Here is a 115,343-nt window from a genome sequence, read left to right as displayed (position 1 = left end):
ATAATTTTTCCCTTCCGTCAGCATGGCTCCCCATTCCGGCAGAGGGGCTGCAATCCCGAGTCCGATAAAGCTCAAACCTGCAATCGCCTTGATAGTATCTGCAATATTCAGTGTGGCGTGTACGATAATCGGCCCGATGGCATTGGGAATCACGTGCTTTACAATGATCCGGAAATGAGAGGTTCCACAGGCCCTGGCCGACTCAATATATTCCTGCCCGCAGATCGGAAGCACCGCAGATCGGACAATTCTGGAAAACATGGGGATCAGGGCTATGGACATTGCCATGATCAAATTGAACGTACCGCCTCCCAGCGCAGCGACAACGCAGATCGCAAACAGGTTAAATGGGATCGCATAAAAAACATCCATAATCCTCATCAGAATATTATCCACCCAGCCGCCAAAGTATCCGGCTACGGCTCCGATAGCTCCGCCTGCCGTAAATGAAACCAATATGATAATAACCGCCATGGACAGCGAAATTCTGGCTCCATAGATAATCCGGGCGAAAATATCGCGCCCATAATGATCGGTTCCTAAAATGTGGCTGCTGCTTGGCGACTGCATCCTGTTTGCCATATCCATACCAACCACATCGGTCTGGTAATTTACAAGAAATACGGCGGACAGCGCAACTACCACCAGCATAATCAGCAAGATTAATCCCAGCATAGCGCTTTTATTTTTTCGAAACCGGTGCCAGACCATGCTCCACTGTCCCTTTTGATACATCCGGCCCGCTTCTGCCAAGACCTTTTTATTCTTTCCCATCTCCATCACCTTCTTCCTTTAACAAACTGGGATTTCAGCCTCGGATCGATAAATACATACAGAATGTCTACAAACAAGTTGATAAATCCGCCTAATAAAGCCACAAACAATACTCCCGACATAACCAGAGGCACATCCTTGGACCGGACTGCCGTTATCATCAGCGCCCCCAGCCCCGGTATGTTAAACACCGTCTCGATAATCAATGTTCCTCCCAACAAACTGCTGAAATTAAGTCCAATAATCGTCACGATCGGAAGCAGCGCATTGCGGAGAGCATGATGCATGATAATCCGTTTCTCCGACGAACCTTTCGCTCTGGCTGTCGTTATGTATTCCTGACGGATCACCTCCAGCATATTGGATCGGGTCATACGAACGACCGAGGCCATCATCCCGGCCGCCAATGTCACACAGGGCAGAATAAATGATTTCCAACTGCTCACCCCCGTAGCCGGCAAAAGGCCCAGCTTCACGGAAAACAGCAGAGTCAGCATGATTCCTAACCAGAATCCCGGCATGGAGTTTAGAATCAGCGCACCCACCATGCTTACATTGTCAAACACCGAATACTGCCGGATTGCCGCAATAATTCCCAGCGGTATTCCCATCAGAATCACAAGAGAAATCCCTCCCACCGTCAGTTTCAGCGTAGTCGGAAATCTGGCGATGATCTCCTGAAATGCCGGAAGCCTTGTTCTGTATGAACTTCCGAAATCTCCGTGAAGCGCTCCCAGCACATAGTTGATATACCGCTGAAGAAACGGCTTGTTTAACCCCATCTGCTCGCGTAAGAGATCCACCTTATCCTGTGGAGCATTTTCTCCCAGAATCATAACCACCGGGTCACCCGGCGTAATCTCCAAAATGGAATAGAGTATGAATGATATTCCGATGATGACCGGAATCATCCATAAAATCCTTTTTACAATGTACTTTCCCATATTGGCTCCTTTCCCTTTTATCATTGAACATGTTCAATAATGGTTATAAAAAATGCAGACTCAGCCTTTTTGGTCTGCTTTCCATCGTTGGAAATATCGGCTTGCCTTTTTATCCTACATTATGTTATCATACCACTATCAGGTAATTCATCCAATTTAAGCCGACGTGTTCTTCGTTTTTGAACATGTTCAATTTATTGCTTTAAAGTATAATCACTTTACCGTAAAATGTCAATAGACAATTTTATTTGAAAGGAATTTTTATAATGAAAAATGAAAAATATCAGGATATCTTCCAGACCTCGCACCGCCTTTTTCTCCAGCAGGGCTATGAAACAACTACGATCCGGCAGATATCGGAACAGGCCTCCGTCAGTCTAGGCCTTGTTAACCACTTCTTTCACTCCAAACAGGAACTGGCCGGACTGATACTCGACATGCTTTTCAGCTACAGCAGCCATTGCTGCGACAAGTTTTATCCCAACCACGAAGATCCTCTGATTCACACCTCTTTGTGCACCCGGGTAAATACCTTATATCTGCTCAGCGGCAAATACCACCGCCTTTATGTGGACAGTTTAAAAAATGATATCTTCTTTCAAAAATTGGAGAAACGTCCCAATACCAGCCTGTACCAGCTGGCAGAAACCCATAATTTCCCGGTCAACGATGACCTGTTCCTGCTTTACGGGAAATATGTGCCCTATAATTTTGAAAAGACATTGATTCTGAATAAGGAATCCGGCCTTTTTTCCAGCATTGGTTATGACGAGATTCCGGACTACATCATTATCAGCAAATTTGAACGTTTTTTGAACAGAAACATATTGGACGATGCTCTGGCAAAAGCCCGGGTCATCGCTGACAAAGTTTTGGATTCCATGCCGGATACTGTTCCCGATTCCTTTGTACTCGATTTTATTTCCGACTGAGTATGTACAGCCGTAACTCCTAGGACAACACGATCAGGCAGCAATACACAAAAAACAGGTATCTGATGAACCATACATCTCATTCATCAGATACCTGTTTCCTATTCTCTAAGGCTAACCTACAGCCTCTTAATACAATTTCGCACCTGCCGGAATGCGGGCATCAACCATAAGCAGATTCAATCCCTCTTTACCGTCTTCCTCGTGAACCGCTGAAATCAGCATTCCACAGGAATCAATGCCCATCATCTTTCTGGGCGGCAGATTAACAATAGCGATAGCCGTCTTACCAATCAGTTCTTCCGGCTCGTAATACTCGTGAATACCGCTTAAAATCGTGCGGTCCGTGCCGCTTCCGTCATCTAATGTAAACTGAAGAAGCTTCTTGCTTTTTGGTACCGCAACGCAGTCCTTAACCTTTACAGCCCGGAAATCGGACTTTGCAAATGTCTCAAAATCAACCATTTCCTCAAACAGAGGTTCGATCTTAACCTTAGAAAAATCAATGGTTTCCTGGACTTTCTCCGCAGCAGTTTCAGAAGATGCAGCATTCTGGCAGGAAGCTGTATCCGCTTTCCTGGTGTCGCCGGAACCGCCAAGTGACTTCATGGTCGGGAACAGCAGCACATCGCGGATTGCAGCCGAATTGGTCAGCAGCATGCACATTCTGTCGATACCGAATCCAATTCCGCCAGTCGGAGGCATACCGATCTCCAATGCGTTCAGGAAATCTTCATCCGTATGGTTGGCTTCCTCGTCGCCCTGGGCCAGAAGTTCTTCCTGGGCCTGGAAACGCTCTCTCTGATCGATAGGATCATTTAACTCGGAGTAAGCATTAGCCATCTCCCAACCGTTCATAAAGAACTCAAAACGCTCCACATATTCAGGATTTTCCGGTTTCTTCTTGGTAAGAGGAGAAATCTCAATCGGATGATCCATAACAAAGGTAGGCTGAATCAAATGCTCTTCTGCAAATTCCTCGAAGAATAAACTGAGAATATCGCCCTTTTTGTGGCGTTCCTCAAATTCCACACCTTTTTCCTTCGCAATTGCTCTGGCTTCTTCTAAGGTGTGAATTTCATTGAAGTCCACGCCTGAATATTTCTTAACAGCATCCACCATGGTGATGCGTTCAAATGGTTTTCCAAGATCCATCTCAATGCCGTTGTAAGAGATGGTTGTGGTTCCAAGCACTTCCTGAGCCACGAAACGGTACAGGTTCTCTGTCAGATCCATCATACCGTGATAATCGGTATAAGCCTGATAAAGCTCCATCAATGTGAATTCCGGATTATGTCTGGTATCCAGACCTTCATTACGGAATACGCGGCCGATCTCATAAACTCTCTCCATGCCGCCTACAATCAGTCTCTTCAAATATAATTCCAGAGAGATGCGCAGTTTTAAATCCTCGTCTAACGCGTTAAAATGAGTTTCAAACGGTCTCGCCGCAGCTCCTCCTGCGTTGGATACAAGCATAGGAGTCTCCACTTCCATGAAGCCCTCTCCGCCTAAATATTTACGGATAGCAGCCAGAATCTTGGAACGTTTAATAAACGTGTCCTTTACATCTGCATTCATGATCAGATCCACATAACGCTGTCTGTAACGGATATCCGTATTGGTAAGTCCGTGGAACTTCTCAGGAAGAATCTGAAGGCTCTTAGACAACAGAATAACTGCGGTTGCATGAATGGAAATCTCGCCTGTCTTCGTCTTGAACACAGTTCCCTTAATGCCCACGATATCGCCGATATCCATCTTCTTGAAATCCTTATAGTCGTCTTCCCCGATGCTGTCACGGGCTACATAAGACTGAATATTGCCTTTCAAATCCTGAACGTTGCAGAAAGAAGCCTTACCCATAACACGTTTGGACATCATACGCCCTGCTATGGATACTTCCTTGCCGTCCCACTCTTCGAAATTATCTTTTACATCCGTGCTGTGTACCGTTACATCGTACTTTGTTATCTGAAACGGATCTTTTCCTGCTTCCTGCAATTCTGCCAGTTTCTCACGGCGCACCTTTAACAGGTGGTTAATATCTTCCGCCTGGTTCGCCTGCTGGTTCTGATTCTGCTCTGCCACTGTTTCCACTCCTCTTCTTTTCGTTCAAGCTTTTTCTTATCAGAGATTAAGAAACTCTCTGAATCTCCAGTACCTTGTACTGAATGGTTCCCACCTGGGTCTCAACGTCCACAACGTCGCCGACTTTTCTGCCGATCAGGGCTTTGCCCACAGGAGACTCATTGGAAATTTTATTCTGAAGGCTGTTGGCTTCTGTAGATCCTACGATCTTGAATTCCATCTCTTCATCGAAATCCACTTCATAAACCTTAACTTTACAGCCGATGTTGATCTTGTCTAAATCGATCTCTTCTTCAACTACAACTTCTGCGTTCTTCAGCAGTTTTTCCAGCTCTTCAATACGAAGTTCGATATCGCGCTGTTCGTCCTTTGCAGCATCGTATTCCGCGTTCTCAGACAAGTCGCCCTGTTCTCTTGCTTCCTTGATCTTCTCCGCAACTTCCTTACGTTTTACTACTTTCAGGTTCTGAAGTTCGTCTTCATACTGTTTCAATCCCGCATATGTTAAAATGTTTTTTTTCTCTGCCATTATACTGCTTCCTTCCTTAAATTTACTCGCCCTCTCGCATTCAAAGTATTATATCTTAAACCCTTACGATTGTCAAGAATAGTATCCCTGTGATTCCTCATTTTCTATAATCTTAAAATCGCTCATCCATCAGCTTCTTTAACCCCTCCAGCGTCTCCACCTGGTTGATCTCATTTCTCACCGCTGCCGAATGGGGAAGGCCGCTGGTATACCAGGCCATATGCTTGCGCATCTCCCGCATGCCGATCACCTCGCCCTTAATCTGCATCTGAAGTTCTCCATGGCGGATGATCATGCGTTTGATTTCCTCCAGACCCGGAGGAGACAGAAGTTCACCTGTATCCAGATAGTGATTGATTCTGGTAAAGATCCAGGGATTTCCCTTTGCGCCCCGGGCCACCATCAGTCCGTCGCATCCCGTCTGGTCCATCATGGCTTTGGCGTCTTCCGGCGTGAAGATATCTCCGTTTCCAATCACCGGAATCTTCACCGCCTCTTTTACCTTCCTTATAATGTCCCAGTCGGCCTTTCCCGAATAAAACTGCTCTCTCGTCCGTCCGTGAACCGCCACGGCAGCAACTCCGCAGCTTTCTGCAATCTTGGCGATCTCGACCGCATTCACATGGTCTTCGTCGAATCCTTTTCTGAATTTTACCGTTACCGGCTTCTTCACCGCCTTTACCATGGAGCTGAGAATCTGCTCCACCAGCTTGGGATTCTTCATGAGAGCGGAACCTTCCTGGTTGTTCACAACCTTAGGAACCGGGCACCCCATGTTCAGATCGATGATATCAAAGGGGCCGTCCTCAATCTGATGGGCGATCCTGCCCAATATATCCGGATCGGAGCCAAACAGCTGGACCGATACCGGACGTTCCTGATCCTTCACTTCCAAAAGTGCGTTCGTATTCCTGTTTTTATATAAAATAGCCTTGGCGCTCACCATCTCCGTACAGACAAGGCCGCATCCCTGCTCCTTGCACAGCAAGCGAAATGGCAGGTCGGTTACTCCTGCCATAGGCGCCAGTATCACGTTATTATCCAACGTCACATTACCGATTGTCAGCTTCATAATTCTCCGCTCATCCTATATCTTCTCCCAGATAAAATACTTTATAATAGAGTTCCAGCGATTCCAGCAATTCCTGCCGTTCCAGCTGAAATTGTTTGATTTTCAACACGCTGCCGATCTCATCGATGGTTCCGTCATATTCATTGGATTCCGTTTTGAATTCCAGGGTTCCGTCTTCTCCGAACTCCATGGTGAAAATTCCTCCCACCTCCTGAACGAACCAGACGCACATAATCTGAAGCTCTTTCTTAATGCTCTCCGGAAGTCCGGAAAATTCCTCATTAAAATAATATTTCTGCGTATAAGCGTTCGCCCCGCACAGAATCGTCCTGTCTTCCATATCCCTTTCCTTTCCAAATTGACAGAAAAGAAAGGTCCGTATAGAGAACCTTTCTTTTACTGTTCTTATCTGATTAACATCTTGCTGATCTCGTACTGATCTTCCGGGATATCCTTCTTCATAGCCAGAGCATCCTGAATATCGAAATCCATGAACTCACCGTGTTTATATCCCACCACGCGGTTGCTCTTGCCTTCCGCAAGGAGTTCCACCGCTTTTGCTCCCATGATGGAAGCGTATACCCTGTCCTTACAGGTTGGAGCGCCGCCTCGCTGCATGTGGCCCAGAATCGTGGCTCTCGTCTCTATGCCGGTTGCCGCTTCAATTCTTCTTGCCATGGAAGCGGAATGTCCGATTCCCTCCGCATTGATGATGATGTTGTGTTTCTTTCCCCGTTTTCTGTTCTCAATAATGCGGTTAATCAGTTTCTGCTCATCGCCGTCGTAACGCTCCGGAAGAAGAATGTCCTCTGCGCCGTTGGCGAATCCGCACCACAATGCGATATATCCTGCGTTACGTCCCATAACCTCAATAATGCTGCAGCGCTCATGGGATGTAGAAGTGTCACGCACCTTATCAATTGCTTCCATCGCCGTATTGACAGCCGTATCAAAACCGATGGTATAATCGGTACATGCGATATCGAGATCGATGGTTCCCGGAAGACCTATTGTGTTGACTCCGAGAGCGGATAACTTGCCTGCACCTCTGAATGAACCGTCGCCGCCGATAACGACAACTCCGTCTATTCCATGCTTTTTGCAGATCTCCGCACCCTTTTTTTGTCCTTCCGGCGTTGTAAATTCGGAACATCTGGCCGTGTAAAGAATAGTTCCGCCGCGGTGGATAATATCGGAAACGCTGGAGCTCTCCATGTCTACAATCTCTTCCTGCAAAAGTCCTGCATAGCCGCGCATAATGCCCTTAACTTTCATTCCTTTTCCAATTGCTACTCTTACTACTGAACGGATAGCTGCATTCATTCCAGGCGCATCTCCACCACTAGTCAACACACCGATTGTCTTTACTGCCTTTGCCATATCAAATTACCTCCCTGAATGTGCGTACCATTTAACTTATATTTTACTTACGTACTTTTTTTCATACAATCCCTATTCTAATTCATTTTCACCATCTTTTCAATAGCTTTTTCTACAACTTTGACATTATTTTCACCAAGTTTTTCCGTTAATACTGTCAACAGTTCTGAATCAGCCGACACATTCTGGTTCGCCGGAAGCACCTTTCTGGCCTTCTCTTTTTCCAGATAGATGACCACGCTGTCGTTCCCTTCCGACATTTTAAGCATCTCTAAAAGCTCCTGTTCTCCTGCCGTAAATGCCTCTTTATCCGGGTATTTCAGCCAAAGTTCGCGGGGAATGCTGGAAAATGGAATCACGCGCTCGCAGATCACCTTGCCCACCGGTTCCTCGCCGATGGACGCGCGGCCCTGGATAAACACCTTGGCCTCTTCCGTAAAAAGTTCTCTCTTGCTTTCGTAATCCCTTGGGAAAATGATGACTTCCACCGATCCCACCAGGTCTTCAAGAGTGATAAATGCCATCATCTGATTCGTTCTTGTAGTCTTTACCGTTTTGCCGGTTATCATACCTCCAATGATAACCTTGGCGCCGTCTCTTACCCTGGCATGTTCCGTTTCTTCATCCACAATAAAGTCAGTGGCCATGGCCGTAATATTTTTCCTCCAGGTCTCTTCATAAGCTTCCATAGGATGTCCGCTTACATAGATCCCCAGCGTCTCTTTTTCAAATGCCAGCAGCTCTTCCTTTGGAAATTCACCCACATTGGGAAATGTGATCTGAAAGCTCTCTTTCTCTTCCTCGGGAGCAAAATCGAACAGCGTCATCTGGCCCTCTAAGCTGCTCTTCCTCTCCTTATTCTTCTGGTCAAGCAGCGCCGGAGCAACTAAAAGCTTCTGTTTTCTCGTACCCGGCAGAGTATCGAGAGCGCCGGACTTGATAAAGTTCTCCAAGGTACGCTTATTGACCTCTTTATTGCTCATTCGGTCGATAAAATCCTCCATGGAAGAAAACGTTCCATTCTGTTCCCTCTCCCTGATAATCATCTCGACCACTGATTTTCCAACGCTCTTAATGGCGGACAAACCGTATCGGATGGAATCTCCCGACACGGAAAAGCCGCTCTCTCCTTCATTGATATCAGGCGGCAGGATGTTGATTCCCATCTGGCGGCAGGTCAGGATATACTCCGAAATCTTGGTCACATTATCCATAACCGAAGTCATAAGAGCCGCCATAAATTCTTTTGTATAGTAGTATTTCAAATAGGCGGTCTGATAGGACACCACAGCATAGCAGGCGGCATGAGACTTATTAAACGCATATTTTGCGAAGTCAATCATCTCATCATAGATGGTATTGGCAACCTTCTCATCAATGCCGTTGTTCACACAGCCTTTTACGCCCTCTTCCTCATTGCCGTATACGAAGTTCTTCCGCTCTTTTTCCATGACGGAAGATTTCTTCTTGGACATGGCTCTTCGTACCAGATCGCTTCGTCCCATGGTATAACCGGCCAGGTCCCGGACGATCTGCATAACCTGTTCCTGATAGACGATACAGCCGTAAGTAGGGCCTAAAATCGGTTCCAGCTGAGGGCAGTCATAGGTTATCGACTTTCTGTCGTTCTTTCCCTGAAGATATTTGGGAATAAAATCCATGGGGCCCGGGCGGTACAGAGAGATTCCGGCGATGATATCTTCCAGATTCTCCGGCTTCAGCTCTTTCATAAAGCCCTTCATCCCGCCGCTTTCCAGCTGGAACACGCCCACGTTTTTACCTGTTCCGATGGATTCCAATACTTTTTTATCATTGTAATCGATCTTGTTGAGATCAATTGTAATCCCATGATTCTTTTCAGCCTGGCGGACCGCATTCTGGATTACGGTCAGGGTTCTAAGACCCAGAAAATCCATCTTCAAAAGCCCCAGTTCCTCCAATGTGGTCATGGTAAACTGGGTTGTGATAGAACCGTCCGCCGCTCTGGAAAGGGGAACGTAATTGTCCACGGAAGTCCGGCTGATAACAACTCCTGCCGCATGCATGGACGTATGTCTTGGAAGTCCTTCCAGACGCATGGACATATCGATCAGGTATTTAACCTCTCCGTCTTCATTATAAGCCTTTCTCAGGTCCGGGCTCTGTTTCAGCGCCTTTTCCAGAGTCATTCCCAGATCGCCCGGTATCATCTTGGCGATGGCGTCGCACCGGGCATAGGGCATGTCTAATGCCCGGCCCACATCCCGGACCACACCCTTGGCAGCCAGAGTACCGAAGGTCACGATCTGAACCACCTGTTCTTTTCCGTACTTCTCCACCACATAGTCGATCACTTCCTGCCTCCGTTCGAAGCAGAAATCGATATCGATATCCGGCATGGATACACGTTCCGGGTTTAAGAAACGTTCGAACAGCAGGTTATAGCGGATCGGATCGATATCCGTGATCTCCAGGCAGTAGGAAACGATGCTTCCGGCCGCCGATCCTCTTCCCGGCCCCACGATGATATCGTGAGACTTGGCAAAATGAATGAAATCCCATACGATCAGGAAATAATCCACATATCCCATGGTATGAATGACATCCAGTTCGTATTCCAGCCGTTCTTTCAGGGTTCCGTCATCATCAGGATACCGTTTTTTCATGCCGTCGTCGCAAAGCTTATTCAGGTAAGACCAGGAATCATATCCTTCCGGCACATCATACTTGGGCAGCTTGGTAACGCCGAATTCGATCTCCACGTTACAACGCTCCGCGATCTTATGGGTGTTTTCCAGCGCTTCCAAAGCATAGGGAAACAGCTGCTTCATCTCGTCTTCCGATTTACAGAAATACTGGCCGCCTTCATACCTCATTCTGTTTTCATCCGTCACCTTTTTTCCGGTCTGGATACAGAGAAGAATATCATGAGGCGCCGCGTCTTCCGCAAAGGTATAATGAACATCGTTTGTTGCAACAAGGGGGATGTTCAGTTCCTTACTCATTCTCAAAAGCCCCTGATTGACAGATTTCTGAGCCGGAATTCCATGATCCTGCAGCTCTAAATAATAATTTCCCTTGCCGAACAGCTCTTCATGGCGAAGGGCGCATTTTTTCGCCTCTTCATACATTCCTCGTTCCAACAGCCTTTGGACTTCACCGGCCAGACAGGCGCTGAGGGCGATAATTCCCTCATGGTACTGGGAAAGTACCTCAAAATCCACCCTCGGTTTATAATAAAATCCATCCACAAAACCCTTGGAAACGATCTTCATCAGGTTCTGGTATCCTACGTTGTTCTCCGCCAGAAGCACCAGATGATAATACCGGTCTTCTCCATGGACCGTCTCACGGTCAAACCGGCTGTTGGGCGCAACATAGACCTCACAGCCGATGATAGGTTTTATCCCCACATCCCTGGCCGCTCGGTAAAAATCGATTACTCCATACATGACTCCATGATCGGTAATCGCAATACTGTCCATGCCAAGTTCCTTTGCCCTGGCCGTCAGTTCCTTAATCTTACTGGAGCCATCCAACAAACTGTATTCCGTATGGACATGTAAATGGGTAAATGCCATGTAATTCTCTCCTTTGTTAAAATCTGAAACCAGTATATCATAAATCACAGAAATATAAAAGGCACGCTGCCCGCGTGCCTCCTTCTTCTGCCACTAGTTGCTCTTTAAATATTTTTCAATATCAGAAACAGCCTGCTCTTCGTCTGAACCGTCCGCGCTGATCGTTATCTCTTCTCCTGCCGCAAGTCCTAATGTCATCATGCCCATGATGCTCTTTGCATTCACGCGTTTGTCTCCGCACTCCACATAAATGCTGCTCTCATACTGACTGGATACCTGTACCAGCATTGCTACCGGTCTTGCTTCCAAACCTGATGCCAATTCAATTGTTATTGTTTTTTTCAACATAATTATCCTCCTCATGCTCTCTGCTCATACTTTTCTCGCGCAATTCTTCTGCTAAAGTACTAAGCTTTCTAAGTCGGTGATTCACTCCTGATTTTCCAACAGGAGGGTCAAGAGCCTCCCCTAGCTCTTTTAAAGTTGCATCCGGCCTTAAAAGGCGCAGCCGTGCCATCTGCTCCAGATTTTCCGGCAGTCCGTCAAAGCCAATTGTATCTTTGATATAGGTTATATCTTCAATCTGCTTCACAGCAGCTGATACCGTCTTATTGATGTTGGCGGTTTCACAGTTCACCTGTCGGTTCACACTGTTGCGCATCTCCTTTAAGATCCTGATATTCTCAAGCTCCATAAGGGATATGGGCGCCTCCATCACGTTCAGGATGTCCACAATCTGACTTCCTTCTTTAATGTAAACTACATAATATTTTTTCCTGACCACAATCTTAGCGTCTAATCCAAAGGTTGCGATCATGTTCTTCAGCTGTTCCGCCTTGGGCCTTGCAGCACAGACGATCTCAAAATGGTAAAATTTTTCCGGATCGCTGATGGAACCCGATGCGAGGAACGCGCCTCTGATAAATGCTCTCCTGCAGCAGGACTGCTGTATCACCAGATTGCCTACCAGAGAAAGGTTTTCCCCAATCTCTCCATGAGAATCCAGGATTCTGGTCGCCTGCAGTACCCGCAGCGCATCCTCATGCTTTTTTATTACAATCACATACGTGATGTTTTTTTTCTGGTATGTACTGCGCCGAATCGAGACATCAGTACTTATATTAAATGTTTTTTTCAATAATGTAAAGTACTTTCTTGCAACTGCCACATTTTCTGTTTGAATTTTTATGCAGAAATGATCGTGTTCCGAGATCATAATTTTCCCGCAAAGGCTGATAATTGCGGCAATTTCCGCTATTTTACAATGCCTTGCAGCGCTCTGCTGTCTGGAAAGTTCATCTTTTACCCTGGATGAAAATGACATACGAACCTCGATTTCCCCGCCCCGGCGGCTGATATTCATAAAAGAGGGCCTGTTTTAACTGCCTGCCTTCTATTTTTTCAGTTTACTATCTTTTTCTATATCCCGGTGTTCAATCTTAACCCCCAGCTCTTCCTGGCTGCTCAGGTGGGCATATACCGCATTGGCAACCGTAACCGATCTGTGCTTTCCACCGGTGCAGCCGACTGCAATCACCAGCTGGTTTTTCCCCTCCAGCACATAATTGGGAAGCAGAAAGTCCAGCATGTCAAACAGCTTCTTTAAAAATTGTTCCGCAGTTCCTCCCTGCATCACAAAATCCCTGACCTCACTGTCGTTGCCCGTTTTGGGACGGAGCGCCTCTACATAGTAGGGATTGGGAAGAAAACGGACGTCGAATACCAGATCCGCATCCGAAGGAATACCGTATTTAAATCCAAAGGACAGGACGGTTACAAATAAATTGTTATACTTCTGGTCATCTACAAAAATCTTCTCCAGCTCCTGCCTGAGCTCCTTTGTGAGCAGCTGGCTGGTATCGATGATATAGTCCGCCCGCTCCTTTAAAAAAGCCAGCTTATCCCGCTCTTTTTCGATCCCCCTGTCGATCCGGCCGGAACCGGCCAAAGGATGAGACCGCCTGGTTTCTTTGTAACGCTTAATTAAAACCTGGTCGCTGGCGTCCAGAAACAGGATTTCAAACGGCAGTTTATTCCTTTTCCATCCTGACATGACCTGATTAAGCTTTGAAAGTTCCTCCCCGCTCCTGATATCAATGCCAAGAGCGGCTTTGCTGTGCCCGCCGAAATTCATCACAGTCAGCTCGGCAAATTTTTCCATCAGCGGTATGGGAAGATTATCCACGCAGTAAAATCCGATATCTTCCAGCATTTTGAGCGCAATGGTCTTTCCCGCTCCCGACATTCCAGTCACTATTACCAGTTTCACCGTTTTATCCTCCGCAAATATTAAAATTTCCCAATCATTTTAACTTCCATTTCCAAATCCACGCCGAAATTATCCTTTACCCTCTCCTGCACCTGTCGGCAAAGGTTTACAACGTCAGACGCCGTGGCATGATCCCTGTTGATCACAAAACCACAGTGTTTTTCCGATACCTGGGCCCCCCCTGACCGGAATCCGCGAAGGCCGGAATCCTGAATCAGTTTGCCCGCAAAATATCCGGCCGGCCTTTTAAACGTGCTTCCGGCGCTTGGATATTCCAAAGGCTGTTTCTCACGCCTCTGTCTGGCCAGCTCATCCATCTTCTCCCTGACCGCTTCCTTGTCCCCTGGTTCCAGCAGTATGACCGCTTCCAGCACAATATATCCATTGGAAGGAATGCAGCTTTTCCGGTATCCCAGTTCCAGTTCTTTAAGGGAGAGGTTTCTGATTTCCCCTTCCCCGGTCAGCACGCGCGCCGATTCCAGCACGCATTTCATCTCAGAGCCATAGGCTCCGGCGTTCATAACCACCGCTCCTCCCAGAGTTCCCGGGATTCCTGCGGCAAATTCAAAACCGGTTAAAGACGCTTCCAGAGCGGATTTGGCGATTTTGGAAAGCAGGGTTCCTGCTCCGGCCGTAATCCGCTTTCCTTCCACTCTGCAGTAATTCCAGTTTTCGCTCATGGAGATGATCACGCCGTCATAACCCAAATCACCCACTAAAAGGTTGCTTCCATTTCCAATAATATAATAAGGCACATGTTCCGCTTTGCACAGGCTCACCACGCCGGACAGCGCGGCTTCATCACTAGGTGTCACATACCAGGAAGCAGGGCCGCCCACACGGAAGGTGGTGTGATTCTTCATCATCTCCTGCGTTTTTACAGACTCAGCACCCGCTGCTTCCACCAGTTTTGAATGAAATACATCCATAAATTCCTTACCTCAGACTAATCATTTTTTCTAGACAAATTCGCCTGTACTCGTTTGTAAAGCTCCTGGGCTGCATTGTAGCCCATCTTTTTCTGCCTGTAGTTAACAGCGGCAGATTCCACGATAATCGCTAAATTTCTGCCCGGACGGATCGGGATGGAATGGCAGACCACTTTATTGCCTAAAAATTCCGTATACTGGTCTTCCAGACCAAGGCGGTCATATTCCTTATCCTTATTCCAGTCTTCCAGTTTGATTACCATATCGATGGACTGGGTGTCCTTCACGCTTTCCACACCGAATAAGGCTTTTACGTCGATAATTCCGATACCGCGCAGCTCGATAAAATGTTTTGTAATATCAGGCGCGCTTCCGATCAAAGTCTCATCGCTGACTTTGCGGATCTCCACCACATCGTCCGTTACAAGACGGTGTCCGCGTTTAATCAGTTCCAAAGCCGCCTCGCTCTTGCCGATGCCGCTTTCTCCCATGATCAAAACGCCTTCGCCGAATACGTCCACCAGCACGCCGTGAATGCTGATACACGGAGCCAGTTTCACTTTCAGCCAGCGAATCACCTCTGCCATCAGATCTGATGTGGATTTTTCAGACACCAGACACGGCACATCATAATAAGTACAAAGGGCAATCATATCTTCATCCGGCATCTGCCCGCGGCTGTACACCAGGCAGGGTACTTTGCTTGCGAGAAGCTTATTGTACATCTCCTTCTTACGCTCCAGAGTCAGGGTCTTTATATACTCCTGCTCCACATATCCGATGATCTGCACCCTCTCTTTGTCAAAATGATCGAAAAATCCGGCCAGCTGCAGCGCGGGCCTGTTTACATCCGGATGGGATAATACAATCTTTTCCGTATCGATCTCCGGCGTTGTATTTTTCAAATTCATCTTTTCAATTAATTCTTTAATGGTGACACCATGCATGATATCATTCTCCTTCTAACAAGTATTTTTTAATACTAATGTAAAAACACAGACCTACTAAACAGTTACATACTAACACAAATTTATCCGCTTGTCATTACCTGTTCCTTAATGGAAGAAATCATAAACGCTTTGGGCCGCCTGCCGGTTCATGCCCGGAGCGCCTGCCAGCTCTTCAAGCGTGGCTTCTTTTACCGCCTCTATGGATTTAAACTGGCGCATCAGAGCCTTTCTTCTGGTAGGTCCAATTCCCGAAATATCATCCAGAATAGATTTCACCTGGCCTTTATTTCTCAGACTTCTGTGATACTCAATGGCAAATCTGTGGGCTTCATCCTGAATCCTGGTGATCAGCCGGAAGCCCTCCGAGTGTTTATCGATGGGGATCTCCACATTCTGATAATACAATCCTCTGGTCCGGTGGTTGTCATCCTTTACCATACCGCAGACCGGAATGGACAATTTCAGCTCATTCAGAACCTCCAACGCCACATTTACCTGGCCTTTTCCGCCGTCCATCATGATCAGATCCGGAAATCTGGTAAAGCTTCCAAAGGATTCATCCATGCCTTTTTCCTTTAAAAGATCCGCTTCCTCCAGTCCGTGACTGAACCTTCTTGTCAGCACCTCTTTCATGGAAGCGTAATCATTGGGGCCCTTGACCCATTTGATCTTAAATTTCCGGTAATCGTTCCGCTTTGGTTTTCCGTCCTCATATACGATCATGGAACCTACGGATTCGATACCGCTGGTATTGGAGATATCGAAGGCTTCGATTCTTCTGATCCCGGTCAGCCCCAGCCATTCTCCCACCTGGTTCATGGCGCCTCTCGTTCTTAACTCTTCCCGCTTGATCTTTTCTTTATCCTGCGACAGCACAAGAGCCGCATTTTTCTCCGCCAGCTCAACTAAGCGCTCTTTCTGGCCTTTCTGCGGCACGGTGATCCTTACCTTCTGCCCCCGTTTAGCGCTCAGCCATTCCGAGATCACCCCACTGTCCTCCAGCTCCGTCTGAACCCATAATTCCCTGGGAACAAACGGGGTTCCGGCATAGAACTGCTTCACAAAACTGGTCAGGATTTGTTTGGAATCCTCCGCCGTAGCCACAGTCACGTGAAAATGCTCCCGGCCGATCAGGCGGCCGTCCCTGACGAAAAACACCTGCACCACCGCATCCTTCTCATCCTTTGCCATGGCGATAATATCCCGGTCTTCCATACTGCTGCTGGTAATTTTCTGCTTCTGTGCAATCTGCTTCACGCTGTTTAACAGCTCCCGGTATTCGATTGCCTTTTCAAAATCCAGTTCATCTGATGCCGCCTGCATCTTCTGCTCCAAAGATTTTATCACCGGGCCGTACTGGCCGTTTAAGAAATCCAGCGCCTGCCCTATGGATTTTGCATATTCTTCCCTGCTTATATATCCCTGGCACGGAGCATCGCACTGTTTGATGTGGTAGTTCAGGCAGGGACGGTCTTTTCCTATATCCTTGGGAAGATTTCTGTTGCAGGTCCTTATCCTGTAAATCTTATGGATCAGATCTATGGTATCCTTCACCGCTCCTGCGCTGGTATAGGGGCCGAAATACTTATTTTTATCCTTCTTCATCTCCCTGGCAAACAGCACCCTGGGAAATTCTTCGTTAACCGTCACCTTAATATAGGGGTAACTCTTGTCATCCTTCAGCATGGTATTGTAGCGCGGACGGTGCTCTTTAATCAGATTGCATTCCAAAACCAACGCTTCCAGTTCCGAATCCGTGATAATGTATTCAAATCTGGCGATTCTGGACACCATCTGCTCGATCTTAGCAGTCTTATTCCGGCTGCTCTGAAAGTATTGGCGGACCCGGTTTTTCAGGCTGATTGCCTTTCCCACATAGATGATCTCATCCTTACTGTCATGCATGATGTATACGCCCGGCTGTGACGGCAGTTTTTTTAATTCTTCCTCTATGTTAAACACCATTTCACCACCTATCTCAACCGGCTTCCGTCATACCGTCTCTGCATCTTTAAAAAGCCTTCCACTTCATCCAGCTGTTTCTCGATGCTTCCCTGCCCTTTTTGAAGGTCCAAAGCCAGGAAAATGCTGTCCAGCTCCTTTTCGCCGATCTTTCCTCTCATGGAGGTCAGAATACTCAGCTTTTCATCCCAGCTTTCCGCGTCCAGAAATGCCAGGACGCATGGCTTCAAACCGGGTTCTTCCTCGGTCTCTTCCCAGGCCGGTTCTTCCTGGTTTTCCGCTTCTTTTTCCAATTCCACTTTTTCGAATCTGTATTTCTGCGCTACTTCCGGGTATTTTTCATGGTCCACCTCGCTGACAAACATGGACAGCGGACGGACATAAGTCCTGAAATCCCCGTAAAGCGCCTGGTATACCACCATATGTTCCCCTGTTTCCGTATGTTCCGCAACAGTCAGAACCTGATATAGTTTATCCTTGAAATGCCGGTAAAATTCCCCCGGTTTTGGTATTCTTTCCATTAATTTTCTCTCTCCAATCCTTTCCATTCATAGGTGCAGGCCGCATCCCAGAAGATCCATTCTTCATACCCGGCGTCGTAAACCGCCTGAATCTGCGCTTTCACCTGTTCCGGTCCATAGGTAATGTAATGCTCCAGATAAGACGCGGTGAAATCCTGAAGCCATGGCCTTACGACAGCCAGATTTTCTTGTTTTACCGCATCCGATCCCGTAGCAAGATCCGCCTTTGATCCCAAAAGGGCCGCCAGAATCGTATCATATGGCTTCGTATCCGGGTGTTCGATCCCAAAATTACCGTCCGCATAATGGGACGGATAGATCATGGGACAAATATAGTCCAGATGCTTTGCCATCTCATAATAAATCTGGCCCACTGAATTGGCATCCTGCTCGCTTCCTATAATCGCTCCAAACACGTCTGCGGAAACAAACAGTCCCGCTTCCTTTAACGGCTCATAAGCATAGGTAATAAATTCCGTAATAATATCCGTCTTGCTCCGCCCTTTGGTATCTTCCTCGTCAAACACTACCTGCTTCATCCCTTTTTCCGTAGAAAAGCGGATATAGTCGAACTGAACTTCATCAAATCCTGCCTCAGCGGCCGCTTTTCCCACCTCGATCAGATAATCCCAAACTTCCTTTTTATATGGATTGACCCATGCCAGCCCTTTGTTATCCCGGTACAGAGACCCATCCGCCTTCTTTAAGCTCCATTCCGGCTTTGCCTCCGCCAGATAGGGATCACGGAATGCCACCACCCTGGCGATCACATAGATGTCCCGCTCCTTCAGCTTCTTAATCAATTCGTCCACATCACTGATATATGGTTTACAGGCTCCGATTTCATTTACCACAGGGGTGTCCATGGGAAATGTAATCCTGCCGTCGTCATTTTTCACATCGATAACCACCGCATTTACCTGGGACTTATCGATCTCAGCCAGGATGTTGTCCATAAGTTTAGGCGTTCCCGCAATATAGGCGGAAAGATAGATGCCCTTCACCTGTTTCGGCACCCTTGTATCCACCTCTTCTTCCGGCTGGGTCTGCGCCTCCGTTTCCACAGGAGTTTCCGTCTCTTTGGTTTCCTCCTGCCTAATCCCTTCTGTAGTTTCTTCCGCCGCAGGCGGCTCAGGAACCGCCTGGTATCTGGCGCACCCGGAAAGAAACAGCGCCATGGCAATTAACAGTATTCTTTTTTTCATCTACTTCTCCCATTACAGCAAATAATAATAAAGCAAATAACTAATTCCTATGTTAAAGCTTACCCTGTTCCAGCTCTAATAATGCCTGTTTTATGTCCAATCCTCCGCCATATCCGGTCAAACTTCCGTCGGCCCCAATCACTCTGTGACATGGCACCAGAATCGCAATGGGATTTCTGTTATTCGCCATTCCCACCGCGCGGCCTGCCTTTGCATTACCGGCCATTGCGGCGACCTGTCCATAAGATCTGGTTTCTCCATAGGGGATTTTTTGCAGCTGTTTCCACACATTTAATTGAAACTCCGTTCCATTCATGGACAGGGGAAGGTCAAACTCTTTTCTCCTGCCTTTCAGATATTCCAAAAGCTGCTCTTTTGCCTTTTCAAGCAGCGGAGTCGGTTCCTGCCGTCCCTTTTCTTCCTTTAAAAAATGGAGTTCACAAATCCCTGCGCCATCTTCACTGATGCGCACGGTTCCCAATCTGGTATCCACATAAATGCTTTTCTTCACCCGGCACCTCGTTTCCGCTTTCCTTTTAAAAGCCTTTCTATTCCCGCTTCATTAAGCGTATTCTGTCCTTTGTCTCCCGGTCCACGCACCGAGATTCCCTTATCTTTTGCAGCGCTTTATTATAGGTCCAATCATCCAGACAGTTTCTCTTTAAATATTCCATGGTTATCTCCGGAAAGTTCACAAAATAGATGGAGACAGCCCAAGCTTTCGCCATCTTTACATAATATCCCGAATGACAGATTCTGTCAAACCATTCAAACGCCTGTTCCGCATATTTTTCTTCCATATAGTGAAAGATCATCATCACGATGCCAAACCGTATCACATATTCTCTGTCATCCCCCAGGCACCCTTCCAGATACCTCCACCCCCTATCCTTATCCGTCCTCACGGACTTCAATCCACTGCAAAAGCTGTCACATACCGACCAGTTATCAATCTTAGGAAGAAACCCGGTAACATAAGGCTCCAATACATCCCAAGTCTCCTTCGCATATCCCAGCACCATCCCCTGAAGCATAATCTCCTCATAGGTATCGTCCGAGGCCCCTTCCATATATTCCTTCCATCCTTCTTTAACTGCCTTTTTTGCCAGTTTTCTAAGCTGCGGCAGCCGAACCCCAATCACCCTCTCATCCGCCACTCCCGGCATCAGCCGGACTGTAAATTCCTTAAACTTCAAATCCGCCAAGGGATACAGTTCTTCTTTTATATTCACATTGATTCCTGCCTTTACTGCTTTTGATTCCCAGTCCGCCGTGAGGAGACGCGTTCTTCCCTGTTCCGGCTGACGGTTCATTTTCATTTTAGCTTATAAAGTTTAATTTGCAATGTCTTTTTCAGAAGTTTTATGGTACAATGGGTGTAGATTTTTGTAAAAATGAGGGAGAGCTTATGAAATTAGGATTTGATAACAACAAATATTTAGCAATGCAGTCTGAACACATCCGCGAACGCATCAGCCAGTTCGGGGATAAATTATATCTGGAATTCGGAGGCAAACTGTTTGATGATTACCATGCGTCCCGCGTCCTTCCCGGCTTTGCGCCTGACAGTAAACTGAGCATGCTGCTTCAGTTATCCGAGCAGGCTGAAATTGTGATCGCTATCAGCGCATCCGATATAGAAAAGAATAAAGTCCGTCATGATCTGGGCATCACTTACGATTTAGACGTGCTCCGCCTGATCCAGTCATTTACCGATAAGGGGCTGTATGTAGGAAGCGTGGTTATCACCCAGTATTCCGGCCAGAACAGCGCGGACATCTTTAAAAACAAACTGGAAAAGATGGGCATCAAAGTCTACCGCCATTACACCATCGACGGGTATCCCAACAACATCTCTCTGATCGTCAGCGACGAAGGTTACGGAAAGAATGATTACATCGAAACCTCCAAACCTCTGGTGATTGTCACCGCCCCCGGTCCGGGAAGCGGCAAGATGGCAGCCTGTTTATCTCAGCTTTACCACGAAAACAAGAGGGGAATCAAAGCCGGCTATGCCAAATTTGAAACCTTCCCAATCTGGAATATTCCATTAAAACACCCGGTAAACCTGGCCTATGAAGCGGCCACCGCCGATTTAAATGACGTCAATATGATCGATCCCTTCCATCTGGAAGCTTATGGACAGACTACAGTCAATTATAACCGTGACGTGGAGATCTTCCCGGTTCTCAATGCCATCTTTGAAGGAATCTACGGAAGCAGCCCTTACAAGTCCCCTACCGATATGGGCGTGAACATGGCCGGAAACTGCATCATGGACGACGCCGTATGCCAGGAAGCTTCCAAACAGGAGATCATCCGCCGGTACTATCAGGCCTTAAACCGCCTTGTAAAAGATGAAAGCGCATCCTCTTCGGATGAAGTATATAAGATCGAACTGCTGATGAAACAGGCCAAGATCACTCCCCAGTTCCGCAGCGTCGTAGACGCCGCCAATAACCTGGCCGCTGTCAAGAATTCTCCGGCCGCAGCTTTAGAGCTGCCAAACGGCAAGATCGTCACAGGCAAGACAAGCGATCTGTTAGGCGCTTCCGCCGCCGTACTTCTGAATGCGGTAAAAGAACTGGGTGAAATCCCGGACGACGTGCACTTGATCGCGCCTTCCGCAATTGAACCGATTCAGGGATTGAAGGTCAATTACCTGGGCAGCAAAAATCCCCGCCTTCATACCGATGAAATCCTGATCGCTCTCTCCATGAGCGCCGCCCATGATCCTGTGGCACAAAAAGCAATGGACCAGCTTCCTCTTCTGAAGGGCTGCCAGGTTCATACCTCTGTGATGCTGTCGGATGTGGATATCAAGGTATTCAGCAAGCTGGGGCTTCAGCTGACTTCCGAACCCGTTTATGAACACAAGAAGATTTATCATTAACCAATAAGTATAAAATCAAAAACACACAAAGGGTCTGTTGCAAATCTTTATTTAGTGGACTAAGAAACGCCGAAAAGAAGGGGGAACCTGGGCGGGCGGCGGAAATAATAAGGGATAGGGGATTCGAGTTTCGCCCCTAAGAGGTACTAAGGCCGCCAAAAACGGAAAAAGGCAGAGCGGCGCCCATTCGCAGTGAACTCCTGATGACTTCACTGCTCAAGGGGCGCCTCAAATACTGATTCGGTATTCAGTATTTGTCTGCCTTTTTCCGTTTCTGCCGACCAAGTACCTCTAAGGGTCTGCAAACGATCCCCTATCCCTTATTATTTCCGCCGCCCGCCCAGGTTCCCCCTTCTTTCCGGCTGTTGCTTGGCTAGCTAAGGAAAAAAGATTTGGTGGATGAAAAAGTAAATTTTTACATCCACCGTTAAGTCTTTTTCAGAAAAGCTTTCACCATTTAATGTAAAGGGTGAGGTCATTTTGCGAAATTCCTTGACGTTTAAAGTAAAATTGAAGTCATTTCTGAAAATCCCTTCATGATCTATGTAAATTTGGCTTTACGTAAATACCAATGCATAACATTGTTTTTAACCAAGCCAGCGAAAACCAGCCCGGAATCGGGATTCGGAGCCGGGAGACGAAGGTCGGAGGGGCCATCCGGGCCGGGAAAGGAAGATGCAGACAGATCGGATCGTATGGAACCCCTTTAGAACTACTTAGTCCCGTAAGAGCAGAACGAGGCAGGTAGAAACTGATTTCCGTGTCAGTTTCTAAGGCGCCCTTGAGCAGCGAAGTCATAAAGAGTTCACTGCGAATGGCGCCGGCCTGCCTCGTTCTGCCCTTATGGGTCTTAGTAGTTCTTAGGGGCGAATCCCGAATCCGATCTGGCTGCATCTTCCTTCCCCGGCCCGGACGGCCCCTCCGACCTTCGTCTCCCGGCTCCGAATCCCGATTCCGGGCGTACCTTTCCGCCAAATCTGTTAAATAACAATTTTATGCGGCAGCACTTTTTTACTGAAGGTAATCCAGAGGATCTACGGTTTTATCCTGGTGCTTCATTTCCAGGAAAAGGTTGGTGCCCTCTACAGAATAGTATTTTGTCGGCTCGGATACATAGCCGATGATCTGTCCCTGTTCCATGTATTCATTTTCTACAACCTGAATATCCTTTAACTGGCCGCAGGTAACCGAATAGTCATTTCCCAGATCCAAAACCACATAATTTCCGATTTCTTCGTTGGAACCAACTTCCTGTACTCTGGCGTTAGAAGGCGCTGATACAGGGTCGCTGACATCTCCCTGAATCACCAGGCCCGGATTGCATTTGTACTGATCCAGAGTCGGGAAATAGATTGTGGATTCCATGCTGTAATCTAAAAGTACGTTTCCAAATACCGGCCAGGTCATCTTGCTGGCATCCGTAAAATTGAGGACTAATGGGGTTGCGGCGTCTTTGCCTGCACCTACCTGGGCGATGGGCTCATCGATGGTTCCCTCTGCCAATCCTCTTGTTTCCTCCACGGGGAGTTCTTCTTTATCCGTATCGGTAGGTTTCACTGCATTGGAATTGCCGGCCACCTGTGTCTGCTGCGGCGCAGTTTCCCCTGCGATATATCCTCCCGGTTCCTGGATCTCCATGTATGGATTTTCTTCCCCTTGCTGGTTTCCTCTTTGAATGGTAACAACTCCTGCTGCCGCTACAATAGTCAGCAGGCCTAGCACTAACATGACAAGAAACAGTTTGTCCTTGAACATTTGGTTTACTTTCTCTTTCACTTTTCTCACCTCGGTAATATTCTTACCAAAGACAAGATAGTTATACAGAAAGATAAAATAATTTTTTTGAAATTTTGCCCCATATAACAAGAATCCATGAAAAAATATTAATGAAATATTCTTCCTGATTGTTTTTCAGAACTTATCCGTTTCTTATTCATTTCGCACAAGTAAAAAATAGGCAACCTTTTTATCAGCTGCCTATCGTCACATCTTTATAAAAATATCCCAATATATCCTCTGCCGTCCATCCCTCCTCCGCCTTCTTTTTCGCTCCAAACTGGCTGAATCCATACCCATGGCCGATCCCTTTGCTCACCGCCCGGATCTTCCCTTCGTACTCCTCTAAGGTAAAACAGGGAGACGGAATCCCCAGCGCATCCTGCAATTCCTCTCCCGTATAAGTCTTTCCGCCGATCTGCATCTGCTCCACATATCCGGCCTGGTCTTTTGACACCAGCTGGATGCTGGACGGAAGCTGATCCGGAGACAATATATTCTCTCCTGCTTTCTCATTGATAATTCCTGCAAATTCTTCCTTGGTCCATACCTTTGCCGTCAGATATCCTTCTGCCTCCACATCCGAAGCGCAGTCCACACTCGGCAGATAAGGATGAAGCTCGTCTCCCTGCCGCGTTTTTCCCGCGCTGGCCCTGTGAAACAGAGGTATGATGCAGCTTTCATTATAACGGATTACCATTCCCTGAGTGCTCTTCACCGCCTGAACGATCTGTTCATAATTAGCCGCAAAATATTCCGGCCCCCAAAGTTCCTTCAGCTGCTTTTCTTCCAGATAATCCAGATCCAAAGCGGATTCCGGAATCTCCTGTGCATCTCCCATCTGGGCATAAATATAAGTTCTGGCTATGACCGCCTGAGCCCGCAGGGCTTCATTACCATAATCAGCGGGAATCTGCTGTCCTACGATTCCGATTAAGTATTCCTCCAGATCCACGTAAATGCTGCCGTTTCCACGGTCCAGCAAAATCTTTCTTCCCGATGGGATCTCCTGAGGGGTAATCTCTTCCACCACATTCCCCGTCCATGCCAAGGTGACAATATAGGGTATCATCAGAGCTGCTATTACAGCCAGCAGTATCCGCCTCTTCATAACCGCCTCTCAATCCGCCGCAGCTGCGGCCCTTTATTTATGCCGGGCAGCTCCCTTGCTCCGTCACTGCCCACACTATTATATATATGCGGACGAGGCATCTTTTAGGTATAATCAAAATAAATTGTTATTTAACGGATTTGGCGGAATGGTACGCCCGGAATCGGGAGGCAGAGCCGGAAGACGAAGGTCGGAGGGGCCGTCCGGGCCGGGGAAGGAAGATGCAGCCAGATCGGATTCGGGATTCGCCCCTAAGAACTACTAAGGCCCGTAAGGACAGAACGAGGCAGGCCAGCGCCATTCGCAGTGAACTCTTTATGACTTCGCTGCTCAGCGGCGCTTTAGAACCTGATTCGGAATTCAGTTTCTACCTGCCTCGTTCTGCCCTTACGGGCCTAAGTAGTTCTAAAGGGGTTCCATACGATCCCCTCCGGCTGCATCTTCCTTCCCCGGCCCGGACAGCTCCGCCGACCTTTGTCTTCCGGTTCCGCATCCCGATTCTGTGCTGGTTTTCGCTTGCCTGGTTAAAAACAATATTGGTGCATAGGTATTTATGTGGCATCACGTTTATATTGATCGTTAATGGATTTTCAGAAATGCCTTCAGATTTTACTTTAAACGTCAAGGCATTTCGCGAAAAGACCTCACCCTTTACATTAAATGGTGAAGGCATTTCTGAAAAAGCCTTCACCCTTGATGTAAATCTTACTACTCCATCCACCATATCTTTTTTATCCTCAGCTAGCCAAGCAACAGCCGGAAAGAAGGGGAAACCTGGGCGGGCGGCGGACATAGAGAAAGACAGGGGGATCGTGTGCAGACCCTTAGTGATACTTGGTCGGCAAGAGCGGAAAAAGGCAGACAAATACTGAATTCCGAATCAGTATTTGAGGCGCCACTGAACGATGAAGTCATAAAGAGTTCATCGTGAATGGCGCCGCGCTGCCTTTTTCCGCTCTTGGCGGCCTAGTATCATTTAGGGTCGTAACCCGAATCCCCTGTCTTTCTCTATGTCCGCCGCCCGCCCAGGTTTCCCCTTCTTTCCGGCGTCTCTTAGTTAACTAAATAAAGATTTGCGGCAAAAACTTTAGTTTCACATATCTACTTCTACTTTTTTCAGATGCCAAATATCTCTTACATATTCTTCAATGGTGCGGTCGGAAGTGAATTTTCCTGCGCAGGCCACATTCATCATGGCCGCATTGGCCCACCACTCAGAATCGCGGTAAGCGGTATCCACCTTTTTCTGTGCATCCGCATAAGAACGGAAATCCTTCAGAATGAAGTAGGTATCCGCTTTGTCGCTGCTCTGTGTATTTAACAGAGAGTTGTAGATTTCGCGGAACATCTCAGGATCATGAGGAGAATAATATCCGTTGATCAGCTGCATCAGCACACGGCGGATCTCCTGGTCGCTGTTAAAGATATCCATAGGATTGTAACCGCCGTTGTTCTCCAGATTGATGATCTCGTCGGAAGATGCGCCGAAGATAAATGCCTTGTCTTCTCCCACTTCCTCCACGATCTCCACATTGGCTCCATCCATGGTTCCAAGGGTCAAAGCGCCGTTTAACATGAACTTCATGTTTCCGGTACCGGAAGCTTCCTTGCTGGCGGTTGAGATCTGTTCGCTGACATCGGCGGCCGCAAAGATGATCTCCGCGTTGGATACGCGGTAATCTTCGATGAATACAACCTTAATCTTTCCGTTGATGCTCTTATCATTGTTGATCACATCTGCAACAGCGTTGATCAGCTTGATCGTCATTTTCGCACGTTTATATCCGGCGGCCGCCTTAGCGCCGAAGATGAAGGTTCTCGGAACCATATCCATGTTCGGATTGTCTTTTAACTGATTGTACAGGAACATCACGTGGAGAATGTTCATAAGCTGACGCTTATATTCGTGAAGACGTTTTACCTGTACATCGAAAATGGAACGGGGGTCCACGTCGATTCCGTTATGCTCTTTGATATATTTTGCCAGACGGATCTTGTTCTGGTACTTAATATTCATAAACTCTTTCTGGCATTTCTCATCGTCCGCATAGATAGCCAGTTCGTGAATATGAGGTAAATCAGTAATCCATTCATTGCCGATCTTAGAAGTTACCCAGTCCGCAAGCAATGGATTGCCGTGGAGAAGGAAACGTCTCTGGGTGATACCGTTTGTTTTATTGTTGAATTTATCAGGCATCATCTGATAGAAATCTTTTAATTCCTGGTTCTTCAGAATCTCAGTGTGAAGTCTTGCAACACCGTTAACGGAAAAGCTTCCCGCAATGGCGAGATGAGCCATCTTAACCTGGCCGTCATATACAATAGCCATGCTTCTGACCTTATTCTGATCTCCCGGATATAACTGCTGGATCTGAATAATAAAGCGGCGGTTAATCTCTTCCACGATTTGATAAATACGCGGAAGCAGTCTGGAGAACAGTTCGATCGGCCATTTTTCCAGTGCTTCCGACATGATGGTATGGTTGGTGTAAGCGCATGTCTTGCCGGTCACCTCCCAAGCCTCTTCCCATGTCAGGCCGTAATCATCCAAAAGGATTCTCATCAGCTCTGCCACGGCAACCGTCGGATGGGTGTCATTTAACTGGAACACGTTCTTCTCATAGAATTTACGGATATCATCATGTTTTTCCATGTATTTATTCACCGCACGCTGTACACTTGCGGAAATGAAGAAATACTGCTGTTTTAAACGAAGCTCTTTTCCTGCGTAATGGTTATCATTTGGATAGAGAACTTCACAGATATTTTTAGCCAAATTTTCCTGTTCCACGGCCTTCTGATAATCGCCGCGGTCAAAGGAATCCAGGTTAAAGGTATTGATCGGCTGTGCATCCCAGATTCTCAGGGTATTCACCACATTATTGCCGTAGCCGACGATTGGAAGATCATAAGGAACCGCCATAACCGACTGGTAGCCTTCCTGAACGAACCGCTCTCTTCCATTTTCCCATACGGTCTTTACATATCCGCCGAATTTGACTTCCGTCGCATATTCAGAACGGCGCACTTCAAATGGGTTGCCGTCTTTTAACCACTCATCCGGCACCTCCACCTGATAACCGTTCTCGATTTTCTGTTTAAACATTCCGTAACGGTAACGGATTCCGCAGCCGTATGCCGGGTATCCCAGCGTTGCCAGGGAGTCTAAAAAGCATGCCGCCAAACGTCCCAGACCGCCGTTTCCAAGAGCCGCATCCGGCTCCTGGTCTTCGATTACATTGAGATCAAATCCCAATTCATCCAGCACTTCTTTTACTTCATCCCGGGCCATAATATTAATGATATTGTTGCCCAGCGCGCGGCCCATCAGGAATTCCATGGAGAGATAGTAAAGTGTCTTTGCATCCTCTTTCTCATATTCCTTATGTGTTGCGATCCATTCGTCAATGATAACATCCTTAACCGCATAGGCAACTGCCTGAAAAACCTGCTCGGGTTTTGCTTCGTCAATTGTCCTGCGGTATAAATTCTTTACATTGTAAATGACGCTTTTTTTAAAAGTTTCCTTATCGAAGCCTCTGTTCATAAGCTAATCCTCCTAATGACCAACGTTCTCAGCCGTTGGTTATTTTCTCTACGCCTAACATGACCTTTTCACCGTTGATATTCCATTCTTTCGCATATCCGCTTGTCTGTCCCAGTGAAATAAGGTCTGCAAGCACTTCATTTTCAATCTCATCCGCATGTGCTTTCAGGATTTCGGCAATCTTATCATTTTCATCCTGGTACAGGTGAATATGATCCATAACCTCAAATCCGGCTTCCTTGCGCATGGTCTGAATCTTGCTGATCAGCTCGCGGACAAAGCCCTCTTCAATCAGTTCAGGAGTCAGGTTGGTATCCAGGACAACCGTTACATAATTATCCCCTTCCGATACATAACCTTCCGTCTGAGCCGTGTCAATCAACAGGTCTTCTTCGGTAAGAACGACTTCTTCTCCTCCGAAATCAAAGGTCAGAGCGCCTTTTTCCTTTAACGTATCCATAGCGGCATTGCCGTCCACCTCTGCAAGAGCCTTTTTAATATTGCCCAGCTGTTTGCCGTATTTCGGACCTACGGTCTTTAACTGCGGCTTAAAGCTGTAAGAGGTAAAGCTCCGGATATCATCCGTAAATTCTACCGTCTTTACATTCAGTTCTTCTTCAATAATCTGTTTGTAGAATTCAGACAGTTCATGATCCGCTTTTACAAACATCCTGCCGATCGGCTGACGGTTCTTGATATTGGCGTTGTTTCTGGCAGCACGGCCCATCACCACAATCTTCAGTACCTCATCCATATCAGCTTCCAGTTTTTTATCAATCCAGGCTTCTTCCGCAATCGGGAAATCACAAAGATGTACGCTCTCAGGCGCATCTTTATCAATGCTTCTAACCAGGTTCTGATAAATATCATCGGTCATAAACGGAACCATAGGAGCTGCAGTTTTACATACGGTAACAAGAGCCGTATAAAGGGTCATATAGGCATTGATCTTATCCTGTTCCATGCCCTTTGCCCAGAAACGCTCGCGGCTTCTTCTTACATACCAGTTGCTCATATCATCCACGAACTCCTGGAGCGCTCTTGCCGCTTCCGGAATCCGGTAATTCTCCAGATTGCTGTCCACATCTTTAATCAGGGTGTTCAGCTTGGAGAGCAGCCATTTATCCATAACCGGAAGTTTGTCATATTCCAGTTGATACTTGGTTGCATCAAAGTTATCTATATTCGCATAGAGCACAAAGAATGCATAAGTATTCCATAACGTGCCCATGAACTTGCGCTGTCCTTCCTGAACCGCTTTTCCATGGAAACGGTTTGGCAGCCATGGAGCGCTGTTCACGTAGAAATACCAGCGGATTGCGTCTGCGCCGTAGGTTTCAAGAGCCTCAAACGGATCAACTGCATTGCCTTTGGATTTGGACATCTTCTGTCCGTTTTCGTCCTGAACATGGCCCAGCACGATTACATTTTTATACGGCGCCTTATTAAAGATCAGGGTTGAAATAGCTAAGAGGGAATAGAACCATCCTCTTGTCTGGTCAACCGCCTCTGAAATAAAGTCTGCCGGGAACTGTGATTCAAACAGCTCTTTATTCTCAAACGGATAATGATGCTGTGCAAACGGCATGGAGCCGGAGTCAAACCAGCAGTCAATTACTTCCGGAACACGTTTCATCTGTTTTCCGCATTTCGGACAGGTGATCGTCACATCGTCGATAAATGGGCGGTGCAGTTCGATATCGTCCGGGCAGTTTTCAGACATGGATTTCAGCTCTTCAATGCTTCCGATGGAGTGCTGATGTCCGCATTCACATTCCCAGATATTAAGCGGAGTACCCCAGTAACGGTTACGGCTAACGCCCCAGTCCTGAACGTTCTCCAGCCAGTCGCCGAAACGTCCCTTACCGATGCTCTCCGGAATCCAGTTGATCGTATTGTTGTTGCGGATCAGGTCTTCTTTTACATCTGTCATCTTGATAAACCAGGATTCACGCGCATAATAGATCAAAGGAGTATCACATCTCCAGCAATGAGGATAACTGTGTTCAAAGCTGGGAGCTGCAAACAAAAGCCCTCTCTCGTTTAAATCCTTTAACACCAGTGGATCTGCCTTTTTGCAGAAAGTGCCTTCCCATGGAGTTTCTTTTGTCATCTCTCCCTTTGAATCCACTAACTGCACAAATGGAAGGTCGTATTTACGTCCTACCTTGGAGTCGTCTTCACCAAATGCAGGAGCGATATGAACCACGCCGGTACCGTCGGTCAGAGTAACATACGTATCGCAAGTCACATAATATGCCTTCTTATTAGGAGTTACGAATGGGAATAACGGCTCATATTCTTTGTATTCCAGATCCGTTCCCACATATTTTTCCAAAACCGTGTATTCATCCTTCAATACACTGTCACAAAGAGCCTCCGCCAGATAATAAGTTTCTCCGGCACAGGATACCTTCACATAAGTTTCGTTCGGGTTCACGCAAAGAGCCACGTTGGACGGAAGGGTCCACGGAGTCGTGGTCCATGCCAGAATGTAAGCATCCTCGCCTTTTACTTTAAACTTGGCAATTGCGGATTTCTCTTTTACGTCCTTATATCCCTGAGCTACTTCATGGCTGGAAAGAGGGGTTCCGCAGCGCGGGCAGTAAGGAACGATCTTGAATCCCTTGTATAAAAGACCCTTTTCCCAAATCTGCTTCAGTGCCCACCACTCGGATTCAATGAAATCGTTGTGATAAGTTACATACGGATCATCCATGTCCGCCCAGAAACCAACGGTGCCGGAAAAATCTTCCCACATGCCTTTGTATTTCCAAACGCTTTCTTTACAGTGCTCAATAAACGGCTCCAGTCCGTACTGTTCAATCTGCTCTTTTCCGTCCAATCCAAGCTGTTTTTCAACTTCCAGCTCCACAGGAAGTCCATGAGTATCCCATCCTGCCTTACGCGGAACCATGTAACCTTTCATCGTGCGGTATCTTGGAATCATATCCTTGATAACACGGGTCAACACATGGCCGATATGCGGCTTGCCGTTTGCAGTAGGAGGGCCGTCATAAAAGGTGTAGGTCGGTCCTTCTTTACGGCTGTCCATGCTCTTCTGGAAAATATCATTATCTTCCCAGAATTTTTCAATTTTCTTTTCTCTGTCTACAAAGTTCAGATTCGTAGAAACTTTCTCATACATTCTGCCAAAAACCTCCATTCTGATTCTTTCATGTGATTCGCTAATATGGAAGAGGGGTGATGTTATAGGTTTTTGTACCATAGGAACACTTACCTCTATGGTATAAAAAAAACCTCCGCCCTGTGTAATCAGGACGAAGGCATTGCTTCGATTATACCACCTATTACCCCATACCAACATATGTGTTCCCTTTAACGGTGGAAATCCGACAGGACTTACTTCTATTTCAGTCTGCGACTCAGGAGTGATCTTCAGATCTGTTCTACTTGCCCCGGGCTCACACCATCCCCGGTTCGCTGAAGCGTTAAAACAGGCTTACTGCCTCCGTCTGCGTCTTTTCTTTCTATATATACTGTTTCATTATAGTAATTCAATCTGTAAATGTCAACCACTCTTCCCGTTTTTTCCCCGTCCCGGGCATGAATTGTACATTTTGTCGGCAAACCGCCTTTTTAGGGGACAACTTATAGACAGTTCCTCTCCCTCCTTTATCCGTATTTCATGACGGATACCTTCTGCTGCTCAAATAGATTGTTATTTATTTATCAATGCACTTGTCTTTTTCCAAATCTATGGTATACTACAGAATAATTTTACAAATACTTTACACATTCAAAGGAGATACCTTATGAGCCAGAGAAACCTCACCTTATTGACAGACCTCTACGAGCTAACCATGATGCAGGGGTACTTTAAAGAAAAAGATGTCAATGAAACTGTAATCTTTGATATGTTCTACCGCACCAACCCCAATAACAACGGCTACGCCATCTGTGCCGGACTGGAACAGGTCATCGAATACATTGAAAATCTTCATTTTGAAAAAGAAGATGTGGACTACTTAAAGAGTACCGGACTGTTTGAGGATGATTTTCTGAAATATCTTTCTGAGTTCAAATTTACCGGTGATATCTATGCGATCCCGGAAGGAACTGTCATCTTCCCCAGGGAACCTCTGGTTAAGGTAATCGCTCCGATTATGCAGGCTCAGCTGGTGGAAACCGCCCTTCTCAATATCATCAATCACCAAAGTCTGATCGCAACGAAAACCGCCCGCGTCGTTTATGCTGCAAAGGGTGACGGCGTCATGGAATTCGGCCTTCGCCGCGCTCAGGGACCGGATGCAGGCATCTACGGCGCCAGAGCAGCTATGATCGCCGGATGTATCGGAACCTCCAATGTGCTCTGCGGCCAGATGTTTGACGTTCCTGTCAAAGGAACACACGCCCACAGCTGGATCATGAGCTTCCCGGATGAACTGACCGCATTCCGCACCTATGCAAAATTATATCCGACCGCATGTATCCTCCTTGTCGATACGTATGACACATTAAACTCCGGTATCCCGAATGCAATCAAGGTTTTCCAGGAGATGAAAGAGGCCGGAATTCCTCTTACCTTCTACGGTATCCGCCTGGACAGCGGCGACTTGGCTTACCTCTCCAAAAAAGCCAAGAAAATGCTGGATGACGCCGGTTTCACCGACGCCGTGATCTCCGCTTCCAACGATCTGGATGAAACGCTGATCAGCAGCCTGAAGCTTCAGGGCGCAACTATCAATTCCTGGGGCGTTGGAACGAACCTGATCACTTCCAAAGACTGCCCTTCCTTTGGCGGCGTCTACAAATTAGCGGCCATTAAGGATAAAGATACGGGTAAATTTATTCCAAAGATCAAGTTATCCGAAAATGCGGAAAAGATCACCAACCCGGGCAACAAAACAATCCAGCGTATCTATAATAAGGAAACAGGAAAAATCATCGCAGACCTCATCTGCCTGGTGGATGAAAAATATGATCCTAAAAATTCCTTACTGCTCTTCGACCCGATCGAAACCTGGAAAAAGACGCATCTGGCGCCAAACAGCTATGTGCTTCGTGAACTCTTAGTTCCTGTATTCATAGAAGGCAAATGCGTTTATCAGTCTCCTAAGGTTATGGAGATACGGGAATACTGTAAAAAGGAACTCAGCACTCTTTGGGAAGAGTCACTCCGTCTGGAATACCCACACCGGACACATGTGGATCTGTCCACCGAATTATGGCATATCAAAAATCAACTGCTGGACAGTTATCATCATAGTGATAATTAATCTTTATTTAGTTAACTAAGAAACGCCGGAAAGAAGGGGAAACCCAGGCGGGCGGCGGAAGTAATCGGCGAAATGGGATTCGGGATTCGCCCCTAAGATGTACTAAGACCCGCAAGGACAAAAAGAGACAGGACCGCGCCCATTCGCAGTGAACTCCTTATGACTTCACTGCTCAAGTGGGCGTATCGCTCAAAGAGCGCTTAGAACCTGATTCGGAATTCAGTTTCTACCTGTCTCTTTTTATCCTTGCGGATCTAAGTACTTCTAAGGGGTTCCATACGATCCCATTTCGCCGATTACTTCCGCCGCCCGCCTGGGTTTCCCCTTCTTTCCGGCTGTTGCTTGGCTAGCTGAGGGTAAAAAAGATTTGGTTGAGTAGTGAGTAAGTTTTTACATCAACCGTGAAAGCATTTCTGAAAATCCCTTGAAGATCTATGTAAATGCGGTTCTATACAACTACCTAAGCACATCTATTGTTTTTAACCAGGCCAGCGGAAACCAGCCCGGAATCGGGATGCGGGGAAGGGAGAGGCGGTCTTTATGGGAACCCGGGCGGGGGAGAATGAAAAAAGGACAATTGGGATCGTATGGAACCCCTTAGTGATTCTTAGGCACGCAAGTACAGAAAGAGACAGGTAGAAACTGAATTCCGAATCAGTTTCTAAGCGCTCTTTGAGCGATACGCCCACTTGAGCAGTGAAGTCATAAGGAGTTCACTGCGAATGGGCGCGATCCTGTCTCTTTCTGTACTTGCGGGTCTTAGTATCACTTAGGGGCGAATCCCGAATCCCAATTGTCCTTTTTTCATTCTCCCCCCGCCCGGGTTCCCATAAAGACCGCCTCTCCCTTCCCCGCATCCCGATTCCGGGCGTACCCCCATTCGCCAACTAAGTTAAATAACAAGTTTGTTCATATCTTATTCATAATCTTTTTACAGAACATCTATATATGAGCTAAACTTTCTTCACAAATTAAAGATATACTTTAACTATCGAAAGAAAGGCTGCTAATAACAATTAGATAAAATTTTTTTCATAATCGCCGGTAATCCTGAAAGGGTTACCGGCTCCTCCCTTTTTATGGGACTTTTTTTATTTCTATTATATAATTTCCTTAATTCTTGCCAGATCCCTGCTGCACAACGCTTCCAGATTCTCAAAAATCTTTTTCTGAGGCCAATTCCACCACTGAAGTTCAAGAAGATATTCAATCAATTCATCATTAAAACGCTTTCGAATAATTTTACAGGGATTTCCTCCTGCGATATGGTAGGGCGGAATATCTTTTGTGACCACAGAATCTGCGGCAATGACAGCGCCGTCTCCAATATGTATTCCTGGCATCACCGTCACATTCTGACCGATCCATACGTCATTTCCCACCACGGTATCCCCCTTAAAAGGCAGATCTTCCAGCGGCGGCACCGCTTTTTCCCATCCATTTCCCATTATGTTAAACGGATAGGTGGTAACGCTGCACATCCGATGATTTGCGCCGTTCATCACAAATTCAATTCCTTTAGCGATGGCGCAGAATTTTCCGATAATCAGCTTGTCTCCTAAGAACTCATAATGATGGGTCACGTGCTCTTCAAACCGTTCGGCTCCGCCGATATCGTCATAGTATGTATACTCACCCACAATAATATTAGGCCGAGTAATCACATTTTTAATAAAACAGACGCTTTTTATCGCTTCGTTTGGATAAACTGCGTCCGGATTAGGTCCGTACTGCATAAAATTCCTCCTTTTCGCCAATCTTTTAATCTGCATTTTGCAGATTATGCTTATCCTGCAATTCAGCGTTCCTGCTTCTTGTAATACTCATACACTATTTCTGCAGCTTTTTCATATTCTCCCAAACCCAAAACCGGAATTTTCTCTGCATCCCACTCCAAATCGGTCACGTAAGCCAGGATCGTCTCCGTTCTGCATACCCCATGTTCGGAATTTCCTTTTCTCACCACCTCGAATTTAGGATAACCGGAATCCTTCATACCTTCCAGCAGGATGATATCCGCCTCCGGAAAATACTCTGCCAGTTCCATTTCCGTCACTTTTCCCTGCTTTACCACCATAAATTGATTATCTGAAAATACAGCGGTTCCCATGGCTCCGGCCTTTCTGTGCCTGTCACTGTCCGTTCCGGGCATATCGGGAACGAATTCGTGGCCATCGTGTTTTATGGACGCGGTTTTTAAGCCTTTTTTCAAAAGACAGGGAATCAATCCTTCGATAAATGTAGTTTTTCCCGAATTTTTAACTCCGCTGACAGCAATCATAAGCGGACGCCGTCTTCTCTCTTCTTGGATTCTTCTATATTCTTCCCTGGTGTTGACATTGAAAAATATTGCGTCATCGGCTTGAACTTCCACTTTTTTATGACAGATTTTTCCCAGTAAAGACGCCATCCGGTAATTTTCATTCTGAATCATCTGTTCCATAATAGGCAGACATGATTTTGTATAAATTCCAATTAAAGGCTGAGGCTTTCCTTCTACGTAAATAACTGCCGTTTTTCCTTCCCGTTTCCATACTTCCAGCAATGATTCCGTAAGAGTCCGGCTGATTCTGGGCATATCACACGGCAGCACTAAAAGGGCATCTTCATCACATTGTCTCAAAGCGCTGCAGATCCCTCCCATCGGCCCAATTCCCTGATAAATATCCTCAATCATTGGATATTCCAATTCTGTATAGTTTTCCTTTTTCTCTACCGAAAGATAAATCGAATCCATTTGAGGCATAGCATCTGCCGCGCGCTGATAAAAGGTTTTTTCACCGTCGGTCAGAAATGCCTTTTTCGTCCCGTCCATTCTGCGGTTTTTTCCGCCCATTAAAATTAATCCGGCAATTTTCATGACCGCTCCTCATTTTCTTTCCTGTTTTGATTCGGGTGTCAAAAGGTCTTGCCCCTGCAAATTGTCTGAATTGTTTGTCAGGGTTCGGAATTAAGGACTCCTAAGACCACCGAATTCCTAAATTCCTGCACATGCAATTCAGACAATTTGCAGGGGCAAGACCTTTTGGCACCCGAATCCTATTTTAAAGTTATCATAACATAAAAGATGAATTTCTGTAAACAAATAGAATCCTCCATTGATTTTGCACATAAAACTTGGCAAAAACTGTTGACAAGTAAACTTGGCAGGCGTATACTGAAAATGCAAAGAATACTTGGCATTCATTCAGGAGGTGCTTACTATGAATAAAGATGAAATTTTAGCCAGAAGCAGAGCAGAAAAACTTGACGAGGGAATGGAACTCGCAGAAAACAGAGGCAGGCGGATCGGCATAAGCGCCTTTTGCTGTGTCTTCATTTTTATTGTACTGTTTAATTTATTTAACGGAAAATCCAGTTACGCTCCTCACGCTATGTTTTGGGCATTTGTAGCCGCCGAAGCCTATCCCAAATACCGCTTTACGAAAAACAAAGCATTTTTGGCGTCCACAATCGCAGGCGCTATCGCTTCCGCCGCGTCACTGGCCTGTTTTGTCATAAGCGTATTGAGGTAAGCGGATGGATGAAAAATTAATATTAAAAAATAATTTGAAAGACGCACGCACAGAAAAAAAGCTCTCCCAAAGCCAATTGGCCGATATGGTCGGCGTGTCGAGAAACACCATCAGTTCCATCGAGACAGGGCAGTTTAATCCAACTGCGAAGCTGGCATTGATCCTCTGTATTGCGCTGGATAAAAAATTTGAAGAATTATTCTATTTCTAATCATAACTTCTGCATTTCTCGTTATTTAACGAAAAAACACCGCCAGCCTTGGGGCTGACGGTGAATGCTTGTCCTATCTGATTGTCTGTCCGTTCTCAGCGCTCTTCTCTCTCATCCGCCGGATAAGAGTTCAGCTCACTCAATTCCCGCTCCCTTTTCTTCATCGAAAAATAGGCAGCACAAAAAGTGAAAGACATCAGAAGCCAATAGATAAATTTAAAACTCTTGATTATCCGCTTCATCATTTTAATCGAACATGATGTTTTAACTGGAAATTCTCATCATTGGAGCAGAGATAGATGATTCCCTCTATGAATCCAACCACAGAAGGGATTCCTGTCCAGCAGAATAAGATGTATAAAATACCCATTCCAATTTTGCCCATATAAAACTTGTGGATACCGATACCTCCGAGAAAAATACCTAACAGTCCTGCAACGATCTTGTTCTTTATCGGCCATGCAGGATTAATGGCTGTTGTAGGCTGCTGTACATAAACATGCTGTACTACCTGCTGAGGAGCCGGCTGTACATTAGGCTGCACGTTTACTTGAGCCGCCGGCTGCGGATTTAACTTCTCCCCGCAGAATCTGCATTCTGCTGCCCCTGCATCTATCGGCGCTCCACATTGCGGACAAACTGAATTTTCCATACTCAAAATCCTCCTTGATATCATTTGTTATTTTTTAAGCCAACCAAAAGCATTGGCAGTACTACCAGTAAATAAATAAAACAAATACTCAGATGTATAATGACATAAGCCATGACGCCAAACACAACGCTCAGCCAGATCATAGCGATTGAATTGATCACCGTATATAAAATTGTAGCTGTAATAATGCCGATTTTAAAAGGCAGCGGCACCCTTTCAAAAGTGCCCAGCATCACGCCGAAAATAACAATCAGCAGCGCAATATTAAGAAAATATGCCGCCGCAGTCATAATAAAATTATGGCTGTCATTGATATGGCACAATGTTATCAAAGATAATCCTAAAATTACGAAATAAAATAAAATCATTCCCCAGCAGACTGCAGTCAATAAAATGCTGCCGTTTGTATCTTTGGCTTTCATTTATTCCACCTTTCTTCCACAGAAGCTGCAGAACTTTGCTCCGGGCAGTATTTTTTCGCCGCACTCACATACTCTCTCCGTCAGATTTTCGCCGCATTCCAGACAAAAACGGCTTCCCTTTGGAACTTCCTTTCCGCATTTCGGACATTTCATCATCTCCGTCTGTGCGGTTTGAGCCGCATTGGATGCCTGCATCGGATTGCCCACTGCGCCCGACATGGCCTGTCCCATGTTCATAGAAGCGCCTAAACCAAGGCCTCCGGCCGCAAAAACACCTGCTACGCCATTTTCATTGGTGGCAGCCCCTTCGTAAACGTCGAAACTTCTTTTGGTAACATATCTTCCGTCTCCCATGATTTCGAAAGCCGCTTTCTCTTCCAATATCTGATTGATCTTAGCGAAGTCTTCATCCGGAAAGTTAATGGACTGTACATAAAAATTCACTACATCCAAACCATACTTTTCAAACTCCAGCGAAATTTTCTCTTTTGTCCTGTCGGAAATCTCTTCCAGCTTTGTGGCGATCTCCAGCGCTGAAATCTTTTCCGTTAAAATGGTATCCGCTATGATGGACTTTACTTTGATGACGATTAATCCCTTATAAAACTTTTTCAGCTTGTCGTAACTCACCACATCGGCCTGATTCATGCCTCCAATCAGCTCCCTGAAAAAGTTGGTATAATCTCTGAGTTTAAGCCCCATCTGGCCAAAAGCCCTGATGCGCAGCTTCACAAAATACTTAGGATCTATCAATTGAATCGGATCGGTCGTCCCCCATTCAATATCCAGTTTTGTAGTCGTATTTATGTAATAAATCTCCGCTGAAAAAGGCGTTCTTCCGCCAAAAGGCAGGTTAACAAGCCCCTGAAGAATCGGCAGATTCGATGTGCTCAGGGTATAAGTGCCCGGATAAAACACATCACACACCTGACCGCCCTTAACAAATATTGCCACCTGTCCCTCTTTTACAATGAGCTGGGAACCCAGCACAATATTATCCTTAAAATATTTGAATATGATCCAATCTCTGCTCTTTAAACCATCGAATTTAATAACGTCTAAAATTGCCATTCTTCGTCCTCCGAATATGATCTGCTGCATTCTTATGCCATTATATCCTGATTTCTTAAAATTGTAAATATTATATAAACTTTTCCTGTTCGTAACCATTAACGGCTTTTCTTGACTAAGCTGTCAATAGCCATTACAATTTAATAAAGTATTTGCTTCATTAATGTGCTGCATGATTTAGCGCATCAAATAGGAAATGATCTCGTTGAAACGAAAAAATCTTGTCATAGCAGCGATAACTACATCTGACATAACTATAAACACCATGGAAACGGAGCAGGAGAAACATGAAATTGATAATAGATTTATTTCTGACATTTATGAAAATCGGACTGTTTACCTTTGGAGGCGGATACGCGATGATTTCCATGATAGAGAGTATCTGCGTGGAAAAGAAAAAATGGATTTCTCACGATGAAATGATGAATATAACGGTTATTGCAGAGTCCACACCCGGCCCGATTGCAATTAACTGCGCTACCTTTGTCGGTTATCAACAGGCCGGATTGATCGGCTCATCCATTGCAACTTTGGGAATCGTTCTTCCGTCGTTTTTTGTGATTTTCATAATTTCCATGTTTCTCGATAATTTTCTTGAAATCACAATTATCGCCCATGCGTTCAAGGGGATAAAACTTGCAGTCGGCATTTTAATTTTGGATGCGGCTGTCACCATGATAAACAAAATGCCAAAAAAGATATTTCCTAAAATCATAATGATTTGTTCGTTTGCAGCTATGCTGTTAATCAATCTTTTCTCATGGAGCTTTTCCACGATCAGTCTGATGTTGATTGCGGCGGCTGTCAGTCTTTCGGCCTCTGTCATTAGCGGCAGTCCAAAACAGAAAGGCGGTGCAAAGAAGTGATTTATCTGGATTTATTTCTTGGATTTCTGCGGGTTGGCTGTTTTGCTTTTGGAGGCGCATATGGTGCAATTCCGCTTATTCGTGACGTGGTTCTTTCCTATGGGTGGTTAAGTGACGAAGCGCTCACCTATATGATTGCTGTCAGTGAAAGTACGCCGGGGCCTATTATGGTTAATCTTGCAACCTATGTGGGAAGCAGCCAGGCCGGACTTTTGGGCGCAGTCCTCGCTACTCTGGCGGTGGTACTGCCGTCTTTTATCATTATTCTCCTCGTCATGGCGGCGTTAAAGACGCTGCTCAAAAACAAGTATGTGCAGGCTGTATTAAAAGGATTAAAACCCTGTATTATCGGCATTATTTTGGCAACAGGCGTTTATATGACAGCAGCCAACTGCATTTCCCGAACCATAGAGAATCACTTTGATGTGCGGGCGGCCATTATCACAATTATTCTTGCGGCAATTATGTGGGGTTCAAAACCCATACTTAAAAAGAAGATTTCCCCAATCATGTTAATTGTCGTGTCGGCAGGTCTTGGCATCATTGTTTACGGGATATAATAAGTAAAAACAGCAGATAGAAATGCCGCAGAATCCAGCCGTCTGCCGACAGGAAAGTGAACTTCCGTTATAATAAAGGCAACAAGACCGCATAGCAAAATACTATGCGGTCTTGCAATTAATGTCTTATTCTCCTATATATGCGCGGCTTTTCCACACAGCCTTTTCCCTTTATTAATACGCTCTTTTTACAATCTCTTCCATATGAATCTGAGCTTCTCTCCGTATCTTTTCTTCATCCATTGTAAGGATCTCCCGGTTCTTCATCACGATTTTTCCGTTAATCACGGAATCCGTCACATCATGTCCATTAGCCGCGTCCACAATGGTATTAACCAAGTTCTGAGTCGGGGTGATATGAGGCTGGTCGATGTTCAGCAGGATCACATCCGCCTTTTTCCCCACTTCAACGCTGCCCAGAATATCTCCATGGCCGATGGCGTTGGCTCCTCCCTGGGTCGCCATTTGAAGAAGAGTCGGGCAGGTCATTACAACCGGATTGAAGGAGGTCAGGCCCCAATAGGCCAGCATCCCATAGCGCAGCACTTTCATTTCATCAAACAGATCCAGATTGGACGGGGCCGCCCCGTCACAGCCAAGGCCTACGCTCAGCCCCGCTTCCAGAATCTGAGGCGTCTTAGGGAATCCATGATTGGCCAGGTTGGCTCTCGGACAGTGAATGACTTTCACGCCGCGGTCTGCCATGATGGAAATATCCCGTTCGGAAAGCATCACATTATGGGCGGTCAGGAGATTGGGACCCAGAATTCCCATCTCATCCAAAAACTGTGCCGGACGCTTTTGATAGTTTTGCAGGCAGAAGCTGACCTCGTCCTTATGTTCGCAAAGATGGGCGTGGATTCCCGTATGGAACTCCTGAGCGGATTCTCCAACCATGCGGATCAGATCCTTTGAACAGGTCATCACCTGGCGGATGGCGAACCAAATATCGATTCTGCCGTCCCCGGCTCCCTGATAGGCGCGGTAAAGCTCCTTTGTGCGTTCGATGGCTTCCGCTGCCGTCTCCTTCATGGCTCCCGTAATGGCATTTCCCATATCCATGGTGGACTTTGCGATTGCGGCCCTCATGCCCGATTCAATCACCGCGTCCGCCACCCGTTCCATATGTACGCCGCCGGAATCGGCAAATGACGTCGTTCCATTTTTAATCATCTCGACACACGCTAACCGGGCGCTGACATAGGAATCTTCCGGCCTTAAATTGCTTTCAAACGGCACCAGAAATCTGGTCCACACCATCGGATATTCATCCGAAACCCGTCCTCTTAAAAGCTGCTGGCAGGTATGGGTATGTCCGTCCACAAACCCCGGCATCAGCAGTTTTCCGGTTCCGTCCAGCACCTCTGCGGAGGCAAATTCCCGATCCATCGCCTCCCCCGGGCCTATCTTCTGGATCACCGTCTGACCGATTGCGACGGAACAGACTTCTGAAACGCTCATATCCGGCTTCAGTATTTGACAATTTTTTATCAAAATATCACATTTCTCCATAAATTTTTCCTCCTAAATTGCTCCGGTCGCCCTCAATACAAGATCTGCCACAATCGCCGAAAAGATAAATGTGCCCGTGATGACAAATAATGTGATAACCACCAATTTCCATCCCATTTTAGCAAAATCTTTTAAGTCCTTGCCAAGGGATATTCCGGCAAATGCCCCCAGCGCGGTTGCCGGAGCCATAAATGCCACCTGTGACGTAACCTGAATGATGGTTTCCTTCACCGGAGAAATGGGACATGCCAGCAAAAGCCCAGTTAAGGATACATACATCATGGACGGAAGATGGATAAAACGGCTCATAAATTTGCTGAGAGTCAAGCCGAATAACGCGATGGCGCACAGCACCAGAATTCCCTGGATGGAGTCCAATAACGGCATTTCATATCCGATTACATTGGTTAAAATCATAATAACCGATACCATACACAGCAGTCCCAGCTGCTGAAGAAAATATTTTCTTACCATTCTTATCCCTCCCTGTGCATCTTTTTGCTGAATTTCGGTTCCAGAATCGCATACAATTTTCTTGTAACCGGCAGTCCCACAAAGGTTCCCATATAGATTCCGGTAATACCGGTCAGCATATCGCTGGCGCCACCTAATACCATGATATCCTCCGCATACTGAGGATAAACCTCTCCAAGGGTGCCCGCTGCGGCCGTCATCATGGACCCGCTGCCAACTCCGCTGGCCATGCCGAGCGCCAGAGGATGAAGCACGCCCCAGGATGCCACAATGCTGGCCAGAATGCTGATAAACACGGTTCCGATTACGGAACCTACGATATAAACGGCAAACGTACCTCTCGTCTCTGCCGCATCCGGCCCGTAGATATCCGTGGTAAGTCCCAGGTTGGAATCCCGGTTAATGGAATAACAGGCACCGATGGCTTCCTTTTTAAGCCCCAGAAGCAAAGCCAATGGCAGAGATATAAAAATGGTGCCCAAATTTCCGAATTCCTGCAAAATCAGCGCCGGACCCACGGCCACAAGTTTTGCCAGATTCGCTCCCGCCGAAACGCCCATCTTCGCCATAAACGGCGCCAAGGCCACAAGCACCAGGCTTCCCCCCAGTTTTGATTCCGGCGCTTTAAAAAGCCTGACTGCATCCGGCCCCAGCATTCCGCCTATAATTGTCGCAAATACCATCGGAAACAACGTCAGCGTGCCGATTCCCACATTGAATTTAATCGTACCGATGGAATCACAGACCACAGCGATGATGATTGCCGCAACATAAACTTTCCAATATTTTTGGACTACGGTTTTTAACTTTTCCATACTGCCACTCCTTTTCTTGTTTTATACTGTTAGGATATCACAGAACGGCCTTTTGTCGAATCCACCAAAAAACGATAGATATCCATCGTTTTTTACGATAAATACCTACCGTTTCGTTTCCACCTGGCGGATCAGCTCCACAAACTGTTCCGCGATGTCGGTCAGTGCAAATTTATTTTTTACAATCCATCCCACCTCCAGCTTGATTCCTTCATGAATCGGAATGGATAATATGTCTTTATAATATGCGTCGGAAGAATGGTAACCGCTTCCCACCACAAATCCGTCCGCCCATCTCATCAGGGAATAGGCCGCCGCCCTGTCGGAAACGGCAATCACCTTTTTCAGCCGGAAATACGGGACGATCATCTCCGTATAGGCCGGATTTGCATTGGTGGCCCTGTCATATGTGATAAACGGGTATTTCATGAGTTCCTCCACATGAATCTCCTGACATCCGGCCAAAGGATGTTTTTCACTGATATAGGCATGGGCGCATTTGTAGGAAATATGGTTGAAGATCAGATTTCTGTTTCGAAGCTCCTGCACCATCCTACCTTTGCTCTGCTCCGCAAAGAAGATAATTCCCAGATCATCCATGCCCTTCTCCACCCGCTCCAGAACTTCGGATGTTTTGCATTCGTGAAACCCGAATTTATATTCTTCCGTATCCATGGACTTTACCACGGAGAGAAAGGAATCCATGCCGCAGATATGGTGCTGGGTGGAGACGGAAAATCCCTGGCTGTGGTAAGTCTTTCCCGCGTATTTCTCATCCAGATATTCCAAGCGCTTCAGCACGCCCTTAAATTCAATCAGAAGCTCTTCCCCTTCCTTCGTCAGCCACACTCCCTTGGAATCCCTTAAAAATGCGGTGATTCCATAGTAGATTTCCACTTCCTTGATGGCGTTTGACACGCTGGACTGAGCTGCAAACAGCCGTTTTGCGGCCTCGCTGATCGATCCCGATTCCGCTACCGTAATAAAATATTTCATCTGCTGTAATGTCATCGTTTACCCCCATTTCGGTTAATTACGCCGCAGCAAAACCCGTTCCAGCATCTCCATCTCGGATTCGCTCAGACAGTGGTTCAGGCTTTTGTCCCGCATCCCGTCCCTGCATTCTTTAAAATCCATCCACATAACCGATTCCACTTCTTCTTTCTGAAGCATCAGCCTGTCCGCATCTACCGGCTTTCTGTACAGATAAACCCGGCTGATTTCATGATTGATAAACGGTTTTCCGTAAAACTCAGCCTCATCTTTCCCCGAATGCGTTCCTATATATTCCAAATCTTCTTCACGTGCCGCAATTCCCAGTTCCTCCTTCAGCTCCCTGAGGGCGGATTCCAGATATCCGCACCCGGCAGGAACATGGCCGGCCGACGAGATATCATAGCAGCCCGGAAATGCGTCCTTTCCGGCGCTGCGCTTCTGAAGCAGAATATCATATCCGCTTTTTTCATTGGGACGGATGATCCAGATATGGGATGTTGCATGGGGCGTGCCGTCCATATGCATCAGAAATCTGGCTCTCACGCGGCCTGTTTTGTTCCCGCCCTCGTCCAGCTCATCCAAAAGCTCCAATTCGTTTCCATCCAGAACGGCTTCCATAAGCTTATCCCCTTCATATCTGAGTTTTAGGGAGAAAAACGGGGCCTCTTCTCTCAGTAATTCAAAGAAAATCTTATCCCCCTCCCAAAGGTTTAAGGAAAGAACGTCTTCTTTTTTCACCCATTCCAGCGTACCTTCTGAACAGGAAGTCATTTCCCCCTTAAATCCGTGGGACGTATAGAGGCACATATACTCCGGCTGCCATTTATCCGAGATAAATGTGATGATTCCGCGAAAGCGGTAATCGGTTAACGTCAGCCCTGTCTCTTCTTTGACCTCCCGTTTCAGACATTCTTCCGGGCTTTCCCCTACTTCAAAATGCCCTCCCACACCGATCCATTTGTCTTTATTCACATCGCGTTCTTTTTTGATCCGGTGCATCATCAGGTAGCTGTCATCCTTTTCCAGATAACATAAGGTTGTCATATTGGTTTTCGGCATCATTCCTGTACTCTCCTTAAATTTTAATCCCAAACTTCCACGAAATCATGCTCTGATCTCACGGGAATTTCCTGTATATCCATACGGTCAATCTGTATGAAACGGCCGTTTTGAAGGCGTTTAAGCATGGTTTCTATATCCGATTCCGGCCCCTGCACCTCCATCTCCACACTGCCGTCCCACAGATTCTTTACCCATCCGGTAAGCCCCAGAGGGCGGGCCAGATAACAGGCCGTGTATCGAAAACCCACGCCCTGTACGCGGCCATAAAATATAATATGTTTTCTCACTTTTTTCATCTGCGCCTCCCAAAAAGAACTTCCTGGCAAACCGCCACAGTCAGCAAAATTCCAATTCCCGAAATCAGAAACCAAACCGGCACCCCATAAAGCTGGGCGACCGGACTGGATAGTAAAAGCCCTGCTGGCATGGCCAAGGACATCAGGCTTCCAAAAAGGGAGAATGCCCTTCCCTGTACATTGGCCGGTATGGTTTCCTGCATATAGGCCATATAGGGAATGCTGTAAACATTGGCAAAACCGCCCATAAACAGGCAGACCACCGCAAATACCGCCCAGGCCCACATCGACGGCGGCAGCAATCCGCTGATAACGCAGGTGATTCCGATTCCGGCCAATCCCAGGTACACAATTCTGATCTTATGATCCGATTTTCCTAAACTTCCGAACAACGCGGCTGACACCATCATCCCCAGCGCATAACACAATTCCACAATCCCTCCATGCCAGGCATTTCCATGGAAATAGCTGCTGGACATCAGCGGATAATAAGTGGAAAGCGGCATATAAAACAGCATGCTGACCGTGGATGCTATGGTCAGCTTCATCAGCTTCCTGTCATTTTGAAAGATTTTAAATCCCTCTTTCATCTCCCGGATAAAATGTGGAATCTGCCGGTTTTCGTGAACCGGCTCCGGAATCTTTACCACTGCCATCGTAATGCTGGCGGCCACAGCGCCGATAAAATCCGTGATAAGAATTATGGGCAATGGAAATGCGGCATACATCGCAGCGCCTAATACCGGACCCAGCATAAATGCCCCCGACTGCATGAACTGACTCCATCCGTTCGCTTTCATCAGCTTATCCGCAGGCACCAGCTGGGGAATAATGGATTGGATCGCAGGCGTATGGAATACTCCGCCCACAGCCCTCACGCCGATGATCAGCCATGCGGTCCAGTAAGGCGGATGCCCATACCACAGAATGACAGCAAATAGAACCGCCACAATGCCGATAAATAAATCTGCGCCAATGGCCACATACTTTCGCTTTAAACGGTCGATCCAGACTCCTGCAAATGGTCCCAAAAGGATCTGCGGCAAAAATGCCGCCATTCCCGCCATCGCCATCATGAACGGTGAGGAAGTCTCACTGGCCAGCCACCAGATCAGGGCAAACTGCACCACCGAACTGCCGATTAAAGAAACCGTCTGTCCCGCTGCAATTATAAAAAAATTACGTTTCCAATTCTTATTTTCCTCCATGGCTCCTCACTTTAAGTATATTTCATTCCCAGTTCTTCAAGCTCTGCAATCAACTCTTCCCGCCCGGACCGGTTGGCGGCCGGAAGAAACAGCCGCAGGGTTTCTTCTGCTTTGATCTTCCACTGTGTTTTATCCATAAACTCCAAAGTCCTCATGTTATGAAGCCGTTCCGCCAGCCTTAACATCACAACCTCCTCATCGGCCTGATCCAGCTGGTCATCCTCAAAACCGGCGGACCGTTTTAAGACAGCAGCCGTTTTAGCGGATACCGCCTGCTGAATTTGGGCCGCAGTCAAAGACGTTTTACCGGTCAGCGCATCGCATAACAGTCCGGCGGCCGCCAAATCCTCTCCTGCTCCCATGCGGATCAGCAGGACAGCGGTATTGAGGGGATGAGTCACATATTCATCGCCGGAATAGCGTTTTTGTCCGTTGTAAGCCTGGCAGGCCAGGGCATAGGCGCGGTATAATATTTCGCATTGCCGGTTCTCTTTCTCCGCCTCTTCTATCAGCACCTGAAACAATTCTTCTTTTGACGCATGAGGGTTCATATTTTCCATAAATAAAGGGTTCATACAGTTATCTCCTTTCAAATAGCCCTCCGAAAGCCTGTAAGCCTTCAGCAGGGATGGAGAAAAACCAAACTCTTTCCGAAATGACCTGGTAAATCCGCTGTGGGATTCGTATCCGTATTCCCCAGCCGCATCAATCACATTTCTTCCTTTGATGATCTCTTCCGACGCTTTTATCAGGCGGCGGCGTTTCACATAATCCATTACGGAACGGTTCATCTGCGCTTTAAATGCTCTGGAATAGTGAAATACGGAGTAACCCGCCTGTTCTGCAAGCTCCTGAACAGACATCGCTGTTTTCAGATGCGTTTCAATGTATCTCAGGCTTTCTAAAATCATGTCCGGTTTTTCCATGTAATGCCTCCATTCGAATGTGGTAACCATAGAATAACCTGTTTTCGTCTCATTTGCTTTGCCGATCCTGCTCAATTCTCTCTTTTTGCCGAAAAGATCAAATGGGGCATGTCCATATGATAATAATGCTTGACAAACATTCCCCTGCATTCCATGCCGTTTCTTTTGGCTACGTTCTGAGAAGCCTGATTATTATCTCTGATAATGGAATAAACTTCTTTTGCACCCAATTTCTCAAATGCGTATTCCTTGCAGGCTGCCGCCGCCTCTGTGGCATAACCGCGATGCCAATATGCCTTTTCAAACAGATAACCGACCTCTAAAACCGTCTTCCCGTCACACTCCTGCCGGGTGATGCCGCATTGTCCGATCATCTCTCCATTTTCTTTTAATATAACTGCCCAAAGGCCATATCCAAACTCCTGATATCTCTGAATCTGGCGGTCCAGCCACTGATGGGCTTCTTCCTCTTCAAACGCATGTTCATAGGCATACATCACTTCTTCATCCTGAAGCATGCGGCATAAAGCCTCATAATCTTCCTGATTCATTTCCCTGAGCATAAGGCGCTCTGTTTCCAATATCATTTTCATATTCAATCCTCATTTCAGCATGTTAATTCAAATGCATACAGAACTTGTAATGGCTGTTTTTCATACCACAGTCCTCATAAAAGCGGTGGGTTCTTTCCCTTCTTTGGTTACAGCATACTTCCAGCTGTTTACATCCCTTTTTAGCCGCTATCTCTCCTGCCCGTTTCACAAGCTCTTTTCCTATCTTCTGTCCCCTATATTCGGACTTGACAATCAATTCCTGTATTTCCGCAATCATCCCGGCGTGGTGGAGAAGGAGGTTGATATGTACGCTGATAAATCCTTCAATCACCCCATTAACCACTGCAACCAGATAGATAATCCGGTCGTTTTTTATATTTATTTCATAACAGCTGCAAAAATCTTCAAAGTTCAGGATCTCTTCTTCTAAGGAACAGATCAATTCATAGATAACCTTACAATCCATTTTTTCCGCTAACCTGTAATCCGCCATATTTTCCTCACCATCGAAACACCCGGCCTGTCAGTTTATCCGTTCCACCCGTCAAACTGTTCCAGCAGAGCATGAATAAGTTCCTTGTCCTCCTGCATATAGAAATCCAGCCTCATAATTTTGTTTCCCTTCTGCACAACATAGATAAACCGTTTCCGGGACTCTGTATCCGGTATCTCATAGTTATAAAACTCAATAGTCATATCCCCCATCCGGAATGATTCGGGACCCGTGATCTCATATGCATTCCCGTAGTTGGGTTTCATATCTGCATACAGACAATTATATACCCAATTGTACCTGGCTGTATACAGACTTATGGATAAAGTTCCGGCAATAGTTTCCCCATCTTTCTTTTGATACGCTCCGCTCTGAAGGGAGGCCAGAATGCTGCTGTCACTTCCGGCATAACGGCTGTCATCCCACACATAGCCAAATGCTGATGGATCAAGCGGAAATTCTTCTTCCGTTTCCTGCATCCTTTCCCATTCATCCGAACGGTCCGGCATTAGACGGAATACAGCTATATCAAAAATTCCCAGGAACAGAAAAATGCAGAAAAAACTGAGCACGAAATGGAGGATACGATTCTCCCCGTCCGAGCCTGATCCCCTTCTTTTAATCACTTTAAAAATCACTCCGCAAATGACCAGAGGTATAATGCTCACAATCAACACTATAAGCCCAAACAGAAATCTGTGGCTGCTTCCTCCCGCTGAAAACACGGAAATGATCATAAAAAGAAGAACTGCAAGAACCACATAGGAGGATATCTTCACATTTTTTAAAGCCGTTTTTTTAACAGGGCGGCCGGAACGCACTCCGGCTCTGGTCCTCAGATACCAAATTATGCTTTTCACCGCTAAAAATACCATGATAAATCCGGCCGCCACTTGAGCAGCTCCGGCCCATACCATCTCATTGTTGACCAGATTCCAGGAGGGATTTCTAAATAAACTGCGGCTTTGAATCGTAAACAAAAAGCACAGAACCAGATAACAGGGAATGGTCCTGGTCAGCTGTTCCCTGCCCACGGTTTCAAACCACAGGTTTGGATCTGTATCGATGGTAACCGCATCCAAATTCTCCGATGAAAAAATCCTGAATTTCCGGTAACTGCCCACATACTCCCATCCATATTCCTCACACATCTGGCGGTACTCCACAATGCGGCTGTCATTGTCCGTATCCCACTGGGAAATGTTTGGAATCATCACAACCGAATACCGTTTATTTTCAGGCGTTCCTCTCTTAAAAACGGGAAATGGAATGATGTCCGCTTTCTTACAATCGAGAAACCAGCCTTTTGATGCCTGCTGTTCCAAATATTCAGCAAACGCTTCCATCTGATCCGCCTGAAATTCCAAAAATGAAATCTTATGTTTCAACATATGGCATTCCCTCCTCCACCAGTTTCTTTAACCGTTCGTATTCTTCCTTTAAAACTTTTCTGCCATAGGGCGTGATCTTATAATAACGCTTTCTTCCTTCCATCGCAGTCTCAGCAATCATTCCCGACACTTTAAACTTTTCCAGCAGCGCATATAGAGTGCCAGGTCCAATCTGAATCCTGTTTTGGGAGATTTCGCCTGCTCTTCGGGCTATATCCACGCCGCAGCTCTCTTCTGTCAATGCCAGAAGCGTATAATACATCTGTTCCGTCAGAGACTGAAATTGTTCTCTAGCCATAAGCATTTCACCCCTTAAATCTTTAATATCGATATTCGATATCTTCTGTCTTTATAGTAACATCGATTATCGATATTGTCTATTTTCTTATCGTGACGATTTTCTTAATCTTTTATTGCACGGCTGTATTTTTCAATTTTTTTTCGGTATAATGAACCAAATACAGATTTCCGGCAAAACACCACACCGCACAAAAAGTCAAGAAAAAACCGCTTCCATCCTTTAAGATAAGGTCATACGGAAAGGAGAGAAACAATGGATTGGATAACAGGCATACAAAGGGCAATCGATTATGTGGAGGATCATATTACAGAACCCATCGATTTTGAAGAAGCTGCAAAACGGGCATATTCCTCAAGCTTTCATTTTCAGCGCATATTCAGCATATTATGCGGGTTTACATTAGGGGAATACATCCGCTGGAGACGGCTGTCCCTGGCCGGAAGCGAGCTCCTCAGTTCAGATGAAAAAATCATCCACATCGCCCTGAAATACGGTTACGATACTCCGGAAAGCTTCAGCCGGGCGTTCACCCGTTTTCACGGAATCGCACCTTCCCAGGCTAAAAATAACAGCGCCGTTTTAAAGTCTTTTTCCCGTCTTTCCGTAAAACTTATTTTAAACGGAGGAAATACGATGGATTACAGAATTGAAACAAAGAAAGCATTTAAGCTGGTGATGAAAAAGAAAGAAGTTTCCAGCAACCAGGAACTGACGGCCGTGGAAATCTCAAAATTCTGGCAGCAATGCACGGAAGACGGCACAATCACTTCATTGTGCAAATACATTCCTGAGGACAATATCTTCAAAAACTGCATTGTAGGCGCCAGCTTCGGCAAAGACGCCTCAGAAAAAAACTTCCCTTATGCAATCGGAGCGATGTATAACGGAATGCCGTTGGAAGAAAACGATCTCATTGTGGAGGAAATCCCGGCCCATACCTATGTGGTATTTCCATGCACAGGAAAGATGCCGGAAGCCTTCCAGAAACTGTATCAGCAGATTTTCAGCGAATTCTTCCCGGCAAGCGAATATCAGCCCTGCGGAGGAACCGACTTTGAGGCCTATCCGTCCGCAGACGTGTCGTCTCCTGACTACTACTGCGAAATCTGGGTGGCGGTCGAGAAAAAATAATGAATAAGATTGTTTTTTAACGGGGTTGGCGAAGGGTACGCACAGAATCAGGAGGCGGAACCGGAAGGAACAGATCAGAGGGGGTACCGGGCCGGGGAAGAAAGATACGGACAAATGGGATTCGGGATTCGCCCCTAAGAACTACTAAGGCCCGTAAGGACAAAACGAGGCAGGCCAGCGCCATTCGCAGTGAACTCTTTATGACTTCGCTGCTCAGCGGCGCTTTAAAAACTGAGACGGAAATCAATTTTTACCTGCCTCGTTCTGCCCTTACGGGCCTAAGTAGTTCTAAAGGGGTTCCATACGATCCCATTTATCCGTATCTTTCTTCCCCGGCTCGGTGCCCCTCTGATCTGTTCCTTCCGGTTCCGCCTCCTGGTTCTGTGCTGGTTTTCGCTGGCCTGGTTAAAAACAATGGTTGTGCATTGGTTTACATAGAGCCACATTTACATAGACCATCAAGGGATTTTCAGAAATGCCTTCAGGTTTTACTTTAAACGTCAAGGCATTTCGCGAAATGACCTCACCCTTTACATTAAATCGTCAAGGCATTTCAGAAAAAGCCTTCACGCTTGATGTAAAACTTACTCACTGATCCACCAAATCTTTTTTATCCTCAGCTTGCCAAGCAACAGCCGGAAAGAAGGGAGCACCTGGGCGGCCGGCAGAAATGAAAAGGCATAGGGGATTGTTTGCAGACCCTTAGTGATACTTGGTCGGCAAGAGCGGAAAAAGGCAGACAAATACTGAATTCCGAATCAGTATTTGAGGCGCCTCTGAGCAATGAAGTCATAAAGAGTTCATCGCGAATGGCGCCGCGCTGCCTTTTTCCGCTCTTGGCGGCCTAGTATCACTTAGGGTCGAAACTCGAATCCCCTATGCCTTTTCATTTCTGCCGGCCGTCCAGGTGTTCCCTTCTTTCCGGCGTTTCTTTCTAAACTAAATAAACAGGATGGTCGGTCAGGGAAACTTTGGTTATTGGGGTGCCCTCGGTTTCGAAGATTACGAGTTTGTTGGGGCCGGGGTTTAATAGCGGGGCCGGTATGTACAGATAGCAGATGGGGCCGGCTGACCAGTAGCGGCCCAGGTGGAAACCGTTGATAAAGGCTGCGCCTTTTCCCAGGCTGCTGCAGTCCAGGAATGTATCATGGCACTCCTTGGCATCCCATTCGAACTCGTAAAAAGCGGGAACTCCCTCTTCCCAGCCTTTTGTGAAATCCAGTTTTTCAATATTGCTAAAATCAAGAGCATACTGGTCCCAGCCGCTTTCGAAATGGATATCCACACGGACACCCGAGCGGATTCCCTTTTTCTGCGTGGGGGCTACCAGTTTATAGCCGTAATTGACCCGGCCCATGTTTTCTACCAGAATGTCGATAGAATTGTGTTTGTCCAGATAGACTTCCAGATCCTTTCCCAACGTATCCTGATACTGGGTTGCTGACCATCGATGGTTTACAAACAGCTGGACGCGGTCGGAAGCTTCCACGATCTTAATTTTCTCAGGCTGCTCATATCCTTCGACCTCTTTATGATAGAGCATGTAGCCGTATCCGGTTCCGGCTTCTTCCATCGTGAGCGGGTGTTCGCTGTGCTGCTTTGGGGCAAGGGAATCCGTTGCGGCAAACAGGGAAACCTTTCTGTTTACAAAGAGCTCTCCGTAAGCGGTGCGTTTCCTTTCCCTGGGTTCTTCCTGGATGACATCCGGCAGAACTTTTTTGATGGCTTTTTGAAGCTCTGTAAATTTATCTCCCGCTTCCCCCCATTCGGTCATAGGGGCGCCGTAGTCATAGGAAGTTACCTGCGGCAGATCCAGCTGGTCCCTGGCTGAGCAGCCGTTCATGAAGCCGAAATTGGTGCCGCCCTGGAACATGTAAAGGTTCATGCTGGCCCGCTTTAACAGAGTTTCCGCTTCGCCGGCCAGTTCTTTGGCATCCCTTTGCACGATCGGTTCCTTCCAACGGTTGAACCAGCCGTCCCAGAATTCCATGCACATAAGCGGCCATTGTTTTCCGTGTTTTTTAAAAAATGCTTCCAGAATGTCCAGATTTTCATCGGACCGGGAGCCGAAATTTGCCGTGACAAAGACGTCTTCCTCAATCAGGCTTCCGGCTTCCAGCGCCTGCATCCAGGAACCGTCCGATGTAAACAGCGGAACCTCCACTCCCTGTTCCAGCATGAAACGCCTGATCTGTTTTAAATATTCTTTATCGTTTCCAAAAGAACCGTATTCATTTTCCACCTGCATCATCAGAATGGGGCCGCCGTTTGTGATCTGAAAAGGGGTGAGGATCGGAAACAGCTTTTTATAATAATTCTCTACCTTTTCAAGAAATAAAGGTGTATTGGTTCTCACCTTCATCCCCTCGTACCGGAGCAGCCAGGCCGGAAGTCCGCCGAACTCCCATTCCGCGCAGATATAAGGGCTGGGGCGCACAATTGCGTACAATCCCATCTTCTGTGCCAGGCGAAGGAATGCCTCCACATCTTTCATTCCCTTAAAATCGAAGATTCCTTCCTCCTGTTCATGCAGATTCCAGGGGATATAAGTTTCCACCGTATTGCATCCCAGCGCTTTTAAATGGTAGAGACAGTCCTCCCAGCATTCCGGCACAATCCGGAAATAATGTACGGCTCCCGATAAAATCTTCATGGGCTTACCGTCTAAAAGAAACTCTCTGCCTATCTCAAATGAACTCATATCCTTTTCCTCTCTTACCAAAACGTCTCCCATCCCGGGTTTTTCAGCCTCATTAAGGCTTCCATATAATAATAATCTCCCCAAAGATTCGCCTGATCAATTCCTTTTCCTTCTCCAAATGCATAGACGCCGTGGAGCAAAATACCTTCCGCGTCTTCCTTCCTGGAAGTGCAGCGCTCCGCCAAAACTGCCGTCATTCCCTTTGCCAATTCCCCTGCGCCTTTGTAATATCCAACGGCTTCCGCTTCCATAAGGCCACAGGCAGCGATTGCCAGGGCCGAACTGTCATAAGGCTGTTTATCCTCTGCCGTGAAGATCAAATCCCAGTATGGAATCTCCTCTTTTGGCAGATGACCGATAAAATAATCCACAATCTTTCCATAGACTTCCCGTTCTCCTGCGACAGCCGCTTTTCTCACGTGAAGGGGGATTCCAAGAACCGCCCACGCCTGCCCCCTGGCCCAGCAGGAATCGTCCCGAAAGCCCTGGTGGGTTGCGCCGTGGGAAGGAAGCCCCGTCGCAGGATCAAAGTAAAATGTATGGTAGGTGGAATAATCCGGCCTTACAATATTGTGTAAAACCCTGTCATAATGCATATCTGCCGTTGATGCATATTCCGGATTTCCGGTAATTGCGGACGCCTCATAAAGCAGGGGCAGATTCAGCAGAGAATCGATGATCAGACGATATTCTCTGTCACAGTCTAACGCTCCCCACGCCTGGATAAATCCTCCCTTTTTCTGAAAACGCCCTGCCAGACAGCCGGCAGCCTGAACAATCAGTTCCAAGAGTCCCTTATCCTTTGTAATCCGGTATCCGGCCACAACGGAAGGGCTGTAAAGGAAACCGATGTCATGGTGGTCCAGCACATAATGATCCGAAAGCCGTTTCCGAAAGCTTTCCACATTGTCAAGGGCCAGAGTCTTGAACGTCTCATCCCCGGTGTGCAGGTATGCCATCCATAGCATTCCTGTCCAGAAACCATTGGTCCAGTCGTCATTTCCCTTGATCCGGTACCGCCCCAGTTCGGAACATGCGGACGGAAAATTGTTCTGAAACCGTTTCCTGTTAGTATCCAGCTTTTCGCAGATCCAGTCCAGCTCCCCACAGACCAGATCCGAAGTCATTTGCTGGGATTTTTCCATTAGTATCTGTTTATTTCTATCTAAAGTCATACTTCGATCCCCGGCTTTCCATCCTGACGAATCTTATTTTAAAAATGCTTCGATGCTGGTTTCCGGTTCATCCGGAACCATCTGGGCAGTCACTTTAATTCCTGCTGCAAGAAGCTGGTCAACCGCTTTCCTCTCATCCGGCGTCATGCTGATGGATTTCTTATACTGGGTGGTTCCCGGACGGTTGGACAGATTTCCGATATTAACCGGAAGAAGATCCACACCCTGTTTCATCATCTCCACCAGAATCTCAGGAGACTTTACGATCAGCATCACTCTCTGACCGTCATAATTGCCGTTTTTAATGTTGGCAACCGCTTTTTCAAATGGGAGAATGGAGGTGTTCACTCCGGAAGGCGCCGCCATGCGCAGAATCGCCTTTTCGTCATCATTTGCAGCCACTTTGTCATCAATAACCATAATTCTGTTTACCCTTAAACCGGTAGACCAGCGTGTTGCCACCTGTCCGTGAATCAGGCGGTCGTCAATTCTGATATGTACAAATCCCTTCATATATAAAATCCTCCTTAACCAAATATTTTCAAATTATATGCGATAATTCCCACAAACACCAGCAGGAACGTAACTCTGGTTGAATTCATCTTCTTTCTGCCCAGCATCCAATAGGTGAAAAATACCACCAATGCAGGCGCCAGCGCAGGCATGATCTGGTCTGCCAGTTCCTGAACCGACTTGGTAACCTCTCCCATGTTAAATACATAGGCAAACTTCGCGTTGACTACCGACGGCACCAACGCCCCGATCACCATGATTCCCAGCACGTTGGCCGCCTTTGTAATCTTCTTTAAACGGTTTCCCAGTTCGCTTACAACCTTAGCGCCTTCCCGGTATCCCATGGCGAAAAAGCTTCTCATGAAGCCGAGGCGCAGAATTCCGAACAAAATCCAGAGAATTAATGCGGCCGGACTTCCTTCCAGCGCCATATAAGATGCGATGGAGCCGATGATGGTGGATGGAATCACGTGAAACAGAGTGTCGCCGATTCCGGCCAAAGGTCCCATCATACCTGTTTTTAAAGATGCTACCGTATCAATGGCATCAATGCCCTTTTCTTCCTGAATGGCATTGTCCACGCCCATGATGATGGGAGCCATGGTATTGTTGGTATTGAAAAACTGAAGTTCCGTCATAGCAGCAGTTTTTTTATCTTCTTCGTTCTGATAACATTTTTTAACCAGGGGAAGCATGCTGAAATAGTATCCTAAGCCCTGCATTTTTTCATAATTCCATCCTGCTCCGCCTAAGAAGTACCATCTCCAGAATGTCTGTTTTTTTACTCCCGACATCTCGTTATTCTTACTCATCACCCATACCTCCTGCATTCATAACCGGACTTTCAGCCGCCTTAGGCTGGTCCTCCTTATCATTCTGGAACACCAGAATCGCCAGGGCCACACCGACTAAGGCCACGCCCAGCACCGGCACCTTCAGATAGGCCGCCAGCACAAAACCGAGAATTAAATAAGGAATATTTTTGCTCACCGGCAGATACCGGAGAAGGATTGCAACTCCCAGCGCAGGAAGAATTCCGCCCGCTGTCTTCAGTCCGCTCATCAGCCACATCGGAATGTTGTCCACCACCAGCTGAACAAAGGTGGAACCGAAAATCAGAGCTACAAATACCGGAAGCATTCTGGATAAGGACTGTGGAATCAGTCCCAGTATGTTCATCTTAGCAGCCTTGTCGAATTTGCCTTCCGATACATAAGTTTCCGCTCTGTGCTGGAAAAACGTATTGCTGAATCTGGCCAGGATGTCCAGCTGGATCATCAAAAGTCCGATGGGAATTGCCAATGTAACGCCCAGTTCCGGCTCCCCGCTCTGAATTGCAAATGCGGTTCCCAACAGAGCGCCTGTCATATAATCGGGAATGGAAGCTCCTCCGAAGTTTCCAACGCCCAGCACCAAAAGGTTTAAAGTACCTCCTACGAATAAACCGGTTTTAATATCTCCCAGTATCAGACCGGCCATGAATCCGGCCATAGACGGTTTTACAAAACCGAAGGTTGTGTTATTTCCGTCATAAAATGCAAAGCCTGCATATAAAGTCAATAATAATATCTGCCACCATTGAAATTCCATGTTATTTACACTCCTTATTCATCGTCTGAAGAATCGGTCTGCACGCAAAGTTCGCTGCAGCTGATGCCTTCTCTTCCATTGCTCATTAAGCCCTCAAGTTCTTCCAGGCGATTGACGTCCAGTTCTCTGAAACAGGCGTCCACGATCATGGGCAGATTCACGCCGCTGATCACCTTGGCCCGGTCTTTCAGCTGGTGCTTATTCAGTAGAAGCTCCGCCTGATTAAACGGGGTTCCGCCCTTGATATCCGCAAATATGATTCCCTGTCTGCCTTCCGTCAGCCATCCGGTCAGATAGCTTTCCAATTCTCTGACGTAGCTGTCCACGCCCTCTTCTGTCAGCTCAATTGTCTTAATATGGCTGGAGTCTCCAAGTACCATATCCACTGTGCTTTTTATCCCACTTGCGATCCCGCGGTGGGAAACGATCAAGATTTCCATACCTTGCTCCCTTCTGCTTGCTAAATCGGTTCAATTTCGATGCTGAAATAATCCCAGCGCTTATACATCTCAATATACTCAATGGTTCTGCCGTCAAAAAGATAGGTGTATCTCTTTGTAAATGCGGACGGCGCATCGCCTAAAAGCCCTAAAAGTTCCCGCTCTTCCTGCGGAGTCGGATACACAATCTCGGTGATCTCCTTGGAATCCGCCTGGAACAGATCGATTCCATAATCCTGACGGATCTTTGTATAGATGGAAGTAAAACGTTCCGGATGTTCCACGTCCTCAGGACGGATAAATTCCCGGATGATGTAACTGTTCTGTACCAGGATCGGCTTATCGTCCACACAGCGGACGCGCTTGATGTGATAAAACGGCTCTTTCTCCGATATGTTTAACTCGGAGGCGATTTTCTTATCCGTTATCATCTGAATGGACAGAATCTCTGTCTTCTCCTGTCCGTCCTGGTATTTCTCACGGTCGGAAAACTTAACAATCTTTCCCCGTTTTGCTTTTGAAACATAAGTTCCTTTTCCCTGATACCTTACCAGATATCCTTCATTAGTCAGACATTGAAGCGCCTTCACGGCTGTGATGCTGCTGACATTGAACTTGCTTTTTAAATCTGCTTCACTGTAAAATTTGTCCCCCGGTAAAAATTTACCGTTCTTGATTTCATATAATAAGCTCTGTTTTATCTGTTGATATTTTGGAATTGCCATACCCGTCTTCTCCTTTATGTATGTACTTAATATGTTAATAGATAAAGTAATAGTATCAAACAAGAGACGAAACTTCAACCGGTAAGCAACTTCTTTTTCCACTTCCTTTCTCATTCTATAATAATTGGTTAATAGGTTAATATGTTAAGTTGATAATTACATATTACTACTTGTCATTTTTAAATGCAACTACTTTTTTTCAAAATAATTACCAATTCAGCAGGTTCTGTTTTGTATATTATGTACATTTTTAGGTTTTACAGCTGATGTTTACAAAAATCTTTTGACGATGACCGGATTCTCCGGCTTTGACGAACTGCTTTGGCAGTACGATTTCCTACAAAAAAATAAGGCGCCGAATCATCAGCACCTTACCTCATTTTCCATCTATTCTTTTTGCAAAAATTCTTTCAGGTCCTCTTCCGACCCTTTAAATACATTCATATCAATAAATGCTTCCTGTCCGCTGTATCCGCTTCTCTTTTCCGTATCCGAATACTGCCAGAATGTCCATTTCCCCTTCATGCCAAAATCAGGGGTATAATACGTATTGCGTATCCACAGCGGATATTCCTCATAATGGCCTTTAATATAAGAATCATACATTCTCATAGTCGTATAGATCACCGGCTTCACTCCATAGTGCGCTTCCATTCTCCCCAAAAGGATGCTAAGCTGCTCCCGCACAGAATCCGGATCGGGCCGGTTAGAGGCCTTATCCCCATAAAATTCAATATCCACCACCGGAGCCAGCCTTCCCTCTTCTTTAGGAACTGTGGCAATAAAAAGATCCGCCTGAGTCTCGGCGGGACTGTCAAAACTGAAAAAATGATATGCTCCGGCATAAAGACCGGTTTCCTTCACATTTTCCCAATTTTCCGCAAAGTTCTCATCCACATGGCCGCTTCCTTCCGTGGCCTTTATAAATGCAAACCGAATACCGCTTTCACTTAAAACAGGCCAGTCAATCGTTCCCTGATAGTGGGAAACGTCAACCCCATGCACCTGATACATCTTCGAAAAGAAACGGTTTAGTTTGATCTTTTTTGTGCCAACGCCAATTCCCATTGCCGTCAGAAAAATCAGAAGGCACAGAAGAATGCACCAAACTGCCAAACGCTTTTTCCGTTTTGACTTCACGCCATTCCTCACAAAGCTGATGCCCGCCTCCCCGCTCCGTTCCTTTTTCCGGATTATTCCGCTTAATTCTTTCTGCTTCTCACTTAAACCTTCTCCAAAATATTTCATCAGGTCCGCCCATTTCCATCTTTTTTATACTTTTCAAACGCCTTATGGGCATCAAAATGCACCTCTCTGAAAAACAGTACCAGCCAGATCACAAGTGCTGCTGCCCCCATATAGCCGTGAAACAATACAGAAAGCAAAGCTCCTGCCGCCAGCACGCCGCCCCATAAGAAAAGTGAGTTTCTCATGTCAAGACTGATGCGCCTCTTATCATATTGGTCCCGTTCCGCTTTAGGAAGCGTATTAAAACCGCTGACCAGCATAGCCCCCTTTTCCTTACAGACTGCAAACACGATACCGGATATTCCAAAAATTACAGCTAAAACAAGGCAGACGAGCGCCCATATTTCATTTCCAGACATATCAATCTCCTAACACTTTACATTTCAAGTAACGGCTATTCTACTCATTTTATCATAAACATATAAAAACATAAAGATAAATGAAGGACGCCTGGTTTCCGGGCTATCTGACGCCGTTATCATCACACAAAACGGCTGTTTTCACATTTTCCCCCATCCGCTTCCAATATTCCTTTGTCTCATGAACCACCACGCCGCTCAAAGCCAGAAGGGCGATCAGGTTCGGCAGAGCCATCAGCGCATTGAAGATATCCGCAATGGTCCACACGGCTTCTACCGTCATAAACGGCCCGATAAAGATGGCCAGTATATAGAGACAGCGGTAACCCATGACCGCTCTGCGGCTGCCGGAAGAAAGATATTCCAAACACCGTTCCCCATAGTAATTCCATCCGATAATGGTTGTAAATGCAAAGAAAATCAGACAGATCATCAGCAGAAATGAGCTGGCCCAGGAAGGTATTGGAAGCCCCTGCTGAAATGCTCTGGTAGTCACTTCAACGCCTTGAAGTCCCACATTATAGGACTCTGTCAGCACGATACAAAGTCCCGTCATGGTGCAGACCACAATGGTATCGATAAAAGTACCTGTCATGGATACCAGCCCCTGCCTGGCTGGTTCCTTCGTCTGGGCCGCTGCTGCCGCAATCGGCGCACTTCCAAGCCCGGCTTCATTGGAAAAGATACCCCGGGCGATTCCTTTTTGCATGGCCAGAAGCACGGCTCCCAGCGCTCCGCCTGCAGCCGCCCTAAAACCGAATGCGCTTTCCAGAATCACGCGGAATGCGCCCGGAATCTTAGATGCATTTAAAGCCAGAATGACCACACAGGATACCACATAGATCACGGCCATAAACGGCACTATGATTTCGGAAACCTTTGCAATCCTTTTAATTCCGCCTAACACCACCAGCGCCACGCAGACCGTCAGCACGATACCTGAGATAATGACTGCAATCGTGTATTCCCTGCCAAAAAGGCTGATTACATGAGCCTTTTCCACATCGAAGAAATTGCCCACCGCCGATGTAATTCCATTGACCTGCGTAAAGGTACCGATGCCTAAAAGCCCCACTCCGGCGCCAAAGAATGCAAAAATCTTTCCCAGCCACCGGTACCCTTTTCCCATACCATTTTCAATATAATAAAAGGGACCGCCGAGCACATGGCCCTTATCATCGATTACCCGGTATTTGATTGCCAGCACGCCCTCCGCATATTTAGTTGCCATTCCGAAAAATGCTGCAATCCACATCCAGAACAGCGCTCCCGGGCCTCCGGCCACGATGGCCGTGGCCACGCCGACGATATTGCCCGTTCCTATGGTGGCGGAAAGGGCGGTGCAGAGAGCCGCAAAGCTGCTGACTTCCCCATGCCCTTCCTCTTCATTTTGTATCATATATTTTAATGCCGCCGGAAGTTTTCTGATCTGAAGCCCCTTCAGCCTGACGCTCAGATAGATTCCGGTTGCCAGAATCAATACGATTAACGGCACTCCCCATACAAAATCATCCACTTTCAATAATACGCTGCTCACAAGTTCTAACATAGTTTCCTCCGTCTTAGTAATTTCGCCTTCCGGCTTTTTGAAAGCAACAAAAAAGGAAGTATCATTTCTGCATTTAACAAAAATGAACTCCCTCAGAAGAGTATGGAAAGACAGGTGCCCATGCACCAACGTGATCCTCTGTCCTTTTGCCTGAGAGATTGGCAGATTACCTGATCTGCCGTACACCTTCGGCGCCCTTTTGGAGACTCTCCAGAGTTTGCTTTAAGTAGCACTTTACCATAAGACAGGGTTTATTTCAAGAGGTTTATTTGTATTAAATCGAGTACGTCGGAAAGAGCCGGGACATCGGCATGGATTGCTGAAAACACCCGCCCAAATAAATGACCTGCGAAAAATATGCTCAGACAATTTTATTTGGACGGGCAAGAGCAGTCTCACCTGCGGTTAAAGCATTTTGGGATAATTCTTTCCAAACCAGGTCATAATCACACCTTTCGGCGGCTTTGGCGTTGCCAGAGAGACGATTACAAGAACAGCCAGTGCGATCATGCTGGCAGGAAGAACCGGCTGCATTCCGCCAATCATCGCTTTTAACGGATAGGAAAAGAGATAGTAGCAGATGCCTCCGACCACCATGCCGGATAATGCGCCCTGCTCATTTGCCCTTTTCCAGAATAATCCCAACAGCATGGGGCCGAAAAAGATGGTCTCCAGCCCGCCGACGGCGAAATTGATCAGCATTTGCAAAAATGACGGCGGCTTGATGGAAAATGCGAAGATAAATACTAAAATGACAGTAGTAACAACCTGTGTGACCTTTTTTATCTGTTTTATATCAGGCGTTTTGTTAATATAATTGGTATAGATATCGTTGACCGCACTGGAGGAGATAACGATCAGCATGGCCGCTATTGTGGACTGGATCGCTCCCACCGCTCCAGCGATAATCATGCCCGCCATCCAGGGCGGCAGCACGGTCATGGCGATTACAGGAGTTGTCTGGTCAGCCACTTCAGGAACCAGATTCATCAGCCTTGCGGCCGGGCCCATGAAGGTCATAATTCCCTGCCAGAATGTAACGAATACGACGCCCACTAAAATTGCACCGTGAAGGGATTTTGTATCCTTATAAGTAAGGGCGCCCTGCACCGCATGAGGAAGCCCGACATACGTAATTCCCACCAGCCATATATAAGAAAACATTACCGGAACCGACCATTTATTCGGGGACATCAGCATTTTATAATCGGACTGGGCCATTTTCTCCCATGCCGAAACCATGGAGCCGGAATCCCGGTTAATATATCCCACAACGCCGAAGATCAGCACCAGAGTTGCAAATGTCATCACAAATCCCTGGATAACCGTGCTGACGGAAACGCCTTTAATCCCTCCAAAAATCGTATAGATCAGGATGATGACTGCAAAGATGGCCAGCCCCCAAAGATAAGGCAGCCCGATCATGCTTTCAATCAGGCGCGCTCCTCCGACCAGCTGGGAAACGCAGTAAGGAACCAGAAATACGATAATCGCAAATGCGCCGATAACGGTAATCGCTTTGTTCTCATTATAACGGTTTTTGAGCAGCGACACATAGGAAACTGCATTGGTCCGCCTTGCCACAATGCCGATTTTCTTTCCCACAATTCCAAATATAATAAAATTCATGAATACGGAAGCATAGATGCAAACCGTCCACACAAGGCCTTCTTTGGTACCGGTAGCCGGGCCTCCGATAAATGTTCCGGAACTGCATACGGAAGCGCCGAGCATCATCCCCACCACCAAAGGCCCCATGGCTCGTCCGCTGGTGAAAAAATTCTTTGAGAAACTGGCCTCCGATTCCTTTTTTGCTTTCTGTTTAAAATAAAATCCCACACCCAGCAGCGCAGCGCTGTATATAACAAAAATAATCTGTGTAATAAGTCTGGTATCCGCATTAATCTGCATATGTACTCTCCCCTCCCGGCATAATATCAGCCGTCAATTTCATCATCCAGTGAAAAATCCCGGAACACCTTTTTTACGATAAAAAATACCGCCCCGATGCAGCAAAAGATCAGCAGACATACGAAGAAAAACCAGGACGGCAGCCCGCATATATAGCTGTAAGTACCAGGATCTTCAGCCCCCACCGTGTACATAATCACCAGCGTTGCAATCACAAATACCCACCAAAAACCGATCACCAGCATCGCTTCTTTAAAACAGATTTTAAATCTCGGATCATCCGGTATCTCATTAAAATCATAATTTCTGTCGTCATATTCCTGCTTAGTCATATCCTTACCCCTTTCCCTTTTTATTATTTCACTTCTGCCTCTATAAACTCGTCCACAAGCCGGTTAAATGTCTCCGGATCGGAATAAAAGAACATATGACCGCCGTGATCGAAATAATGGTACTGATGTCTGCATTTCATTCTCCTGCACACTTCTTCTGACACGCTGGCCGGTATGCCTCTGGAATTTCCCGCAAATACGATGGACGGCACAGTAAAATGTTCCACAAAGGCCAAAGCGTCCGTATGACAGGTATCCAGATGAAGTTCAATCCCCGTCCACGGCATTGTCAGGGAAATCTCCTCCACAATCCATTTCCGGTCCTCTTCCGTCAATTCCTTACAATCCACCGTATCAAAAAAGTACTGGTAATAAGTTTCCGGATCTCTAAACCACAAACTCCGCCCGCTGATATATTCCTTCACTTTATAGCCGGAAAATTTGTACCCATTCCAGTCTCCATGTGCAAATGGCGAGATAAATGCATCGATAAATCCGATAGCGGACAGCCTGTATTCTTTGTATTCCTCCGCGTATACGCTGATGGCCGAACAGCCTAAAGACCATCCCATCAGCACAACCCCGTCCAAATCCAGGTAATCAATCAGTTCCTTCATATCCCTGGCGTGTCCTTTTAAAGTGTTGCCCTGAAGCGTTTTGGAAGACAGGCCGTAGCCTCTCGGATCAAACGTAATAACCCGGTACTTTTTGCTCAATTCTGCTACATTTCTTTCATAAAATCTTGTCGTACACATGAATCCCGGCACCAGCATCAGCGGTATTCCCCGGCCCCTGTCCTCATAATAGATCATCGCCCCATCCGATGTCTGAAAAAAATCATTTCTGTCCATCTCTTCTCCTTTCCGCCGTTTATTCCATGGCCCGTTCCACTTTTTGAATCAGTTTATTTAAGATAAGAACCCAGTGCTCCCTGTCCTCTGCCATGATCGTATGTCCCCCGTTCAACAGATTAATCTCCACATCCGCAATCCCCTCCTGCATCATTTCAACATGCTTTAGGGTACGCGTTGTATCCAATTTTCCATGTGCGATCACAACCGGGCAGGAAATCTCTTTCAGCCTGGGCCTTAAATCATATTCTCTCAATGTCTTTGCCGCCTGATATACCACTTCCATGGGAATCTTTGAAGCGTATTCAATCATCGTCTTTTTTAATAAAGGTTCAATGGGAAATGCAAAACACCTGTTTAAAAAAGGTTCGAATAACTCCATACTGAACCACTGTTTCCGTATCCGCTCCGGAAGCTCAGGATCTCCATGTCCAATGGTACACGGTCCTGTGTTGGACAGCAAAAGTCCTCCGATCCTGCCTTCTTTATCCTCAGCCGCCGCCTGCATGGCAATCACTCCGCCCGCAGAATATCCGGCCAAAATGACTTTACCCAAATTCATCTGACGGATCAGATCAAGTGTCCTGTTTCCAAGCTCCAATATATCCCACGGCCCTTTCGAATTGCTCCAGTCAATCACCGCCGACTGCCACGGTATCATCTCTCCAATTCCGTCATACACCGCCGGAGCTGAAGCCATGCCTCCGGGAATAAATAAAACTGTCTTTTCGCCTTCCCTGAGACGGCCTGTTATTTCCAGTTTCTCTGCCACCCCCTTCCCTCCTTTCTTCTTGACTTCCTTATATTGGTATTGTAGTATAGAAATTACTATTTGTAAAATACGTATAATCTAATGGTGGATATCGTTTTTATCGATACCTGGGCCAATGTGTTTAAAGGCAGTGAAGACAGAAATGGAGGAAATATCTTTGGAATTGAGAGAATTAAACTACATTTTAACTCTGGCAAAGCATGGGAAGGTTTCGGCTGCAGCCAGCGAGCTCTATATGGCCCAGTCTTCTCTGAGCCAGTTCTTGAAAAATCATGAAGAAAAGCTGGGATTTTCTATTTTTATACGCACGAACCGCGGCCTGATTCCGACAGAAGAAGGGAAACTCTATATTGAAACGGTCAAACAGATTCTCAACCTGCAGCGCAATTTCTACAGCCAGCTTTCCGATCTGGAAAACTTGAAAAGAGGTAATGTGAACTTCGCGCTGTCCCCATTCAGAGCACCATACCTGCTTCCCAAGGTCATTCCGGCCTTCACCCGGCTCTACCCTAATATCAAGCTGACAATCCATGAGTCCGGCATGAAGGAGCAGGAGGAACTGCTGAGCCAGAGCCTTATCGATCTGGGCTTTGTAACGATTCCTATGACCAATCCTTCTCTTCCTTACCGTCACGCGATTGAAGAAGAGATTCTGCTTGCCGTCCCCAAAGATTTTCCTCTTTGTAAAAAAGCCCATCCCGCCGGAAGCACAGGCAGGCCCTGGATCGAGATTAAAGATATTTCCCATCAAAAGCTGCTGCTCTACAGTGTCAATCACAAGCTTCGGGTCTTCGTGGAATCCCTGTTTCAGGAATACCATTTGGAACCGGATATTGTGCAGACCCATAACAGTTTTGAAACGTTAATCCGTCTGGCAAACGTGGGAATGGGCATTACTTTTCTGCCGGAATGCTATTTAGAGCCATTGGATGGACTGCGGCATTTCTCTCTGGGAGAACAGGGGCGGTACCGCTCTTTGGCGCTGGGATATCCGGCCAGCGGATATGTATCGAAAGCGACCAATGCATTTTCTGAAATTGTAATTCAGGAGCTGAAAAAGCAGCAGGAGGCCGCTAAGGGGATTCTATAATTGAATTTTGACATTGTTATCGGAAAGCCTTAAACTAGGGGTGGGGATTTTCTCCTGACCATTTTGTTGCGATTATGAAGGAGCCATATGAAAATTAGAATGATAATTACGGCGTTAGCTTTCTTTGTGTCGGTTTTGTCCGGTTGTGGAAAACACAGTGATTCCTTAAATAACGGTGAACTTGAGGGCTCTCTGGCTTCCTCATTTGAGAGCCGTACGGAGAACGATGTAGAGAGGCAGATACAAGTGATCGCCGACAACATGGACTTGTGGGTTGGTTTAACAGATTACGGGGGGATTTATCAGTACACCGTGACGGATTTAGATCAGAATGGAAGACTGGAACTGATCACCTCCATCAATCAGGGAACCGGCAGATTTACCTACAGTTCCTATTATGAGATCAATGAAGCGATGGATGGGCTGACAGCTTATGAGTTGACGCGGCAGGAAGGTGATTCGGAGGCCGATATTATGGTGAACAGCGTTCCTGTATATTACGATTCCGAGCATGATATTTATCATTATATTTTTGATGATTACATCAGATACAGTTACACGCTCTCCCATGAGAATAAGCGGGCAATCTCTTTAAAAAATGGAGAACTCTCGGAAACAATCCTGGCCTACAAAACCACTCAGTATATGGATTCTTCTACAACGTGTACCTTCAGGGATGGAAATGGGAATGAAATCAGCAATGACCGGTACTGCAATGCAGCAGATATGATCTTCCCCTCCTTCTCCAAAAAAGAGGCGGATTTTTCATGGTATCTGCCAAGAACAGATTCTCCCTTGGTTACCATGGACAGACAAGAGCTTATAGATGTACTTATGGAATCCTATCAGGGGTTTCTGATTCATTAATATAAAAACTCCTCTCAAATGGTGGATAAACTACGTAAGTACCATTTGGGAGGAGTTTCTATTATAATTAATTTAAAAAACAGGTGTAAATAGGGTTGTAATAAGAGGAGGCAGAGCATATCTACCTGGCCTATTTATACACCTCTTTTCTCCCATTCGTTTATTGCAGCAACCCATTGTTCATTGAAACATTTCTCGTTGACTGCTGCCATCATTGGCTTAGTCAGGAATTCCTCTATTGTCCGCAGAACAGTACTATAGTCATCGGTCTTTGTGTCAATCTTGCGGCAAAATGCCTTCCACTTTTTCTGCATTGCTTGGTCATTGTCAAAGGTCATCACCTGTTCAAATTGCTCAACGGTAAAGGTATGGCCACGGTTTTCAAAAGTCTTTCTCAAGGCTTCGGTCAGTAACGCACCATCAAAGTCAAACTTGTTTGCGAGATAGAAGATATCATAGTAATCCTTCATACGGCTGGAAAACTCCATCAGGCTAAGAATGGCATCTATCTTTTCTGCTATAGTAGTTTCAAGGGAATATGTATTCACTGTAGGAGCCACAAAATTGTCTAACTGAGTTGGAATCCTGCGTTTCTCCTGATTCGGCACGATAACATCTCCAACGCCGAAATCGATGCTGAACGGTGTTTTGGTGTTCTTGATTCTTGCTATCATAGAAGCACCGATACCGGCGTATTTCTTTGCGGCGGCAATAGGTGCAATATCTGTAATTTCGAATATCACAAAATCATTATCCGTAGGCGTGGCGATAATTTCTTCCAGCACTTTTTCCAACGCTTCCGGGGTATTAGAAACTCTCCTGAGCAGGAAATCAACATCCACAGTTACACGGCTGTCAAAGTCGGTAACAGAGTAAATGAATAACCCGCCTTTCAGAACAAGGTTTTCAGCATACTTGGATTTTTCTAATCGACGCAGAAATTCTTCTTGGCAAAAGAGTTGCAGACAAAGTTGATAACTTCTTCCGCTTTCTTTGGCTTTGTTTTTTAGTCGTGCAAGCACGGATGCAGCAATATCAGCCATTAAGCAGCACCTCCATCAGTTCGGTAACTTTCTTATACACTCTTAGTTTCTTTGCGTACACAGAAAGATTTTGTAGATTTTTTTTAGTATCACTAGCATAGGCATTAAGTGCCTTATTAAAGATTTCACGGTCCAGTCTTGTGCGATATTTGAAGCAATCACAAATTGTGCGCTCTCGGTCATATACAGAAAGCATAACTCCGTTAAAGTCATCGGTTATTTTTCCAAGTTCATATATCTCAGGTTGAACATAGTAAGTTTGCAAAGCCAATACGTCCACATCCAGCTTTGTTCGGGACATGGATCTAGGTACAGCTATAGACCATTTACGGGGAGCAAAGTCACTATATCCATAATGAAAAAGAGCAGATTCAACACAGACAACTCCCTTTGGAATAAGTGTCGCAAGGAGTTGTTCTTCTGAAGATGTATCCCCTTCTGCAAGTTGATAATAACCGTGCCGTATGCGTTCAAGGTACCCAGCATTGCACATATTAACAACATCGACAGCACGCATTCCTTCTGCAACAAAATCGGCAGATTTAGCAACACCTCCCTTTTCAACGATTACTTTTTTTGCATGTTCTCGTATATTCACACATTCACCAACTTTCTATTATTAAAAATTACGCACATTCCAATCCTTGTTGTGTTTGGATTTTATTATATCATTTGAATTTATTTTTTCAATATAATTACACACAAATTTCATTTTTTGTGTTAGAAAATATTAAAATTCTATCGAAAAACAGCTAAATAGTACTGGAAGTAGAAAAGAAAATATTCCTACGCCAATGCGGCAAATGATTCTCTTCCCCATTACTATGAGATACCCAATCCCGTCGGCGAATATTTAAAACAATTTTTGCAGTAACCATCTGTTTTGGACTATGCTGCAAAAATCAGTGCAAAAAAAACGGGGAGAGAAAATCCCTAGCCAATCGACTTTCCCTGGCCGGAATCTTCCCTCCCCTTTCATGCGTCTCTCTCTTTACAGATGAATCCACCCAAATGCATTAGCAATGGAACTCACCAGAATCAGCAGAATGCACACCGGAGCCACATATTTAACTAAATAGCCATAAAGTTTCTCCCTCTTAAACTCCGAAGAAATCTTAACTTCTTTTGAAATTCTCTTAAATCCAACAACCCTCACAATCAGAATACAGGTGCACAGCGCCGCCACCGGCATCATCACTGAATTGCTCAAAAAGTCCAGGAAATCCAGAATGCTCATCTTTAAAGGCTGGACAAAACTCCATACCCCGAATCCGCAGGCACAGGCCGTACCGATTAAAAACATCACCACCGCCATAATCAGACTGCATGTTTTCCTGCTCCATCCGCTCTGATCCACGATGGTGGAAACGCTGGTTTCCATCAGTGAGATGGCGCTGGTCAGCGCAGCAAATAAAACCATCAGGAAAAACACAAACCCGATCACATTCCCCATCCCCATGCTTGCAAATACCTTAGGAATGGTGATGAACATCAATGACGGCCCCGCCTTCAGAGTGGCCGAATCCCCGCCGGAGAACGCAAATACGGCCGGAATGATCATAAGGCCAGCTAAAAGAGCGATCATCGTATCAAAAATCTCAATCTGTTTCGTGGATTTTTCGATATCCACATCCTTTTTAATATAAGAACCGTAAGTATACAGCACTCCCATGGCAATGGAAAGGGAATAAAACATCTGTCCCATGGCGGCCACAACCGTCATAAAGGAAAAATTCTTAAAATTAGGGATCAGGAAATATTTAACCCCTTCCATCGCTCCCGGACGGGTGACGGAATATCCTGCTACGAACACTGCAAGAATTACCAAAAGGGGCATCATGGTCTTGGAGACCTTTTCCACGCCCTGTTCCACTCCGGCAACAATTACTAAAAATACGGCGATGCCGAATACCACAAACCACAATTCCACGCTTTTTGAATCAGTGATGAAGGAATCGAAATATCCGTCGGCCGCCAGATACGCAGAACCGCCCTTCACATATTCAAACAGATACTTTGCCACCCAGCCTCCGATTACGCAGTAATAGGGAACGATTACCATAGGAATTACCGCATTGATCCAGCCTCCGAACCGGAACAGCTTTCCATTACCAAACGTCGTAAATGCGCCTACCGGACTTTTTCCCGTCATGCGGCCGAGAGCCGTTTCTGAGACAATCAGCGCATATCCAAAGGTCACCACCAGTATCAGATAAACCAGCAGGAAAATTCCTCCGCCGTATTTTGCCGCCAAATATGGAAACCTCCATATATTGCCCAGGCCCACGGCTGAACCGGCAACGGCCATGATATAGCCCAATTTTCCGGAGAAGCTCCCCCTCGCTTCTCCCTCCGGCGCCAGATTTTGACCGCCTTCTTTCTTCATTTAATTTCTCCACCTTTCTCTTCTTGTACCAAATGCATACATAAGGCTGCCGCAATATCTGCAACAGCCTTATCAGCACTAATTTGTAAAATTATCAAAATATCCCTGAACCAATATTACCGGAGTTCCCTTATCGCCGGAACCGCTGGTTAAATCGCACAGAGAGCCGATCAGATCGGTCAGCCTTCTTGGCGTGGTTCCCTGGGAGGCCATATCTCCTACCAGATTGTCTTCCTTTTCCTGAATTCTTCTGGAAATCGCTTCCTTTAACGCTTCTCCTGTCAAATCCTTGAAATCATTATCTGCAAGATATTTTAACTTCACCTCGTTTGGAGTTCCTTCAAGCCCCGGCGTATAAGCCGGAGACACACAAGGGTCTGCCAATTCCCATATCTTTCCAACCGGATCTTTAAATGCTCCGTCTCCATAAACCATGACTTCCACATGTTTACCGGTCTTCTCAAGAATCTGGCTCTGGATATCCATCACGAAATCCGTGCACTCCTGCGGGAATAATTTGATGGTTCCTTCTGTTGATTTATTAGAACCCAGAAGTCCATAGCTTTGATTAAAACCGCTTCCGTCAACCGAAGAGGTCAGAATATCGTCCAGGCCGCAGACGCGCTCAGCGCCGGCTTCTCTTAAAATGCGTTTTGTTCTGACTCTTGTATGTATATCGCAGTTTAACACATTCTTTGTATACTTCAAAATTTCTTTTGGCTGATTGGCAAATATTACGGTAACTTCCGCTCCGGCTTCCCGGATCAGACTGCTGTAATACTCCACGTAGTCAACCCCTGTAAACGGATGCTTGTTCTCGCCAAATAATTCGCGGTACTGCTCCAGCGTCAGCACATCGCTGTATGGATTAATTCCCGCATCGTCCAGCTGATCCTGGGATACCAGGGAATTGCCCACTTCATCACTTGGATAGCTCAGCATGAGCACAACCTTTTTTGCACCCATGGCGATTCCTCTGAGGCAGACAGCAAAACGGTTTCTGGAAAGAATCGGGAAGATAACTCCGATCGTTTCTCCGCCTAATTTCTCCTTAACATCCTTAGCAATCGCTTCCACGGAAGCATAATTTCCCTGGGCTCTTGCCACGATTGATTCCGTAACTGAGATTACATCTCTGTCTCTTAATTCAAAGCCTTCGCTTTCTGCCGCTTCTAAAACACTGGATACTACGATGTCTGCCAACGGGTCACCTTCCCGGATAATCGGACAACGAATTCCTCTTGAAATAGTTCCTACTCTGCGTTCCATTGCAACTCCACCATTCTATTTTAATTTCTTTTGTATTGCACATACTTTTTTATTATACAGTAATTTTATGGATATGTAAAAGAAATTTTCATTCTGTTATTGAAATTGTAGCATCAGGCGCTCATATTCACTGTTTAAACCATTATAAATCCTTAAAATGGGGCTGCAGCGCATCTTGACCGCATCCGTAATTTCATCAAAATGTTCGATCATGGTATCCACCACATCGGAATCGACCAGTCCCAGATCCGCCTGCTGCCTGATAATAGCGATCACCTTTTCATTGGGATAAGATTCCTTATAGCTTCTGGTTCCCAACAGGGCGCTGACCATATCCGCCACCGCCACGATCCGCTCCTCTAAGGAAAGCTGTTCTGCCTTCAATTTCTTAGGATAGCCGGAACCGTTCAGTTTTTCATGGTGCCTTAACGCAATCTGAGCCGTCACCGGATCGATCACGCCTCCCAGTATCTTTTCCGTAATGTCCACATGGGTTCTCATGATGGCCATCGCCTGATTGCTCAGCCTTCCCGGAAATTCCAGAATTTCCACCGGTATTCCGATCTTTCCCAGGTCATGAAGCATGGCTCCGTAATACACATGGCGTACCCGTTCCTCATCCAGTCCCATCAGTTTTGCCACCAGATAACTGATATTGGTGGTGGTAATCGTGTGGGTAACCGTGTGACAGCTTCTGAAATCTATGGCAAATGTCATCATCTTCAGATATTCGTCTGCCTCTTCTGTTTTCATATCCACATTCTCTATTACATCTTCAAATCCAATACCCCGGTCCAGACATTCCAACAGGTCATACCGTTCCTCCGCCTCAAAAAACAGATCCACGACCTCACTGTAAAACCGCCTGCCTCTGGACGCATTCAGAATATCAAACAATTTTTCCCGTTCTTCAATCCCGCGCTGGTCCAGAAACAGATCCACCCGGTCAGCCAGATTCAAAATCTGAGCCAGAACCTTATTATCTGAAGTAAACCGATCCAGTTTTTCTGCGCTCACATGATGGAACAGCACAGCGTCCGCCCATTTTCTCAGCGGGGACAAGTAGTACAAAAACAAGTATCCGTAAATGGAATGCCCCCATATATTTTCCGACTCAAACCGCACCATCTGGGCAATTTCTTCCGTTTTGTATGCTCCTACGTCATGTAACAGCGCGAGAAAACAGATGTCTTGTTTTTCTTTTTGATCATAGATCCCCTGTACTTCCAAAAGTCTGGAAACCAGAAATGCAACTCTCATCCCATGGTCTATCAGTCTCGAATCCACCTCATTTAATGTCCTTTGTATCATTCCGCTTATATTGCTGCAATTTACTATGGACGTCTCTGTCATTATTTAATTCCTTCCCCTATTATTTTCCTGTAACAAACCCATCCCCCTATCATAGCATATCAAGTTTTGGGAATCAAGCGATGGATAATTCTGGAGATTTTCCGTTCTTTTACGAACTCATTTTTTTCAGATTTTTTATTGCCTCTTCATACCGGAAAAGCTCTTCCCTTCTGCATTTTTCCTGAACCGAACCATAGTAAATCCTGTCCAAAACGCCGGCCAGCGCATCCAATGCATCAGCATCGCTTCCGTCTGCATTTTCCCGCACCATATCTGCTTTTTCAGTTCTCATCCATGCCGCTATTCTCCGCAGATACTCTCCCGGGCTTTCCCATCTCTGTCTGGGCATCTTTTTCTGTTTTCCAATCCGCTCCGCGCAGACCAGCAGCCCTTCCGGCGTCTTTTGGTATTTTCGAAACAGATATTCAAACTGCGCCAAGTCCCATATCTTTCGTGCTCCCTGAATCATAGCAGTGAAAAAATGATTTTTTCTCACGACTCTCTTTTTTACATTTTCGCGTTTAACCCGTTTTATTCGGAAGCTGCGAAACCGGTAAAGTATGAAACACACGGCAAAAATCAGGACTGCTGTCAAAAATACCCAAAGCACCCAGTCAGGAAGCCGCCGGACCGCCTCGTCAGCCGCCCTTTCAATCTCTTCCTGCATGGGCATTTTAATCGCTTCTTCCGTTTCCTGCGGAGCATCCGGCAGAAGAAGGGCCAGGAGATACAAAATCTTAGCCAGTACAAATCCAATCGCCTGAAAAATGACATATAATATGTGCCCTATGGATTTCATCACCAGCAGCAGCACATCCACCGCGCTGTGCACCTGCCCGGAAGCGGCTCCCGTCACCACTCCGGTCACAATGACAATGGCGCCGGACACAACTGCCAGCACCAGCCTGCTTCCTGCGCCGGAACCTTGTATTACAGATACGCCTTCCTCCCTGGTCCGTATCTGGTTCACACAAACCAAATCCAGAAAAATGGCGGACATCGATAACAGGATAACTTCCCGGGCGGGTTCCAGATGGTTATCAAAAACAGCATACAGATAAAAGGCCAGAAGCACCACCAGTCCGTCCACATACCTCAGTATGCTGTTGGCAGACGGAAGCCGCCAGGCCGCCGCCGCTCCATGCATTCCCACCGCCACTGCTCCGCAGGATAAAAAAGCAGGAAACATGGAAAAACCCGCTGAACAGTAAGAACCATTTACAATAAAATATGTGCCCGCCAAAAGAGCCGCCGCATTGCCAATCAGATATAAGTTAAACGAGATGCCCATCCCTGTCATTATATAATCAGCCAACATCTGCATCAGTATAATCAGAACCCATACAAATACCGGAATTGATACGGTCTGAATCTTTGTAAAGGTGGGAACCATATATAAAATAAGACAGACAACTGCCATATCGGACAAAAGTACGCAAAAGCCCCTCAGATAATCACGAATTCTGTCCACGTTCTCCCTCCCTTTCTCTTCCGTAAATACCATCTCCCATACCGAGGCCGACCTGTGCAGAATCATCGTTCTCCATGCCAAGCCCCGCCGCTTCGCTGATCTCGTCCGCATAGATATATCCGCAATCCAGAGCTTCCTGCCCTGTTTTCTTTTGTACCAGACAGCTGACGCGGCTCCGGCCAAGGCGTGCCGCCATATCTCCGAACTCATTTCTATCATCCGTTCTGGTACAGATATAGATGTTTCCCATCTTATGACTGGACTGCCAGAACGTCTCGTATGGGAAGACCGTTTCTTCCCCCCGGTAATCGATCAGGGACAGCGCCTCCATACATTCGGAAAGGGACGGCCGCCCCTCCCCCGGAATGCTGACCACCGCCTCACGCTCTCCATATGCAGGCAGAACCAGAGCGCTCGCCACCTGCTTTTTTGCCAGTTCGGTCATCAGGGATGCAGTCAGGCTGATCATCTGTTCCAGGTCATTTTCCAGCAAAATCCGTTCTTCAAAGGTGCCTCCCTGCTGGTTTTCATGCCGGATCACCCGGACAAAACCGGATAAATCCAAGATAAATGCCGCGCATCCCGGCATCACCGTTTCGTAGATATTTACATTCATCTGTCCGCTGGAAGCTAAAAGCCTCCAGTTAATCTTCTTCATGGGATCTCCCGGCCGGTAGGGGCGGCTGCTCTTTAAGATCGTAATATCTTCGGTCTGGCCTTTGTTTAACGCGGCTGCTTCCTGGGTGATTCTTAAAAACCGGCTGATTTTCACCGGAACCAGTTTCGGATAGATCAGAACTCTGACCGGGACGGAAAGCTCATACCAGTCCTCCTTCGCGGACAGCCCAAATCCGTCTCCCGCCTGCAGCCCGATCCCCTCAAACACAAAAGCGCCGCGGCGAACCGTTTCCAGCTTCTCTTCCCAACTGATCTCCTGCTGCCATAAAAGCCACACAAACCGCTCCCTGATCCCGGTCTCGGCGTCCTCTTTCCCTTTCAGAAAATACCAGGCAAATGAATCCGATTCCGCCTGCTTCACCACCGGCCTGGTTCCTGTGGGTAAGATCACATCCAGCCAGACTAAAGGAAACAGGCTGTTATTTTTAACATTCAGCTTTATTTCACAGGATTCCCCCACATGACAGACCGGATTTACCGCCTCCGCCCGTATCTCTACATGGCGGCAGACGCCCCTGCTCCATGCATAAGAGCTGAGACACATCAGAAAGAAGAGGAATAAAAAGGCGGAGATCAGCCGCGCATGAAAATAACTGGCTGTCACTGCGAAAAACAAAAGACAGCATAAGCCCGGAATTCCCACAAACCGGCTGTTTCTACTCTGTTTTTCTTCCATTGAACAGCTCCTTTTTATAAGGCGGCACCTCTGTCTCCTGCAGAAGTTCCGTCAAAACCGATTCAGGCGTCTTCTTCTGAAATCCGGCGTCACTGGTCAAAACTACCCTGTGGTTCATAACCGGCAGCCATATCATTTTAATATCTTCCGGTATCACATAATCCCGTCCCTGCATAGCCGCATAAGTTTTACTGCCCTGATACAGGCACCTGGATGCCCTGGGGCTGGCTCCCTGTTTCAGCCAGACGCATTTTCTGGTCTTCTGCACCAGCTCCACAATATACCGGCTGCAGGAATCCGAAACCTGAACCCGGCTGATCTGTTCTCTCAGCTCCTGCAATAAAGACGGGTCCGTCACCGCATTCACCTCTTCATAAGGAGTTCTGTCCCCCAGCTTCGCAAGAATCGCCATCTCCTCCTCCGCCTCCGGATATCCCAGAGAAATGCAGATAAAGAAACGGTCCAGCTGAGCCGCAGGCAGCATAAACGTGCTCTCCCGCTCCACCGGATTCTGGGTTGCCATCACCAAAAACGGCTGCGGAAGCATCAGCGTTTTCCCGTCTATCGTGGTCTGTCCCTCTTCCATGGCCTCCAATAACGCGGACTGGGTTCTCGGGATCGCCCGGTTGATCTCATCCGCCAAGAGAATATTCGTATGCACCGGACCTTTTACCAGTTCAAATTCCGATGTTTTCTGATTGAACACAGTCATCCCCACAATATCGGAGGGAAGCAGGTCCGGGGTGAACTGGAGCCGTTTAAAGCCGCATCCCAATGCAATGGACAGAGTTTTTACCAGCGTTGTCTTCCCGCTTCCGGGCAGATCGTTCAGCAGCACATGGCCGCCTGACAGCGCCGCCATCAGGATCATATCGATCTGGGCGCGTTTGCCTACAATAATTTTTTCCGTTTCCTGTTCCAGGAGTTTTGTATAATGAGCAACAGACTGCATAAATACTTCCTTTCTTTTGTTTGATCTCGGCGTTTCCTTCTATTTTATCACAATATGCTTTCCTTTTCCCGGTTTTTCTGAGATTTCAGGGTTGGGGAGTATGGAGGTGTTTGCAGATTATTATGTTAGGAGAGGGGATGCAGGAAGAGAGCTCCCGGACGGGGGCGGCTAAGGCGCCGGCCTCCCGTTCAGGAGCTCTCTTTCTTCACATTTTTTACATTAATCCTTTAGGCATTTTCAGAAATGCCTTCGCCCTTTACATTAAAACCCTAAGGCATTTTCGAAAATGCCTTCACCCTTTACTTTAATTACGTAGTCTCCCCTTCTCTGAGCGTCACATCAAACACCGTTTCGCTTTTTGTCATCCGGCTGCCGTCTATCAGCTTAACCACGTTTTCCACCGCCGCGCAGGCCAAGTCTTCGATAGGCTGAACGACAGCTGTAACCGGCCGCTCTACTCCCATCGTTAAAATAGTTCCGTCACAAGCGATCATCCTCATCTGTTCCGGCACCTGAATCCCTTGATGATGGGCATATTGAAGACAGGATGCAATCAGCATATCCGCTGCAAAGATGCCGTCCGCATCCGGATGTTCCCTGAATATCCGTTCTGCGAATTCCAAATTATAGGCCAGATCAAAATGATTCCATCCCATTTCCATATCATATACCGTTCCGCCGTGACTTTCAAAATAAGAATGGAAGGCATCATGGCGTTCGTGTGACGGAGTGCTGACGATTCTGGCTCCAGAACTCTGAACCACCTTTTTACATCCGGCTTTCAACAAACGGTCTGCCGCCAGTTCCCCCTCTTTTTTATGGTCGGAACGCACAATTGGGATATCGTCATTGATATAACGGTCCAGTGCTACCACGGGACGGTTCAGATTTTCATAGATATCCAGTCTCAGGGAATGGGCTCCCATTATGATCCCGTCCATCATCTGACGCTTCAGCATATCAATGCATTCTTCTTCTCCATTTTTCCTGTTAGTCGTGGAACAAACCATGGTTTTATAACCATGGTCATATAGGCACATTTCTGCATATTGAATGAATGTAGAAAAGAAAGGATGGGACATATCCGGCACAATAATGCCCACAATATTGGTCTTATTGCGGTACAGATTGCGGGCCAGTTCGTTGGGAGTATAGTTCAGTTCCTTCATGGAGCGCTCCACTTTTTCCCTGGTTTCCGCAGATACATAGCCCGTTTTATTTAATACCAAAGACACGGTGCTGGGCGCCACTTTTGCGTGTCTTGCAACATCTTTTATACTTACCATAAGCCACCTCTGTTTCCATCCTATTATACCTTCCCGGCAGTTTTCCTGTCAATTGACAATCAACAGAGTTTCCAAACGGCGAGTTTTCAGCATTACTGATCACAGCCCTGTAAATCCCCTGACGACAGGCCGGATTCCGGCAGCGGTTCCCGGCTTGTGGCCGCATCTCCAAAAAAGAAAAAGGCGTCCTGCAATTCTGTGGTCATCATGATATTCTTTTCCAGATACTCATACGCAGCTTTTAATGAACGGCTTCTGTCATAAGGAACACTTCGAAAGGATATGGTTCCATCCTGGATCACCATATATTCCGCATTCTTGCTTGGATCATCCGGCCTCCTGTAGGAGACGCTTCCAGGATTCAGCCAAAGCAGATTCTCCCCTAAAATATGAATTCCCTGTCTGTGAGTGTGGCCGAAAACCATCCGTTTTTCCTTCACCGTTTTACCCATTTCCTTCACGTGACTGTTCCAGAACCGGTTAAACTGATCAGAACTTTCCACGGTCTCATATCCGGTACCATACTGATGGCAGATAAGGTACCCGGCTCCATCCGCTTCCAGATACAGGGTTTCAGGCAGCCGGTCCAGGTAAGCGATATTCTCACCACCGAGCTGGCCGCAGGTATGGTGCACCCATTTAAATTCTCCGGGCTGAACCTGCTTCCAAGGGGTGTCCCGGAAGATGTGGACGGTGTGGGCATCATGATTGCCTTTTACAACACGGACGTTATGCCTCTTGATCCAGCCGATCACCTCTTTTGGAAATACCCCGTAATCCGTGAGATCACCGGCGCAGATAATCTCGTCCGCACCGCCTTCCCTGTTCCATACGGCTTCCAGCGCATCGATGTTGCCGTGAATATCCGATATCACCAGTATCTTCATTTTCTCATCTCCCCATCTTCTATCCCTTAATGCCCGACATGGCAATGGACTGGATAAACTGCTTCTGGAATGCCACAAATATAATCATAACAGGAACAGTCATAACGGTTCCCATGGCGAAGATCGGTCCCCAGTCATTCATATCCCCGTAAAAGGACTGGAGCGCCAGCGGAAGCACTTTGATCGCATTGCTTCTGGTTACCATCGCAGGCCATGCCACATCCCCCCAGCGCTTCACAAACAGCAGGATGGAAACGGTGGCGATCACCGGCTTTGAAAGCGGAAACATGATCTTAAAAAAGATCTGCGGATAACTGCATCCATCCATAATCGCCGCTTCCATCAGATCATAAGGCATATCTTTAAAATGCTGATAGAATAAAAAGATGTAAAATGGCGTCGCCATAAACGGCAGGATCAAAGAAAGCATCCGGTCGATCAGTCCCATGGCATTGACCACAATCATCTTATTAACAATGACCGCCTCACTGGGCACGATCAGCAGCGAAAGGATGAGGGAGAGCAGGATTCCTTTTCCCTTAAACTTCAGCATTCCGAGTGCATAACCCATCATGGCGTTAAATAATACTGCCAAAAGGATGGATACCGTCGAAGAGATCAGGGAATTGATGAAAAAGCGGCCTACGCTCAGTTTTCCGAACAAATATTTGTAATTGTCCAAGCTCATTTTCCCGTGGGGGAGAAATGCGAACAGGTTGGACATATCCACGCTGATCTGGCTGCTGGTTTTAAACGAAGATACGAGAAGACAGACCGGCGGGGCGATGAATAAAACCGCCACCAGGGTCAGAATCAAGTACAAAAGCGCATTTTCTCTGATTTTTTTCGTTCTCATGCCTTATCCTCCTTTAACAGCACCTTGGACTGAACCATGGAAACAACCATTACGACTACAAAGAATACGACTGACTGAGCCGCCGATACGCCGATCTGCATCTTCACAAATCCTGTTTCATAGATCAGGTATACCAAAGACATGGTGCTCTTCATAGGGCCTCCCTTGGTCAGTACAAGGATCTGAGTGAACAGTTTAAGGGAAGAGATGATATTGGTCATGACAATGAAAATCACCGTATTCTTTAACAGCGGAAACGTGATATAAACGAATTTCTGGACCGGGCCGCAGCCGTCGATCTGTGCAGCCTCGTAAATATCCTGAGAGATAAACTGGATTCCGGACAGATAGATGATCATGTTAAAACCGATTGCGGACCAGATGCTCATCAGCGCAATGGAAAATAAAGATTCTCCCGGATCTTTCAGCCATCCCTGTGGAGGGATGCCGAAAAATCCGATGATGGTGTTCATCATGCTCTTGTCGGCTGAGCCCAGAATAAATGCCCAGACAACGGAAACCACCGCCATGGAGATAACCTGAGGGCTGAAACAGATCACCCGGAACGCAGTCATCCCTTTCAGCTTGTTGTTCAGCAGAAGAGCCAGCAGTAAGGGCAGGATTGTCAGCGCCGGAACCACATAAACGGTATATTTCAGCGTATTTCTTGCCGCTGCCGCCATATCTCCTGAAGACAATACCCTCATATAATTCTCCAGCCCCACAAAACGCAGAGGATTATTGGCCGCCATCACAAATTGTTTATTTGTAAATGAATACATAAACGACATCAGAAACGGTATGATTACAAAAATAAATAACGTAATCAGTGCCGGAGCGCACATGATCCAGGCAGATGCGCTCTGATTATACAATAATTTTTTCTTCATAGACCTATCCCCTTACCCTTCATTTAAGCCTTCTGCGGAACATTTATTTCACTTCATTGTATTTGTTGTCTATAATCAGCTGGTCAATGTCCTTTGTGATGTCATTCATCGCCTGCTCCGCATTGCCATAAGCCAGAATATCGCGCAGTGTCTGTCCTATTGTGGCCCGCACATAAACAGCCGCCGGAGTATGGGGACGGTTGACTGCGATTCCACCTTCCAGCTGTTCGCGGAACAGATAGAGTTTGCCGCCTTTTGCATATTTCGGATCTTTTTCCAGTACGGAACGGAGGCCGGGTATGGAACCGTTGGCATCGGACATTCCCTGAACATAATCCGGCTTCATCAGTTCGTTGAGCACGGCCGCACACTCTTTAACCGTATCATTTTCCTGCGCCTTCACCGTGATTCCCCATGTCTGGGAACCGCTTCCCGTATAAACTCCATGCCCAAAATCAGGGATCGGAACCAGAATGCCGTCGTCTCCCAACAATTCTTCCACCTGAGGAGCCATCCAATGTCCATAGAGCAGCATAGCCGTGTCTTTCTTGCCGTAATAACCGTCATCGCTGTCTGCTCTGGCATTGATATATCCCTGCTCGCTCATCCAGTAAAGATAATTGGCCGCCTCAATGGTGGCTTCGCTGTTAAGAGCTCCTTCAGCCATCATCGTATCCCTATCCATCCAGTCTCCGCCAAAGCTTTTCACAACCGGCAGATAGGTATAATAAAATTTGGAACCCGTAGTATCGGACTGCCCCACATCCAGAGCCCAGTAGCCTTTATCCTTCAGCTTTTGGCAAACCTCTTCAAATTCGGCCCTGTCCCATGCTTCCTTATAGCTGGCAGGAATTCTGGCTCCCACTTCTTCCAGCATGGATTTATTGGCCCAAAGAGCCAGGCCGGAATCGAACTGGGCGATGTTATAAAGCTTTCCTTCCGGAGAATAGGTGCATTCGTCGACCACAGACGGAAGCAGATCCGCTTTCATATCATCCGAAAAGTATTCATCCAGCGGCAAAAATACTCCCGCATTGCAGAAAACGCCCAGACGGTTGCCGTCCGACATGGTCAAATCCGGCAGATCGTTGGAAATAATGGCGGACAAAAGCTGATTGGACAGATCCGCCTGTTCTGCAATGGCCAGCTGGAATTCCTCGTGACTGTCGTCGATCTCTCCCAGCATTTTATAATAGTAATCCCGCTCGGATTCCGTTAAATTGGAAGGAATCCAGACGGTAATTTTCTTTCCTTCCTGATTTCCTGATTTTTCCTCTTTACTGCCCGTATCCTTTGACTCAGAAGCCTCTGTTTTCGCTTCCGACGATTTCGCTTCTGCCGTTCCCGCCCCCTCAGACGGAGCCGCCGGCTTCTGCCCGGAACATCCTGCCATACCTAAAACCAAAAGACCGCTCAATAAACCACACACCGATTTCTTAATTGTTTTTCTCATAGTAATCCCCTTTCAAACTTCATTCCCACTCATTTTATAATTTACCAAACCTGCATCTGCCCCTTTTTCCTGCCATCCCCTTTCCTCCTCTATCCGTTTAAGTCCAGATTGAATTCATGGTGTAGACCTCAGCATGGGCCAAAGCGTTCCGATCCCAACATTCCGCCCGGAAATACCCCCGTTCACCACCATAAAAAATTCTGGTTCCCGATGCTTCTCCGTCATTGACAAATACCTCTGCCATCCGTCGGTCCACAAAGATCTCTATCTTTTTGATCTCCCGGATCAAAGCCACGCCATCCGGCCGTTTTCCATGTTCCAAAACCGATATCAGCCGAAGTTCTCCATTCTCATAATTCAGATACAGACCGGAATTTTTCCGTTTCATCAGGCACATCCTGAAATCGCAGGAGGTTTCAAACTCTAATTTCGCATACCAGGCATTGCCGGCGATATCCGGCAGACAGACCGGTTCTCTCTCTCCCTGATAGATACACCGGTTTTTAAGACCGTAAACTTCCTCCACAGGGCGCATCGCCAATCTCCCATTCCCAACCGACAAAATCCTTGGAATTGTCATACTTCCATTGCATCCGCCCTCTTCCGGTATGTGCTCTTTCCAAAAATCAGCGGCCCATCCAACCACAATCCGCCTTCCCTGATGTTCAAAAGACTGTACCGCATAGATATTTCCTCCAAAATCCAATTCCTCCGAAGTATCCGCCCGAAATCTGCCGTTTTCCCAGTTTCCTATGTAATATCTCACCTGCTGCCGTTCCATGGGTTCATGGACATACCGCATCAAAGACGCTGTCACCACCATCCTGCCGTCCAGCAGAAATGCATCCGGGCACTCGATGGCTTCAATTCCTATAGCATCCGTCTCCCTTAAAAGTTCCCCCTGATACGTCCAGTTTTCCATATCCTCCGACCGGTAATACAGAATGGAAGGAACTCCGTCCACACAGGACCCTAAAACCAAATACCATCTGCCGTCGCTCCCCCTCCCCACCTTAGGATCTCTGAAATTGCAGGAAGTCATGGGAACGTCCCTCTCTATGATAGTGCGTTCCGGCCCAAACCGGATGCTGTCCGTACTCTCCGTCATAACCTGGATTTCCACCGGATACCGGCTGATCTTTTTATCATTCAGGTGCCTGGTCAGAAAGAAGATGATCTTCTCATCCCCTATCGGAACAGCCGAACCGGAAAATGCGCCTCCTATGCGGACCGGATCATCCAGGATTTCCTTCTGCGGCTCCAAACACACCGGAAGGTCTTTCCAATGAATCAAATCACGGCTTGCAGCATGCCCCCAGTACATATTGTCCCATTCCTGGGAAAACGGATTATACTGATAATACAGATGATAATATCCTCTGAACCAGCAAAGGCCATTGGGATCATTCATCCAGTTTTTGTATGGGGTAAAATGATACCGTTCCCGGTATACCCCTCCTCTCCTCTCACATCGGGCCAATTCTTCCTTCCCGGAAATCTCCAGATACCGAATCCCCGTTTCCATCATCGTTTCCGATTCACTCAGATAGGCTAACCCTGCGTGACACCCGTTTAAAATGAGCTCATACGCCGTCTCTTTCTTCACCGGAAAACAAAACCTGCGGAAATATCCCGGCTCAACGTTCTGCAAGCGTTTTTCCCCTCCGGAAACTTCTTTTAATTCAATCCAGGCTTTCGGCCCGCCCGCCTTTGCTCTCACCAGCAGTTCCAGGCATCCATAACCTCCTGTATCAAAACATGACATCCTCTACCTCCCAGATTATCATTTAATGAAATGTTTATATCGAACCCGTTCGATATTCGAGTTAAGAGAAAACTTTCCATCATATGAAAAGTTTTCTTGTGCAGTATGTTGTATCGAACCCGTTTTATATGTTTGATAATAATACATTATTACCCATATGTCAACATCTTTTTAATTTTATTTTTCCGGCCATTGAACGTTGTTGCGATTCTCATCCTCTGAAACTCTAAATGTCAAAGCTCTCCGATTTGAAATTCGCATAATACCGCCCTCTTACCGCCGTAAATTTCAGCACGCAGTAATCCGGATCAGTCACGCCCAGCGGATAGTACATGGTATCCCCTTCCTGCCAGATCATCTCTTTGCTCTCCGGGTCTTCCAAAACTTCCATGGTTCCTTTCAGCATCACTCCGCGGTAAAAACGCTTGTCACAGAAGTAAATACAGGCCTTGGGATTCTTTCTGAACTGGGCAACCTTTTGGGAAGAGGTATTTGTGGTGAAATAAAAGGTGGTAATTCCGTCCCTGATTCTGGGAGCCAGCATGGCCTTCATATTGGGAAAACCGTCTTCATCCACAGAACTGATATAGGCGGTTGACTGCTTGTCGATCAAATTCCCGATTGTCTTTTGCGCGTCACGCATCATATTATTCTTCCTCCTGTTTTACCGATTGAATCAGAGCTCTGACAAGTTCTTCCGATACAGCCTCATACTCCATGTCATGCCCCGCCCCGGCATATTGATAGGTTACTCCGTCCGCAGCTGTGGTGGGGTCCAGATGCCAGCATTTGCAGGAGCTGTGAATCTGGGTGATTCCCGTTTTCTCAACCAGATCCCCGGCATTTCCCGCATTGATTCCGCTTCCGGCCAGAATCTCGATCCGGTCTCCGAATGTACGGTTCAGCCCTTTCAAGTTTCTCCACCCTTCCGGCGCCGTATTTTTAAGCCCGCTGGTTAAAATCCGGTCCGCTCCCAGCGAAATCAGCTGGCGCGCAGACACAAACGGGTCTTTTACACAATCAAAAGCCCTGTGAAAAACGGCCTCTCCGTGAAAGGATTTTATGAGAGAGATCATCTGCCCTGTCTGATCCGTCTGAATGGAAAAGTCCGGGTTCAGGCATCCGAAGGCGATTCCGTCGGCTCCGTGTTCCATCATCAGCCTGCAGTCCATCATCATCTGTTCAAAATCTTCAGGCCCGTAACAGAATCCTGCGCCTCTTGGGCGCACCATTGCGATCACCTTTAAGGAAGTATTTTGTTTCGTCAGGATGAGTTCGGACAGGGACGGGGTCAGCCCTCCGAGAAAAAGGGCGCTGTTCAGCTCGATCCTGTGAGCGCCGCCTCGAAAAGCCGAAAGCGCGTCATAATAGCTTCCGCAGCAGATTTCCACCGTAACTGAATCCATGAGATTCTCCTTTCATTATACCACTTTTTTTATTCCGCAGCATCCAGTCTGCAGGCATTTTTCTTAGGGCGCAGCTCAAATCTCCCCTCTGACATTACCAGACCTGCCAATGTCAGTCCGATTCCGCATACGGCCTCAGCTGTTACTTTTTCATTTAAAATGAGTACGGATGTGACCACCGTGATAACGGGAACCGCATAGATATATGCGCTGGTCTTCACACTTCCCAAACGTTTTAATGCGAAGTTCCAAGTCACAAAACAGAGAGCCGAGGCTCCGAATCCTAAAAACAGGATGTTGAGCAGATTTTTCATATCCATAAACCGATCCAGTCCCAAACGGAAATTAAAGAAGAACAGGGCCGGAATCATGAGCAGAATTCCATAGAAAAAGATCCTTCTGGTGGTCTGAACCGTACCATATCCAAAACCGCTGATCTTCTTTGTCAGAATCGAATAAGCCGCCCACACGATTGCAGCTCCTACGGATAAAAAATCTCCTGTGGGATTCAAAGAAACGGAATGATCCCCTCTGAAACTGATCAGATAGATTCCCGCCATAGCGATTATAAATCCCAGAATAAACCGGATTCCCGGTTTCTCCCCTTTAAAAATCAACCAGTTGAATAAGGCCGTAAAAAATGGAGCGATGGAGATAATCACACCCACGTTAGCTGCCAGCGTAAATGTCAGCGCAAAATTTTCCATCAGGAAATATAAGGTGACGCCGCACAGCCCAGCCGCCACAAAATAGATCTCCTGTCCCTTTTCCTTCACCTTTAAAAATCTTGGCGCCGCCAACCACAATGCAAAGTATCCGATCAAAAACCGGAAAAACAGAATTTCCACCGGGTCAAATACTCTCAGCAGCACTTTTGTCGATATGAAGGTAGTTCCCCATATAAAAATTGTGAACGCCGCCGCAATATGGCCGGCAACATTTTTATTAGATTCCATTTCTGTCAACCTCCGCTGCAAATCCCGTTTCCGGTTCTGCTTTTTCTTTAAATATTTTTTGATACTGTTTCGGTGTAAGCCCGATAAATTCCTTAAAAAACCTGGTAAAATGGCTTTGATCCGTAAAACCTGCTATAAAAGCCGCATCCGCAGGCAGAATCCCCTGTTCCAGCAAACGCTTTGTCTTCTCAATCCGGTAAGACTGAAGATACCGGTAAGGCGATACTCCCACATGCTTCGTAAACAGCAGAAGCAGATGGGATTTGCTGATCTGGGCCAGATCGGCCAAATCGTCGAGGGCAATATTTTCACTGAAATGATCTTCCAGATATTGACAGACAAGAGATACCTTATCCTCTTTCTCCGCTTCCTGCTCTCTGTCGGTGGGTTCGCAGTGCTCTCTTAACACCTGCTCCAGCAAAAAGTAAAATGCCTCCTCCTTTGAAAGCTTCGGCGCGTGTTCCACGATTCCGCAGTACAAACTGTCCAGGGCCGCCGTGATATCACTCTGATATACCACATGGCTGGTAAATTTGGGCAAATACTCCTTACCCGTCAATTCCCTGACCGCTTTCTTCATGACGACTTCGTCAATATTCACCGCACGATAATCCAAAATCTCCCCGTTGACCGGAGCACAATAATGACAGTCCATAGGATTGAATAAAATCAGATCCCCTGCGGACGTATCATACTCTTCATTCATACACCACAGATGCCTTTTTCCCCCTTCCACAAAACCGATCACATAGTATTTGTGAAAATGATTGGGAAACTTCTGCACAATCCCAGTCAGGTTATATGCTTCTATCTGTAAATCGCTGTCATAATAGACATGGCGCTGTTCCTGTTCCGGCAGCATATGTTCTTCCTCCTGTCTTTCTCTTTCCCGCAATTGTAACAGATCGTTTTGGAATTATCTTGTATGATATTATTATTTACATAAAAAATCAACCTTTCCCTTGGTTTTTAGAAAAATCCTGCACGTTTAGAAGTGCTTATGCCCGAAACCGGAACTGGAAAGGCCATGGAAACAGCCGGAGCCGGCACAGGCATCGGAAGGCTGAATGTTTACCTTCCGATCATGCGTTTGATTTTTTTCTGCATTTTCTCATCCAGCCCGGTCCGGTTCCTGGTTCCTGCAAAGACTGCCGCACCTCCAAACCGCATGCCGGATATATGAAAAAACTCTTTCATGGCCCGTATCGCGCCCGTGCTTTGTCCGCACAGGGCGGAAAATGGGAACGGCGTGCTGCATGCCGTAAGCAGATAATACGTCTGTTTCCGCGACAGCCTGGGCTTTGGCACCGGGCTGTCATTGTCATCCATCACGGCTCCCACCAGACGGTCGAATAAATTCTTCACAATCCCCGGCACATTGGCAAAATAGACGGGCGCTGCCAGCACAACCACATCACACTCCTTCAAAAGACCGCAAATTTCCCCCAAATCATCCTCTATCACACAGATTCCGGATTGTTTGCAGCCCATGCATCCCCGGCAGTAACCGATTTTCTTCTCATAGAGATTCACCACGTCCACCTGATATCCCAGCCGCTCTGCTTCCTTCACAGCGCAGTACAGCATAGAAGCGATATTGCCGTGAGTTCTCGGGCTCCCCAGTATTGCCAGCATCTTTTTATCTCCCATCACGTTCTCCCTTCGCCAGAATGGACCGCAGCATAAACCCAAATCCATAATCCAGAAACTCCGTTTTCGTACATCCCATCACATTTTCGATGTATTCCCCCTTCTGAGCCGCCATTTGAATGATTCCGGAAAGACCGGACCATAAAACGAATACTGCCTGTGGAATCTTTATGCTCTCATCAAATACACCCTTTAAAATCCCCTCTTCCAGAAATTCCCCTATAGTCCGGTTCATCTGCTCTCCCACCTCAAAAATCTCCTTATAAATCGTCGGCGTTCCCTCCTGCTCCACATCGATCCTGATTCTTTGCAGAATAAGGTCAAACTGCATGGGATATTCGTCCCGATATCCGGCAAGCGCCCGACAAATCTCATAATATCTGCCAATCACATCCTGACCGGATTCTGCTGCTTTTTTTAGGCGCACATGCAGTTCCGACATGGCTTCCAGAATCATCCCTCCCACAAGCTCATCTTTATTTTTAAAATACACATACAAGGTCGCCTTACTGTACCCCGCCGCAGCTGCAATCTCATCCATAGTCGTCTTTTCAATTCCCTTTTGTTCAAAAAGCTGTTTTGCCGCAGTGATCATATGGTTCCGGTGTGCGGACGCCGGTTCCTGCTTTCTTCTCGCCATCTTATCTCCAATCTTCTAATTAAACTATTGGTTTAATTATTTCATAGATGCTCACTTTTGTCAACTCGTTACAATTCACGGCCGTATCCGCTTGACATCCAAAAGGAATCTGAATTAGAGTAGAGAAAAAGGATTCCCCGCCCTTTTTAATCGGCGCCGCAGGGAATCCAAATGATTCTATCCATTTCGAAAGGAAGGAAAATACATGGCTAAAAAGAGAAAAACGCTTCCGCCTGAATTTACAGAACTGCTGAATAAAAAAGATGTGGAAGGTCTGAAAGCAGTCATGAACCACTGTGAACCCAATGCGTCCGGCGGCTATTCGAAACACAACGCCTTCGGCTTTACCGGTCTGACCAAAGAATTTGCCCGCTGGCTCATCGGATATGGAACAGACATCAACATGCCCGATACCTTTGGTTACACCCCGCTACACCACTTGGCCATGAGCCCCGGTTCGGCAGAACAGATCAAACTGTACCTGGAACTGGGCGCAGATATCCAGGCCCGGTCCCATGACGGCTGCACGCCGCTTCATAATGCGGCCGACCATCACAGTCCGGATAATGTCTCAGCGCTTCTGTCCCACGGAGCCGCCGTTTCTGCCGCAGACAGAAACGGACTAACCCCCCTGGCATTCGCCCTGATCCGCTGTTCCAACATGGATATTCCGGATATGGTAAAAATTTCCGAAATCCTTATAAATGCAGGCGCTCAGATCACCCCTGAAATACAGCAGTACATCACGGATATCGGCAAAAACTTTGAATTCCACCGTCCTGATTTCAACCCGGACTTTTTGCCCCAGGTAGAGGAAGGGCTGAACTCCCTTTACCAGCTTTTTCATGTTCCTCCGGTTCCGGTCAGACGGTTTCATGACGGTATCTCCCCCATCACCGTCACCTCTGCGGACTGGAAAGACCAGCATCAGGAATTATGGGAACTCTTAGTCCCCGGTTCCGGCGCCTGTAAAACGGTTCAGGGAGAGGTAATCCGCATCACCGGACGGGTAAATGATGAACTCATGCGCAATGGCGGCGGCAATTGGGACGCCCAATACCGGAAAATGGTCAATGCACTGCTAAAGCACTTGGAATCCGGCAATTCCCTGGACCCATCTTCTTTAGAGGAAGCAAAGAGCCTGGCTTCAGGCCTTCTCAGCGATTCCAGCGGCAAATCCTCCGTCCGTCTTTGCCGCCTGGCCGTGGACTGGGTCTTAAAAAATCCGGTGCCGGTACCATTAGGCCCGGTTGATTACCGCAGATAATCCCTTCATTCCGGAATTGCCAAGATAAGGTTAATGAAACGTTCAGCAAAAAAAATCGAGAAACATTTTCCTGAGTAGGGTATATTACATTCATAAGGTGGTGAGATAAATTATGGAAGAACAAATTCATGCGGTTCAGAGAATGCAGGACTATATTGAGGAACATTTATATGAAAATATAGCGCCTGCCGATTTGGCAGACGCCTCACTCTATTCTCCTTGGTATTCTTACCGGCTGTTTATTCAGTGGCTGCATATGACTCCGGCGGATTACATCAGAAAGCTCCGGCTTTCCAAATCCGCTTTAAAGCTGCGGGATGAAGATATTAAAATCATTGATGCGGCATTAGAATCCGGCTATAAAAGCGTGGATGGATTTCAGCGGGCATTTTTCCGTGAATTCGGATGCAATCCCAAAGAATACGCCGTTCATCCCGTTCCCATCTATCTCTTCCATCCTTATGGAATCAAATACTCTGCCATAGAAAAGGAGCGCATTATGGAAAATGTTAAAAATGTCTTCATTCAGGTAATTGACAAACCAAAACGCAAAGTGATCATCAAAAGGGGCATTCAGGCGGACAATTACTGGACCTACTGCCAGGAAGTCGGCTGTGACGTCTGGGGCCTGCTCCTCAGCATCAAGACCATCAGCCTGGAACCCGTATGCCTTTGGCTGCCCAAATCCTATATCAAACCCGGAACTTCCGAATATGTCCAGGGAGCAGAAGTCTCTGCTGATTACGACGGACCGGTTCCCGACGGTTTCGATATCATCGACCTTCCTGCTTCCAAGTACCTGATGTTTCAGGGCGAACCCTTCAACGAAGAGGATTACTGCCAGGCCATCGAACAGGTTCAAGATTCCATCAGCAAATACGAACCGTCCGCCATTGGATATTCCTGGGACCCGTCAAGCCCGAGAATTCAGTTAGAACCGATCGGACAACGGGGCTATATCGAACTTGTGGGGATCAAATAGCCGACAGCCGTCTGACCCCTTGCCTTTATCCTTCCAGCAAATCCTGATCCCGGCCAAAAGCATTTTTAAGATGGGGCCTGATGCTCACAAGATAGTGGAACAGGCCTCCGTATAAAGATCCGAATGCTATGGCCAGTATCCGGTGTGCGATCGCGCCGTGAAGCCCGAACAAGCTCACCGCTACCGCCAACGCACCAAAGGTATTGAAAATAGTCTGCCAGGAATAAGACGCCGAAAATCCCACGCCGATTCCTCCCAACAACCCGATAAACGGATACATGCTTTCAGGAAGCAGGAGATAGATCACCGCAAAGACGGCGCATCCGATTGCTCCAAAGGGCGCTCTTCTCTTCACCCGGTACAAAAGATCCTGGGTAAACGGCAGAAGCACCGACATCACGGAAACGCCTACCCACATCGGCCTCGGCATTTTTAACAGAGCTGCCAGCAAGAGGGACGATGTGATGCCGAACGTCATTCTCAGATACCATTTGGTGCGGAAGGCATGAATATCAAATTCACGGAACAGGTCCCCAAATGTCCGTTTATACTGCATTTTCCTATGATTTCTATAGAAGACAAACGCGCAGACAGCCGCTCCGGCCGCCATAGAAACCGCCCTCGCCTGAAATGCAGTTCCGGTCACATCATATCCCTGCAGCAAAAGATAGGACAGCACAAATGTGGAGTGATTTGACATGATCACATTGTGGCAGTTTAAAATCATCAAAAGCAGAATACATGCCGAGTTAATCAAAAAAGCGCCGATGATTCCCGTCTGGTTAGCCATATGGGGCCCAAATGTCAGGATCGCAAAGGTTATAAAGACAACACCCACGCCGTGCTTTGTGCGGATTCCAAAATCAGCAAACCTCAAAACAAGAAGAGACAGTAAAATCACCACTCCGGCAATGCTGTTTTCCGCCCCGAATAAAACGCTGTAAATGGATACAAATGCAAAGCAAAATGCTACGGTAAGGAAATTTTTCAGCAAATAAACAAAGATCCATTTCCATTTTTCCCTTTTATCTTTTGAATTCTTAATCAATGCCTTTGACCCGGCCGCATTTAGCTGTAACGCCTGATAAATACTCAAATAAATTCCTCCTGACTCTGATGATTGGCCGCCTGGATCAGCCGTATTAATTCTGCAAACGGCTCTTCTCCAAGCTTTTTTTCCAGCTCATAAAGGGGATCTAAATAATAGTGGCACAAAAGATCCAGCTGTTTTCTGCCCTCTTCTGTAATACACAGATGATAGCTGCGCTTATCCTCCATGTTATACCGCTTTTCCACATAGGCTTTTGACGTCAGGTTCTCAATCAGCCGGCTTACAATTGTTTTGCTCACGCCCATGCTCTGACTCAGAAGATGAGGCGTCATCGGCACTTCCGTTAATGCGATCCGAAACAGCGCATCCACTTCCTGAGCGGAGGCAACAGCTCCCTTTTTGCTTTTTCTGACATACAAACTGCTGAATAGGCGGATGGATTCCATCTGCTTCATCGCTTCTTTCCAGTCATTTTCTATCATAAGATTCCCTCATAAGCATTTGAATTAGTTTACTTTGTGAACTATTAAGAAGTATAGCAGAATTGGAATTTTATGTCAATACCGGAAATGCCCGGACATCCGCGGTCAAATCATGGGCGCTCAGGATTTATAAAATGCTTTAATTGCTTTCCCGATATAATCTGCCGCTCCCTCTCCATAACGGCTGTCAAGTTCCAAACGCATCTTCTGATCCGTCTCATACAGCTCTGCCATTTCCAACATCAGCTTTGAAACATCTTTCATCTGATAAAGCTGCTTTGCCACAAAATCATATTCTCCTACAATTTCTTTCACTTCAAATAACGTCACATCGCATCCCATTTTACCGGCAAGTTTTTGATAAATGGATTCGATCCGGTTTTGATATGCCTGCATAATTTCCGAACCCGCCGGATTTTCTGAAGTTTCCATCATCGCCTCTTTCGAACCGTACCACTCGATCAGCTTTTTAAAATTTTCCTGTGCTTTCAGGCTTCCCGCACTCTCCATAAAGTGTTCCTTAAACTGCGTTAAATCCCCATATTGACCGGTGCATGCCTGAAGCTGCCGTCCGCTCATGTTTTCAATCAGGGACTGATACAACTGTTCTATGTCGTCTCTGCCAAATACTTCAAAATCCATCTCATTTTCTCCTCTCAAAATTTCATCGATGCTGCCGATCAGACGGTTCAGCCTGTCCCGTTTGAGTTCCAGCATCCTCTTTTGTCCGCGCAGAATCATTTTTTCATCAAATTCAGGATTTTCTATAATGGCTTTGATCTCCTTTAGCGGCATGTCAAATTCCTTAAAAAACAGAATCTGCCGCAGTGTTTCCAAGGCTTTATCGTCATAAAGCCGGTATCCCGCCTCACTGCATGACGTGGGTTTCAGCAAACCGATTTGATCATAATAGTGCAGGGTGCGCACGCTGATACCTGTTAATGCGGAAACTTCTTTTACTGATCTCATAGATTGAATTCCTCCTGTATTTGATAAATCTAATCTAATCCATGACGCGGCGTAAGGGTCAAGAGAATATTTAAAATTTAAAAATTATAACAGAATTTAGCAGAAACCGTTTATTTTCTTGCAAAGGTAATCATGAATCCGCTGAATAAAACAATGGAAACCGTTCCTTTCTTCTCGTTTAAAAATTCTTTTATCTCCCTCTGCCTTGTGCAGTATTCCCGGGCCTCGCTCCAATCCATGCCGTGATTCATAAACCGCTCGATTATATGTTTCTCATCCACTTCCCTGTCCCATTGATTGATGGCGGTAAAATCTTCCATGGCCCGATCGTAATCAGGCATATCCGGAAAGATCAGGTTCACTTTATCATTCATACGGGACTCAATCTGTTTTAATCCTGCTGTTTTCATCAGCTCCGGTATCCTCATGGAAACGGCATAATCTCTCCCCTGATTTTCATATTCATTTTTCCACATTTTACGGAATCCGTTTCTCTGGCAAAGCTTCTCATACCCCATCCCTTCAATATAAAGACCGTCGCATTCCAGTTCTCTGTTCACATCCATACAGACAACGAATCCGTCCCTTCTGCACAAAGAAATCATCCGGTCCAGAAATGCCTCCGGCCTGCTTAAATGCCGCATAACCGACCGCTCCATCACGATATCGTATTTTAAGGGATTCTCATATTCCATCAGATCCCCGCAGATAAACTTCATATCGTCACGGTCGGCGCAGGCATTCCTCCATTCCTCAATCAAAAGTCCGTTAAAATCAATCCCTGTATACTTACTGCCCTCCGGAAGCATCGCAAGCAGCAGCCGTCCAAAGGAACCATCCCCGCATCCGCAGTCGAGAATGGAAACCGGCTCCTCTATCTTCCACACCTGCCGTATTAAAAAAGAAAGATAATCTTCATTCCATTGATGCTTTCCTCTTCTTGCCAAATACTCCTTCTTATCATTCCAATACCCGCTTTTATCCGAATCCACCGGCATATACTCTTCCTCAGGCAATGGCTTTAACCCCAAAAGCTGATCCACCGATATATGAAAATACCCGGCCAGCTCCGGCAGAATCATGATATCAGGCATTGTCAGCTTATTTTCCCATTTGCTGACCGTTTGAAACGATACACCAACCGCGTCAGCCAGTTTCTGCTGGCTGATCCCCCTCTTTTTCCTCAAATCTCCAATTCTTAAATTCACTGACTCCATATGTATTTCTCCCCGCTTTCCTATGTTCTGTACTCATCATACCAGATCCATCGGATTAATCCATAACTCATTCGAAGAGTTTTTTCAACTGTTTGTTACTATTTCAGATATTTAACTTGACATGTACGCTGCGTATACGTTTATACTCAAGTCATAGAACAGAAAGGGGAATTGCCATGAGAATTAATGAAGTGATCCAGCTCGTCCCTCTCAGTAAACGAGCCGTGAAATATTATGAAGAACAGGGACTTCTCCATGTGGAAAAAGACGAAAACGGCTACCGCAACTACACCGAAGACGATGTTGCCGTTTTAAAGAAGATTTCCATCTACCGCAAACTGGGAATCAACATCCGGGATATTAAAACGCTGTTGAAGTCCGGCGATGTGCAGCTGTTGGAACAGATCTATCAGGAGAAGATGAACTCCCACCAGGCAGAAGAAGAAGAGCTAAAGGCTCTACGCTCCTTTATCCAAACGCAGAATGCAGACGCCTTCTGCCATGCAATCGACTACCAGACCATCGCACAGGCCCTGCAGGATATGATTCCCGGCTTTTATGGATACTATTTTATGAATCATTTCATGCCGTACCTCCAGATCAGGATTACAACGCCCGAACAGCAAACGGCTTATGAAAATATCATCGCTTTTTGGGACAATGCCGAGATCAAAATCCCTCTTTTTATGAAAGCGGTCAGCTATCTCATGTACCGCCTCACCCCCAAACCCACATTGGACCAGATGACCATGAAGATGGATGCGCAGCTAAAAAAATATGTAAACAGCACCGAAGAGGATTATGTGAAATTACGGGAACAGACAAGGAAAAATGTCAAGCTGAAAAACAGCCTGCTCTTCAAATATCATCCTGCATTTATTTCCCAGAGAAAGTTTATGAAACAGCTGCAGGATCAGGGATACAATGATATCTTTATCCCAAATATGGCTGCCTTGTCACCAAAATATAAAGAATACCACGATGCGCTCATGGCTATAAACGACCGGATCTGCAATGATTTGGGGCTTTACTATGATTCCAACTATAATCTGGTAATGAAAAAGCCCGGGTAATTGTAAAAGGTACCGGCCCTGCAATAAATTTTAATAATTTGCAGGGCCGGTACCTTTTGCCGTCTGAATCCTATTCTATTGATTATGTACATCTCTATGAACACGTATCAGTTTCTCATGCATACACACCATTAAAGACAGAATGACCAGCAGATACACCGGAAACAGTGATACGCTGATATGATTCGCTATGAGCCCGAATATCGGCGGCATCACGCAGGTTCCCACATAAGCACTTGCCATCTGAACGCCTATAATCGCCTGTGATTTATCCGCGCCGAAAAGAGTCGGCGTCGAATGAATCACACACGGATAGATGGGCGCGCAGCCAAGTCCGATCAGGATCAGCCCGGCCATTGCAGACACCTCACCCAATGGAATTAACATGGCAAACACACCGGCCGCTATGATCATCTGTCCCAGCCGAATCATTCTGGTATCGTTCAGTTTAATGGTCAGAAATCCGCTGGCCGCCCGTCCTCCCGTAATTCCAAGGAAAAACAGACTTGCGCATTTCGCCGCAGCGCCCGCACTCATCCCCGACTGCATTACCAGATAGCTGCTGGCCCACAACCCTGTGGTCTGTTCCAATGCACAGTAGCAGAAAAAAGTGATCATCACTGATTTCGCCCCCGGAATCCTGACTATCTCCGCCAATGTGAGGGGCGCTGCCTCATTTCCATCTTGACAATGTTCCGAAACGCCATTGTTTCTGTTCTTCCACAGCGGAAGGCTGAACAGCAGAACCGCGGTTAAAATAACCTGGAGAACGGCTATATACCGATACCCCATATTCCAACCCTGTCCCGCTCCCAGCGCATATCCCATAATATACGGACCTAAAGAAGCCCCCACTCCCCACATACAATGCAGCCAACTCATATGGCGGCTTTCATAATGGAGAGCCACATAATTGTTCAGGGAAGCATCCACGCTTCCGGCCCCTAATCCATATGGAACCGCCCACAAACAAAGCTGCCAGAAGGAACTGCTGACGGAAAAGCCAAATAAGGCGATGGCCGTCAGCATAACGCTGAACGCAGTGACCTTTCCCGTTCCCATCTTTTTCGTCAAACGGTCGCTCTGAAGGCTGGATACCACAGTTCCCATGGCTATAATCATGGATATCGCTCCCGCATAGGATACCGGAACCCCCAGCGTTTTGTACATAGTCGGCCAAGCCGAGCCCAATAGAGAATCAGGTAAACCTAAACTTATAAATGACACATAAATAATCGCTAATAATAATTGAAACATCTTGTCTTTTCCCTCCGATCAAGATACAATTATACCATCATTTTTATCTATGAAATAGGAAAATTCAACCATTTATATACAATAAAACATCCAAAAGGAGGAATTTATGGCCTTATCATTTTGTGCCCCGCAAACCGATGAAAGCGGAAAAGAGCTGACAAACCATGGAACCACCCTATTCCCCATCGCATGCTATCACGATGATCTGCTGCCGGAGGGCGTTCCATGGCATTGGCACGACGAATTGGAGGCCGTGGTTATCACTCAAGGAAAAGCGGTCGTTGCCGCAGGTTCCCAAAAATACACGTTGGAAACCGGAAATGGTTTTTTCATCAATGCAAATGTTCTGCATGGCGCCTGGGATATAGAAGCTTCCGGCTGCCGTCTGCATTCCATTGTCTTTCATCCCAGACTGGCAGGCGGAAATCCCGACAGCATCATCTGGCAAAAATACGTGCAGCCTTTGATATCTGACAAAAATCTCCCCTTCTTCTGTTTTAACCGGGAGATTGACTGGCAGAAAAAAAGTCTGCAGACGATTGAGCACGTGTGGAATCTCTGTGTATCCGAACCGGACGGTTATGAGCTGGATGTGCGCTCCGAATTGTCCAAATTCCTATACCAATTGGGTATCCACCGCTCCTCCCAGCCCGCCCAGCCCTCTGAGAAAGAATTGCGGGACAATTTCCGAGTAAAGCTTATGCTCGAATTCATACATAACCATTACCAAGTAGAGCTGAATGCAGAAATGATCGCCCAAAGCATCTCCGTCAGCCCAAGCGAATGCCTGAGATGTTTCCATAACACCATCGGAACCACTCCGATCCAGTACGTCAAGCAGTACCGGATACAAAAAGCCGCCGAACTGCTGGCTTCCACCAATCAAAAGATCCAGGATATCTGTCTGGAGTGCGGATTTCAGGAAAACAGCTATTTTGCCAAGTCGTTCCGTGAAATTATGGGCTGTACGCCATCCGAATACCGGAATAATAAAAACCTTCCGAAATCTCAGGCAAATTGTAACCAGTAAATTAATCGAAATGAGGTGTATAAAATTGTATACGATATTTCAAAGAAAAGAAATTTCAGAACCGGCTTTATTCAGCCCTTCTGACACAACAAAAAAAGTTGATGGCTTTCCGGAAGTTTGTGTCTCTACATTTTCAGAAAATATTATTGGAAAGTTTTCTTCGTTAGATGCTGCCGAAAAGATAGCGGAGTTATACACTGCAAATGGTATGACGCCCGTCTATAAGATCCGCTATAAAGATACGGATATTGCTTTCTATCAGTCCTTAGTAGGCGCGCCTGCCTGTGCTGCATGCTTTGAAGAAATCATTGCTATGGGAGCTAAAAAGTTTGTTTTGTTCGGTTCTTGCGGGGTATTAGACGATGAGAAGGTAAAAGACAACATTGTTATCCCGGTTTCTGCTGTCCGTGATGAGGGCACAAGTTATCATTATATCGCTCCATCAGCGGAAATTGAAGCAGATACGCACGCAGTTCAGGTGTTGGAACATGTTTTAATAGACTGCGGATACTCCTATGTAAAAGGCAAAACTTGGACTTCGGACGCCATTTACAGAGAAACGGTTCCGGTCATTCAGGAACGCAGGCAAGAGGGATGTCTTACCGTAGAAATGGAGTGCGCTTCCATGCTGGCAGTTTCAAAATACAGGAATATTCCTTTTATTCAATTTTTGTATGGAGCGGATAATCTTAGTTCTGATACATGGGAAATCAGGGATTTGAGTTTGTATGGGCTTAGTAGTGCAGAGAAGTATATGGTTCTGGCTTTTGAGTGCGGCCTGCTACTGTAAGATAGCCCTAATGCTTTTACAATTTTATGAACACTGATGATATCTTTGATTTGCAAAATGTCACTTTCTTTTTCCATTGTAAGGGGATTGCGGAAAAAAAGTCGGAATAAAGTAGCTGGGCAAAATATGGACAACAAATTATTGAAGGAATTTATTTATTTTTTCTGGTGTTACACAAAAATACCTGATATTTTTTTGTGTATCTTATAAAGAACGAATGTAAGCGCCAAGTGTTAGGGTATCCCAACACGACCGCCCTGGCATCAATACTTGATGTCAGGGTAACGAGCGTTTTACTCTGATTTTTTGTTACATTCTATACTCGCATTTGCACCATCCTGGCTGTCACTGAACATCCAGTTCTTTCGGCCCAATGTCACCGGGCGGAGGGAATTCTCCGATGGGTTGTTACTCAGACTGCAGCGTCCGTCTTCGAGGTAAGTCATCAAAGTATCTTTTCGATTTCGGATATAGGTTACTGCCCGATCCATGCGGCTCCCCTTTTCTGGATGCTGCCCATCTAGCCAGCGCATGAAGCCTTCCACAACCGGCTTTGCACCCTTCTGGCGGCGTTTGTATACCTGTGCATAGGACAGTCCTTTTTCCTTATAACTTCGTTCGTATTCAAACAGCTTGTTACAGTAAAGAACTCCCTGTACTGCCGGATGACTGTAGTCTTTCTCTTGGCCGCTCGGGATTAATTGTTTTTTTGTCGCCATATAGAGCCTCCCCACTCATTTATCTTTATATGTCTTCAATAAGGTTCTGCTTCAGTGCAGTAATAGTTTCTTGATTTCTTTTTAAAAGTTCTAATTGTCGATATGCCTTTTCTCTTAATATCTTCAAGCGTTCCAATTTAGGCACTTCTTGCCTTATTAAATCGGCATTTGTATCTTCTAAATTGATAAGTACAACTAACTCTTCCGCTGATGCAAAATCCCTGATATTAGGCGTTTTCCCACTTATTCCTTTTTCATTTCTCCATTGTGCCGCTGTTTTTCCGAACAGTGCCATGTTGAGAATATCCGCTTCCGAAGCATATGTATATGCCATTTCCTGTGTTGACAATGTAGGTGTAATAAGAAATTCCTTTACTGCATCTGTATGAATGCGATAATTAATTTTTGATAACTCTCTTTTTACATCCCATCCAATTGCAAGCCGTTCAGCTTCATCTTTCTTTAGTCTCTGATAGTCTTTAATAATATAGAGTTTGAACTCAGGAGAAATCCAAGAAGCAAACTCAAAAGCAATATCTGTATGAGCATATGTTCCGCCATAACGTCCCGATTTTGAAATGATGCCAATTGCATCAGTTGCTTTTATCCATTGCTGCGGTGTTAATGTAAAGGCATTATCTCCCGATTCAGCTTTAAACCTATCGAATTCGATAGGTTTAAAATTTGGATTGTGAATTTGCTCCCATAAACCTATGAATGAAATAGTGGAATGATTGCGCATCCAATTTGCAATCACAATAAAAGCATTATCTGGATTCTTATATTTTGCAATGTCAGTCAAAGAAATATAAGCATCCTCATTGACAACATCCCCCATCACTCTGATTTCTGTCCCGTTGGCATCAATTCTCATATTTTTCATTCATTCTCAACCTCCCCTCACAGACATCTTTCTTTAGTAATATACTTGTATATCTATCGAATCACCAAACATATGTTCTTTTTTTTGATTTTATCATAAAATTATAACCTTTACAATATAAAAAATATAAATATGGCAGGTAATCTCATAGACTTCCTGCCATATAATATACTCTGTATAAAATTTTCTTTATTCGAATTCAATCGTAGCCGGAGGCTTCGGAGACATATCATAACAAACCCTGTTAACATTCTCCACTTCCGCTAAAATTCTGTCCGTAATCTTCTGAAGCACATCCCAATCCACACGCTCAATCGTCGCGCTCATGGCATCGATCGTATTGATTGCGCGAAGAATTACCATGTACTCAAAACATCTCGCATTATTTTTCACACCAACCGACTTAAAGTCCGGCACCACGGTAAAATACTGCCATACCTTCTTGTCCAGTCCTGCTTTTTCAAATTCTTCTCTCAAAATAGCGTCTGATTCTCTGACAGCTTCCAGACGGTCCCGTGTAATCGCGCCAAGACATCTGACACCAAGTCCAGGTCCAGGGAACGGCTGACGGTATACCATGCCGGCAGGAAGTCCCAGTTCCACGCCGCAGGCGCGCACTTCGTCTTTAAACAGCTGTTTTAACGGTTCAACCAGTTCAAATTTAAGATCTTCAGGAAGTCCGCCCACGTTATGATGGGATTTTACCATCTTTGCAGTCTTTGTTCCGCTTTCGATAATGTCAGGATAGATAGTTCCCTGTCCCAGGAAATCAATTCCTTCCAATTTTCTGGCTTCTTCCTCGAATACGCGGATAAATTCGCCGCCGATGATCTTTCTCTTCTCTTCCGGATCTGCCACGCCTTCCAGTTTTCCAAGGAAACGCTCTGTGGCATCCACATAAACCAAATTAGCGTGAAGCTGGTTTCTGAACACTTCCACCACGCTTTCCGACTCATTTTTGCGCATTAAACCATGATTTACATGAACACAGTACAGCTGCTGTCCGATCGCTTTTATCAAAAGTGCCGCAACTACGGAAGAATCCACTCCGCCGGATAATGCCAGAAGAACTTTTTTGTCTCCTACCTGTTTTCTGATCAGTTCTACCTGGTCTTCGATGAAATTCTTCATATTCCAGTTGGGTTCCGCTTTACAGGTATCGAATACAAATTCCTTTAAAACATCTTCTTCCGGCAGATTCGAAAGCTGTTTGCTGCATTTAGCAGTTGGATGATCGATGGAAATCACCGGATATCCACAGTCATAGAGCGCAGGGTCCACGTCAACCGCTTTCCCGTCCACCACGCGGTTTTCACCGCCATTTAATATAATTCCCTTTACATTCTGTAAAGCGTTTAGCTCTTCCACGGTGATATCATGGGGATGAATTTCGCTGTATACGCCCATGTCGCGGATCTGACGCGCAATCACTGTGTTCTCTGTACTTCCAAGGTCCAGAATTACAATCATGTCCTGTTTCATTACTACCTTCTCCTTTTCCTTTTTTTATATAGAGGGTGAAGGCATTTTCGAAAAAGCCTTCACCCTTTAAGTAAAAATGCCTTGACTTTTTTATTATACCTTATCTCCCTTTAAAATGGTATCTGTTCTTCACATTTTATTTCCACCCAATTTTCTGTTCCTGTTCACGGCTCCCTGGGCCTCTGCTGTCTGGTCCGGCTCCGCGGGGGATATACAGCCTTTCCTGTTCCGTTTTCGGGCATAAGCGCTTCTAAACGTGCAGGATTTTTCTAAAAACTAAGGGAAATGCCCAAACTCGCTTCGCTCAAACAGGTGGACATTTCCCTTGAACGAAAAATTCTGCACGTTAAGAATTGCTAATGCCCTGCAAAGTCACAGGAAAGGCTGTATATCCCCCGCGGAGCCGGACCAAACGGCAGAGGCCCAGGGAGCCGTGAACAGTAACAATTTCCTTGACTTTCCCCACGCTCCATGATAGTATAAATCTCGGTAATTACAGCAAAATATATCAACCGCCGGTTTTCCTGTTTCAGCATTCAAACAGGGGCCGGCGGTTTTTTCATTCATCTTAACCGGTTCACCAACAATTTTCACTTCATTCAAAGAAAGGATTTTTACCATGAAACAAACCAATGATTTTATGCGAACCCGCCCCGTTTTCGGGCTTTTGATGTCCATGTCCGTGCCGATGATGCTCTCCATGCTGATCCAGTCCCTTTATAATATTGTGGACAGCATTTACATCTCCCGACTGGGAACCCAGGCGCTGACCGCGGTTTCCCTGGCATTTCCGCTGCAGAATATCACGGTTTCCGTGGCTGTCGGCGTGGGCGTGGGAATCAGTTCGGCCATTTCCATCTATCTGGGCGCCGGGAATCATGAGAAGGCGAACCAGGCCGCCACCATCGGAGTGGCCTTATCTGCGGTTCACTGCCTCCTGTTTGTGGGATTCGGTCTGCTGGTTACAAAACCATTTCTCGCCCTGTTTACAAAAGACAGCCAGACACTTATGCTGGCCTCCCAGTATACCTATATCGTGCTCTGCGTTTCCTTTGGATGCCTGCTTCAGCTGGCTATGGAAAAGATCTTTCAGGGCGTGGGCGCCATGAAAGCCACCATGGTTTTACTGGCCACCGGATGTATCATCAATATTATACTGGACCCGATCCTGATCTTCGGCCTTTTCGGCGTTCCGGCCATGGGGATTACCGGAGCTGCCATCGCTACCGTAACCGGGCAGATCGCCGCGTTCCTGCTCTATGTAGCGGTTTACCACGTGCGCAGGAAGAATTTTCCTGTGGCAATCCACCCCAAATATCTGCATTTTGATAAGGAGATCATCCGCCAAATTTACTCTGTGGGCATTCCATCCACCATCATGCTGCTTCTGCCTTCCATCTTGGTCAGCATATTAAACCGGCTGCTCACCGGATTTTCAGAGATTTATGTGGCTGTTTTAGGCGTTTATTTCAAGCTGCAGACCTTTATCTATATGCCGGCCAATGGAATCGTCCAGGGAATGAGGCCCATTATCGGCTTCAATTACGGCGCCGGAGACATGGACCGGGTGCGCAAAGTGATCCGCTACAGCCTTTATACGGCCGCAGCCATTATGCTGGCAGGAACTGCGGCGGCTATGATCATTCCGGCTCAAATCTTCGCCATGTTCGATGCAGAAGAAGCTCTGCTTTCCGCCGGTACCACAGCACTTAGAATCATCAGCTGCGGATTCTTAGTCTCCACCATCGGAATTATCTATTCCGGAACCTTTGAAGCATTAGGCATGGGAAAAGAATCGCTGATCATCTCCCTGCTCCGGCAGTTTGTGATCACACTGCCGCTCAGCTTTATCCTTTCACAAGCATTTGGAGTGATCGGAATCTGGCTGGCATTTCCGTTAGCGGAAGCGGCGGCCTCCATCGTCGGAATCTTCATGCTGAAAAAGGTGCATGGAGGAAAAATCGCTCCCATCTGATTCAGATGAAGTTTTGTTTAACTACTTATCTCCAAATTTCTTCTTTAAAGCCTTCTCCACAGGGAAAATGGAGCCGATCAGCACCACACACTGCACCGCAGTCACCGCCAAAGATACCCACCCCTGACCGTCGTCGTCAAGGGGATAGCAGACTGCGGTCGCAAGGATGGTGGGCGCTATCATTATCAGCCCTGCTTTTATCCATATCTGCCCGCAGTAACGGTTGGCAAATTCCCATGTTTCCTTGTTTTTCATGGACCGTTTCGTCCTGTATCCAAAGATTGAATTAATCTCCTTCGGCGTACGATTTTTAAGAACCCAGCCGAATCCGACCATGGTAGCCGGAATAAGCATATTGCAGATCAATAAAAAGATCCAAAACCACATCGTTCTCACTCCTTTTAATAGGTTCTGGTTTTTCTCACTTTTCTCAGCTTGCCTTTGATCGGCTTGCTCTGAAGAGCTTCCAGCACCATTTCACCTTTACCATTTAAAATCTCCACATAGGTTAAACTGTCTCTCACATCTATGATTCCAATATCTTCCGATCCTATTCCTTCCACATTGCAGATGGTTCCCACTATATCAACCGCCCGGATCTTGGATTTTTTACCGCCTCCGATGGAAAGCCTCATGATAGACTTATTTAAGGCTGCGCCTTTTCTCACCTTCAAAGGGGTCTGATTTCTCTGGCTGTTTTTAAATGACCGGATTTCCTGCTCATCCGGAACCGGACATTCCACAACAGGCAGGGTTTCGCCGATATAAGCTTCCACCGCCTGTTTCATCCTCTCCTCTTCTTCCGTCACAAGGCTGATGGCCCTCCCGGTCTTTCCATTGCGGCCCGTACGCCCGCAGCGGTGCACAAACGTTTCTTTATTCGTAGGGAAGTCATAATTGACCACATGGGAAATGTTATCGAAATCCACGCCTCTCGCCGCCACATCGGTGGCGATCAAATAATGAATTCTTCCGTCTCGGAACGCTTCAATGGTCTTTAACCGGTCGGCCTGATCCACCTCACCGTGAATCATCCCGCAGCGCAGCCCATCTTTTGACAGCTTCCGGTACAGCACATTGACCATTTCCCTGGTGCCGCAGAAGATCATGCAGTCGGACGGCTTTTCCCTTACAAGCACACGGAATAATGTCTGGTATTTTTCCTCTGATCCGGTGTTGTAAACGGCCTGCTCGATTCCATGGGCTGTCTCTGTCTCCGATTCCATCTCGATCACTGCCGCCTCCGACAGATAGGCGTCCGACAGCTGTTTCACCCGTTCTCCGATTGTGGCCGAAAAAAGCAGAATCTGAATCCGCCCGGGAATGCTGTCCATAATCTGTTTTACGTCGTCCAAAAATCCCATATCCAGCATCAGATCGGCTTCGTCGATCACAAGGCATCTTATCTTGTCCGTCTTTAAGCTGTCTCTTCTTATATGATCCATCACCCGGCCGGGAGTTCCGACCACAATATGAGACTTTTGCTTTAGTGTCTGAATCTGTTTGTCGATGGGAAATCCTCCGAATACGGCAGGAACCTTTAAACGTTTCTTTCTTCCCACATGAAACAGCTCTTCCCTCACCTGGACGGCCAGTTCCCTGGTGGGCTCAAGGACCAAAGCCTGAGGCCGGTTTTCTTCCCATATCACCTTCTCGCAGATGGGTATTGCAAATGCCGCCGTCTTTCCCGTACCCGTCTGGGATTTGGCAATCACGTCTTTTCCAGCCAGTACGAGAGGGATCACTTCCTTCTGGATCGGCGTGGGCGCTTCATATTTCAGAAGTCTCAGCGTTTCTAATATCTCTTCCGATAAGCCGAATCCGGCAAATTGGTCCTGGTTCATAATTTGTAACCTTCACTTTCCTGTTTTTACGTGATAATTATAATACAAATTTGGTAAAAAAGACAGAAAATAAAATGAAAGCATATTACACTAGGAAAATGATGTTAAATGTGCTATAATAAGATTTATAGACTGCCTTGAACCATATTGGTATCAATGCAGTCTTTCCTTTTTGTCAAGCAAATAGAAAGTCAGGGTGATTGTATGTTTAAAATTAATGATGTTATCGTATACGAAAATGGTGGCGTGTGCCAGATCCGGGATATTGGAGTCCCTGATTTCATTACAACGGGTCAGGTGTATTACAAGCTGCAGCCGCTCAATACAACCGGTAATATCATCTATGTGAAGCTGGAGAATAAACATATGCTGAGATACACCATTTCTAAAAAACAGGCGGAACAGTATGTTGGCTCTCTGCCGGAATTAAAAGGAATTTACAATAAAAATAACAAATTCCGTGAAAAAGAATACGCAGAGATCCTGAAAACCGGAGACTACAAACAATATCTGGAAGTCTACAAGGGGATTGAGCTGGAAAAGAGCAAACGCTCTCTGATCGGAAAAAATTTAAATACTACGGATGACCGTAATTTGAAGAAAATTGAAAAGCTGATCTGCTCAGAATTTTCAGTAGCCATGGAGATCTCAGAAGAAGAAGTCCGTCAAAAGATGATGGCCGCTTGTTTTTAGACCCCGTCCATATCCGGGAAGGCTGTATATACCGCGCGGAGCCAAACCAGACGGCAGAGGCCCAGGAGCCGTGAACAGTAACAACATCTGCGGATTGAGAACAATCTTTCCACATTTTGATTGACACTTACCGAAATCGGTGTTATGCTTACTGGGTAATCAATATGAATTTTAAAGCTGACCGTGAATGACAAGTCGTTTAAAATGATTTGTTATTCGCTGGCCAGCTTTTTTCTTTGATTCGAATATTATATGGAGGTACTGATTATGAATAACGGTACAGTAAAATGGTTTAACGCACAGAAGGGTTACGGATTTATCACAAACGACAACGGCGGAGATGATGTATTCGTACATTTTTCAGCAATCGTTTCTAACGGCTTTAAGAGCTTAGAAGAAGGACAGAAAGTTACATTCGATACCGAACAGGATCCGAAAGATTCCCGCAAATTAAAAGCTACCAACGTACAGGTTGCATAATATAATCCGAATGCCGGAACTCCATGTGAGTCCCGGCATTTTTTATTGATCACTGCTATGACTGGTGAATCTCCTTAAATCCTTCTCCGAACACCTCCGTAGTCTCCGTCACCATGACAAAGGCCGCCGGGTCCGCTTCCCGGATGATTTCCTTTAAACGGCTGAACTGGGATTTTCTCACCGTACACAGGAGCACCTGGGTATCTTTCTGGCTGTAAGCCCCTTTTCCCGCCATAATCGTGGCGCTGCGTTCCAGCTCACCGATAATTCCGTCTGCGATTTCCTTCGGTTTTCCCGTGACAATGGTCACCATGCTGCCCATGTCATTACCATAGATAATGCTGTCGATCACTCGCGTCTGGGCGTATAGGGCGATCATTCCGAAAAGCCCGGATTCCACATTGTCAAAAACAAAGATGGATACGACTAACACAACCCCATCCACGATCATAAGCGCCCGGCCGATGGAGATATGAGGCTTTTTCTTCTGCAGAATATATCCCAGAATATCGCTTCCTCCCGTAGTGGTGCCGGCCAGAAAAATAAGGGCCATTCCCGCTCCCACGATCACGCCTCCGAATAAACTGCACAGCAGCCGGTCGCCCTGATAGACCGGGAATACGGGAGCCACCACCATATCCAGAATGACGGAGCAGACGCCGCAGGAAACCGCAGTGCCGACGGCAAATCCCCTGCTCAGATAAATCCAGGCCAGAACCAGCAGCGGCACATTGATCACCATGGTCAGAACACCAACCGGAAGGCCGCATATATAATTTGCCATCAATGCCAGACCGGACGCTCCGCCGGGGGCGATGTTGGCAGGAGCCACAAAACAGTGGGTTCCCAAGCTATATACAAATGATCCGGCCAGCAGATAACATAAATTCCTCACCATATTTTTTTTCCTGATCATCGCTTCCACCATCCCTTCTCCCCCGCCTTGCGGCGGGCGGCTCATCTCTTTTCTATTTATATATTTCCCTGTTTTTCTTAAATTCTTCTTTTATTTTGTCTAAAAGTCCATCCTGCTGCAAAATATCCAGCGCGGCTCCCGCCATGGCCTTTGCCCCATACAGAATGCATTCATGTGCTTCCTTTGTCTTTCCTGCATCCACGTACGCCTGAGAGTGGGAAGAAGTTCCTTCCGGCACGAATTTGACCCGGATGCAGCTTCCCGGTATCTCGTGCATCACATTTCCAAAATCCGTGGAACCGGTGCGTTCTCTCGGCGGACGGAGGCCCGGCGCCCCTGCCGCCCTGGCATTTTCCACCAAAAGATCATTTAATGCGGTCACGGGAACTTTATTGTCCAACGGCGGCTGTTCCGAAATTTCATAGTCAACGCCTGCCATCAGCGCGGCTCCCCGGACAACATCCATAAACCGCTTTATCACCTGGTCTAAGTATTCCCTGGAAAAGGAGCGGAGGGCAAATCTGCCCACGGAAACCTCAGGAACCACATTTTCCGGCCCGGGCAGCTGCCTCAATGTGTAATGCATTCTCACATCATCTTTTACATGCTCCCTTAAAAACTCCACTCCCTGAAAAGCCAGGAGCATGGCGTCAAAGGCGCTTCTCCCCTCCTCCGGCCGGATGGCGGCGTGAGAGGATTTCCCCCTGTAGGTGACGTCGAAGGACGACAGAGCCAGGCATTTCATATCCGTACAGGTATCCGGAGCGCCGTGCATCATGAGGGCCGTATCCAGTTCTTTCAGATACCCTTCCTTCATCAGATTGATCTTGCCGCCAAATGTTTCCTCAGCAGGCGTTCCGTATACAACCAAGCGGTACGGCTTATCCCTGAAAATATTTTTTATGGCAGAAGCCGCGCCGAGACAGGCCGGTCCCTGCATATGATGGCCGCAGCCGTGGCCTAAACCTTCCAGCGCGTCATATTCACAGAGAAGACCGATGACAGGGCCTCCTTCTCCGTTCTGCCATACCCCGCGGAATGCTGTTTCCAAACCGGCCAGGCCCTCTTCCACCGAAAAGCCATTTTGTTTCAGATATCCGGCCAGCAGTTTGGAAGCCATTTTTTCTTCCCCGCCTATTTCCGGGTGATCGAAGATCCTGTCAGCCATCTCAAAAAGCTGTTCTGACTGTTTGTCTATCTCTTTAAAAAGTTCATCTTTCATATTCATTCTCCAATCTGCGGATTCTAAAGTTTCTGTTCTCCCCCGAACCCCTGTTTTTACATCGGCCCCAGATGAATTGCCTGGGCAATCAGAATCATCACCGCTCCGGTCACCATCCAGAGAAGAAAACATTTCCACATGAATTTCATCCATTTATCATAAGGAATATTGGCCGCGCCGATGATTCCCATCAATGCGGTGGATGTGGGCAGAACATAGTTGCAGAATCCGTCGCCGAAGTTAAAGGCCAGAATGGCAGTCTGCCTTGTCATACCGAGAAGATCGGCCAGAGGAACCATAATCGGCATCACAACCGAGGCCTGGCCGGAACCGGAGGTGATGAACACGTTGATAATCGTGTTGGCAACCAGCATTCCCACTCCCTGAAGATAGAATGGAATGACATTTAAAATACCTGCCAGAGTATGTACAACCGTATCGATAATATTGCCGTCTGTCATGATGCTGCCGATGCTCCGGGCCAATCCGATAATCATTGCCGCTCCCAGCATATCCTTACATCCTGCTAAAAACTCTTTGGATATCTGGCTGGGTTTAAATCCTGCCACAAGTCCCGCCACAATGCCCAGCGCCATGAATACGGCCGCATGCTCTGCCACATCCCATCCTTTTGCAACGCTTCCGTACACAATGATTACGAGCGCAATCACCAGACAAGCCACTGCCAGCCATTTTCTAAGGGTCATCACGCCGAAATCATCCAGCTTCAGATTCTCTTTCATCACGTTTTTGCTGTCCAGCTCATACATCGGAGACAGCCGCGGATTCTTTCTGATTTTGTTGGCATAACGGATTAAAAATAAGTTCGTCACCACAAAAAATACTCCGAAACATAAGAAGCGGTAGCCGATTCCCGAATATAACGGAAGCTCAGCGATTTTCTGGCTGATTACCGTGGTGCTCACGTTCAATGTTCCCGTGGAAAATCCGATCGCTCCGCCCAGAATGATGATCGCCACCCCGCAGATGGAATCTAAGCCAAGAGCAAGCGCAAGCATCACCATAACAGGAGCAAATGCGATAAACATATTCACCGCCTGAGTGGTACAGATCAGCGCAAATACCAGGGACAGAATCGGGATAAAGATGGCGATGTGATTGGAAAACTTTTTCGCCAGCTTCGCAATTACAGCCTGAAGAGCGCCTGTCTGGGTGATAATATGAAATGCGCCGCCTGAAAATAAAATAACCATAATCAAATCCGCATTTTTAATAAATGCGTTAACGATATAGGACGTTATTAATAATGGATTAACCGGACTTCTGTTTATTAAGCTGAACTGGGACGGATCGATCACCTTGATTCCCTGTGCATTTTCAAATCTGGCATACTCCCCTGCCGGAATCAGCCATGTAAATGCCACCGCCACTAAAATAATGATAAAAATAATCACGAATGTATGGGGCATGCGAAACCCCTTTTTTGTTTTTTCCTCTTTCGACATAACTCCTTCTCCTTTGATCTCATATTCCCCCGGGCCGCGGTTTCCAGAAAGTGTCTGTTTTCTTGACCTTTCCTGGTAATTCCAGTATAATATTCTCAATATCATTTGTCTAATTTATATTTATTAGTATAATCATTGACTAAGGCTATGATTTTGAGGAGGGTTTTATGGATCTGAGAGAACAGGAATATGTGGTAACCCTGGCAAAGCACGGAAGCATCACCAAAGCGGCCGACGAGCTTTTCATCACCCAGCCCACGTTAAGCATCTTTATCAGCCGGCTGGAAGAGCGGATGGGCGTGCGCCTGTTTGACCGGATCGGAAAGCGCTTCATCCCCACCTATGCCGGTGAGATCTATCTGAAAAATGCCCGTCAGATGCTGGTGCTGGAACATCAGTTTCACGCGGAATTAAGCGATTTAATTGCCGGGTATACGGGACGGCTGCGCCTTGGCATACACAGCCGCCGCAGCACCTATCTGCTTCCCACGGTGATCACCGAATTCCACCGCCGTTATCCCCGGATTGAAGTCCTGCTGACCGAAACAAGCAGTAAGATCATGGAAGATATGGTGCTGTCCGGGGATCTGGATCTGGTCATTACAAACCGATTTTTTGATAAGGAAAAGCTGGAGATCATTCCCATCTATCAGGACTGCCTGGTCATGTCCCTTCCTTATGATCACCCGGCCTGTGAAAAGGCAAAAAAAATCCAGGGACATGATTATCCCTGGATGGATGCAAAGCTTTTAGAGGAAGAGCGTTTCATTCTTCAGAATCCCGCCCAGTCCATCCGCGCCTTCACGGATGCCGCCCTTTTACAGGCCGGCGTCGTCCCTAAATGGACATTTATTATAGAAAATATGGAAACCGCGGCCCAGATGACCGCAGAAGGCTACGGCGTTTCCTTCAACTATAAAAGCTATATCAAATATTTCCGCTATGACAAGCCCATCGCCAGCTTTGAACTGGGTTCTCCGGAGGTTTCCTTTCCCATTGCGGTTGTCTACCGGAAAGGGAGCTATCTCCCGGCCTATTTTACAGATTTCATCTCCCTTGTGGAGGAACAGATGAACCGCTGATTATTCCCAGACCGTGACTTCAAGGCCTTCCTGATGGCCTTTACCCATCTTATGCCTTGCTTTTCTGTTTTCCACCGTATCAAAGATGATGGAGAAATCATAATCTTCGGGATAAAGTTCAGAGGCTTTGACCTTTAATTTCAGCCTCTTATAGTTATACAGGATCTTTTCTTTTTGGATTTGAACCAGGACATTGCCCTTTTGATCCTCTTCTTTAACCACAATGCCGATTTTCCCGTCAGGCAGTACGGTCACGCTGTCTCCCCGGGTAAAATGGCTGATCTGCGGCGCCATGTCCTTTTTCACTTCCATTTTCCTGATCCCCCCAACCTTTACCTTCTCCAGGCGGCTTTGATCCGAACGGGCCAAAAGTCCCTGTTCCGCTGCGCCTTCCCCTTCACTTCCATAAGCCGCCTTTGCCGCCGCTTCAATCATATCATCCGGCATTCCCAGCCTTTTAGCAATATAGAGAGCGCAGCTTTCTCCCGTCTCCCCGATCTCCAAACGGTAAAGCGGTTTTAAATTCTCCCGGTCAAAGGCCATTCTGGCATTGACGATCTCTTCATGCTTTTCCGCATATAATTTCACTTCCGGATAATGGGTGGTTACCAAAAACAGGCATCCGCTCAGCCTCAGCTGTTCCAGTATGGCAATGGCAATTCCCATGCCCTCCGTCGGATCGGTTCCCGAACCCAATTCATCCAATATAATCAGGCTCTCTCCATTCACCCTTTTTAATATCTCCAGAATCCTGGTGATATGGGCGGAAAATGTGGACAGATTGTCTTCCATATTCTGCCCGTCTCCGATATCGCAGAGCACCTGGCAGTTCATACAGATATCCGCCTCTTCACAGGGAACGTGAAGCCCGGAACCTGCCATCAGGCTCAAAAGCCCCACTGTTTTTATGGATACCGTCTTGCCGCCCGTGTTCGGCCCGGTAATTATCACTCCCCTGGACCTTTTTCCGATTTCAAAATCCAGCGGCACGCATTCCTCTTTCTTTATCATTGGGTGCCTGCCCTTTTTTATGCTGATCCGGCGTTCCGTATTGATTGACGGCTCCACCGCATTCATATCTGCGCTCATCCGGCCCTTTGCAAACATAAAATCCAGCTTTATCACTGTCTTGATGTTTTCCGAACACGTTTCCTCCCGGTCCGCCACCATTCCGGTGAGTTCATACAGAATTCTGCGTTCTTCTCCGTCTTCTTCCAGCTTGGCCATATCATATTCTTCTCTAAGACGGCTGACCTGCTCCGGCTCTATAAACAGTGTGGAGCCGGTTGCCGACCGATCCACCACCATCCCTTTTATCTTTCCTTTGCATTCCTTTTTAACCGGCAGGCATATCTGCCCGTTCCGTGTTACGATGAAATTTTCCGCCATACAGGATTTCTGGGACTTTAAAATGGTTTCCGCCTTTGTCTTGATCTTTTCTTCCAGCATCATCAGTTCCCTGCGGATGGCCCTCAGGGCGCCGGAGGCGTAATCGTCGATCTTCCCTCCCCGTATGGATCTTCCGATCTCTTCTTCCACGTCTTCCATAGCGGTCAGATTTTCACCGTAAAAAGCGATTCCGATCTGCCGGTCCATTCCCTTTTTCAGATAATCTCTTAAACGCCTGACTGCCGCCAGAAACGATCCTATCTTCTCCAAATCTTCCGGATACAGCATATCTCCTTTTACCGCTTTTTGAATCAGCTCTTCCACTCCGTCCATGGACGGTATGGGCGGAACGCCTGCAAGGTCCAGCATCTTCCTGGCCTGAGTGGTATCCCTGAGATTTTTCCTGAGCTCCGATTCAGACAAAAACGGCTTCATCTCCCGGATCATCTCTTTTGCCTGCATGGAATTGGCAGACTCTGCAAGCTGATTTAAAATATTCGTATAACCTAAGGTCTCATAAGTTTTGTTCATTGTATTTCCCTTTCATTCATGTTCTGTCCTGATGCGGTTTCTTCCGCTGTTTTCTGCATGAAAAATGGAAAATAAAAAACCTATGGACATCCATAAACAGGGCATGTCACATAGGCTTATCTCAATTCGCTATCTCACATCTGTCATGGATTGATGGTACACGAACAAAAGGAACTCCAAGTGAATCCCCTCTCATCTGTCTTCCATCTTCATAGATTAATTATTCTCCATAACAAATACAATTAACAAAAAAGCACCCCTCTCTCAATTTCTGTACCTACAATATCATCTGGCCGTAAAATTGTCAATCCTTAAAATAATTTTTTAAAACCTGGATTCCCAGTTCCCGCAGCACTCCCTTTTTCACTTCCGGCCTCACCGGGCTCAGTTCAAATATCAGATCGCTGCAGTCATTGCTTTTAAAACCGCGGATATCACAGTAATCTTTATCATAAGCGCTGTACACCAATCGTCCCACCTTAGCCCATACAATTCCGCCGGAACACATAAAGCAGGGTTCGCAGCTGGAATATAAGGTATATTCTGACAAATCCGTGATTCCCGTTTCGTGGCAGTATCTGCGGATCAGCCCCAGCTCCGCATGATATGTGGGCTCATTCTGGGAAAAAATCTGGTTTTCACCTTCCATCATAATTTCATCG

The 115,343-nt window shown here is 46.5% G+C and carries 112 protein-coding genes and 1 riboswitch (2 of these 113 running past the window's edge); of the genes, 22 read left to right on the top strand and 90 right to left on the bottom strand.

Translation table 11 applies throughout. The features are described 5' to 3' along the window. Together C0033_RS03205 and C0033_RS03200 are read right to left on the bottom strand one after the other, a co-directional pair. Window positions 1-774, bottom strand: partial view of an ABC transporter permease gene (locus C0033_RS03205; protein WP_103226486.1) — the 5' portion only. The gene continues 120 nt to the left of window position 1, outside the view; 774 of the gene's 894 nt are visible here — the first part of the coding sequence; its start codon is at window positions 772-774; its stop codon lies off the left edge, out of view. Window positions 775-779: 5 nt separating this feature from the next. Further along, window positions 780-1,718 carry an ABC transporter permease gene (locus C0033_RS03200; RefSeq protein ID WP_103226407.1) on the bottom strand — a complete coding sequence of 313 codons (939 nt, stop codon included), beginning with the start codon at window positions 1,716-1,718 and terminating at the stop codon, window positions 780-782. A gap of 266 nt (window positions 1,719-1,984) precedes the next feature. Between C0033_RS03200 and C0033_RS03195 the strand changes: the two genes are divergently transcribed. Next, window positions 1,985-2,650 carry a helix-turn-helix domain-containing protein gene (locus C0033_RS03195; RefSeq protein ID WP_103226406.1) on the top strand — a complete coding sequence of 222 codons (666 nt, stop codon included), beginning with the start codon at window positions 1,985-1,987 and terminating at the stop codon, window positions 2,648-2,650. Between the two features lie 129 nt (window positions 2,651-2,779). Here C0033_RS03195 and lysS read toward each other — a convergent pair whose 3' ends face one another. The 16 genes from lysS to C0033_RS03115 all read right to left on the bottom strand — a co-directional run bounded on the left by lysS (window position 2,780) and on the right by C0033_RS03115 (window position 20,437). Further along, window positions 2,780-4,741, bottom strand: a complete 1,962-nt coding sequence (gene lysS / locus C0033_RS03190) for a lysine--tRNA ligase (protein ID WP_103226405.1) — start codon at window positions 4,739-4,741, stop codon at window positions 2,780-2,782. A 46-nt stretch (window positions 4,742-4,787) separates the two neighbouring features. Then, window positions 4,788-5,270 carry a transcription elongation factor GreA gene (gene greA, locus C0033_RS03185; RefSeq protein ID WP_103226404.1) on the bottom strand — a complete coding sequence of 161 codons (483 nt, stop codon included), beginning with the start codon at window positions 5,268-5,270 and terminating at the stop codon, window positions 4,788-4,790. A 112-nt stretch (window positions 5,271-5,382) separates the two neighbouring features. Next, entirely contained in the window at window positions 5,383-6,342 is a 960-nt protein-coding gene (dusB, locus tag C0033_RS03180; protein WP_103226403.1) for a tRNA dihydrouridine synthase DusB, read from the bottom strand. A 10-nt stretch (window positions 6,343-6,352) separates the two neighbouring features. Further along, on the bottom strand, window positions 6,353-6,682 hold the full coding sequence (locus tag C0033_RS03175; RefSeq protein ID WP_103226402.1) for a DUF6145 family protein: 330 nt from the start codon (window positions 6,680-6,682) through the stop codon (window positions 6,353-6,355). A 65-nt stretch (window positions 6,683-6,747) separates the two neighbouring features. Beyond that, complete coding sequence (pfkA, locus tag C0033_RS03170; RefSeq protein WP_103226401.1) at window positions 6,748-7,722, bottom strand: 6-phosphofructokinase; 975 nt, start codon at window positions 7,720-7,722, stop codon at window positions 6,748-6,750. A 77-nt stretch (window positions 7,723-7,799) separates the two neighbouring features. Beyond that, window positions 7,800-11,282 (bottom strand): DNA polymerase III subunit alpha, encoded by a 3,483-nt coding sequence (locus C0033_RS03165; protein WP_103226485.1) that lies wholly within the window; start codon window positions 11,280-11,282, stop codon window positions 7,800-7,802. Between the two features lie 93 nt (window positions 11,283-11,375). Continuing rightward, on the bottom strand, window positions 11,376-11,630 hold the full coding sequence (locus C0033_RS03160; RefSeq protein WP_103226400.1) for an HPr family phosphocarrier protein: 255 nt from the start codon (window positions 11,628-11,630) through the stop codon (window positions 11,376-11,378). Then, a complete protein-coding gene (gene whiA, locus C0033_RS03155) occupies window positions 11,605-12,606 on the bottom strand; it encodes a DNA-binding protein WhiA (protein WP_103226484.1) in 1,002 nt (333 codons plus the stop codon). The genes C0033_RS03160 and whiA overlap by 26 nt, the downstream gene beginning before the upstream one ends. A 69-nt stretch (window positions 12,607-12,675) precedes the next feature. After that, complete coding sequence (gene rapZ, locus C0033_RS03150; RefSeq protein WP_103226399.1) at window positions 12,676-13,551, bottom strand: RNase adapter RapZ; 876 nt, start codon at window positions 13,549-13,551, stop codon at window positions 12,676-12,678. Window positions 13,552-13,571: 20 nt separating this feature from the next. Then, entirely contained in the window at window positions 13,572-14,480 is a 909-nt protein-coding gene (murB, locus tag C0033_RS03145; RefSeq protein WP_103226398.1) for a UDP-N-acetylmuramate dehydrogenase, read from the bottom strand. A 17-nt stretch (window positions 14,481-14,497) separates the two neighbouring features. Next, complete coding sequence (gene hprK / locus C0033_RS03140; RefSeq protein ID WP_103226397.1) at window positions 14,498-15,427, bottom strand: HPr(Ser) kinase/phosphatase; 930 nt, start codon at window positions 15,425-15,427, stop codon at window positions 14,498-14,500. 108 nt (window positions 15,428-15,535) lie between these two features. After that, complete coding sequence (gene uvrC, locus C0033_RS03135) at window positions 15,536-17,395, bottom strand: excinuclease ABC subunit UvrC (RefSeq protein ID WP_347501019.1); 1,860 nt, start codon at window positions 17,393-17,395, stop codon at window positions 15,536-15,538. An 8-nt stretch (window positions 17,396-17,403) separates the two neighbouring features. Beyond that, window positions 17,404-17,913 carry a DUF1653 domain-containing protein gene (locus C0033_RS03130; protein WP_103226396.1) on the bottom strand — a complete coding sequence of 170 codons (510 nt, stop codon included), beginning with the start codon at window positions 17,911-17,913 and terminating at the stop codon, window positions 17,404-17,406. Further along, a complete protein-coding gene (locus C0033_RS03125) occupies window positions 17,913-19,118 on the bottom strand; it encodes a putative glycoside hydrolase (RefSeq protein ID WP_103226395.1) in 1,206 nt (401 codons plus the stop codon). Before C0033_RS03125 ends, C0033_RS03130 begins: the two co-directional genes overlap by 1 nt. 52 nt (window positions 19,119-19,170) lie before the next feature. Beyond that, on the bottom strand, window positions 19,171-19,629 hold the full coding sequence (locus C0033_RS27360) for a methylated-DNA--[protein]-cysteine S-methyltransferase (protein WP_242984400.1): 459 nt from the start codon (window positions 19,627-19,629) through the stop codon (window positions 19,171-19,173). 37 nt (window positions 19,630-19,666) lie between these two features. Further along, entirely contained in the window at window positions 19,667-20,437 is a 771-nt protein-coding gene (locus C0033_RS03115; protein WP_242984399.1) for a DNA alkylation repair protein, read from the bottom strand. Window positions 20,438-20,526: 89 nt separating this feature from the next. On the opposite strand from C0033_RS03115, the gene C0033_RS03110 reads away from it, so the two are divergent. Both C0033_RS03110 and C0033_RS26835 read left to right on the top strand, forming a co-directional pair. After that, the gene (locus C0033_RS03110; RefSeq protein WP_103226393.1) at window positions 20,527-22,011 is read left to right on the top strand and encodes a DUF1846 domain-containing protein; all 1,485 of its coding nucleotides are present in this window, start codon (window positions 20,527-20,529) and stop codon (window positions 22,009-22,011) included. 536 nt (window positions 22,012-22,547) lie between these two features. Next, complete coding sequence (locus tag C0033_RS26835; RefSeq protein ID WP_180994538.1) at window positions 22,548-22,721, top strand: hypothetical protein; 174 nt, start codon at window positions 22,548-22,550, stop codon at window positions 22,719-22,721. A gap of 140 nt (window positions 22,722-22,861) precedes the next feature. On the opposite strand, the gene C0033_RS26830 is transcribed toward C0033_RS26835, so the two are convergent. The 3 genes from C0033_RS26830 to C0033_RS03100 all read right to left on the bottom strand — a co-directional run bounded on the left by C0033_RS26830 (window position 22,862) and on the right by C0033_RS03100 (window position 24,898). After that, window positions 22,862-23,002, bottom strand: coding sequence for a hypothetical protein (locus C0033_RS26830; protein ID WP_180994537.1), 141 nt, complete (start codon window positions 23,000-23,002; stop codon window positions 22,862-22,864). Between the two features lie 20 nt (window positions 23,003-23,022). Continuing rightward, the gene (locus C0033_RS03105) at window positions 23,023-23,787 is read right to left on the bottom strand and encodes a M23 family metallopeptidase (RefSeq protein WP_103226481.1); all 765 of its coding nucleotides are present in this window, start codon (window positions 23,785-23,787) and stop codon (window positions 23,023-23,025) included. A gap of 193 nt (window positions 23,788-23,980) precedes the next feature. Continuing rightward, complete coding sequence (locus C0033_RS03100) at window positions 23,981-24,898, bottom strand: SpoIID/LytB domain-containing protein (RefSeq protein WP_103226392.1); 918 nt, start codon at window positions 24,896-24,898, stop codon at window positions 23,981-23,983. Window positions 24,899-25,022: 124 nt separating this feature from the next. Between C0033_RS03100 and C0033_RS26825 the strand changes: the two genes are divergently transcribed. Continuing rightward, entirely contained in the window at window positions 25,023-25,163 is a 141-nt protein-coding gene (locus tag C0033_RS26825; RefSeq protein ID WP_180994536.1) for a hypothetical protein, read from the top strand. Window positions 25,164-25,265: 102 nt separating this feature from the next. Here C0033_RS26825 and C0033_RS26715 read toward each other — a convergent pair whose 3' ends face one another. From C0033_RS26715 to ileS, 3 genes are all read right to left on the bottom strand, one after another. After that, window positions 25,266-25,622, bottom strand: coding sequence for a hypothetical protein (locus C0033_RS26715; protein WP_146043723.1), 357 nt, complete (start codon window positions 25,620-25,622; stop codon window positions 25,266-25,268). 369 nt (window positions 25,623-25,991) lie between these two features. Beyond that, window positions 25,992-28,445, bottom strand: a complete 2,454-nt coding sequence (locus tag C0033_RS03090) for a glycogen/starch/alpha-glucan phosphorylase (protein ID WP_103226390.1) — start codon at window positions 28,443-28,445, stop codon at window positions 25,992-25,994. 28 nt (window positions 28,446-28,473) lie between these two features. Continuing rightward, window positions 28,474-31,593 carry an isoleucine--tRNA ligase gene (gene ileS, locus C0033_RS03085; RefSeq protein WP_103226389.1) on the bottom strand — a complete coding sequence of 1,040 codons (3,120 nt, stop codon included), beginning with the start codon at window positions 31,591-31,593 and terminating at the stop codon, window positions 28,474-28,476. Between the two features lie 628 nt (window positions 31,594-32,221). Between ileS and C0033_RS03075 the strand changes: the two genes are divergently transcribed. Then, a complete protein-coding gene (locus C0033_RS03075) occupies window positions 32,222-33,685 on the top strand; it encodes a nicotinate phosphoribosyltransferase (protein WP_103226387.1) in 1,464 nt (487 codons plus the stop codon). A gap of 1,100 nt (window positions 33,686-34,785) precedes the next feature. Here C0033_RS03075 and C0033_RS03070 read toward each other — a convergent pair. Together C0033_RS03070 and mobB are read right to left on the bottom strand one after the other, a co-directional pair. Then, the gene (locus C0033_RS03070) at window positions 34,786-35,421 is read right to left on the bottom strand and encodes a Vat family streptogramin A O-acetyltransferase (RefSeq protein ID WP_103226386.1); all 636 of its coding nucleotides are present in this window, start codon (window positions 35,419-35,421) and stop codon (window positions 34,786-34,788) included. A gap of 62 nt (window positions 35,422-35,483) precedes the next feature. Then, entirely contained in the window at window positions 35,484-36,545 is a 1,062-nt protein-coding gene (gene mobB / locus C0033_RS03065; protein ID WP_103226385.1) for a molybdopterin-guanine dinucleotide biosynthesis protein B, read from the bottom strand. A 343-nt stretch (window positions 36,546-36,888) separates the two neighbouring features. Between mobB and C0033_RS03060 the strand changes: the two genes are divergently transcribed. After that, the gene (locus C0033_RS03060) at window positions 36,889-37,200 is read left to right on the top strand and encodes a DUF6442 family protein (protein WP_103226384.1); all 312 of its coding nucleotides are present in this window, start codon (window positions 36,889-36,891) and stop codon (window positions 37,198-37,200) included. Between the two features lie 4 nt (window positions 37,201-37,204). Further along, the gene (locus C0033_RS03055; protein WP_103226383.1) at window positions 37,205-37,411 is read left to right on the top strand and encodes a helix-turn-helix transcriptional regulator; all 207 of its coding nucleotides are present in this window, start codon (window positions 37,205-37,207) and stop codon (window positions 37,409-37,411) included. Window positions 37,412-37,652: 241 nt separating this feature from the next. Here the strand turns inward: C0033_RS03055 and C0033_RS03050 are convergent, their stop codons facing one another. From C0033_RS03050 to C0033_RS03040, 3 genes are read right to left on the bottom strand one after another with little or no spacing between them, the layout of a single operon-like run. Next, a complete protein-coding gene (locus C0033_RS03050; RefSeq protein ID WP_103226382.1) occupies window positions 37,653-38,063 on the bottom strand; it encodes a TM2 domain-containing protein in 411 nt (136 codons plus the stop codon). Between the two features lie 20 nt (window positions 38,064-38,083). Then, window positions 38,084-38,485 carry a hypothetical protein gene (locus C0033_RS03045; protein ID WP_103226381.1) on the bottom strand — a complete coding sequence of 134 codons (402 nt, stop codon included), beginning with the start codon at window positions 38,483-38,485 and terminating at the stop codon, window positions 38,084-38,086. Then, on the bottom strand, window positions 38,486-39,556 hold the full coding sequence (locus tag C0033_RS03040; protein ID WP_103226480.1) for an SPFH domain-containing protein: 1,071 nt from the start codon (window positions 39,554-39,556) through the stop codon (window positions 38,486-38,488). 287 nt (window positions 39,557-39,843) lie between these two features. Between C0033_RS03040 and C0033_RS03035 the strand changes: the two genes are divergently transcribed. Together C0033_RS03035 and C0033_RS03030 are read left to right on the top strand one after the other, a co-directional pair. Then, window positions 39,844-40,422, top strand: coding sequence for a chromate transporter (locus C0033_RS03035; RefSeq protein ID WP_103226380.1), 579 nt, complete (start codon window positions 39,844-39,846; stop codon window positions 40,420-40,422). Next, window positions 40,419-40,982, top strand: a complete 564-nt coding sequence (locus tag C0033_RS03030; protein ID WP_103226379.1) for a chromate transporter — start codon at window positions 40,419-40,421, stop codon at window positions 40,980-40,982. Before C0033_RS03035 ends, C0033_RS03030 begins: the two co-directional genes overlap by 4 nt. 174 nt (window positions 40,983-41,156) lie before the next feature. Here the strand turns inward: C0033_RS03030 and C0033_RS03025 are convergent, their stop codons facing one another. The 12 genes from C0033_RS03025 to C0033_RS02970 all read right to left on the bottom strand — a co-directional run bounded on the left by C0033_RS03025 (window position 41,157) and on the right by C0033_RS02970 (window position 51,007). Then, window positions 41,157-42,494 carry an amidohydrolase gene (locus C0033_RS03025; RefSeq protein WP_103226378.1) on the bottom strand — a complete coding sequence of 446 codons (1,338 nt, stop codon included), beginning with the start codon at window positions 42,492-42,494 and terminating at the stop codon, window positions 41,157-41,159. Window positions 42,495-42,506: 12 nt separating this feature from the next. After that, a complete protein-coding gene (locus C0033_RS03020; RefSeq protein ID WP_103226377.1) occupies window positions 42,507-42,968 on the bottom strand; it encodes a hypothetical protein in 462 nt (153 codons plus the stop codon). 2 nt (window positions 42,969-42,970) lie between these two features. Then, the gene (locus tag C0033_RS03015) at window positions 42,971-43,783 is read right to left on the bottom strand and encodes a DUF3100 domain-containing protein (RefSeq protein ID WP_103226376.1); all 813 of its coding nucleotides are present in this window, start codon (window positions 43,781-43,783) and stop codon (window positions 42,971-42,973) included. 105 nt (window positions 43,784-43,888) lie between these two features. Then, complete coding sequence (locus C0033_RS03010; RefSeq protein ID WP_103226375.1) at window positions 43,889-44,794, bottom strand: LysR family transcriptional regulator; 906 nt, start codon at window positions 44,792-44,794, stop codon at window positions 43,889-43,891. Window positions 44,795-44,812: 18 nt separating this feature from the next. Then, window positions 44,813-45,841: an NUDIX domain-containing protein gene (locus C0033_RS03005; protein WP_103226374.1), complete on the bottom strand. Its 1,029-nt coding sequence runs from the start codon at window positions 45,839-45,841 to the stop codon at window positions 44,813-44,815. 20 nt (window positions 45,842-45,861) lie between these two features. Continuing rightward, the gene (locus C0033_RS03000; RefSeq protein ID WP_103226373.1) at window positions 45,862-46,137 is read right to left on the bottom strand and encodes an acylphosphatase; all 276 of its coding nucleotides are present in this window, start codon (window positions 46,135-46,137) and stop codon (window positions 45,862-45,864) included. Then, window positions 46,134-47,345: an MFS transporter gene (locus tag C0033_RS02995; RefSeq protein ID WP_103226372.1), complete on the bottom strand. Its 1,212-nt coding sequence runs from the start codon at window positions 47,343-47,345 to the stop codon at window positions 46,134-46,136. The genes C0033_RS03000 and C0033_RS02995 overlap by 4 nt, the downstream gene beginning before the upstream one ends. Window positions 47,346-47,356: 11 nt before the next feature. Then, window positions 47,357-48,271 carry an AraC family transcriptional regulator gene (locus C0033_RS02990; RefSeq protein ID WP_180994535.1) on the bottom strand — a complete coding sequence of 305 codons (915 nt, stop codon included), beginning with the start codon at window positions 48,269-48,271 and terminating at the stop codon, window positions 47,357-47,359. Window positions 48,272-48,342: 71 nt separating this feature from the next. Beyond that, on the bottom strand, window positions 48,343-48,858 hold the full coding sequence (locus C0033_RS02985) for a GNAT family N-acetyltransferase (RefSeq protein ID WP_103226479.1): 516 nt from the start codon (window positions 48,856-48,858) through the stop codon (window positions 48,343-48,345). A gap of 28 nt (window positions 48,859-48,886) precedes the next feature. Continuing rightward, on the bottom strand, window positions 48,887-49,318 hold the full coding sequence (locus C0033_RS02980) for a GNAT family N-acetyltransferase (protein WP_242984397.1): 432 nt from the start codon (window positions 49,316-49,318) through the stop codon (window positions 48,887-48,889). 35 nt (window positions 49,319-49,353) lie between these two features. Further along, window positions 49,354-50,709 (bottom strand): DUF2812 domain-containing protein, encoded by a 1,356-nt coding sequence (locus C0033_RS02975; protein WP_103226370.1) that lies wholly within the window; start codon window positions 50,707-50,709, stop codon window positions 49,354-49,356. Beyond that, a complete protein-coding gene (locus C0033_RS02970) occupies window positions 50,696-51,007 on the bottom strand; it encodes a helix-turn-helix transcriptional regulator (protein ID WP_103226477.1) in 312 nt (103 codons plus the stop codon). The genes C0033_RS02975 and C0033_RS02970 overlap by 14 nt, the downstream gene beginning before the upstream one ends. Before the next feature lie 255 nt (window positions 51,008-51,262). On the opposite strand from C0033_RS02970, the gene C0033_RS02965 reads away from it, so the two are divergent. Together C0033_RS02965 and C0033_RS27585 are read left to right on the top strand one after the other, a co-directional pair. Beyond that, window positions 51,263-52,141, top strand: coding sequence for an AraC family transcriptional regulator (locus C0033_RS02965; RefSeq protein ID WP_103226369.1), 879 nt, complete (start codon window positions 51,263-51,265; stop codon window positions 52,139-52,141). A 25-nt stretch (window positions 52,142-52,166) separates the two neighbouring features. Then, a complete protein-coding gene (locus C0033_RS27585; RefSeq protein ID WP_278320736.1) occupies window positions 52,167-52,289 on the top strand; it encodes a hypothetical protein in 123 nt (40 codons plus the stop codon). Window positions 52,290-53,075: 786 nt separating this feature from the next. Here the strand turns inward: C0033_RS27585 and C0033_RS02960 are convergent. The 14 genes from C0033_RS02960 to C0033_RS02895 all read right to left on the bottom strand — a co-directional run bounded on the left by C0033_RS02960 (window position 53,076) and on the right by C0033_RS02895 (window position 66,307). Beyond that, a complete protein-coding gene (locus tag C0033_RS02960; protein ID WP_347501017.1) occupies window positions 53,076-54,926 on the bottom strand; it encodes a beta-galactosidase family protein in 1,851 nt (616 codons plus the stop codon). Continuing rightward, complete coding sequence (locus tag C0033_RS02955; protein ID WP_180994534.1) at window positions 54,857-56,017, bottom strand: glycoside hydrolase family 88 protein; 1,161 nt, start codon at window positions 56,015-56,017, stop codon at window positions 54,857-54,859. Before C0033_RS02955 ends, C0033_RS02960 begins: the two co-directional genes overlap by 70 nt. Before the next feature lie 33 nt (window positions 56,018-56,050). Then, entirely contained in the window at window positions 56,051-56,530 is a 480-nt protein-coding gene (locus C0033_RS02950) for a PTS sugar transporter subunit IIB (RefSeq protein WP_103226368.1), read from the bottom strand. Between the two features lie 14 nt (window positions 56,531-56,544). Then, window positions 56,545-57,342 (bottom strand): PTS system mannose/fructose/sorbose family transporter subunit IID, encoded by a 798-nt coding sequence (locus C0033_RS02945; protein WP_103226367.1) that lies wholly within the window; start codon window positions 57,340-57,342, stop codon window positions 56,545-56,547. Then, entirely contained in the window at window positions 57,335-58,120 is a 786-nt protein-coding gene (locus C0033_RS02940) for a PTS sugar transporter subunit IIC (RefSeq protein WP_103226366.1), read from the bottom strand. Before C0033_RS02940 ends, C0033_RS02945 begins: the two co-directional genes overlap by 8 nt. Before the next feature lie 14 nt (window positions 58,121-58,134). After that, window positions 58,135-58,560 (bottom strand): PTS sugar transporter subunit IIA, encoded by a 426-nt coding sequence (locus C0033_RS02935; protein ID WP_103226365.1) that lies wholly within the window; start codon window positions 58,558-58,560, stop codon window positions 58,135-58,137. Window positions 58,561-58,580: 20 nt separating this feature from the next. After that, a complete protein-coding gene (locus tag C0033_RS02930; RefSeq protein WP_103226364.1) occupies window positions 58,581-59,285 on the bottom strand; it encodes a GntR family transcriptional regulator in 705 nt (234 codons plus the stop codon). 387 nt (window positions 59,286-59,672) lie between these two features. Further along, window positions 59,673-60,533: a GH25 family lysozyme gene (locus C0033_RS02925; protein ID WP_103226363.1), complete on the bottom strand. Its 861-nt coding sequence runs from the start codon at window positions 60,531-60,533 to the stop codon at window positions 59,673-59,675. Next, window positions 60,533-60,892, bottom strand: coding sequence for a DUF3784 domain-containing protein (locus tag C0033_RS02920; RefSeq protein WP_103226362.1), 360 nt, complete (start codon window positions 60,890-60,892; stop codon window positions 60,533-60,535). Before C0033_RS02920 ends, C0033_RS02925 begins: the two co-directional genes overlap by 1 nt. Window positions 60,893-60,995: 103 nt before the next feature. Beyond that, a complete protein-coding gene (locus C0033_RS02915) occupies window positions 60,996-62,441 on the bottom strand; it encodes a sodium:alanine symporter family protein (protein ID WP_103226474.1) in 1,446 nt (481 codons plus the stop codon). Window positions 62,442-62,569: 128 nt separating this feature from the next. Next, window positions 62,570-62,665: riboswitch (glycine riboswitch) on the bottom strand. A 181-nt stretch (window positions 62,666-62,846) separates the two neighbouring features. After that, on the bottom strand, window positions 62,847-64,352 hold the full coding sequence (gene panF / locus C0033_RS02910) for a sodium/pantothenate symporter (RefSeq protein WP_103226361.1): 1,506 nt from the start codon (window positions 64,350-64,352) through the stop codon (window positions 62,847-62,849). Window positions 64,353-64,378: 26 nt separating this feature from the next. Beyond that, a complete protein-coding gene (locus C0033_RS02905; RefSeq protein WP_103226360.1) occupies window positions 64,379-64,684 on the bottom strand; it encodes a YhdT family protein in 306 nt (101 codons plus the stop codon). 23 nt (window positions 64,685-64,707) lie between these two features. Continuing rightward, entirely contained in the window at window positions 64,708-65,535 is an 828-nt protein-coding gene (locus C0033_RS02900; RefSeq protein WP_103226359.1) for an alpha/beta hydrolase, read from the bottom strand. 19 nt (window positions 65,536-65,554) lie between these two features. Beyond that, window positions 65,555-66,307 (bottom strand): alpha/beta hydrolase, encoded by a 753-nt coding sequence (locus C0033_RS02895; RefSeq protein ID WP_242984396.1) that lies wholly within the window; start codon window positions 66,305-66,307, stop codon window positions 65,555-65,557. 157 nt (window positions 66,308-66,464) lie between these two features. On the opposite strand from C0033_RS02895, the gene C0033_RS02890 reads away from it, so the two are divergent. Both C0033_RS02890 and C0033_RS02885 read left to right on the top strand, forming a co-directional pair. Further along, window positions 66,465-67,397: a LysR family transcriptional regulator gene (locus tag C0033_RS02890; RefSeq protein ID WP_103226472.1), complete on the top strand. Its 933-nt coding sequence runs from the start codon at window positions 66,465-66,467 to the stop codon at window positions 67,395-67,397. An 87-nt stretch (window positions 67,398-67,484) separates the two neighbouring features. Beyond that, on the top strand, window positions 67,485-68,264 hold the full coding sequence (locus tag C0033_RS02885; RefSeq protein WP_146043722.1) for a hypothetical protein: 780 nt from the start codon (window positions 67,485-67,487) through the stop codon (window positions 68,262-68,264). A 134-nt stretch (window positions 68,265-68,398) separates the two neighbouring features. Here the strand turns inward: C0033_RS02885 and C0033_RS02880 are convergent, their stop codons facing one another. The 20 genes from C0033_RS02880 to C0033_RS02785 all read right to left on the bottom strand — a co-directional run bounded on the left by C0033_RS02880 (window position 68,399) and on the right by C0033_RS02785 (window position 89,881). Continuing rightward, a complete protein-coding gene (locus C0033_RS02880) occupies window positions 68,399-69,307 on the bottom strand; it encodes a nucleotidyl transferase AbiEii/AbiGii toxin family protein (RefSeq protein ID WP_103226357.1) in 909 nt (302 codons plus the stop codon). Continuing rightward, window positions 69,300-69,905, bottom strand: coding sequence for a type IV toxin-antitoxin system AbiEi family antitoxin domain-containing protein (locus tag C0033_RS02875; RefSeq protein ID WP_103226356.1), 606 nt, complete (start codon window positions 69,903-69,905; stop codon window positions 69,300-69,302). The genes C0033_RS02880 and C0033_RS02875 overlap by 8 nt, the downstream gene beginning before the upstream one ends. Window positions 69,906-70,298: 393 nt before the next feature. Beyond that, window positions 70,299-71,693 (bottom strand): sodium-dependent transporter, encoded by a 1,395-nt coding sequence (locus C0033_RS02870; RefSeq protein ID WP_103226355.1) that lies wholly within the window; start codon window positions 71,691-71,693, stop codon window positions 70,299-70,301. Window positions 71,694-71,771: 78 nt separating this feature from the next. After that, complete coding sequence (locus C0033_RS02865; protein ID WP_103226354.1) at window positions 71,772-72,962, bottom strand: coenzyme F420-0:L-glutamate ligase; 1,191 nt, start codon at window positions 72,960-72,962, stop codon at window positions 71,772-71,774. Between the two features lie 96 nt (window positions 72,963-73,058). After that, the gene (locus tag C0033_RS02860; RefSeq protein ID WP_103226353.1) at window positions 73,059-74,315 is read right to left on the bottom strand and encodes an HD domain-containing phosphohydrolase; all 1,257 of its coding nucleotides are present in this window, start codon (window positions 74,313-74,315) and stop codon (window positions 73,059-73,061) included. A gap of 109 nt (window positions 74,316-74,424) precedes the next feature. After that, complete coding sequence (locus C0033_RS02855) at window positions 74,425-75,786, bottom strand: DUF4129 domain-containing protein (protein ID WP_103226352.1); 1,362 nt, start codon at window positions 75,784-75,786, stop codon at window positions 74,425-74,427. Continuing rightward, the gene (locus C0033_RS02850; protein WP_103226351.1) at window positions 75,770-77,140 is read right to left on the bottom strand and encodes a DUF58 domain-containing protein; all 1,371 of its coding nucleotides are present in this window, start codon (window positions 77,138-77,140) and stop codon (window positions 75,770-75,772) included. The genes C0033_RS02855 and C0033_RS02850 overlap by 17 nt, the downstream gene beginning before the upstream one ends. Next, window positions 77,121-78,092: a MoxR family ATPase gene (locus C0033_RS02845; protein ID WP_103226350.1), complete on the bottom strand. Its 972-nt coding sequence runs from the start codon at window positions 78,090-78,092 to the stop codon at window positions 77,121-77,123. Before C0033_RS02845 ends, C0033_RS02850 begins: the two co-directional genes overlap by 20 nt. A 308-nt stretch (window positions 78,093-78,400) precedes the next feature. Beyond that, window positions 78,401-79,378, bottom strand: a complete 978-nt coding sequence (locus C0033_RS02840; RefSeq protein ID WP_103226349.1) for a LacI family DNA-binding transcriptional regulator — start codon at window positions 79,376-79,378, stop codon at window positions 78,401-78,403. Window positions 79,379-79,470: 92 nt separating this feature from the next. Beyond that, the gene (locus C0033_RS02835; protein WP_103226348.1) at window positions 79,471-80,265 is read right to left on the bottom strand and encodes a metallophosphoesterase family protein; all 795 of its coding nucleotides are present in this window, start codon (window positions 80,263-80,265) and stop codon (window positions 79,471-79,473) included. Between the two features lie 19 nt (window positions 80,266-80,284). Continuing rightward, window positions 80,285-81,121 (bottom strand): carbohydrate ABC transporter permease, encoded by an 837-nt coding sequence (locus tag C0033_RS02830; RefSeq protein WP_103226347.1) that lies wholly within the window; start codon window positions 81,119-81,121, stop codon window positions 80,285-80,287. Then, complete coding sequence (locus C0033_RS02825; RefSeq protein ID WP_103226346.1) at window positions 81,118-82,011, bottom strand: sugar ABC transporter permease; 894 nt, start codon at window positions 82,009-82,011, stop codon at window positions 81,118-81,120. Before C0033_RS02825 ends, C0033_RS02830 begins: the two co-directional genes overlap by 4 nt. A 43-nt stretch (window positions 82,012-82,054) precedes the next feature. Next, window positions 82,055-83,464, bottom strand: coding sequence for an extracellular solute-binding protein (locus C0033_RS02820; RefSeq protein WP_103226345.1), 1,410 nt, complete (start codon window positions 83,462-83,464; stop codon window positions 82,055-82,057). A gap of 97 nt (window positions 83,465-83,561) precedes the next feature. Continuing rightward, window positions 83,562-85,229: a glycoside hydrolase family 32 protein gene (locus C0033_RS02815; RefSeq protein WP_103226344.1), complete on the bottom strand. Its 1,668-nt coding sequence runs from the start codon at window positions 85,227-85,229 to the stop codon at window positions 83,562-83,564. Between the two features lie 226 nt (window positions 85,230-85,455). Then, on the bottom strand, window positions 85,456-85,875 hold the full coding sequence (locus C0033_RS02810) for a pyridoxamine 5'-phosphate oxidase family protein (protein ID WP_180994533.1): 420 nt from the start codon (window positions 85,873-85,875) through the stop codon (window positions 85,456-85,458). A gap of 1 nt (window position 85,876) precedes the next feature. Continuing rightward, window positions 85,877-86,635 carry a copper homeostasis protein CutC gene (locus tag C0033_RS02805; protein ID WP_103226343.1) on the bottom strand — a complete coding sequence of 253 codons (759 nt, stop codon included), beginning with the start codon at window positions 86,633-86,635 and terminating at the stop codon, window positions 85,877-85,879. A 29-nt stretch (window positions 86,636-86,664) separates the two neighbouring features. Continuing rightward, window positions 86,665-87,591, bottom strand: a complete 927-nt coding sequence (locus C0033_RS02800; protein ID WP_103226342.1) for a DMT family transporter — start codon at window positions 87,589-87,591, stop codon at window positions 86,665-86,667. After that, window positions 87,581-88,453, bottom strand: coding sequence for an AraC family transcriptional regulator (locus C0033_RS02795; RefSeq protein ID WP_103226341.1), 873 nt, complete (start codon window positions 88,451-88,453; stop codon window positions 87,581-87,583). The genes C0033_RS02800 and C0033_RS02795 overlap by 11 nt, the downstream gene beginning before the upstream one ends. Before the next feature lie 209 nt (window positions 88,454-88,662). Beyond that, window positions 88,663-89,241, bottom strand: a complete 579-nt coding sequence (locus tag C0033_RS02790; protein ID WP_103226340.1) for a flavodoxin family protein — start codon at window positions 89,239-89,241, stop codon at window positions 88,663-88,665. Next, window positions 89,231-89,881, bottom strand: coding sequence for a TetR/AcrR family transcriptional regulator (locus C0033_RS02785; RefSeq protein ID WP_103226339.1), 651 nt, complete (start codon window positions 89,879-89,881; stop codon window positions 89,231-89,233). Before C0033_RS02785 ends, C0033_RS02790 begins: the two co-directional genes overlap by 11 nt. 205 nt (window positions 89,882-90,086) lie before the next feature. On the opposite strand from C0033_RS02785, the gene C0033_RS02780 reads away from it, so the two are divergent. Next, entirely contained in the window at window positions 90,087-91,148 is a 1,062-nt protein-coding gene (locus C0033_RS02780) for an ankyrin repeat domain-containing protein (RefSeq protein WP_103226338.1), read from the top strand. Between the two features lie 112 nt (window positions 91,149-91,260). Next, window positions 91,261-92,130, top strand: a complete 870-nt coding sequence (locus tag C0033_RS02775) for an AraC family transcriptional regulator (RefSeq protein WP_103226337.1) — start codon at window positions 91,261-91,263, stop codon at window positions 92,128-92,130. A gap of 25 nt (window positions 92,131-92,155) precedes the next feature. Here C0033_RS02775 and C0033_RS02770 read toward each other — a convergent pair whose 3' ends face one another. The 4 genes from C0033_RS02770 to C0033_RS02755 all read right to left on the bottom strand — a co-directional run bounded on the left by C0033_RS02770 (window position 92,156) and on the right by C0033_RS02755 (window position 95,849). Continuing rightward, window positions 92,156-93,226 carry an FUSC family protein gene (locus tag C0033_RS02770; protein WP_103226336.1) on the bottom strand — a complete coding sequence of 357 codons (1,071 nt, stop codon included), beginning with the start codon at window positions 93,224-93,226 and terminating at the stop codon, window positions 92,156-92,158. After that, window positions 93,223-93,663 (bottom strand): MarR family transcriptional regulator, encoded by a 441-nt coding sequence (locus tag C0033_RS02765; protein WP_103226335.1) that lies wholly within the window; start codon window positions 93,661-93,663, stop codon window positions 93,223-93,225. Before C0033_RS02765 ends, C0033_RS02770 begins: the two co-directional genes overlap by 4 nt. Window positions 93,664-93,783: 120 nt before the next feature. Continuing rightward, the gene (locus C0033_RS02760; protein WP_103226334.1) at window positions 93,784-94,632 is read right to left on the bottom strand and encodes a MerR family transcriptional regulator; all 849 of its coding nucleotides are present in this window, start codon (window positions 94,630-94,632) and stop codon (window positions 93,784-93,786) included. 110 nt (window positions 94,633-94,742) lie between these two features. Then, entirely contained in the window at window positions 94,743-95,849 is a 1,107-nt protein-coding gene (locus tag C0033_RS02755) for a methyltransferase domain-containing protein (protein ID WP_103226333.1), read from the bottom strand. A 176-nt stretch (window positions 95,850-96,025) separates the two neighbouring features. Here C0033_RS02755 and C0033_RS02750 point away from each other — a divergent pair, with 176 nt between their 5' ends. Beyond that, on the top strand, window positions 96,026-96,922 hold the full coding sequence (locus C0033_RS02750; RefSeq protein ID WP_103226332.1) for a MerR family transcriptional regulator: 897 nt from the start codon (window positions 96,026-96,028) through the stop codon (window positions 96,920-96,922). A gap of 75 nt (window positions 96,923-96,997) precedes the next feature. On the opposite strand, the gene C0033_RS02745 is transcribed toward C0033_RS02750, so the two are convergent. After that, complete coding sequence (locus C0033_RS02745; protein WP_103226331.1) at window positions 96,998-98,179, bottom strand: MFS transporter; 1,182 nt, start codon at window positions 98,177-98,179, stop codon at window positions 96,998-97,000. Between the two features lie 106 nt (window positions 98,180-98,285). Between C0033_RS02745 and C0033_RS02740 the strand changes: the two genes are divergently transcribed. Together C0033_RS02740 and C0033_RS02735 are read left to right on the top strand one after the other, a co-directional pair. Next, window positions 98,286-99,209 carry an AraC family transcriptional regulator gene (locus C0033_RS02740; protein ID WP_103226330.1) on the top strand — a complete coding sequence of 308 codons (924 nt, stop codon included), beginning with the start codon at window positions 98,286-98,288 and terminating at the stop codon, window positions 99,207-99,209. Window positions 99,210-99,219: 10 nt separating this feature from the next. Continuing rightward, a complete protein-coding gene (locus tag C0033_RS02735; RefSeq protein WP_347501016.1) occupies window positions 99,220-99,999 on the top strand; it encodes a nucleoside phosphorylase in 780 nt (259 codons plus the stop codon). Between the two features lie 293 nt (window positions 100,000-100,292). Here C0033_RS02735 and C0033_RS02730 read toward each other — a convergent pair whose 3' ends face one another. The 3 genes from C0033_RS02730 to guaA form a co-directional block, all read right to left on the bottom strand. Next, complete coding sequence (locus C0033_RS02730; protein ID WP_103226328.1) at window positions 100,293-100,718, bottom strand: transposase; 426 nt, start codon at window positions 100,716-100,718, stop codon at window positions 100,293-100,295. A 25-nt stretch (window positions 100,719-100,743) separates the two neighbouring features. Beyond that, the gene (locus C0033_RS02725; protein ID WP_103226327.1) at window positions 100,744-101,601 is read right to left on the bottom strand and encodes a KilA-N domain-containing protein; all 858 of its coding nucleotides are present in this window, start codon (window positions 101,599-101,601) and stop codon (window positions 100,744-100,746) included. Between the two features lie 189 nt (window positions 101,602-101,790). Further along, a complete protein-coding gene (gene guaA, locus C0033_RS02720; RefSeq protein ID WP_103226326.1) occupies window positions 101,791-103,083 on the bottom strand; it encodes a glutamine-hydrolyzing GMP synthase in 1,293 nt (430 codons plus the stop codon). A gap of 619 nt (window positions 103,084-103,702) precedes the next feature. Between guaA and C0033_RS02710 the strand changes: the two genes are divergently transcribed. Further along, window positions 103,703-105,058, top strand: coding sequence for an MATE family efflux transporter (locus C0033_RS02710; RefSeq protein ID WP_103226324.1), 1,356 nt, complete (start codon window positions 103,703-103,705; stop codon window positions 105,056-105,058). Between the two features lie 21 nt (window positions 105,059-105,079). On the opposite strand, the gene C0033_RS02705 is transcribed toward C0033_RS02710, so the two are convergent. Both C0033_RS02705 and C0033_RS02700 read right to left on the bottom strand, forming a co-directional pair. Then, complete coding sequence (locus C0033_RS02705; protein ID WP_103226323.1) at window positions 105,080-105,445, bottom strand: SdpI family protein; 366 nt, start codon at window positions 105,443-105,445, stop codon at window positions 105,080-105,082. Window positions 105,446-105,459: 14 nt separating this feature from the next. Next, window positions 105,460-106,902 carry a DEAD/DEAH box helicase gene (locus C0033_RS02700; protein ID WP_103226322.1) on the bottom strand — a complete coding sequence of 481 codons (1,443 nt, stop codon included), beginning with the start codon at window positions 106,900-106,902 and terminating at the stop codon, window positions 105,460-105,462. A 204-nt stretch (window positions 106,903-107,106) separates the two neighbouring features. Here C0033_RS02700 and C0033_RS02695 point away from each other — a divergent pair, with 204 nt between their 5' ends. Both C0033_RS02695 and C0033_RS02690 read left to right on the top strand, forming a co-directional pair. Further along, entirely contained in the window at window positions 107,107-107,595 is a 489-nt protein-coding gene (locus C0033_RS02695; protein ID WP_180994532.1) for a CarD family transcriptional regulator, read from the top strand. 267 nt (window positions 107,596-107,862) lie between these two features. After that, the gene (locus tag C0033_RS02690) at window positions 107,863-108,075 is read left to right on the top strand and encodes a cold-shock protein (RefSeq protein WP_103226320.1); all 213 of its coding nucleotides are present in this window, start codon (window positions 107,863-107,865) and stop codon (window positions 108,073-108,075) included. Between the two features lie 55 nt (window positions 108,076-108,130). On the opposite strand, the gene C0033_RS02685 is transcribed toward C0033_RS02690, so the two are convergent. From C0033_RS02685 to C0033_RS02675, 3 genes are all read right to left on the bottom strand, one after another. Continuing rightward, window positions 108,131-108,973: a YitT family protein gene (locus C0033_RS02685; protein ID WP_242984395.1), complete on the bottom strand. Its 843-nt coding sequence runs from the start codon at window positions 108,971-108,973 to the stop codon at window positions 108,131-108,133. A 70-nt stretch (window positions 108,974-109,043) separates the two neighbouring features. After that, window positions 109,044-110,213, bottom strand: a complete 1,170-nt coding sequence (locus C0033_RS02680) for a M20 family metallopeptidase (RefSeq protein WP_103226318.1) — start codon at window positions 110,211-110,213, stop codon at window positions 109,044-109,046. Between the two features lie 56 nt (window positions 110,214-110,269). Beyond that, window positions 110,270-111,679, bottom strand: a complete 1,410-nt coding sequence (locus tag C0033_RS02675; RefSeq protein ID WP_103226317.1) for a Na+/H+ antiporter NhaC family protein — start codon at window positions 111,677-111,679, stop codon at window positions 110,270-110,272. Between the two features lie 167 nt (window positions 111,680-111,846). Between C0033_RS02675 and C0033_RS02670 the strand changes: the two genes are divergently transcribed. Next, a complete protein-coding gene (locus C0033_RS02670) occupies window positions 111,847-112,761 on the top strand; it encodes a LysR family transcriptional regulator (RefSeq protein ID WP_103226316.1) in 915 nt (304 codons plus the stop codon). On the opposite strand, the gene C0033_RS02665 is transcribed toward C0033_RS02670, so the two are convergent. Continuing rightward, window positions 112,762-114,681 carry a DNA mismatch repair protein MutS gene (locus C0033_RS02665; protein WP_103226315.1) on the bottom strand — a complete coding sequence of 640 codons (1,920 nt, stop codon included), beginning with the start codon at window positions 114,679-114,681 and terminating at the stop codon, window positions 112,762-112,764. Between the two features lie 304 nt (window positions 114,682-114,985). Beyond that, window positions 114,986-115,343: the 3' portion of a nucleoside deaminase gene (locus C0033_RS02660; RefSeq protein WP_103226470.1), read on the bottom strand. Its footprint extends 98 nt past the window's final position; the window shows 358 of its 456 coding nt (coding positions 99-456); its start codon lies beyond the right edge, outside the window; it ends in the stop codon at window positions 114,986-114,988.

It is taken from the genome of Clostridium sp. chh4-2, assembly GCF_002899675.1.
Classification (GTDB): Bacteria; Bacillota; Clostridia; order Lachnospirales; family Lachnospiraceae; genus CHH4-2.
The sequence above is the reverse complement of the archived record's forward strand: the minus strand, read 5'-3'. Positions and strand labels throughout refer to the sequence as shown.

Excerpts from the sequence above, each read along its gene's own strand:
- C0033_RS03200 (WP_103226407.1), bottom strand. The coding sequence starts at position 1,718 with ATGGGAAAGTACATTGTAAAAAGGATTTTATGGATGATTCCGGTCATC.
- C0033_RS03195 (WP_103226406.1), top strand. The coding sequence starts at position 1,985 with ATGAAAAATGAAAAATATCAGGATATCTTCCAGACCTCGCACCGCCTT.
- greA (WP_103226404.1), bottom strand. The coding sequence starts at position 5,270 with ATGGCAGAGAAAAAAAACATTTTAACATATGCGGGATTGAAACAGTAT.
- dusB (WP_103226403.1), bottom strand. The coding sequence starts at position 6,342 with ATGAAGCTGACAATCGGTAATGTGACGTTGGATAATAACGTGATACTG.
- C0033_RS03175 (WP_103226402.1), bottom strand. The coding sequence starts at position 6,682 with ATGGAAGACAGGACGATTCTGTGCGGGGCGAACGCTTATACGCAGAAA.
- pfkA (WP_103226401.1), bottom strand. The coding sequence starts at position 7,722 with ATGGCAAAGGCAGTAAAGACAATCGGTGTGTTGACTAGTGGTGGAGAT.
- C0033_RS03165 (WP_103226485.1), bottom strand. The coding sequence starts at position 11,282 with ATGGCATTTACCCATTTACATGTCCATACGGAATACAGTTTGTTGGAT.
- C0033_RS03160 (WP_103226400.1), bottom strand. The coding sequence starts at position 11,630 with ATGTTGAAAAAAACAATAACAATTGAATTGGCATCAGGTTTGGAAGCA.
- whiA (WP_103226484.1), bottom strand. The coding sequence starts at position 12,606 with ATGTCATTTTCATCCAGGGTAAAAGATGAACTTTCCAGACAGCAGAGC.
- murB (WP_103226398.1), bottom strand. The coding sequence starts at position 14,480 with ATGGATGTATTTCATTCAAAACTGGTGGAAGCAGCGGGTGCTGAGTCT.
- hprK (WP_103226397.1), bottom strand. The coding sequence starts at position 15,427 with ATGCATGGTGTCACCATTAAAGAATTAATTGAAAAGATGAATTTGAAA.
- uvrC (WP_347501019.1), bottom strand. The coding sequence starts at position 17,395 with ATGGTGTTTAACATAGAGGAAGAATTAAAAAAACTGCCGTCACAGCCG.
- C0033_RS03130 (WP_103226396.1), bottom strand. The coding sequence starts at position 17,913 with ATGGAAAGAATACCAAAACCGGGGGAATTTTACCGGCATTTCAAGGAT.
- C0033_RS03125 (WP_103226395.1), bottom strand. The coding sequence starts at position 19,118 with ATGAAAAAAAGAATACTGTTAATTGCCATGGCGCTGTTTCTTTCCGGG.
- C0033_RS03115 (WP_242984399.1), bottom strand. The coding sequence starts at position 20,437 with ATGAAAATGAACCGTCAGCCGGAACAGGGAAGAACGCGTCTCCTCACG.
- C0033_RS03110 (WP_103226393.1), top strand. The coding sequence starts at position 20,527 with ATGAAATTAGGATTTGATAACAACAAATATTTAGCAATGCAGTCTGAA.
- C0033_RS26835 (WP_180994538.1), top strand. The coding sequence starts at position 22,548 with ATGATCTATGTAAATTTGGCTTTACGTAAATACCAATGCATAACATTG.
- C0033_RS03100 (WP_103226392.1), bottom strand. The coding sequence starts at position 24,898 with ATGAAGAGGCGGATACTGCTGGCTGTAATAGCAGCTCTGATGATACCC.
- C0033_RS26715 (WP_146043723.1), bottom strand. The coding sequence starts at position 25,622 with ATGGTGGATGGAGTAGTAAGATTTACATCAAGGGTGAAGGCTTTTTCA.
- C0033_RS03090 (WP_103226390.1), bottom strand. The coding sequence starts at position 28,445 with ATGAACAGAGGCTTCGATAAGGAAACTTTTAAAAAAAGCGTCATTTAC.
- ileS (WP_103226389.1), bottom strand. The coding sequence starts at position 31,593 with ATGTATGAGAAAGTTTCTACGAATCTGAACTTTGTAGACAGAGAAAAG.
- C0033_RS03075 (WP_103226387.1), top strand. The coding sequence starts at position 32,222 with ATGAGCCAGAGAAACCTCACCTTATTGACAGACCTCTACGAGCTAACC.
- C0033_RS03070 (WP_103226386.1), bottom strand. The coding sequence starts at position 35,421 with ATGCAGTACGGACCTAATCCGGACGCAGTTTATCCAAACGAAGCGATA.
- mobB (WP_103226385.1), bottom strand. The coding sequence starts at position 36,545 with ATGAAAATTGCCGGATTAATTTTAATGGGCGGAAAAAACCGCAGAATG.
- C0033_RS03060 (WP_103226384.1), top strand. The coding sequence starts at position 36,889 with ATGAATAAAGATGAAATTTTAGCCAGAAGCAGAGCAGAAAAACTTGAC.
- C0033_RS03055 (WP_103226383.1), top strand. The coding sequence starts at position 37,205 with ATGGATGAAAAATTAATATTAAAAAATAATTTGAAAGACGCACGCACA.
- C0033_RS03050 (WP_103226382.1), bottom strand. The coding sequence starts at position 38,063 with ATGGAAAATTCAGTTTGTCCGCAATGTGGAGCGCCGATAGATGCAGGG.
- C0033_RS03045 (WP_103226381.1), bottom strand. The coding sequence starts at position 38,485 with ATGAAAGCCAAAGATACAAACGGCAGCATTTTATTGACTGCAGTCTGC.
- C0033_RS03040 (WP_103226480.1), bottom strand. The coding sequence starts at position 39,556 with ATGGCAATTTTAGACGTTATTAAATTCGATGGTTTAAAGAGCAGAGAT.
- C0033_RS03035 (WP_103226380.1), top strand. The coding sequence starts at position 39,844 with ATGAAATTGATAATAGATTTATTTCTGACATTTATGAAAATCGGACTG.
- C0033_RS03025 (WP_103226378.1), bottom strand. The coding sequence starts at position 42,494 with ATGGAGAAATGTGATATTTTGATAAAAAATTGTCAAATACTGAAGCCG.
- C0033_RS03020 (WP_103226377.1), bottom strand. The coding sequence starts at position 42,968 with ATGGTAAGAAAATATTTTCTTCAGCAGCTGGGACTGCTGTGTATGGTA.
- C0033_RS03015 (WP_103226376.1), bottom strand. The coding sequence starts at position 43,783 with ATGGAAAAGTTAAAAACCGTAGTCCAAAAATATTGGAAAGTTTATGTT.
- C0033_RS03010 (WP_103226375.1), bottom strand. The coding sequence starts at position 44,794 with ATGACATTACAGCAGATGAAATATTTTATTACGGTAGCGGAATCGGGA.
- C0033_RS03005 (WP_103226374.1), bottom strand. The coding sequence starts at position 45,841 with ATGATGCCGAAAACCAATATGACAACCTTATGTTATCTGGAAAAGGAT.
- C0033_RS03000 (WP_103226373.1), bottom strand. The coding sequence starts at position 46,137 with ATGAAAAAAGTGAGAAAACATATTATATTTTATGGCCGCGTACAGGGC.
- C0033_RS02995 (WP_103226372.1), bottom strand. The coding sequence starts at position 47,345 with ATGGAGGAAAATAAGAATTGGAAACGTAATTTTTTTATAATTGCAGCG.
- C0033_RS02990 (WP_180994535.1), bottom strand. The coding sequence starts at position 48,271 with ATGGAAAAACCGGACATGATTTTAGAAAGCCTGAGATACATTGAAACG.
- C0033_RS02985 (WP_103226479.1), bottom strand. The coding sequence starts at position 48,858 with ATGATATTGGAAACAGAGCGCCTTATGCTCAGGGAAATGAATCAGGAA.
- C0033_RS02980 (WP_242984397.1), bottom strand. The coding sequence starts at position 49,318 with ATGGCGGATTACAGGTTAGCGGAAAAAATGGATTGTAAGGTTATCTAT.
- C0033_RS02975 (WP_103226370.1), bottom strand. The coding sequence starts at position 50,709 with ATGTTGAAACATAAGATTTCATTTTTGGAATTTCAGGCGGATCAGATG.
- C0033_RS02970 (WP_103226477.1), bottom strand. The coding sequence starts at position 51,007 with ATGGCTAGAGAACAATTTCAGTCTCTGACGGAACAGATGTATTATACG.
- C0033_RS02965 (WP_103226369.1), top strand. The coding sequence starts at position 51,263 with ATGGATTGGATAACAGGCATACAAAGGGCAATCGATTATGTGGAGGAT.
- C0033_RS02955 (WP_180994534.1), bottom strand. The coding sequence starts at position 56,017 with ATGACTTTAGATAGAAATAAACAGATACTAATGGAAAAATCCCAGCAA.
- C0033_RS02950 (WP_103226368.1), bottom strand. The coding sequence starts at position 56,530 with ATGAAGGGATTTGTACATATCAGAATTGACGACCGCCTGATTCACGGA.
- C0033_RS02945 (WP_103226367.1), bottom strand. The coding sequence starts at position 57,342 with ATGAGTAAGAATAACGAGATGTCGGGAGTAAAAAAACAGACATTCTGG.
- C0033_RS02940 (WP_103226366.1), bottom strand. The coding sequence starts at position 58,120 with ATGGAATTTCAATGGTGGCAGATATTATTATTGACTTTATATGCAGGC.
- C0033_RS02935 (WP_103226365.1), bottom strand. The coding sequence starts at position 58,560 with ATGGAAATCTTGATCGTTTCCCACCGCGGGATCGCAAGTGGGATAAAA.
- C0033_RS02930 (WP_103226364.1), bottom strand. The coding sequence starts at position 59,285 with ATGGCAATTCCAAAATATCAACAGATAAAACAGAGCTTATTATATGAA.
- C0033_RS02925 (WP_103226363.1), bottom strand. The coding sequence starts at position 60,533 with ATGAAATATTTTGGAGAAGGTTTAAGTGAGAAGCAGAAAGAATTAAGC.
- C0033_RS02920 (WP_103226362.1), bottom strand. The coding sequence starts at position 60,892 with ATGTCTGGAAATGAAATATGGGCGCTCGTCTGCCTTGTTTTAGCTGTA.
- C0033_RS02915 (WP_103226474.1), bottom strand. The coding sequence starts at position 62,441 with ATGTTAGAACTTGTGAGCAGCGTATTATTGAAAGTGGATGATTTTGTA.
- panF (WP_103226361.1), bottom strand. The coding sequence starts at position 64,352 with ATGCAGATTAATGCGGATACCAGACTTATTACACAGATTATTTTTGTT.
- C0033_RS02905 (WP_103226360.1), bottom strand. The coding sequence starts at position 64,684 with ATGACTAAGCAGGAATATGACGACAGAAATTATGATTTTAATGAGATA.
- C0033_RS02900 (WP_103226359.1), bottom strand. The coding sequence starts at position 65,535 with ATGGACAGAAATGATTTTTTTCAGACATCGGATGGGGCGATGATCTAT.
- C0033_RS02885 (WP_146043722.1), top strand. The coding sequence starts at position 67,485 with ATGAAAATTAGAATGATAATTACGGCGTTAGCTTTCTTTGTGTCGGTT.
- C0033_RS02880 (WP_103226357.1), bottom strand. The coding sequence starts at position 69,307 with ATGGCTGATATTGCTGCATCCGTGCTTGCACGACTAAAAAACAAAGCC.
- C0033_RS02870 (WP_103226355.1), bottom strand. The coding sequence starts at position 71,693 with ATGAAGAAAGAAGGCGGTCAAAATCTGGCGCCGGAGGGAGAAGCGAGG.
- C0033_RS02865 (WP_103226354.1), bottom strand. The coding sequence starts at position 72,962 with ATGGAACGCAGAGTAGGAACTATTTCAAGAGGAATTCGTTGTCCGATT.
- C0033_RS02860 (WP_103226353.1), bottom strand. The coding sequence starts at position 74,315 with ATGACAGAGACGTCCATAGTAAATTGCAGCAATATAAGCGGAATGATA.
- C0033_RS02850 (WP_103226351.1), bottom strand. The coding sequence starts at position 77,140 with ATGGAAGAAAAACAGAGTAGAAACAGCCGGTTTGTGGGAATTCCGGGC.
- C0033_RS02845 (WP_103226350.1), bottom strand. The coding sequence starts at position 78,092 with ATGCAGTCTGTTGCTCATTATACAAAACTCCTGGAACAGGAAACGGAA.
- C0033_RS02840 (WP_103226349.1), bottom strand. The coding sequence starts at position 79,378 with ATGGTAAGTATAAAAGATGTTGCAAGACACGCAAAAGTGGCGCCCAGC.
- C0033_RS02835 (WP_103226348.1), bottom strand. The coding sequence starts at position 80,265 with ATGAAGATACTGGTGATATCGGATATTCACGGCAACATCGATGCGCTG.
- C0033_RS02830 (WP_103226347.1), bottom strand. The coding sequence starts at position 81,121 with ATGAGAACGAAAAAAATCAGAGAAAATGCGCTTTTGTACTTGATTCTG.
- C0033_RS02825 (WP_103226346.1), bottom strand. The coding sequence starts at position 82,011 with ATGAAGAAAAAATTATTGTATAATCAGAGCGCATCTGCCTGGATCATG.
- C0033_RS02820 (WP_103226345.1), bottom strand. The coding sequence starts at position 83,464 with ATGAGAAAAACAATTAAGAAATCGGTGTGTGGTTTATTGAGCGGTCTT.
- C0033_RS02815 (WP_103226344.1), bottom strand. The coding sequence starts at position 85,229 with ATGTCATGTTTTGATACAGGAGGTTATGGATGCCTGGAACTGCTGGTG.
- C0033_RS02810 (WP_180994533.1), bottom strand. The coding sequence starts at position 85,875 with ATGATGCGTGACGCGCAAAAGACAATCGGGAATTTGATCGACAAGCAG.
- C0033_RS02805 (WP_103226343.1), bottom strand. The coding sequence starts at position 86,635 with ATGGATTCAGTTACGGTGGAAATCTGCTGCGGAAGCTATTATGACGCG.
- C0033_RS02800 (WP_103226342.1), bottom strand. The coding sequence starts at position 87,591 with ATGGAATCTAATAAAAATGTTGCCGGCCATATTGCGGCGGCGTTCACA.
- C0033_RS02795 (WP_103226341.1), bottom strand. The coding sequence starts at position 88,453 with ATGCTGCCGGAACAGGAACAGCGCCATGTCTATTATGACAGCGATTTA.
- C0033_RS02790 (WP_103226340.1), bottom strand. The coding sequence starts at position 89,241 with ATGGGAGATAAAAAGATGCTGGCAATACTGGGGAGCCCGAGAACTCAC.
- C0033_RS02785 (WP_103226339.1), bottom strand. The coding sequence starts at position 89,881 with ATGGCGAGAAGAAAGCAGGAACCGGCGTCCGCACACCGGAACCATATG.
- C0033_RS02780 (WP_103226338.1), top strand. The coding sequence starts at position 90,087 with ATGGCTAAAAAGAGAAAAACGCTTCCGCCTGAATTTACAGAACTGCTG.
- C0033_RS02775 (WP_103226337.1), top strand. The coding sequence starts at position 91,261 with ATGGAAGAACAAATTCATGCGGTTCAGAGAATGCAGGACTATATTGAG.
- C0033_RS02765 (WP_103226335.1), bottom strand. The coding sequence starts at position 93,663 with ATGATAGAAAATGACTGGAAAGAAGCGATGAAGCAGATGGAATCCATC.
- C0033_RS02760 (WP_103226334.1), bottom strand. The coding sequence starts at position 94,632 with ATGAGATCAGTAAAAGAAGTTTCCGCATTAACAGGTATCAGCGTGCGC.
- C0033_RS02755 (WP_103226333.1), bottom strand. The coding sequence starts at position 95,849 with ATGGAGTCAGTGAATTTAAGAATTGGAGATTTGAGGAAAAAGAGGGGG.
- C0033_RS02750 (WP_103226332.1), top strand. The coding sequence starts at position 96,026 with ATGAGAATTAATGAAGTGATCCAGCTCGTCCCTCTCAGTAAACGAGCC.
- C0033_RS02745 (WP_103226331.1), bottom strand. The coding sequence starts at position 98,179 with ATGTTTCAATTATTATTAGCGATTATTTATGTGTCATTTATAAGTTTA.
- C0033_RS02740 (WP_103226330.1), top strand. The coding sequence starts at position 98,286 with ATGGCCTTATCATTTTGTGCCCCGCAAACCGATGAAAGCGGAAAAGAG.
- C0033_RS02735 (WP_347501016.1), top strand. The coding sequence starts at position 99,220 with ATGAGGTGTATAAAATTGTATACGATATTTCAAAGAAAAGAAATTTCA.
- C0033_RS02730 (WP_103226328.1), bottom strand. The coding sequence starts at position 100,718 with ATGGCGACAAAAAAACAATTAATCCCGAGCGGCCAAGAGAAAGACTAC.
- C0033_RS02725 (WP_103226327.1), bottom strand. The coding sequence starts at position 101,601 with ATGAAAAATATGAGAATTGATGCCAACGGGACAGAAATCAGAGTGATG.
- guaA (WP_103226326.1), bottom strand. The coding sequence starts at position 103,083 with ATGAAACAGGACATGATTGTAATTCTGGACCTTGGAAGTACAGAGAAC.
- C0033_RS02710 (WP_103226324.1), top strand. The coding sequence starts at position 103,703 with ATGAAACAAACCAATGATTTTATGCGAACCCGCCCCGTTTTCGGGCTT.
- C0033_RS02705 (WP_103226323.1), bottom strand. The coding sequence starts at position 105,445 with ATGTGGTTTTGGATCTTTTTATTGATCTGCAATATGCTTATTCCGGCT.
- C0033_RS02700 (WP_103226322.1), bottom strand. The coding sequence starts at position 106,902 with ATGAACCAGGACCAATTTGCCGGATTCGGCTTATCGGAAGAGATATTA.
- C0033_RS02695 (WP_180994532.1), top strand. The coding sequence starts at position 107,107 with ATGTTTAAAATTAATGATGTTATCGTATACGAAAATGGTGGCGTGTGC.
- C0033_RS02690 (WP_103226320.1), top strand. The coding sequence starts at position 107,863 with ATGAATAACGGTACAGTAAAATGGTTTAACGCACAGAAGGGTTACGGA.
- C0033_RS02685 (WP_242984395.1), bottom strand. The coding sequence starts at position 108,973 with ATGGTGAGGAATTTATGTTATCTGCTGGCCGGATCATTTGTATATAGC.
- C0033_RS02680 (WP_103226318.1), bottom strand. The coding sequence starts at position 110,213 with ATGAAAGATGAACTTTTTAAAGAGATAGACAAACAGTCAGAACAGCTT.
- C0033_RS02675 (WP_103226317.1), bottom strand. The coding sequence starts at position 111,679 with ATGTCGAAAGAGGAAAAAACAAAAAAGGGGTTTCGCATGCCCCATACA.
- C0033_RS02670 (WP_103226316.1), top strand. The coding sequence starts at position 111,847 with ATGGATCTGAGAGAACAGGAATATGTGGTAACCCTGGCAAAGCACGGA.
- C0033_RS02665 (WP_103226315.1), bottom strand. The coding sequence starts at position 114,681 with ATGAACAAAACTTATGAGACCTTAGGTTATACGAATATTTTAAATCAG.